The sequence below is a fragment of the Streptomyces sp. B5E4 genome, from assembly GCF_039871555.1.
GTDB lineage: Bacteria > Actinomycetota > Actinomycetes > Streptomycetales > Streptomycetaceae > Streptomyces.
Map to the genome: position 1 here is coordinate 1 of NZ_JBDPMI010000011.1, position 115,343 is coordinate 115,343.

A 115,343-nucleotide genomic window follows, 5' to 3' on the forward strand; every position below is an offset into this window, starting at 1 on the left:
TGAGGGGTTAAGGCCCCCTGTAGACGACGGGGTTGATAGGCCGGATCTGGAAGCCCTGTGAGGGGTGGAGGTGACCGGTACTAATAGGCCGAGGGCTTGTCCATAGCTGCTTGCGTCCACTGTGCGGTTCCCAGACAGCAAACCATTGCTGCTGGGTTAGCTGCAGTTTGTTCACTTAATTGAAGAGTGTGCTTGTTCGCTGACCCATTGAGGGTTTCGGTGGTCATAGCGTTGGGGAAACGCCCGGTCTCATTCCGAACCCGGAAGCTAAGCCCGTCCGCGCCGATGGTACTGCATGGGGGACCGTGTGGGAGAGTAGGTCACCGCCGAACAATTATTGAGGACCCATGGTCCCAGCGTGAGCGCTGGGACCATGGGTCCTTTTTTGTTTTCGTTCCGGTGAAACGCAGTAAGAGGAGCGTAGTGATGACCACCAACGGACCTGACCGGCGTGACGAGGACCGTGACGGCCGCGGTCGGCGTCGTGACGGTGACGGACGTGGTTTCGACCGGCGGGACGGAGACCGTCGCGGCGGTCCGCGTCGTACGGACGGGGACAGGCCGGCGCGTGGGCCCCGTCGTGATGACGACCGTCCGCGGCACGATTTCCGGCGTGACGACGATCGGCCGCGCGGTCCTCGTCGTGATGACGACCGTCCGCGGCACGATTTCCGGCGTGACGACGATCGCCCCCGTGGGCCCCGCCGTGACGATGACCGTCCCCGGCGTGACTTCCGGCGTGACGACGATCGGCCCCGCCGTGATTTCGGCCGTGGCGACGACGGTCCTCGGCGTGATTTCCGCCGTAACGACGATCGGCCGCGTCGTGATGACGACCGTCCGCGGCGTGATTTCGGCCGTGGCGACGACCGTCCGCGGGGGGATTTCCGGCGTGACGACGATCGGCCGCGCGGTCCTCGTCGTGATGACGACCGTCCGCGTCGTGACTTCCGGCGTGACGACGATCGCCCCCGTGGGCCCCGTCGTGATGATGATCGGCCGCGGGGTGATTTCCGCCGGGAGGACGACCGTCCGCGCGGTCCCCGTCGTGACGACGACCGCTCCCGTGGGCCTCGCCGCGATGATGATCGGCCGCGGGGTGATTTCCGCCGGGAGGACGACCGTCCGCGCGGTCCCCGTCGTGACGACGACCGCTCCCGTGGGCCTCGCCGCGATGACGATCGGCCGCGGCGTGACTTCCGGCGTGACGACGACCGTCCCCGTGGGCCTCGCCGCGATGATGACCGTCCGCGGCGTGACTTCCGGCGTGACGACGACCGTCCCCGTGGGCCTCGCCGCGATGATGACCGTCCGCGGCGTGACTTCCGCCGTGACGACGACCGTCCCCGTGGGCCCCGCCGTGACGCCTCCGGGCGTGGAGGGCGGTTCGAGCGGCGGGATGATCGGGCGCGGGGGCCGCGGCGTGAGGGGGAGCGGCCGCCTGTGCGGCGGCTGTCCATTCCCGACGACGTCACCGGGCTGGAGATCGACAAGGCGGTGCGGCAGGAATTGCTAAGCCTGCCCAAGACGCTTGCCGACGATGTCGCCAAGAACCTCGTCATGGTCGCCCGGCTGCTCGACGAGGACGCCCCCAGGGCCTACGAGCACGCCAAGGTGGCGCTGCGGCTCGCGTCCCGTGTCGGGGCCGTGCGGGAGGCCGCCGGCTTCGCCGCGTACCACACGGAGCGGTATCAGGAGGCGCTGGCCGAGTTCCGCGCCGCGCGGCGCATGAGCGGGCGGCCCGACCTCTGGCCCGTGATGGCCGACTGCGAGCGCGGCATGGGCCGGCCGGAGCGGGCGCTGGCGATGGCCGGTGAGCCGGAGGTGCAGCGGCTGGACAAGGCCGGGCAGGTGGAGATGCGGCTCGTCGCCGCCGGGGCTCGGCGTGACCTGGGGCAGCCCGATGCCGCCGTCGTCACCTTGCAGAGCCCGGAGCTGGCGTCGTCCGGTGTGCACCCGTGGACCGCGCGGCTGCGGTACGCCTACGCGGACGCGCTGCTGGAGGCCGGGCGGGACGAGGAGGCCCGGGAGTGGTTCGCGAAGGCCGTCGAGGCCGACCACGACGGACTGACGGACGCCTCCGACCGGCTGGCCGAGCTGGACGGCATCGAGTTCACCGACGCGCTCGATCCGGACGCGGAGGAGGAAGCCGAGGAGGAGCCGGAGGTCTCTGCCGACTCCGGTGTGAGCGACGCCGACTTCACCGACGTCACCGACGAGGACGATCCCGCGGCCGGTGACGAGGAGCGCCGCCCCTGACTCACCCCAGGTCAAGGGCCCGCAGCACCAGCCCGGTGGCCGGTTTCGGGCCGAAGGACGTGGACTTGCGCGGCATCGTCACCCCGTCCCGCGCGAGTTCGCGTACGACGTCCTCCGCCACCGGCTTCATCAGCACCGCCGTCCCGCCCAGGCGGACCGCCTGGGCGGTGGCGGCCGCCGCCTCGTGGACGTAGCCGATGTGCTCGGGACCGTCGGGGAGGCGCCAGACGTGCTCGATGAGCGTGGAGTGCAGCACCGTGGCGTCCAGGGTGCGCCACGCCGCCGGGCGGTCGGTGCGCACGGTACGGGCCAGCAGGGCCGGGGCCGGGCGGTCGACCAGGTGCAGGCCGTCCGTGCCCGCCAGGAGGAACGCGTTGCCCTCCGTCTCTTCGAGCGCCCTCAGCGCCGCGGGCAGCGGTACGTCGAGGGGCCGGACGCGGGCGTCGCCGCCGAGGAGGCGCAGGGCGTCGGCGGGCGGGAGGGTGCGCAGGACGCGGTGGATGCCGCGGACGACGAGCGGGTGGCGGGCCGTGTCGACGAGCAGGACCAGCCCGTAGTCCCACGGCCCGGTCTCGCCCGGCGACGACGCGGGCCGTTCGGCCCGTAGCCGCAGATACGTCGCCCAGCGGTGGTGGCCGTCCGCGATGAGTGCCTGCCGCCGGGCGAGGTCCGCGCGTACGGCCGCGATCTCCGCCGCGTCCGTCACCGCCCACAGCCGGTGTGCGAAGCCGTCGTCCGTCGTCGTGGCCAGCAGGGGGGTGAGCGCCGTGGTGCGGGCGATGACGCCCGCCGTGCCGGTGGCCCCGCCGTCGCTGCGGTACGACAGCAGCAGCGGCTCGGGATTGGCGGCGGTCTCGCGCATCAGGCCGGCGCGGTCGGCGACGATCTCCTCCATCACGCCTTCGTGCGGCAGCACCACGCCGTCCGCCGGCTCGCTGAGCGCCAGCAGCCCGACGACGCCGCGTTGCAGCAGGTCGCCCCTGCGCTGCTCGTAAACGTAGAGCGCGGGCTGCGGGTCCGGGACGAGCACGCCCTCCGCGCGCCACCGGCGCAGCGTGTCGGCGGCGAGGCGGTGGCGGGCGGCGGGGTCGCCGGCCTGAGGGAGGATGAGGCGGACGATGTTGTACGGGTCGGCGGTCTCCAGGTGGTGCAGCCCGTCGGGCCGGACGACGACGTCGTACGGCGGGGAGGTGACGGCGGCGAGGCTGCGCACCCGGGACGGCGCGTAGCGCAGCCCGCGAAAGGGGCGGAGGTCGAGACCGGGTGAACGCTGCATGGACCGGATCGTATGCGCCGTGGCCCGTGCGCGATGATCGAGGCGTAGATATCGCCCTTCCGAGGAGCCGCCGCCGTGATCAGCCAGCCCGTCAGGACCCGCACCGACGCCTGTGCGGAGCCGCTGTGCACGGCGTACGACACGGCGTTGCTTGACCTCGACGGCGTCGTCTACATCGGCGGCGTGCCCGTCGAGCACGCCGCTGACGCGCTGGGCGGCGCGCGGGCGCGGGGCATGCGGCTGGCGTACGTGACGAACAACGCCTCCCGGCCCCCGGCCGTCGTCGCGGGGCAGTTGACCGCGATGGGCGTGCCCGCGGAGCCGGCGGACGTGATCACCTCGGCGCAGGCCGTGGCGCGGCTGGTGGCCGAGGAGGTGCCGCCGGGGGCGCGCGTGCTGGCGGTCGGCGGCGAGGGGCTGTACGGGCCGCTGCGGGAGCGCGGGCTGCTCGTCGTGGAGTCGGCGGACGACGATCCGGCGGCCGTGGTGCAGGGGCACGGCGGGCCGGGTATGCCGTGGGGGCGGCTGATGGAGGCGGCTTTCGCGGTGCAGCGCGGCGTGCCGTGGTTCGCGTCGAACGCCGACCTGACGATTCCGACCCCCCGCGGCATGGCCCCGGGCAACGGGGCGGCGCTGGCGGTGGTGCGGCTGGTCACCGGCGCCGAGCCGCGGGTGGCGGGCAAGCCGCTGCCGCCGATGCACCGGGAGACGATCATCAGGACGGGCGCCCGGCGGCCGTTGGTGGTCGGCGACCGGCTCGACACCGACATCGAGGGCGCGTACAACGGCGGCGTCGACGCGCTGCTGGTGCTGACCGGCGTGACCCGCGCCGCGGATCTGCTCGCGGCCGAGCCGCGGCACCGGCCGGCGTATGTGGCGGCGGATCTGCGCGGGCTGTCGGTCGCGCAGCCGGAGGTGGCGGTGGCGGGCGACGGCGGGGGTTCCGTCGCGCGGTGCGGCGGTTGGAGCGCGTCCGTGCGCGGTACGGAGCCGGAGCTGCGGCTGGACGGCGAGGGTCAACCGCTGGACGGGCTGCGGGCGTTGTGCGCGGCGGCGTGGACGTACGCGGGGGAGGGCTCCTGCGGCCTCGACGCGGGGAAGGCGCTGGCCCGCCTCGGTCTGTGAGGGTCCGCCCTCTCCACCGTTTGATAAGGGTAGGCTAACCTAACTGTGTGTTGGTCGACGCCGCTCCCTGTACGGACACCGAACGCAAGGACGCTCCGCCGCGCCGCCGCCGGTTCTCCCCGCGCGCCGCCGGACTGCTCGCCTCCTGCGCCGCGCTGCTGCTCGTCTGCGTGGCCAGCCTCGCCATCGGCGCCAAGCCCGTCCCGCTGGACCAGGTCTGGCACGGCCTCTTCGGCTACGACGGCAGCGACACCGACGTCGTCATCCGCGACATGCGCGTCCCGCGCACCGTCCTCGGCCTCCTCGCCGGCGCCGCCCTCGGCCTCTCCGGCGCCGTCATGCAGGCCCTCACCCGCAACCCCCTCGCCGAACCCGGGCTGCTCGGCATCAACGCCGGCGCCTCCGCCGCCGTCGTCAGCGCCATCAGCTTCTTCGGTGTCTCCTCCGTCGCCGGCTACGTCTGGTTCGCGTTCGCCGGCGCCGCCGCCGTCTCCGTCGGTGTCTACGCCCTGGGCGGCAGCCGCAGCGCCACGCCGGTACGCCTCGCGCTCGCCGGCACCGCCGCCACCGCCGCGCTCTTCGGCTACGTACGCGCCGTCGAGCTGACGGACACCGCGGCGCTGGACAAGATGCGCTTTTGGACCACCGGTTCGCTCGCCTCCGCCGACATGACGACCATCCGCCAGGTGCTGCCGTTCCTGGCCACGGGCATCGTCCTCGCGCTGCTGCTGGCCCGCCCGCTGAACGCCCTGGCCATGGGCGACGACACCGCCCGCGCCCTCGGCGCGCACCTCGCCCGCACCCGGCTGCTCGCCATGCTCGCCGTCACGCTGCTGTGCGGCGCCGCGACCGCCGCCTGCGGGCCCCTCATCTTCGTCGGCCTGATGATCCCGCACATGGTGCGCGCCGTGACCGGGCCCGACATGCGCTGGATCCTGCCGTACGCGGCCGTGCTCGCGCCCGTGCTGCTGCTCGGCGCCGACGTGCTCGGCCGGGTGCTGGCCCGGCCCGCGGAGGTGCAGGTCGGGATCGTCACGGTGATCCTCGGCGGGCCGGTCTTCATCCATCTCGTACGACGCCGGAGGATGGCGCAGTTGTGAGCACGCTCAACGTACGCGGCACGAAGGGCGATCTGTCGGTACGCGTCGACCTGCGCGCCCTGCTCGTCTGCCTGCTGCTGGCCGCCGCCGCGCTGGCCGCCGCGGTGGTCCTCGTCGGCACCGGCGACTTCCCCCTCTCCTTCGCGGACGTGGTGCGCACGCTGTTCGGCGGCGGCGCGCCCGGGGAGGAGTTCGTCGTCCGCGAACTGCGGCTGCCGCGGGTGCTGGTGGGGCTGCTCGTCGGCGCGGCGCTGGGGCTGGCGGGGGCGGTGTTCCAGGCCGTCTCCCGCAACCCGCTGGGCAGTCCGGACGTGCTCGGCGTCTCGCACGGCTCCGCGGTGGGCGCGCTGGTGGTCATCGTGCTGTTCAAGGGCGGCTCGGAGGCGGTCGCGCTCGGTGCCGTCGTCGGCGGGGTCGCCACCGGGGCGGCGATCTACCTGCTCGCCTGGCAGCGGGGCGTGGCCGGCTACCGGCTCGTCCTCGTCGGCATCGGCGCCGCCGCCCTCCTCGCCGGCGTCATCAACTACCTGCTCACCAAGGCCGACCTGGTCGACGCCGCCCGCGCCACCCTGTGGATCACCGGCTCGCTCGGCGGGCGCGACTGGACGCACGTGTGGCCGCTGGTCGCGGTCTGCGCGGTGCTGGTGCCGCTCGTGCTGGCCTGCGGCCGGCCGCTGCGGATGATGGAGATGGGCGACGACACCGCGTACGCGCTGGGCGTCCCCGTCGAGCGGGTACGGCTCGTGGCGCTGCTGGCCGCCGTGCTGCTCACCGCCGCCGCCACCGCCGCCGCGGGGCCCGTCGCCTTCGTCGCCCTCACCGCGCCCCAGCTCGCCCGCCGGCTGACCCGTGCGCCCGGCCCCAACCTGGCGCCGGCCGCCCTCATGGGCGCCACGCTGCTGATCGTCGCCGACTGGGCGGCACAGCGCGCCTTCGGCGCCGACCAGGTGCCCGTCGGCGTCGTCACCGGCGTGCTCGGCGGCGTCTACCTCCTCTGGCTGCTCGCCGCGGAACGACGAGCGGGCCGGATATGACCGACCGTACGCCGGACAGGAGCCCCGCAGTGAGCCGTCTCGCCGCCGAGAACGTCACCCTCGCCTACGACAGCCGGGTCGTCGCCGAGCACCTGTCGGTGGCCGTGCCCGACTCCTCGTTCACCGTCGTCGTCGGGCCCAACGCCTGCGGCAAGTCGACATTGCTGCGGGCGCTGGCGCGGATGCTGAAGCCGGGCACCGGCGCGGTGCTGCTCGACGGCGAGGCGATCGGCACGCTGCCGGCACGCAAGGTGGCGCGGACGCTCGGGCTGCTGCCGCAGTCGTCCGTGGCGCCCGACGGCATCACGGTCGGCGACCTCGTGGCCCGCGGGCGCTACCCGCACCAGGGGCTGCTGCGGCAGTGGTCGCGGGAGGACGAGCGGGTCGTCCAGGAGTCGATGGCCGCCACCGGGGTCGGGGAGCTGGCGGATCGCTATGTCGACGAACTGTCCGGCGGGCAGCGGCAGCGCGTGTGGATCGCGATGGCGCTGGCGCAGCAGACGCCGCTGCTGCTGCTCGATGAGCCGACGACGTACCTCGACATCCAGCACCAGATCGACGTCCTCGACCTGTGCGCCGAACTCCACGAGACGCAGGGACGCACGCTGGTCGCCGTGCTGCACGACCTCAACCACGCCGCGCGCTACGCCACGCACCTGATCGCCATGCGCGACGGGCAGGTCGTCGCGGAGGGGCCGCCGGCCGGCATCGTGGACGCGGACCTGGTCGAGCGCGTCTTCGGGCTCAAGTGCCAGGTGATCGACGACCCGGAGACGGGCACGCCGCTGGTCGTTCCGGCGGCGCGCAAGGCGCGGGCGGGAGCGGCCGGCTGGGTCTGACCGGGGTCCTGACGGTGGTTCGGGGTACGGTCTGTGGCATGAGCGAGCCGACGCCGATGCCCGCAGCGGAGCCCGAGACCGCGACCGCCCCGCCGTACGGGCGGCAGCCGGCGCCGCGGTGGCCGGGGCCCGGCGCGGACGGCGCGACGGAGCCGGGCGGCGGGGACGCGGCGGAAGCCGTCGGCGGGGCCGCGGCGCCCGCGCTGACCGAAGCCGGACCGGTGCGGGAGGGGTGGCCGGAACCGGAGCCCGAGCCGGTCGAGCCCGAGCCTGAACCCGCCTCTGAACCCGAGCCGGTCGAGGCCGGGCCCGTGCCGCTCGGCGTCGGGCGCACGCCCACCGGCAACGCCGACGTGGACGCCGCACTCGACCGCCTCGCCGACGCCGACGAACTGCCGACCGGCAGCCACCTGGAGATCTACGAGGACGCCCACGGCCGGATGCGCGAGGCCCTGGAGGAACTGGACCGCACCCAGGGTCCGCCACCGCCCGCGCAGCCGCCCGCCGGCCCCGCGCCGTACGGCCAGGGGTACGCCCGGCCCGGCCCGCCCGTGCCTCCGCCGGCCCACGGGCACACCCCGCCCCGCCCCGGGGCCCACCCCGCTCCGTACCGGCCGGGGAACCCGTGAGCGGTGCCAGGCGGCGCCGGCTCGACGCCGAGCTGGTGAGCCGCGAGCTGGCCCGCTCGCGTGAGCACGCCGGGCGTCTCATCGCCGCGGGACGGGTCACCGTCGGCGGCCTGGTCGCCAGCAAGCCCGCGACCCAGGTCGAGACGTCCGCCGCGGTCGTCGTCGTCCCCGACGACGCCGACCCCGACTACGTCTCCCGCGGCGGCCACAAGCTCGCCGGCGCCCTCGCGGCGTTCGAGCCCCTCGGGCTGCGCGTCGCCGGCCGGCGCGCCCTGGACGCCGGCGCCTCCACCGGCGGCTTCACCGACGTGCTGCTGCGCGCCGGCGCCGCGCACGTCGTCGCCGTGGACGTCGGCTACGGGCAGCTCGCGTGGAAGCTGCAGAGCGACGAGCGGGTCACCGTCCGGGACCGTACGAACGTCCGCGAGCTGGCCCTCGACCACCTCGGCGGCGAGCCCGCCGAACTCGTCGTCGGCGACCTGTCGTTCATCCCGCTCGGGCTCGTGCTGCCCGCGCTGGTGCGCTGCGCCACGGCCGACGCGGACCTCGTGCTCATGGTCAAACCGCAGTTCGAGGTCGGCAAGGAACGCCTGGGCAGCGGCGGCGTGGTGCGCAGCGCGGAGCTGCGCGCCGAGGCCGTGCGCGGCGTCGCCGGGCAGGGGGCGGCGCTCGGACTGGGGGTGCTCGGCGTGACGGCCAGCCCGTTGCCCGGGCCGAAGGGAAACGTCGAGTATTTTCTGTGGCTGCGCGCCGGGGCGCCCGCGCTGGACCCGGCGGACGTGGCACGTGCCGTGGCGGAGGGGCCCCGATGACAGACCGCACCGTGTTCCTGCTCGCCCATACCGGCCGGCCTGCGGCGATCCGCAGCGCCGAGCTGGTCGTGCGCGGCCTGCTGCGCTGCGGCGTCGGCGTGCGCGTGCTCGCCGACGAGGCCGCCGACCTCCCGCTGCCGCCGGAGACGGAGCTGGTGGAGGCCGGCGCGGGGGTGATGGACGACTGCGAGCTGCTGATCGTGCTGGGCGGCGACGGCACGCTGCTGCGCGGCGCCGCCTTCGCCCGCAAGTCCGGCGTGCCGATGCTCGGCGTCAACCTCGGCCGCGTCGGCTTCCTCGCCGAGGCCGAGCGGGACGACCTCGACAAGGTCGTGGACCGCGTGGTGACCAAGGAGTACGAGGTGGAGGAGCGGATGACGCTCGACGTCCTCGTACGCAACGAGGGCAGGACCGTGCACGCCGACTGGGCGCTCAACGAGGCGTCCGTCGAGAAGGCCGCCCGCGAGCGGATGCTCGAAGTCGTCACCGAGGTCGACGGCCGGCCCGTCTCCCGCTTCGGCTGCGACGGCGTCGTCTGCGCGACGCCGACGGGATCGACCGCGTACGCCTTCTCGGCCGGCGGGCCCGTGGTCTGGCCCGAGGTGGAGGCGCTGCTGATGGTCCCCATCAGCGCGCACGCGCTGTTCGCCAAGCCGCTCGTGACGTCCCCGGACTCCATCCTGGCGGTGGAGGTGCAGCCGACGAACCAGCACGGCGTGCTGTGGTGCGACGGCCGCCGCACGGTCGGCCTGCCGTCCGGGGCGCGCGTCGAGGTGCGCCGCGGCGCGGTGCCGGTGCGGCTGGCGCGGCTGCACCACGCCTCGTTCACGGACCGGCTGGTGGCCAAGTTCGCGCTGCCGGTGGCGGGCTGGCGCGGGGCGCCGAACTGACGCGCGGCCCGTCCCACGCAGGGTCCTTCCGCCCGCCGCGGCGGCACCGCGGTACGGCCCGTCCCGTCGTCGTGGCGGGCGCCGATCAAGACGCCCCTCGCAACGCGGTGCCGGAACCTCGTATGGTCGTACCGTGTTGGAGGAGATGCGGATCAAGTCCCTGGGCGTCATCGACGACGCGGTCGTCGAGCTGTCGCCCGGCTTCACGGCCGTGACGGGCGAGACCGGCGCCGGTAAGACCATGGTCGTCACCAGCCTCGGGCTGCTGCTCGGCGGGCGGGCGGACGCCGCGCTCGTACGCATCGGCGCCAAGTCCGCCGTCGTGGAGGGCCGGGTCGCCGTGGGCGACGGCTCCCCCGCGGCGGTACGGGCCGAGGACGCCGGTGCCGAGCTGGACGACGGCGCCCTGCTCATCAGCCGTACGGTCTCGGCCGAAGGCCGCTCACGGGCGCACCTGGGCGGCCGCGGGGTCCCCGTGGGGCTCCTCGGCGAGCTGGCCGAGGACCTCGTCGCCGTGCACGGGCAGACCGACCAGCAGGGGCTGCTGAAGCCCGCGCGGCAGCGGCAGGCCCTCGACCGCTACGCGGGCGACGCGGTCGCCGCGCCGCTGGCCAAGTACTCGGGGGCGTACCGCAGGCTGCGGGCCGTCAGCGCCGAGCTGGACGAGATCACCACCCGCGCGCGTGAGCGGTTGCAGGAGGCGGATCTGCTGCGCTTCGGGCTCGACGAGGTCGCCGCCGCGGAGCCGCGGGCCGGCGAGGACGTCGAGCTGGCCGCCGAGGCCGAACGGCTGGGCCACGCGGAGGCGCTGACCGCCGCCTCCGCCGCCGCACACGCCGCGCTCGCGGGCGACCCGGCGGAGCCCGAGGCCGTCGACGCCGGCACGCTCGTCGCGGGCGCACAGCGCGCCCTGGCGGCTGTACGGGCCCACGACCCGGCGCTCGCGGGGCTCGCCGACCGGCTCACCGAGGTCGGTATCCTCCTCGGCGACGTCGCGCAGGAGCTGGCCGCGTACGGCGACGGCATCGACGCCGACCCGCTGCGCCTCGCCGCGGTGGAGGAACGCCGCTCGGTGCTCACCCACCTCACCCGCAAGTACGGCCACGAGCCCGCCGCGGGCGAGAGGGCGGGCGGCGACGGCAGCGTCTCCGCCGTCCTGGCCTGGGCCGAGGCGGGCGCCGGCCGGCTCGCCGAACTCGACGGCGACGACGAGCGCATCGAGGAGCTGACCGCCGAGCGCGACGCGCTGCGCGGCGAGCTGGCGCAGTTGGCGGAGGCGCTGACCGAGGCGCGCGGCGACGCGGCGGAACGCTTCGGCGCCGCGGTCACCGACGAGCTGACCGAGCTGGCGATGCCGCACGCGCGGGTGACGGTCGACCTGCGCCGTACCGAGGTCGCCGCGGACGCCGACGGGCTGGAGATCGACGGCAAGAACGTCGCGTACGGCCCCACGGGCGTCGACGAGGCCGAGTTGCTGCTCGCCCCGCACCCCGGCGCCCCGCCGCGGCCGATCGCCAAGGGCGCCTCGGGCGGCGAGCTGTCGCGCGTGATGCTGGCGGTCGAGGTGGTCTTCGCCGGCTCCGACCCCGTGCCGACGTACCTCTTCGACGAGGTCGACGCGGGCGTCGGCGGCAAGGCGGCCGTCGAGGTGGGCCGCCGGCTCGCGCGGCTGGCGCGCGGCGCACAGGTCGTCGTGGTGACCCATCTGCCGCAGGTCGCGGCCTTCGCCGACCGGCAGTTGCTGGTGGAGAAGACCAGTGACGGCTCGGTCACCCGCAGCGGTGTCACCGTTCTGGACGGTGAGGCGCGGGTGCGGGAGCTGTCGCGGATGCTGGCGGGCCAGGAGGACTCCGAGACGGCCCGCGCGCACGCGGAGGAGCTGCTCGCGGCGGCCCGCGCCGGGGCGGAGTAGCGCGGGACGGTGTGCACCGGGCGGTGTGAGCCCGGCGGTGTGACCTGGGGCTACGCGCGGGGCGTGGGGCCGCGTGCGGGCCGAACGGGTGCCGTGGGGCAACCCGGCCCGTGCCGGATACGTCTGTCGAGGTGGTTGGGCGGAATGCACCGTGCTGTCCGCCCCCTTCGCGGCCGTACCGGCGCGCGACGGGCGTGCGGGGCATCGCCCGGAAGGGTGGTGCATGTCTGACCTGTACGCCCGTACAGAGCGGTTGACGGCCCCGAGCCGGGTCCGGCCGCTCCTTGGGAGTGGCATCCTGGGCAGGCCCTGCGACGCCACGGACAGGAGTTCCGGCCCAGTGAGCAGCACCCCCACACCGCCCCACGGCCCCACCGCGCTGCACGCCGTGCAGCTCGTCGGCCGCGGTGAAGGCGGCAGCGGTGTGCATGTGCGCTCGCTGGCGGCAGGGTTGGTGGCCCGGGGCATCCGGGTCACCGTGGTCGCGACCCCCGCCACCGCCGAGCGCTACGGCTTCGCCGCCGCCGGCGCCCTCGTCGCGCGGCTGCCCGAGCGCGGCGGGCTGGCCACCGCGCCGCTGTGCACGGCGACCGCGCTGCGCGCGGCCTGCGCGGGAGCGGACCTCGTCCACGCGCACGGCCTGCAGTGCGGGCTGATGGCGTGCTCGACGATCCTCGGCCAGCGCAGGCCGCTGGTCGTCACCTGGCACACCAGGAGCCACCCGGACGGGGTACGGGGCCGGATGATGCCGCTCCTCGAACGACGGGTGTCCCGCTCCGCCCGCGTCGTCCTCGGCGCCACCACCGACCTCGTCGACGGCGCCCGCCGCCGCGGCGCCCGCGACGCGCGGCTCGCGCCCATCGCCGTCCCCGCACCCCGGCAGCCGCACCCCGGCGGCGACGGCGCCGCGCTGCGCAGGCAGCAGGTGCGTGCCGAACTCGGCGCCCCGGACCGGCCCCTGGTGCTCACCGCCGCCCCGCTCGACGCGTACGCCACCCACGAACCGCTGCTGGAGGCCGCCCGCATGTGGCTGGCGCTGCCGGAGCAGCCGCTGCTCGCCGTCGCCGGCGAGGGCCCGGCACGCGGGAGGCTGCAGCGCCGTATCGACGCCGAGAAGCTGCCCGTACGGCTCCTGGGCCGCCGCGACGACCTGCCCCGGCTGCTGGCCGCCGCGGACGTCGCGGTGCTCTCCAGCCCGTGGGAGGCGCGCCCGGTGCTGGCCCAGGAGGCGCTGCACGCGGGCGCCCCGCTGGTGGCCACGGCGGTCGGCGGCGTCCCCGAACTCGTCGGCGACGCGGCGGAACTGGTGCCGTACGGGGACGCCCGCGCGCTCGCCGACGCGGTGGCGGCCCTGCTCCACGATCCGGCCCACCGCGCGGCGCTGTCCGCCGCGGGCCGCGCCCAGGCCGGCACCTGGCCGACGGAGGACGACACCGTCACCCAGGTCCTGTCGGTCTACGACGAGTTGATGACGTACGGCGACGTCTGACAACCCTGCGAGGCCCCTGCCCGGAACCGCCGGAAGCGCGTCGGGGCACTCCGTACCGCCGCCGCGCTTCCGTACGCCCTGCCGCGCGCTACCCGTACGCTCCCGACGCGCTCAGCCGCAGCGCCGTGTCGATCAGCGGCACGTGGCTGAACGCCTGCGGGAAGTTGCCCACTTGGCGCTGCAGCCGCGGGTCCCACTCCTCCGCGAGCAGCCCCAGGTCGTTCCGCAGTGCCAGCAGCTTCTCGAACAACTGCCGCGCCTCCTGCACCCGGCCGATCATCGCCAGGTCGTCCGCCATCCAGAACGAGCAGGCCAGGAACGCCCCCTCGTCGCCGGGCAGCCCGTCGCTGCCCGTCTCGTCGCCCGCGGTCGGGTAGCGGCGGATGAAGCCGTCGGGGGTGCCCAGCTCGCGCTGGATGGCCTCGATGGTGCCGATGACGCGCTTGTCGTCCGGCGGCAGAAAGCCGACCTGCGGGATCAGCAGCAGCGAGGCGTCCAGCTCCTGCGAGCCGTAGGACTGCGTGAAGGTGTTGCGCTGCCGGTCGTAGCCCTTCTCGCACACGTCCCGGTGGATGTCGTCGCGCAGCCGCTGCCAGCGCTCCAGCGGGCCGTCCGCCTCGCCGGACTCGATGAGCTTGATCGTGCGGTCGACGGCCACCCAGGTCATCACCTTGGAGTGGACGAAGTGCCGCCGCGGGCCGCGCACCTCCCAGAGCCCCTCGTCGGGGCGGTCCCAGTTCTCCTCGACCCAGCGGATCATCTTGAGCTGCAGCAGCGAGGCGTAGTCGTTGCGGGCGAGGCCCGTCATGTGCGCGAGGTGCAGCGCCTCGACCACCTCGCCGTAGACGTCGAGCTGCAACTGCCCCGCCGCGCCGTTGCCGGCGCGCACCGGGCGGGAGCCCTCGTACCCCGGCAGCCAGTCCAGCTCCGACTCGCCCAGCTCGCGCTCACCGGCGATGCCGTACATGATCTGCAGGTTCTCCGGGTCGCCCGCGACGGCGCGCAGCAGCCACTCGCGCCAGGCGCGCGCCTCCTCGTGGTACCCGGTGCGCAGCAGGGACGACAGCGTGATGGCGGCGTCGCGCAGCCAGGTGAAGCGGTAGTCCCAGTTGCGCACGCCGCCGACGTCCTCGGGCAGCGAGGTGGTGGGCGCGGCGACGATGCCGCCGGTCGGCTCGTACGTCAGGGCCTTGAGCGTGATCAGCGAGCGGATCACGGCGTGCCGGTACGGGCCGTGGTACGTACAGTGCTCGGTCCACTCCTGCCAGAAGTCCTCGGTGGTGGTGAGCGCCGTCTCGGGGTCGGCGGGCTGCGGCGGCTCGCGGTGCGAGGGCTGCCAGCTGATCGTGAACGCCAGCCGGTCGCCGGGGCCGACGGTGAAGTCGGAGTACGTCGTGAGGTCCCGGCCGTACGTCGGCACCGGGGCGTCGAGCCACACCGAGTCCGGCCCGGCGACGCCGACGGTGCGGCCGTCCTCGGTCTGGTGGACCCACGGCACGATCCGGCCGTAGGAGAAGCGCATGCGCAGCGCGGAGCGCATCGGCACCCGGCCGGTGACGCCCTCCACGATACGGATGAGCTGCGGCGAGGCGCTGTCGCGCGGGGGCATGAAGTCGATCAGCCGGACCGTGCCGCGCGGGGTGTCCCACTCGGACTCCAGCACCAGCGAGTCGCCCCGGTAGCGCCGCCGGGTGGCGGGCGGCGGGGAGGACTCCGGGGCGTACGCGGGACCGAGGCGCCAGAAGCCGTGCTCCTCGGTCCCCAGTAGCGCGGCGAACACCGCATGGGAGTCGAACCGGGGCAGGCAGAGCCAGTCGGCCGTGCCGTCGCGACGGACGAGCGCTGCCGTCTGCATGTCGCCCAGAAGTGCGTAGTCCTCGATCCGCCCGGCCACGTGCCTCTCCAGCTAGAAGTGCGTTCCGCAGAGGATAAAGCCTTCGCGTGCGCGCGTGCGCCACGGTCGCGGATTCCCTCCCGGTCTGATCGGGTCGGGCAGCGGGACAGGGGGTGGCCGCGGGCGGTGACCAGGGGATCACTGATACCCTGGTAGCCCGTGGAGCGGAGGGCCGACCGGGCATGTGGCGGCGGCGCTCGCCGAGCGACCCACCTCGATCTGGGGCACCCCGCCACGCACCTCGTCAGCGACCACGGGAGCCCCTCTTGGCCATGCCATCCACGACGTCAAAGCACATCTTCGTCACGGGAGGCGTCGCCTCCTCGCTCGGCAAGGGGCTCACCGCCTCCAGCCTCGGCGCGCTGCTCAAGGCCCGCGGGCTGCGGGTCACGATGCAGAAGCTCGACCCGTATCTGAACGTCGACCCCGGCACCATGAACCCCTTCCAGCACGGCGAGGTCTTCGTCACCAACGACGGCGCCGAGACCGACCTCGACATCGGGCACTACGAGCGCTTCCTCGACGTGGACCTCGACGGCTCGGCGAACGTCACCACCGGCCAGGTCTACTCCACGGTGATCGCCAAGGAGCGCCGCGGCGAGTACCTGGGGGACACGGTGCAGGTGATCCCGCACATCACCAACGAGATCAAGTCCCGGATCCGGCGGATGTCCTCCGACGACGTGGACGTGGTGATCACGGAAGTCGGCGGCACCGTCGGCGACATCGAGTCGCTGCCGTTCCTGGAGGCCGTCCGCCAGGTGCGGCACGAGGTCGGCCGGGACAACGTGTTCGTCGTCCACATCTCGCTGCTGCCCTACATCGGCCCGTCCGGCGAGCTGAAGACCAAGCCGACGCAGCACTCGGTCGCCGCGCTGCGCAGCATCGGCATCCAGCCCGACGCGATCGTGCTGCGCGCGGACCGCGAGGTGCCGGCGGCGATCAAGCGGAAGATCTCGCTCATGTGTGACGTCGACGAGGCCGCCGTCGTCGCCGCCATCGACGCCAAGTCGATCTACGACATCCCCAAGGTGCTGCACGCGGAGGGCCTGGACGCCTACGTCGTCCGCAAGCTGGACCTGCCGTTCCGGGACGTGGACTGGACCGAGTGGGACGACCTGCTGCGGCGCGTGCACGAGCCGGCGCACGAGGTGACGATCGCGCTCGTCGGCAAGTACATCGACCTGCCCGACGCCTATCTGTCGGTCACCGAGGCGATCCGCGCCGGCGGCTTCGCCAACAACGCCCGCGCCAAGATCAAATGGGTCACGTCCGACGACTGCCGCACGCCGCAGGGCGCCCGCAAGCACCTCGGGGACGTGGACGGCATCGTCGTCCCCGGCGGCTTCGGCGAGCGCGGCGTCGAGGGCAAGATCGGCGCGATCACCTACGCCCGGGAGAACCGGGTGCCGCTGCTCGGCATCTGTCTCGGCCTGCACTGCATCGTCATCGAGGCGGCGCGGAACCTCGCGGGCATCACGGGCGCGAACTCCACGGAGTTCGACCAGGCCGCCGCCGACCCGGTGATCTCCACCATGGAGGAGCAGCTCGACATCGTCGCGGGCGAGGGCGACATGGGCGGCACGATGCGCCTGGGCCTCTACCCGGCCAAGCTGGCGGAGGGCTCGGTGGTACGGGAGGCGTACGCGGACCAGCCGTACGTCGAGGAGCGCCACCGGCACCGTTACGAGGTCAACAACTCCTACCGCAGCGAGCTGGAGAAGAAGGCCGGCCTCTCGTTCTCCGGCACCTCCCCGGACAACAAGCTCGTGGAGTACGTCGAGTATCCGCGCGAGGTCCACCCGTACCTGGTCTCCACCCAGGCCCACCCCGAGCTGCGCTCGCGGCCCACCCGGCCGCACCCGCTGTTCGCCGGGCTCGTGAAGGCATCCGTCGCCAGACAGGAAGGGGCCGGACAGGAAGGGGCCGGAGAGGAAGGGGCCGGACAGGAGGCGGCGAAGCAGCCGGGAGCACAGCAGCAGGGCGGCGTGCAGCAGCAAGCCGGCCCGCAGGGCTCGCACGCCGGTGCGCAGAAGCCGGTGACCGCCGTGCGCGAGGGGGGCAAGTGATGGCGGAGCAGTTGAAGGACACGGCGGCCGAGTGGGAGGTCGTCGCCTCCGAGATGCCGTTCAAGGGCGCCAAGACCGCCGTGCGCACGGACGACGTGGTGATGCCCGACGGCACCGTGGCCCGCCGCGACTACCAGGTCCACCCCGGCTCGGTCGCCATCCTCGCCCTCGACGACGACGACCGCGTGCTGGTGCTCAACCAGTACCGCCACCCCGTACGGCACAAGCTCTGGGAGATCCCCGCGGGGCTCCTGGACGTGCCCGGCGAGAACCCGCTGAGCGCGGCCCGGCGCGAGCTGTACGAGGAGGCGCACCTCCGGGCCGACGACTGGCGCGTGCTCGTCGACGTCTACACCACGCCGGGCGGCTGCGACGAGGCCGTGCGCGTCTTCCTCGCCCGCGGCGTGACCGAGGCCGAGGGCGAGCGCTACGCCGCCCACGGCGAGGAGCTGGACCTCGCGCTCGACCGCGTGCCGGTGGCCGACCTGGTGCGCGGCGCCCTCGCCGGGGAACTGCACAACAACTGCCTGATGCTGGGCGTGCTGGCTCTCCAGGCGGCGCGCGCGGACGGCGGTCTCGACGCGCTGCGTCCGGCGGAAGCCCCCTGGCCGGCCCGCCCGTTCACGCCCTGAGCGGTGCCGGTGGGGGCCGCCGGGCGGTTGATCCGATGCGGTGATTTTCGTTCCGGCGTTCGGCCATGTGCCGTCACGTGACCCGACCTTCACGCTGGGTGAATTACGCTCACCGGCGTGACGGAACAGGCCGCCCCCCACCGGTTCGTCGGCAGGACCCGCGAGCTAGACGCCCTGCGCGCCGACATCGCCCGCGCCGGGCTCGACACCCTCGCGGGCCGCCCCGCCCCGCGCGGCCGGGTGCTGCTCATCGCCGGGCGGCCGGGCTCCGGACGCAGCGCGCTCGCCGCCGAGCTGGCCCGCGGGGTCGCGGACGACTACCCCGGCGGCGTGCACACCGCACGGCTCTCCGGACCCGGCGGCGAGGCCATCCCGCTGGAGCGGGCCGTACGCGACCTCCTCGACGCCCTCGGCGTCCCGCCGGTCGCGGGGGCGGGCCCGGACCACCTCGCCGGGGAGCTGCGCGCCGCGCTGGCCGAGCGTTCGGCGCTGCTCGTCCTCGACGACGTCACCGACCCCGAGCAGCTTCTCGAACTGGTCCCGGAGTCCCGTGACTGCCTCGTCGTCGCCGTCGCCGAGGGCCCGCTGAAGGGCGTGCCGGACGTCCGGCCGTGCACCCTGGGCGGGCTGGAGCCCGCGGCGGCGCTGGCGCTGATCGCCTCGTACGCGGGGGAGACGCGCATCGCCTGTGACCCCGAGGCCACGCATGTGCTGGCCGAGGAGTGCGCCGGCCACCCCGCGGCGCTGGTGCTCGCCGGCGGCTGGCTCGCCGGGCACCCGCAGGCGTGCGTCGCCGACGCGGTACGGGAGGTGCGCCGCAAGGGCGACAGCACCGAGGGATCCGCCGGGCGGCCGTCCGCGCCGAAGGCGCTGGCGCGGGCGTTCCGGCTCGTATACGAATCGCTGCCGCGGTCGGTCGCGGAACTGCTGCGGCTGCTGCCGCTGGCGCCCGCCGGCGTCGTCGACGCCCACTCCGCTTCGGCGCTCGCCGGCTGCACCGTCGCCGCGGCCCGCACCGCGCTCGCGGACTGCGCGGGCCAGGGCCTGCTGCGCGAGGTGCCCCGGCCGGACGAGGCGAGCCTCCCGCAGTACGAGGTGCCCGGCTGTCTGCAGCCGCTGCTGCTCGGGCTGCTGGAGGCGGGCGTGGGCCGGGAGGAGATGCGGCTCGCCCGCGCCCGGATGCTGGAGCGGTACGTCCGCCTGCTGCAGTCGTGCCGCGCCGTCACGGAACCGCCCGGCGCCGCGGTGCACACCCGGCTCGCGGGGCTGCCGCGGGCGCTGCGCTTCGCGTCGCCCGAGGCCGCCGCCGCGTGGCTGCGCACCCGGCTGCCGTCGCTGCTGGCGGCGGCCCGGATCGCGGTCGCCGACGGGGAGCTGGACACGCTGGCGCGACGGCTGGTCGCCGCGCTGTCGCGGGCCCTGGGAGCGCACCGGGACGAGGCGGAGGCCGCCCCCGAGCAGTACCGGCTGCACGAGCTGGTGCTGGGCGTCGCCGAGCGGCGCGGACTGGTGCGGGAGAAGGCGGCGGCGCTGCTCAACCTCGGCGACCTGGACCTGCGCGCGGAGCGGCCCTGGGAGGCGCTGGGGCGGTACCAGGGGGCGCTGGCGGCGGCGCGCGAGGTGCGGGATCCGCAGCCGGTGGGACGGGCGCTGGAGTCGGTCGGCGCGGCGTACCAGGAGCTACGGGACTGGGGCCGGGCGGCGGACTGGTTCGGGCGGGCGCTGGCAATGCGGCAGACGCGCGGCGAACTGGCCGACGAGGCGCGGCTGCGGGCGCGGCTGGGTGCGGTGCACACGTACGCCGGGGCCTGGGGCTGGGCGCTGCGCGAGTGGCGCGCGGCGGCGGCGGCCCACCGCAGGCTCGGGGACGTCGGCGGGCACGCGCGGGCGCTGGGGGAGGTGGCGCGGGTGCAGCAGTACGCGGGGCGTCCGCGGGAGGCCATCAGGACGTGCACGCGCGCGATGGACGCAGCGCGGCTCTCGCGCGACACCGCGCTGCGGGCGGCGGTGCAGCTGCGGCTGGCGGACCTCGTCGACGGCGTGGGCGACCCGGAGGCGGCGGAGCTGCACCGGGCGGCGGCGGGGCGGCTGGCGGAGCAGGTCCCGGAGGCGGCCGCGATGCCGGCCGCCGTGGCCGTAGCGGAGCCGGAAGCGGAACGTACGGACACCCCGGGGCCCGCGGCCGCGGCCGGCCCCGCCGCGAAGCCCGCACCGGAGCCCGCCGCGGGGCCGGGGGGATCGGACGGTGCCGCTCCGGGAGACGGAGAAGGTACCCCCGGGGCCGGCCCCGGGACCGTTCCGGAGGACCCCGCGGAACCGGTGCTGCAGCCCGTGGAGGCCGCCGCGGAGACCGTCCCCGAGAAGGGCGGGAAGGCCGCCGCCGAGGAGAGCCCGAAGGCGGGACAGGCGCCCCGACAGGCCGCCGCGGACCTGTGAATCCATCGACACATCGCAGAAATCTGCCTGTTTCAAAGGCTGGACTCAGAGGATTCCTTCATTAAGAATGGCCAAGCCGCGGCGGGCACCCCGACCGGGGCCTGACGAGTTCCCCTCACCCCAAGGACCGTGATCCATCGTGAAGGTCGGCATTCCACGCGAGGTCAAGAACAACGAGTTCCGGGTGGCCATCACGCCCGCCGGAGTGCACGAGCTGGTCCGCCACCGCCACGACGTCGTCGTGGAGCAGGGCGCGGGCCTCGGCTCGTCCATCCCCGACGAGGAGTACGTCGCCGCCGGGGCGGAGATCCTGCCCACGGCCGACGACGTGTGGGCCGCGGCGGACCTGGTGCTGAAGGTCAAGGAGCCGATCGCGGAGGAGTACCACCGCCTCCGCAAGGGCCAGGTGCTCTTCACCTACCTCCACCTCGCGGCCTCCCGCCCGTGCACCGACGCGCTGCTGGAGTCCGGCACCACCGCCATCGCGTACGAGACGGTGGAGGCCGCCGACCGGCAACTGCCGCTGCTCGCCCCGATGTCGGAGGTGGCCGGCCGGCTCGCGCCCCAGGTCGGGGCGTACCACCTGATGCGCTCGCAGGGCGGCCGCGGCGTGCTGCCGGGCGGCGTGCCCGGCGTGGTGCCGGGGCAGGCCGTCGTGGTCGGCGGCGGCGTCTCCGGCTGGAACGCCACGCAGATCGCCGTGGGCATGGGCTTCCATGTCACGCTGCTCGACACCGACGTCCGCAAGCTGCGCGAGGCGGACAAGGTCTTCGGCACGAAGGTGCGCACCCTCGCCTCCAACGCCTACGCCCTCGGGCAGGCCGTCGTGGAGGCCGACCTGGTGATCGGCGCGGTGCTCATCCCGGGCGCGAAGGCGCCCAAGCTCGTCGACAACGACCTGGTGTCGCGGATGAAGCCGGGAAGTGTCCTTGTCGACATCGCGATCGATCAGGGCGGCTGCTTCGCGGATTCCCGTCCGACCACGCACGCGGAGCCGACCTTCCAGGTGCACGACTCGGTCTTCTACTGCGTCGCCAACATGCCCGGCGCGGTGCCCAACACGTCGACGTACGCGCTGACCAACGCCACCCTGCCGTACATCGTCAAGCTCGCGAATCTCGGCTGGCGGGCCGCGCTGCGCGGCGATCCGGCGCTCGCGCTCGGCCTCAACACCCACGAAGGCCAGGTCGTTTACGGTCCCGTGGCGGAAGCGCACGGTCTTCCGGCGGCCGAACTCGCGCGCGTACTTGGCTGATTTCGCGCGGGTGGGCGGCGTATCGACCACATCGGCGACACCGTCAACTCCGGTTCACCGGCCGAACCTTGTCACCAGCGGTTCGGCCGGCCGCCGTGCCGCCGCAAAGGGCGCCCGAAGTGGTGTTCCACACCTGACACATCGTGCTCTGTCTGCGGGATTGTGTTGCTGCGGGACCCCGACACGCCATAGAGTCGCCAATCGTCGGCATGGTGCCACGCTGACCAATCGAGAAGTGCCCTGGTCACCAAGGAGGTAGGACGACTTGTGAATGAGTCGACATTTGCTCCCGGGGGTGGTCGTCCAGGCACGCCTGCGCGGGGCCACGGTCCCTCGGGGGTGGAGGCGCCTGTCGGCTCCGTCGCCGTCCACACCTTCTCGGCACACGCACACCAGGGCGGAAACGTATACCAGAGCATGGACGGTCATCACGTGAACGCCATGACCGGCAGCCACAGCGGCGGCGAGGACACCACACGTCTCGCCGCATCCGCCACCTCCGACTTCGAGGACCTGTCAGAAGGTCACTTCTACGATCCGGACGCGGACTACGAGCCGGATCCCGAGTACGCCGCGACGCTCGCCCCGGACGCCGCCCGGCAGCGCCGGGAGCGCATCGGTCCCACGGGCCGCCCGCTGCCGTACTTCCCCATCCCGGGCCCGGTCACCGACCACGGCCCGGCGAAGGTCATCGCCATGTGCAACCAGAAGGGCGGCGTCGGCAAGACCACGTCGGCCATCAACCTGGGCGCGGCGCTGGCCGAGTACGGCCGCCGCGTGCTGCTCGTGGACTTCGACCCGCAGGGCGCGCTCTCCGTCGGCCTCGGGGTCAACCCGATGGAGCTGGACCTCACGGTCTACAACCTGCTCATGGAGCGGGGCATGTCGGCCGACGAGGTGCTGCTCAAGACGGCCGTGCCCAACATGGACCTGCTGCCCAGCAACATCGATCTCTCCGCCGCCGAGGTGCAGTTGGTGAGCGAGGTGGCGCGGGAGCAGACGCTGCAGCGCGCGCTGAAGCCGCTGCTGCCCGAGTACGACTACGTCGTCATCGACTGCCAGCCGTCGCTGGGTCTGCTCACGGTCAACGCACTGACCGCGGCGCACAAGGTGATCGTGCCGCTGGAGTGCGAGTTCTTCGCGCTGCGCGGCGTCGCGCTGCTCACCGAGACGATCGAGAAGGTCCAGGAGCGGCTCAACCCCGACCTGGAGCTGGACGGCATCCTCGCCACGATGTACGACTCGCGGACGGTGCACAGCCGTGAGGTGCTGGCGCGCGTCGTCGAGGCCTTCGACGACCACGTCTACCACACGGTCATCGGGCGCACCGTCCGGTTCCCCGAGACCACCGTCGCCGGCGAGCCCATCACCTCGTACGCCTCCAACTCCGTGGGCGCGGCCGCCTACCGTCAGCTCGCCAGGGAGGTGCTCGCCCGGTGCCACGCCGAGTGAGCCTGCCCGGGGCCGACGAGCTTTTCCGCACCACCGGGGGGACCGCGCTCCAGTCGTCCACACCGCAGTCGGACCGGCAGCGGGCCAACGGCGAGGCGCCCGGCGGCGGTCCGCGCGTGCCCGCGCAGAGCCGCGAGGGCGACGCGGAGGCCGCGACGGCAGAGCAGGAGGCGGAGCCCGGCGCGGACGCCGAGGAGGCGGGCGCGGCGGACGCGGGCGGCTCCGGCGGTACGGGCGAGGACGCACGGGCCCGCACGGGCACCGGCGGCCAGGCCGGCCCGGCTGCTCCGGGCGGCCCGCGCACCCCGGCCGCCCCCACGGCCCGGCGGGACCCCGAGGCGACGGAGCACGGCGGCCGGGAGGCCGGCGCCGAGGCGACCCCCGGCGGGCGGGCCCGGCAGGGCGAGCGGGAGCCGGCGGCCCCGGCGCGGAAGTCCGCACGGCAGAGCGGCGGTTCGGCCGCGGCGGCCCAGCCCCGGCGCGGCCGGGGCCGCGGCGCGGCGCGCCGGCCCAGCGGCCGGGAGCGGCACGACGAGAAGATCACGGTCTACGTCTCCGCCGAGGAGCTGATGGACCTGGAGCACGCCCGGCTCGTGCTCCGCGGCGACCACGGCCTGGCGGTGGACCGCGGCCGGATCGTCCGCGAGGCCGTCGCGGTGGTGCTGGCCGACCTGGAGTCCCGCGGGGACGCGAGCATCCTCGTACGCCGCCTGCGCGGCCGCTGACCCCCGCGCCCGTACGTCCCGGCCGCGCCGGCCCGAAGGCGCGCGGCGGACGATCCGGGCGCCGCCCCGCCGTTCACGGCAACCCGGCGGGCACCGCTCCGAGCGATACGCTGCGAGCGATGGACGACAGGCACGACGACCCGCAGCGCCCCGCGCGTACCGCCCGGCGCTCCCTCGGTCGCGGCCCCGGGGGCGCCGCGACGCCCACCAAGCCCGCTCCGCGGCCCGTGGAACCGGATCCGGTGCACGAGCCGTACCCCGAACCGATGCCCCTGCCGCAGCCGGACCCGGTGCCCGTGCCGGGGCCGCCGGTGCCGATCCCGGGCCCCGCCCCGCGGCCCGACGAGCCGAGCCCCACGCCGGGCTCGCCCGACCCAGAACCCGAGCCGGAGACCGAGCCGGCACCGGCAGGACCCGGCGGCGCGGACCCCGCCGAGGAACCGGACCCCGGACCCGACGGCGGGCCCGAGTCCGACCGCGAGCCCCGACCCGACCGCGGGCCCGAGTCCGACCGCGGGCCCCGACCCGACCGCGGGCCCGATCCCGCCCCGGGCTCCGGCCCCGTCCCCGGCCCGGGCGGCACCCCGGGGCCCGCCCCCGTCGCCGGCCCGGACAGCGCCCAGGAGTCCGCCTCCGGGACCGGCGACGGCGATCCCGGCGACGGTGCCTTCCGGGTCCGGCTCGCCAACTTCGAGGGGCCCTTCGACCTCCTCCTCCAGCTCATCTCCAAGCACAAGCTGGACGTCACCGAGGTCTCCCTGCACCGCGTCACCGACGACTTCATGGCCCACATCCGCGCCATGGGCCCCGACTGGGACCTCGACCAGACCACCGAGTTCCTGGTCGTCGCCGCCACCCTCCTCGACCTCAAGGCCGCCCGGCTGCTGCCGGCCGCCGAGGTCGAGGACGAGGAGGACCTCGCGCTGCTGGAGGCCCGCGACCTGCTCTTCGCGCGGCTGCTGCAGTACCGCGCGTACAAGGAGATAGCGGGCATCTTCCTCCGCCGGCTGGAGGAGGAGTCGCGGCTCCACCCCCGTACCGTCGGGCTGGAACCGCACCACGCGGAGCTGCTGCCCGAGGTGGTCATCAGCATCGGCCCGGAGGGCTTCGCCCGGCTCGCGGTCAAGGCGATGCAGCCCAAGCCCGTGCCCCAGGTCTACGTCGACCACATCCACGCCCCGCTCGTCAGCGTCCAGGAACAGGCCCAGATCGTCGTCTCCCGGCTGCGCGAGCACGGCTCGGTCGGCTTCCAGGAGCTGATCGCCGACGCCCCCGACCCGCTGACCGTCGTCGCCCGGTTCCTGGCGCTGCTGGAGCTGTACCGGGAGCGGGCCGTGGCCCTCGACCAGGAGGGCGCGCTGGAGCCGCTGACGGTCCGGTGGACGGGGCGGGAGGATGTGGTGCCGGTGGTCACCGACGAGTTCGACACGGCGCCCGGAGACGCGGACACGGGCGCCGGGAACGAAGGCGAAGGCGAGGACGAGCGATGAGCGACGCGGTGGCTGACGTACCGAAGGTGCCGGACGAGGCGGACGGGCCGGACGTGGCCGAGGGGGCAGAGGCGACCGGCCGGCCGGTGGAGGAGACGGAGTCGAGCCCCACCGCCGGACTCCCGCTGCGTCCCGCCCTCGAAGCCGTCCTCATGGTCGTCGACGAGCCGGTCACCGCCGAGCACCTGGCCAAGGTCCTCGACCGCCGCCCCCGCGAGATCGCCGACGCCCTGCGTGAGCTGTCCGACGAGTACACCGTCCAGGGCCGCGGCTTCGACCTGCGCCACGTCGCCGGCGGCTGGCGCTTCTACACCCGCGCCGCCTACGCGCCCGCCGTCGAAGGCTTCGTCCTCGACGGCCAGCAGTCCCGCCTCACCCAGGCCGCGCTGGAGACCCTCGCGGTCGTCGCGTACCGCCAGCCGGTCTCCCGTTCCCGCGTCTCCGCCGTCCGCGGGGTCAACTGCGACGGCGTCATGCGCACGCTGCTCCAGCGCGGGCTTATCGCGGAGGCGGGCACGGAGGACGGAACAGGTGCGATCCTGTATAGGACGACGAACTACTTCCTGGAGCGGATGGGCCTGCGTGGCCTGGACGAGCTCCCCGAGCTGGCCCCGTTCCTCCCGGATGCGGACGCGGTGGAGGGCGAGTCCCAGGAGGGCGTCCCGTCGTTCGACGTGGATGACGAGACCTGACCAACCAACGGACTGACGGTAGATGCGAAGCAGCGGCAGGAACAGCAGGAAGCCTTCGGGCTCCGACTCCCGGGGGGCGGGCGGCAAACGCGATGCGCAACAGCGCCGCCAGGGCCGTCCCCGCTCCGAGGAGCGGGGCCGTCCCCGCCCCGAGGAGCGGCGGTACGAGAAGTCCGGCGCCCCCCAGGGCGAGCGCCCGGGCGGCCCGGGGAAGGGGGGCCGGGGGCGCGGCGGTGCTCCCGCCGGGCCCGCGCGCTCCCGCGAGTACGACGCGCAGTTGGAGGAGCGGGCCAGGGCCCGGCACACCAAGCCGCCGCGCGCGCTGCCGAAGACGTTCGGCGAGCCCGAGGGCGAGCGGCTGCAGAAGGTGCTGGCGCGGGCCGGCATGGGGTCGCGGCGCGCCTGCGAGGAGCTGATCGACCAGGCGCGGGTCGAGGTCAACGGGCGCATCGTCACCGAGCAGGGGCTGCGCGTCGACCCGGAGAAGGACGAGATCAAGGTCGACGGGCTGACCGTGGCCACGCAGTCGTATCTCTTCTTCGCCCTCAACAAGCCCGTCGGCGTGGTCTCCTCGATGGACGACCCGGAGGGCCGGCAGAACCTCGGCGACTACGTGGACAACCGCGAGACGCGGCTCTTCCACGTCGGCCGCCTGGACACCGAGACCGAGGGCATCATCCTGCTCACCAACCACGGCGAGCTGGCCCACCGCCTCACCCACCCCCGCTACGGCGTGAAGAAGACCTACCTCGCCGCGATCCAGGGCCCGCTCCCGCGTGACCTGGGCAAGCGGCTGAGGAACGGCATCCAGCTCGACGACGGCTACGCCAAGGCGGACGACTTCCGGGTGGTGGAGAACACCGGGAAGAACTACCTCGTCGAGGTCGTGCTGCACGAGGGCCGCAAGCACATCGTGCGGCGGATGCTCGCCGAGGCAGGTTTCCCCGTCGACAAGCTGGTACGGACCCGGTTCGGCCCGATCGCGCTGGGCGACCAGAAGTCGGGCTGGCTGCGCCGGCTGACCAACACCGAGGTCGGGATGCTGATGAAGGAGGTCGGGCTCTGACGGCCGGGGGCGGCAGGCCCGTAGGCGCATAGCAGGCGCGGGCCCCCGGCGCCCGTACGACCGCGGCGCTGCACCCGGCGGCCTCCCCGCGCTCCCCGGGGCGGCCGCCGCGTATCCTTGCGCCGTGCGTACCGCCCTCGTCATCGGCACCGGCCTCATCGGCACCTCCGCCGCCCTGGCGCTGACCCGCAGAGGTGTCACGGTCCATCTCCAGGACGAGGACGCCGACCAGGCCCGTACCGCCGCCTCCCTCGGGGCCGGCACCGACCGGCCGCCCCCGGGGCCCGTCGACCTCGCCGTCGTCGCGGTGCCGCCCGCGCTCACCGGCCGCACCCTCGCCGACGCCCAGCGCCGCGGCGCGGCCCGCGGCTACCTCGACGTGGCCAGCGTCAAGGGCGGTCCCCGCCGCACCCTGGAGGAGCTGGGCGGCGACCTCACGAGCTACATCGGCAGCCATCCCATGGCCGGCCGCGAGCGCTCCGGACCGCTGGCCGCCTCCGCGGAGCTCTTCGAGGGCCGCCCCTGGGTGCTGAGCCCGGCGGAGACCACCGACACCGAGGTGCTGAACCTGGCGCTGGAGCTGGTCGCGCTCTGCCGCGCCGTGCCCGTGGTGATGGACGCCGACGCCCACGACCGCGCGGTCGCCCTCGTCTCGCACACCCCGCAGCTCGTCTCCAGCATGGTCGCGGCCCGGCTCCGGGACGCCGAGGAGGCCGCGGTCCGGCTGTGCGGGCAGGGCATCAGGGACGTCACGCGCATCGCGGCCTCCGACCCCGCGATGTGGATCGACATCCTCTCCGCCAACCCGGGCCCGGTCGCCGAGGTGCTGGCCGAGGTCGCCGCCGACCTCGACGAGACGGTACGGGCGCTGCGCGCGCTCCAGGCCGCCGACGAGGCCAAGCGCCGCACCGGCGCGGCCGGCATCGAGGACGTGCTGCGCCGCGGCAGCGCCGGCCGCGAGCGGGTGCCCGGCAAGCACGGCGCCGCCCCCGCGGACTACGAGACCGTCACCGTGCTCATCGGCGACCGCCCCGGCGAGCTGGCCCGGATCTTCGCCGACGCGGGCGCGGCCGGGGTCAACATCGAGGACGTACGCATCGAGCACGCCACGGGCCAGCAGGCGGGGCGGGTGCAGCTCATGGTCGAGCCGCCGGCCGCGCACGCGCTCACCGCCGCGCTGCGGGAGCGCGGGTGGCCGCTGAGGCAGTGACCAAGGCCCGTGCAGGTAGCAGTAACCTGGTGCCGCACACATTCGGCTCAGCCTCGTCGTAGACCTCAGGAAGGGTGTCGTTCGCCCCGTGGACAGCGCTGCCAGGGCCCAGCGGGCCCCCGTGATCGTCGCCATCGACGGCCCCGCCGGCACCGGCAAGTCGAGCACCTCCCGGGCCGTCGCCGCCCGGCTCGGGCTGCGCTACCTCGACACCGGCGCCCAGTACCGGGCCGCCGCCTGGTGGATGCTGGGCAACGGCGTGGACGTGGCCGACGCCGCGGCGGTCGCCGCCGCCGCGGAGAAGCCGCAGATCGTCTCCGGCACCGACCCGGTGGAGCCCACGATAACCGTGGACGGCGCGGACGCCGCGGGCCCGATCCGTACCCAGGAGGTCACCGCCGCGGTCAGCGCCGTCAGCGCGGTCCCTGAGGTACGGGCGCGGATCACCGCGCTGCAGCGGTCGATCGCGGCCGAGTCCGCGAAGAGCGGCGGGATCGTGGTCGAGGGCCGCGACATCGGCACGACGGTGCTGCCGGACGCGGACGTGAAGATCTTCCTCACCGCGTCGGAAGAGGTACGGGCCGCGCGCCGCAGCGGCGAGCTGAAGGGCAAGGAGGCCCGCGACCTGGCCGCCACCAAGGCGTCGCTGGCCCGGCGGGACGCCGCGGACTCCGGCCGCAAGGTCTCGCCGCTCGCCAAGGCCGCGGACGCCATCGAGGTGGACACGACGGAACTGACCCTGGAGCAGGTCATCCAGTGCGTCGTGACCCTCGTCGAAGAGAAGCAGCAGGGTCGGTGACCCAACCGGCCGGCGCGGTGCCGGAGACACGGGGTGCGCTCGTCGGGCGGCGGATGTCCGCGCCCGTCATGCACGGCTACTTCAAGCCGCGGATACTGGGCGCCTGGCGGATGCCCGCGAGCGGGCCCGTGATCCTGGCCGGGAACCACTCCCACAACGTCGACGGCCCGCTGCTCATGGGCACCTCGCCGCGGCCGGTGCACTTCCTGATCAAGCAGGAGGCGTTCGTCGGGATCGTAGGCTGGTACCTGCGCACCATCGGCCAGGTGGCCATCGACCGCACCACTGTCGACCGGGGCGCGATCACCCGCGCGCTGGGCGTGCTGGACGAGGGCGGGGTGCTCGGGATCTTCCCGGAGGGCAGCAGGGGAGAGGGCGACTTCTCCTCGATCCGGGCGGGCCTCGCGTACTTCGCGGTGCGCTCCGGCGCCCCGGTGGTGCCGGTCGCGGTGCTGGGCACGGCGGAGCGGCGCAGTCGCGTGGTCAGGGCGCTGCCGCCGGTGCGCTCCCACGTCGACATCGTCTTCGGCGAGCCCTTCCAGGCGGGGTCGCCGGACGGGCGGCGTACCCGCAAGGCGATGGACGAGGCGACGCTGCGCATCCAGGACCGGCTGACCGCGCACCTGGCCGCCGCCAGGCGCGACACCGGCCGCTAGACCAGACTTGAAGGCCGCTGCCCGGCCGACCGGGCCGTACGCGGCCGAGAACGCAAGGACGAGGAACGTGATGAGCGAGACCGGCATCTCCCCGGAGCAGGGCCCGGACGACGGGGCCCACGGCGACGAGCACGGGGAGCTGGGCGACGCCGAGTACGCCGAGTTCATGGAGCTGGCCGCCGAGGAGGGCTTCGACCTCGACGAGGTCGAGGGCGACCTCGCGCGGGCCGGGCACGGCCCGCTGCCGGTGGTGGCCGTCGTGGGCCGGCCGAACGTCGGCAAGTCGACTCTGGTGAACCGCATCATCGGCCGCCGCGAGGCCGTCGTGGAGGACCGGCCGGGCGTCACCCGCGACCGGGTGTCGTACGAGGCCGACTGGGCCGGCCGCCGCTTCAAGGTGGTCGACACCGGCGGCTGGGAGCAGGACGTGCTCGGCATCCACGCCTCCGTGGCGGCGCAGGCCGAGTACGCGGTGGAGGCCGCGGACGCCGTGGTCTTCGTCGTGGACACCCAGACGGGCGCCACGGACACCGACGAGGCCGTCGTGAAGATGCTGCGCCGGGCCGGCAAGCCGGTGGTGCTCTGCGCCAACAAGGTCGACGGGCAGTCGGGCGAGGCGGAGGCGACGTACCTGTGGTCGCTCGGCCTCGGCGAGCCCCACCCGGTCTCCGCCCTGCACGGCCGCGGCACCGGCGACATGCTCGACGCGGTACTGGAGGTGCTGCCGGACGCACCCGGCCAGGTGTTCGGCGGCGGGCTCGGGGGGCCGCGCCGGGTGGCGCTCATCGGGCGGCCGAACGTCGGCAAGTCGTCGATGCTCAACAAGCTCGCCAAGGAGGACCGCGTCGTCGTGGACGACGTGGCGGGCACCACCCGCGACCCGGTGGACGAGCTGATCGAACTGGGCGGGAAGACCTGGCGCTTCGTCGACACCGCCGGCATCCGGCGGCGCGTCCACCTCCAGGAGGGCGCCGACTACTACGCCTCGCTGCGCACCGCCGCCGCGCTGGAGAAGGCGGAGGTCGCGGTCGTCCTCGTGGACGCCGGCGAGACGCTGACCGTGCAGGACACCCGGATCATCTCCATGGCCGTCGAAGCCGGGCGGGCGCTGGTCATCGCGTACAACAAGTGGGACCTGCTGGACGAGGAGCGCCGCTTCTATCTGGAGCGTGAGATCGAGCGCGACCTCGTGCAGGTGCAGTGGGCGCCGCGGGTCAACGTCTCGGCCCGTACCGGACGGCACATGGAGAAGCTGGTGCCGGCGCTGGAGACGGCGCTGGCGGGCTGGGAGGCCCGGGTGCCGACCGGCAGACTCAACGCCTTCCTCGGCGAACTGGTGGCCGGACAGCCGCACCCGGTCCGCGGCGGCAAGCAGCCGCGGATCCTCTTCGGCACCCAGGCGGGCACCCGGCCGCCGCGGTTCGTCCTCTTCGCCTCGGGGTTCATCGAGGCGAACTACCGGCGCTTCATCGAGCGGCGGCTGCGCGAGGAGTTCGGCTTCGAGGGCAGCCCGATCCGGATCTCGGTACGGGTGCGGGAGAAGCGGGGCCGCAAGAAGTAGCGGCCCCGGCTCCCGAGGGGTGCGCGTGCCGCGTACGCGCCGAGCGGGTACGCGGCACGGGACGGCCGGCCCGCCGGGCTAGTCGTCGGCCGCGCGGTGGCGGTGCACGTGCAGGTGTGTCCGCAGCCGCCCGGAGGACGGCAGTGACGGGCGGGAGTTCATGATCGCGTCGAAGCGGAGCTGCTCCTCGCCGGAGCGGTCCCCGGGCAGCGCCCGGAAGAGCCGGCGGTACTCGGCGAACAGAGCGTCGTAGATCGGCGTCCCCGAGGGGCGGGCCGCCGCGTGGGGCTCGTGGGCGGGGCGCATGCCGGGAATCGCGTGGTATCGGTGCACACTCGTGCAACGAAGGCGCGGCACGGAGGGATGCGGGTACACGTTGCTCCGATCAGGTACCGGTGCTCCGATCAGGTTTCGGATCAGGTCCCGGTGAGGGGCATCGCCGCGCCGACGAGCAGCCCGCGCCCGGCCGCCTGCGCCAGCGCCTCGCCGAGCAGGTCCTCGCGCGGCTGCCGCCCGATCGCGCCGGCGGGCGCCGCGTACACCAGCACCTCCTGCTCCGCCGCCGCGGCGGCCCGCCAGCCGTCCGAGACGTGCAGCGGCTGGTGCGCCTGCCACCAGGCGGTCGGGGGCTGCCCCGCGGTGCCGGGCTGCATCACGGCGTGCAGCTGGCCGGCGACGAGCAGCACGGACCAACCGGTCACCGGCGCCGGGGGCTTGATCATGTCCATCACGGGCAGGAAGCCGCTCTCGATGAGCAGCGGCAGGAAGTCGTCGCCGGGGCCCTCGGAGCCGGGCCGGACGACGGGCGCGGTGGGCTCGACGACCAGCGCGGGCCGGGCGTCGTCGCCGCACATCACCAGCCCGCAGGTGACGCCGAGCACGGCCTGCGCCTCGGCGTGGTCGCCGCCGGCCGCCGCTGCGGCGGGGGCCGCGGGGGACGCGAGTCCGGCGGGGGAGCCGACGGCGCCGGCGGGAACGGGGACCGGGGGCGCCTGGGAGGCCGCGGGCGCGAGGCCGGCCGGGGCGTGCGCCTCCACGGGGGCGGGCGCGGGGGCGTGCGCCTGCGCCGGTCCCTCGTCCGCGGTGATCGAGCGTACGGCGCCCTGCAGTTGGTCCTCGGAGACCGGGACGACCTGCGAGGGGATGCAGGTGGCGTGGGCGAAGGCGAGCACCGCGGTCTCCTCGCCCACGAAGAGCACGGTGCTCGTCTGCTCCCGCGCGGAGTCGCCGGGGGTGCGGCAGGAGGTGCAGTCGTACGTGCCGGGGGCGGACTCGCCGGCGACGAGCCGGTCCGCCTCCTCGTCGCCGATCTCGGCGCGTACGGCGTCGCTCACTTCGAGCATGCGGGGCACGAGTCGCTCCTCGGTGTCGTGGTGCGTGTTCATCTGGGCACAACGGGCGACCTGTGTGCGGAGTCACGCCCCGGGCGGCGATTGCCGGAACGGGGTGCACGGACCGTAGGGAGTTGACCGGAAATTCTCACTGTGGGTCAACTGATGTGCGAATCACGCCTGTTGGTGCCGTGAGGCGAGCCACAGCACGACCGAAGATTTGCCAGACAAAGCCGGATTTGACCGACGCGGCGACCTGTCCGGTATTGATCGATACCCGCGGTAACCGGCAACTGGCCTCGAATGACGGGGTCTTGGTTGATTCCGCCCGACAAGCCTGCCTAGATTCGGCCGCCGCGTGCACCGAGCACCGACCGGGCAGGGGACCCGGGTCCACCGAGAGGAACGTATGCCTTTCCCGAAGGGCGACATACGCGCCACCCGCAGTGACCGTACGACCAGTGAGGCAGGCACGACCATCAGTACCAGCAGCACACGCAGGACACGCCGGAACGCCGCCGTCGTCACCGGAGCCGCCGCGCTCCTCACCCCCCTCGCGCTCCTCGCCGCCGCCGCGCCGGCGGGCGCCGCGGACAGCGGGGTCTGGGACCGCATCGCGCAGTGCGAGAGCGGCGGCGACTGGGCGATCAACACCGGCAACGGGTACTACGGCGGGCTGCAGTTCGCCGCGTCCACCTGGGAGGCGTACGGCGGCACCGCCTACGCGGCCACCGCGGACCGGGCCGGCCGGGAGCAGCAGATCGCGGTCGCCACGAAGGTGCAGGCCGCGCAGGGGTGGGGCGCCTGGCCGCACTGCTCCGTGCAGGCCGGCGCGTCGGGCGGGGCACCCGCGGTGAACGCCCCGGCGACCGGGTCGGAGGAGCCCGCCGAGCAGCCGCGTACGCAGCCGCGGGCGGACCGCGACGAGGGGCGGCGGCAGCCGGTGAAGCGCGGCGACGGCAACTACACCGTCAGGTCCGGCGACACGCTCAGCCGTATCGCCGACGCGCACGGCGCGCCGTGGCGCGAGATCTACGAGGCCAACCGCGACGTCATCGGCGGCGACCCGGACGTGATCCTGCCGGGCCAGCGGCTGCACGTCTGACGGACCCTCGTCAGCGGGCGGCCGTGTGCCACGGCGCCCCGGCTTCGGCGGGCTCGCCGCTGAACACCACGTTGCCGCGACGGAGTTCGTGCACCACCGTCGCCGCGGCCGCAAGGCCGGGCGGCAGGCTCTGCTCCGCGACGACGACGGTGGCGGCGAGCCCGCCGAGCAGTTCGTACGTACGGGCCGCCACCGCGTCCGACATCCCCTGGCCCGGCTCGTCGAGCAGGACGAGCCGGGCGGAAGACAGCAGCCCGCGGGAGACGGCCAGCATCCGCTGCTCGCCGCCCGAGAGGGTGTCCGCGCGGTGGGACAGCAGGCGCGTCAGCTCCGGGTACGCGGCGAGGGCGGGGCCGGTGTCACCGTCGCGGGCGGCGAGCCGCAGGTTCTCCGCGACGGTCAGCGAGCCGAAGACGGCGCGCACCTCGGGGATCAGCGCAAGCCCGCGGCGGGCGCGGGCGTACGCGGGCATCCGTGTGACGTCCGCGCCGCGCCACACCACGCTGCCCGCGGCCAGCGGCACGGTCCCGGCGAGGGCGCGCAGCGCGGTCGTCCGGCCGGAGCCGTTGCGGCCGAGCAGCACGGTGAGCCGGCCGGCGGGCACGGGGAGGTCGACGCCGTGGAGGGCCTCCAGCGGGCCGTAGCGGACGCGGGCGCGGTGCAGGGCGATCTCGACGGTCACGGGGCCTCCGCGGGTGCGTTTGCGAAGCCGGAGCCGGAGCCGGAGCCGGGGCCGGTCGCCGCGAGAACGTCGGCGGCGGTGCCGGAGGCGACGATGCGGCCGGCGGCCATCGCGTAGACGGTGTCGGCGAGTTCGCCGACGAGCGCGAGATCGTGCTCGACGACGAGCAGGGCCGTGCCGTCGGCGGCGAGTGCGTGCAGGATACGTACGAGCGCGGCGGTCTCGGCGAGGTCGAGACCGGCGGCGGGCTCGTCGAGCAGCAGCACGCGGGGGCCGCCGGCGAGGGCGCGGCCGATCTCGACGCGGCGGAGGGTGCCGGTGGGCAGGTCCGTGGCGGGCGTGTCGCGCAGCGGCCCGTCGAGGCCGAGGAGCCGCAGCACGCGGTCGGTGGCGGCGGGGTCGCGGACGCGGGCCTGCTCGGCGCCGACGGCGACGTTCTCGGCGACGGTGAGGGAGGGGAAGACCGCGGGCTGCTGGAAGGTCCGCGCGAGCCCGAGCCGCGACCGCACATGCGCGCTGCGCCGCGTCACGTCCCGTCCCCGCAGGACGACCTGCCCGGCCCGGGGCCGCAGGGTTCCGGCAAGACAGTGGAACAGGGTCGACTTCCCGGCTCCGTTGGGCCCGACAAGCGCGGTGACCCGCCCGGCCACGACCCGCAGATCGACCCCGGAGAGCACGGAGAAGTCCCCGTACGAAACGAAGACCCCCCGCGCCACGAGCACGTCGCCCCCGGAGGCGGGCGAACCGGATGCGACGGCGGGGCGCCGGTCGAGCGGCCGACGGCCGTGCCGGCGGCGCCGGCGAAGGGTGAGCCCCCGGCCCTCCGCACCTGCCGGCTCGCGGTCGGCGGCGGGCCGGGGCGCGCGGTGCGGCGGTTGCGGGGCTTCGAACGCACGGGGCCCGGGGACGCCTGCACGGCCTTGCTCTGCGCCCGCGGGCCGACGCGCCCTCGCCACGCCGGACTCGGCGCCGCCGTACGGCAGTCGGGCTCCGCCCGCCCCGGGCCCGGGTGCACGGGCGCCGTCCGCGCCGGGCCGGGTGCCGTCGGCCGCGGGCCGCGGGGCTTCGCCCGCGGCGGGCTCGGGTGTGTGGCGCTCGTCCGGGAACCGGGCCCGCCCCGCCGGTGCCGGGCGCTCCGCGCCGGCGTCGGCCGTCCCACGCGCCGGAGGTGGCTCCGCCTCAGTGGCCTTCGCCGATGGTGTCCGCCGTTCCGCCGGAGACCCGTCCGGGCCGGTGTCGCCCGCGCCGGGCGCCGGAGGCGCCGGGGCCGGGGCTCCGCCCGCGGCTCTTGCCGGGCGCGACTCGGAGTTCGTGGTGTCGCCTCTGTGTGCCCGTGGTGGCCCGGCAGCCGCCGGACTCGCCGGTGCCCTGCCCGCGAACCCCGCCGGAGGCGGTGCCGGGCCGGACGGCCTGGTGCGAAGGCGCTGCCCCAGCGGGGTCAGCCGCGGGGGCCGCAGGCGGCGGGTGGCCGCTGTACGGAGGGCCTCGTAGAGGCCGCCCGGGAAGCGGCCCAGGAGGACCGCCAGGATGCCGATGACCGCTGCCGCCATTCCGCCGCGGGTGCCCGCGTCGAGGCCGACCAGCAGGGCCGACGCCAGGAGGGCGCCCAGCATGCTGTCCGCGCCCACCACGACCACCGCCGCGAACCACAGCAGGCCCCGTACCGGGTCGAAGGCGTGGGGGTCGAACGCGCGGGCGCCCATGGCCAGCATGCCGCCGCCCAGGGCGGCCAGCGCGGCGCCCGCGGCGAAGGCGGTGACCTTCAGGGCCGGTACCGGGACGCCCGCCGCCGCGGCGCCGGACTCGTGGTCCCGTAGCGCCGCCAGCGCGCGGCCCCGGCGGCCGCGGCGCAGGGCCCGGGCCGCCGTCACCGCGACGGCGAGGAGCAGGAGTTCGAGTACGTAGAACGCCCGGTCCCCGGTGAAGCCCGCGGGACGGCCCAGCGTCAGGCCCGACGTCGCGTACGGCTGGGCGAAGACGAAGCGGCTCACCGCCACCCCCACCGCCAGCGTGACCAGCGCCGGCGCCAGGCCCTGCCGCCGGATCGCCGGATACCCGGTGAGCAGCCCCACCGGCGCCACCAGCAGCACCGCGACGCCGAGTGCCACCAGCTCCGGCAGCTCGGGCAGCCCCGGGAACCGCCCCGCCGCCAGCAGCGCGGTGAACAGGGCCCCCAGCCCCGCGTACGCCGCCTGCCCCAGCGAGACCTGGCCCCCTCGCCCCGTGACGACCACCAGCGACAGCAGCACCACCGCCAGCGCCGGCACCTGGACCGACGTGGTCAGGTCGGCGCCCGCGAAGCCCAGCGGCAGCAGGAACAGCACCCCGGCGACCAGCCATGTCCGCCCGTCGCCCGCCGAGTCCAGCGTCTCGGCCGGCACCCGCAGGAAGCCGCCGCCCGAGTCCGCCCGCAGCCGCGGCAGCGCCAAAGCCGCCGCCAGCAGCAGCACCGCGAAGAGGTTCGCACCCAGCGCCTGCAGCACCTCCTCGCCCCAGCCGCCCGGATGGAGCCGGGTGAGCTGCGCCTGCCCCACGCCGACGGCCAGCGCCACCGCCACGACCGCCGGCAGGCTCCGCAGCCCGGCCGCGACCGCCACCCCGATGACGGCCATCACCAGCAGCGGCAGCCCGTAGGGGTCCAGCCGGTACTCCGGCGCCAGCAGCACCCCGGTGACACCCGCCGTGAACGTGCCGAACGCCCAGCCGACGTCCGCGACCCGGTCGGCGTCGATGCCGCTGAGCGTGGCGAGCCGCCGGTTGTCGACCACCGCGCGCAGCTCCCGTCCGAACCGGGTCCACCGTGTGACCGCCGCGACCGCGGCCGCCAGCGCCACCGCCGTACCGAGCTGCACCCACGGGTCGGACGGCAGCAGTTCGGGCGCGTCCGTGCGCGCACCCGTCCCCCACAGGAGCCCCGCCGCGCCCATCAGCAGCACGAACACCCCGAGCGACGCCACCAGCGCCTGCGCGCCGCCCGCGCCCGCCCCGCCCGCCCCGCCCGACTGCAGCACCGACAGCGGCCGGAAGACGAACCGCCCCATGAGCAGCCCGATGCCGGGGGCGACGACGAGCAGGCTGACGGCCGCCGCCGCCCACAACGGCCAGTTCCAGCCGACGGCGAGCTGGCGCATGACGTACGCGGTGACCATCGCGACCGCGCCGTGCGCCAGGTTGAGCACGCCGGTGGCGCGGTAGGTGACGACGAGGCCGATGCCGGAGAGCGCCGCGGCGCTGCCCACGGCGAGCCCGGCCAGCGTCAGTTCGTACGTGAGCGACACCTCACGCCTCCGGCGCGGCGGCCGCTCCGGGGTCCGGCTCGCAGACCGGGCACGGCGTCAACGCCCGCCCCTCACCGCCGGCCGCCGCGGGTGCCAGGACCGGTACGGCTCCGGGTTTGCCGTCGACGAGGGGGCAGCCGGGCCGGTGGTAGAGCGTCCCGCCGGGCACCGTCAGGCACGGGCCGGCCCCGCCGGACTCCTCCACAGCCGGCCCGGGTGCCGCGGAAGGGGCCGCGGCCTCCCCGTCCGCCGCCACCAGCAGCCCGTACAACTCCTCGACCCGGGCCGCCGCGAGACCCTGGTCGCCGCGTGAGAGCAGCACCGCCCCGGCGACGATGAGCGCCGCCCCCGGGATCGTGCACGACGCCAGATACGGGATCTGCCGCTCGGCGAACCGCTCGCCCGACACCCCGTACCAGCCGGCGGCGCACAGCACGGCCCCCGCGGCGAGCGCGGCCCAACCGCCCCACTGCAGGGCCACGGCCTTCAGCGAGTGCCCGCGCGCCGGGCCGGTTTGCCGCATTCTGCCCCCTGTGCATCGCCGCCGCTTGCGATGCACTATGCCGTGTGGGGTTCTCCTGCGCAGTAGAGCGGACGGAACGGCGGGACAGTCGACGGATGACGACGTTCAGGGGTGAGGACGGATGAGCCGAGGAGCACGCGCGCGCAGCGCCGCGTGGCTGGCCGCGGCGGTACTGCTCACGGGGCTGGGCGCGGCCGGCTGCGGGGACGACGGCGGGGGCGCGGACACACCGGACAAGGCGCCGAGCGCGCAGGCGTCGGAGAGCAGCCCCGCCGCGGAGGCGGGCGAGGACGCGGACGACGGCGCGGGCGGTGCGGAACCGGCCGATCCCGCGGCGGCGGAGAAGGAGATCGAGGAGAACTGGACGACGTTCTTCTCGCCGGACTCCGACGCCGACGCGAAGCTGGCGGTGCTGGAGGACGGCGAGGCGATGCGGCCGCTGATGACGGCGTTCTCCGACGACAAGCGGTGGAAGCAGGTCGGTGCGGAGGTCACGGCGGTGGAGTTCGACTCCGCGGAGGAGGCGGAGGTGACGTACGACATCGCGCTCAAGGGCGAGACGGTGGTGCCCGGCGCCACGGGCGTCTCGGTGCTGCAGGACGGCTCGTGGAAGGTGTCGAAGCGGGCGATCTGCACCCTTGTCGAGATGAGCGGATCTCCGGGACCCGGGTGCTGAGGTGGCCAGGCCGGGGGGTGCCGCGCTGGCCGTGGCCGCGCTGGTGCTGCTGACCGCGGCCTGCGGCAGCCGGGTGCCCGAGAACGAGTTCACGGAGCGGCCCGCGGGTCGGGGCGGGGGCGCCCCGCCGTCGGGCGAGGCGCGCGGGGAGCCGGTCAGGGTCGGCGTCATCGCCAGTGAGACGAGCCCGGTGGGGGACGCGTTCAGCGGGCCGCAGGACGGCGCGCGGGCGTACGTCGAGGCGCTGAACGCGCGCGGCGGCGTGGGCGGCCGCCCGGTCGAGGTCGTCACCTGCGACGACGGCGGCAGCGGCCTGGGCAACAGCGACTGCGTGCGCGAACTGGTGCTGAAGGAGAAGGTGTTCGCGCTCGTCGCCACCACCTCGCTGAACTACGCCGGCGCCCCGCAGGTCAGCGACGCGGGCGTGCCGGACATCGGCGGCCAGCCGATCGGGGCCGCGTACGAGACGTATCCGCACCTGTACGGCGTCTACGGCAGCCGCGCTCCGCGCACCGGCGGCAAGCCCGGCTGGGACGGCGACCTGTACGGCGGCACCGAGGTCTACCGCTACTTCAAGCGGGAGCACGGCGCCCGCACCGCCGCGGTCGTGTCGTACAACCAGGCCGCCTCGGCCGCGTACGCCCGCAGCGTGACCGGCGGGCTGGAGGCCGAGGGCTACGACGTCGTCACCCAGCAGGTCGACTTCTCGCTGCCGAACTTCGACGCGGTCGCCGCCGACCTGCGCGCCCGCGGTGTCGACCTGGTCTTCGACGCCGTCGACACCGGCGGCAACGCCAAGCTGTGCCGCGCGCTCGACGAGGCCGGCGTGGAGCTGACCGCGAAGGTCACCAACGTGCAGAACTGGAACTCAAGCGTCCAGGAGGACTACGCGGACGCCGAGCGCTGCCGCAACTCTCTCTGGGTCACCGGCTCCAGCCGCAACTACGAGGACACGGACGACCCCGCGGTCAAGGCGTTCCGCGACGGCATGGACCGCTACGCCGACACCGACACCCGCTCCCAGTGGCAACTGGAGGGCTGGGCCGCCGCGATGTGGTTCGCGGACGCGGCGACGTCGTGCGGCGCCGACCTGACGCGCGCGTGCGTCGAGGACTTCATGACACGCGCCGATCCGTACGACGCCGACGGGCTGCTGCTGCCGGCCCGCTTCGAGCAGGTGCCGGAGCCGCCGGAGACCCGGCCGACGTGCGTGTCGGCCGCCCGCTGGCAGGACGACGCGAACGACGGCGCCGGCGGCTGGGTCAGCCAGGGTGAGATGACGGAGAACTGCTTCACGGTGCCGCAGCTCCCGTATCGGCCCTGACCCTGCCCCGGCCCGCTCTGCCCTGCGCTGACCTGCCGTGATGCCGGGTGGCGCCGGCTGTGCGACGCTGATGCGGGGGACTGCCCGCACCCGTCCCGAGGTACACCATGCGGATCTCCTTCCTGATCAGCAACGCGTACGCCGTCGGGGGCACCGTCCGTACCACCTTCACCCTCGCGCGCACCCTGGCCGAGCACCACGACGTGGAGATCGTCTCGGTCTTCCGCCACAAGGACGAGCCGGTCTTCGACGCCGGGCCGCACGTGCCCGTACGCGCCCTCGTCGACGAGCGCCCCGACAGCCCCGGCTACGCAGGCGACCATCCCGACTACGCCCGCCCCGCGCGCCACTACCCGCGCGCGGACGGCCGCTACCACCAGTACAGCGCGCTCACCGACGACCTCCTGGCCGGGCACCTGCGGAAGCTCGACGCCGACGCGGTCATCGGCACCCGCCCCGGGCTCAACGTCGTCGTCGCCCGGCACACCCGCCGCGGGGTGCTGCGCGTCGGCCAGGAGCACCTGACGTTCACCACCCACCGCCGGGAACTGCGGGTGGCACTGAGCGCCGCGTACCCGCGGCTGCACGCCGTCGTCACCATGACGGAGGCCGACGCCCGCGCGTACCGCGAGCACCTGCGGCTGCCGGGCGTGGTGGTGACCGCCATCCCCAACGGCGTCCCGGCGCCGGCCGTGGCGCCGTCCGACAACACCGCCCGGTGCGTCATGGCCGCCGGCCGGCTGGCGCCCCTCAAGCACTTCAACCACCTCGTCAAGGCGTTCGCCCGGGTCGTCAAGGCGCGCCCCGACTGGCAGTTGCGCATCTACGGCAACGGCCCCCGCCACGACGCGCTGCGCGCCCAGATCGACCGGCTCGGCCTCTACAACCACGTCCTCCTCATGGGTACCGTGCACCCGCTGGAACCGGAGTGGCCGAAGAGTTCGATCGCCGCGCACACCTCGACGCTGGAGTCGTTCGGGCTGACCATCGCCGAGGCCATGCGCGGAGGCCTGCCGGTCGTCGCGGCGGACTGTCCGCTCGGCCCGCGGGAGATCATCCAGGACGGCGAGGACGGCCTGCTCGTGCCGCCGGGCGAGCCGGCGGCCGTGGCCCGCGGGCTGCTGCGGCTCATCGGCGACGAGGACCTGCGTCAGGAGATGGGCACCGCGGCGCTGGCGAACGCCGCGCGCTTCGATCCGGCGCGCGCCGCCGAGCGCTATGACGCTCTCTTCGCCCGGCTGCACGCCCGCCGCCCGACGCTGCCGCTGGCCGGCACGGTGCTGGGCGGGCTGTACGCCCACCGCACCCGGGAGGGCGCGGAGGCGGCCTGAGGGCCGTTCGCGGAGCCCGCGGGATCGAGGACCGTACCTGACCGCAGGCCGTGCCAGACTCGGGCCCATGCTGGACACCTCCGCGCGGCTGCTGAAACTGCTCTCCCTGCTCCAGGCGCACCGCGAGTGGTCCGGTGCGGAACTCGCCGACCGGCTCGGCATCAGCGCCCGTACCGTACGGCGCGACGTCGACCGGCTCCGCGAGCTGGGCTACCCCGTGCACTCCGCCACCGGCACCGCCGGCGGCTACCAGCTCGGTGCCGGCGCGCAGATGCCGCCGCTGCTGCTCGACGACGACGAGGCCGTCGCGGTCGCCGTCGGACTGCGGCGGAGCGCCGGCGGCGGCATCGAGGGCATCGAGGAGACCTCGGTGCGGGCACTGGCCAAGCTGGAGCAGGTGCTGCCGCACCGGCTGCGGCGCCGGGTCGGCGCACTCACCTCGTACACCGTCCCGATGATGGGCGGCGGCACAGGACCGGCCGTCGACCCCGGGGTGCTCACGGAGCTGGCCCACGCCTGCCGGGACAGCGAGCGGCTGCGCTTCGACTACGCGGGCGCCGACGGCTCCGTCACCCGCAGGACCGCCGACCCGCACCGGCTGGTCTGCTCCCGCCACCGCTGGTATGTGGTCGCCTGGGACGTCGAGCGCGACGACTGGCGTACGTTCCGCGCCGACCGCCTCACGCCCCGGCCGCCGCACGGCCCGCGCGTCCCGCCCCGCGACCCGCCGGCCGAGGATCTGGCGGCGTACGTCTCGCGCGGCGTCTCCGTCTACGCGTACCCGACGCGCGGCACCGTGCGCCTGAAGGTGCCGCACGAGGAGGCCGCGACCCGCATCTCGCCGTCCGCCGGCGTGCTGGAGCCCGACGGGGACGACACCTGCCTGCTGCACACCGGCTCGTACGGCATGCAGGCCATGGTCGTCCACCTGCTCATGACCGGCTACGACTTCGAGGTCGTCGACCCGCCGGAGCTGACCGGGCACATCAGGGAGCTGGCCGACCGGCTCGGCCGCGCCCTCGCCTGACCCGCGCCGGCCCGCTCCTCACTTCGTGTCCGGGTCGGCCACGTCCCGTTCGCCGCCCGGCCCGCGCTGCTCGTGCGATACGGCGTAGGGGTGGTGCAGGTCGAAGGCGGGGGACTCGGAGCGGATCCGCGGCAGGGTGGTGAAGTTGTGCCGCGGCGGCGGGCAGGACGTGGCCCACTCAAGAGAGCGGCCGAAACCCCACGGGTCGTCCACGTCGACCTTCTTGCCCTCCTTCGCCGTGTGCCACAGGTTGTACAGGAACGGGAGCGTGGAGGCGCCGAGCAGGAAGGCGCCGATGGTGGAGATCGTGTTGAGCGTGGTGAAGCCGTCGGCGTCGAGGTAGTCCGCGTACCGCCGCGGCATGCCCTCCACGCCCAGCCAGTGGTGCACGAGGAACGTGGCGTGGAAGCCGACGAACAGGGTCCAGAAGTGGATCTTTCCCAGCCGCTCGTCCAGCATCTTTCCGGTGAACTTCGGCCACCAGAAGTAGAAGCCCGCGAAGGTCGCGAACACCACCGTCCCGAAGACCACGTAGTGGAAGTGGCCGACGACGAAGTACGTGTCCGTGACGTGGAAGTCCAGCGGCGGCGAGGCCAGCAGCACGCCCGTCAGCCCGCCGAAGAGGAAGCTGACCAGGAACCCGATCGACCAGAGCATCGGCGTCTCGAACGACAGCGAGCCGTTGGCCATCGTGCCGATCCAGTTGAAGAACTTCACCCCCGTGGGCACCGCGATCAGGAACGACGCGGCGGAGAAGTACGGCAGCAGCACCGCCCCGGTGGCGAACATGTGGTGCGCCCAGACCATGATCGACAGACCCGTGATGGCGATGGTGGCGGCGACCAGCATCACGTAGCCGAAGATCGGCTTGCGGGAGAAGACCGGGATGATCTCGCTGATGATGCCGAAGAACGGCAGCGCGATGATGTAGACCTCCGGGTGGCCGAAGAACCAGAACAGGTGCTGCCACAGCAGCGCCCCGCCCACGGCCCCCTCGAAGACGACCGAGCCGAAGCGCCGGTCCGACTCCAGCACCAGCAGCGCCGCCGCCAGCACCGGGAACGCCATCAGGACGAGGATCGAGGTGAACAGGGTGTTCCAGGTGAAGATCGGCATCCGGAACATCGTCATGCCGGGCGCGCGCATCGCCACGATCGTGGTGAGGAAGTTGACCGCGCCCAGGATCGTGCCGAAGCCCGCCAGCGCCAGCCCCATGATCCACAGGTCCGCGCCCACACCGGGGGAGTGCACCGGGCCGTTCAGCGGCGCGTACGCGAACCAGCCGAAGTCCGCGGGACCGCTCGGCGTCAGATAGCTGCTCAGCACGATCAGCCCGCCGAAGAGGAACAGCCAGTACGACAGCATGTTCAGCCGCGGGAACGCCACGTCGGGCGCGCCGATCTGCAGCGGCATGATCTCGTTGGCGAACCCGGCGAACGTCGGTGTGGCGAAGAGCAGCAGCATGATCGTGCCGTGGATCGTGAACGACTGGTTGAACTGCTCGTGGCTGAGGATCTGCATGCCGGGCCGGGCCAGCTCCGCCCGCATCACCATCGCGAGCAGTCCGGCGAAGAGGAAGAAGGCGAACGCGGTGATCAGGTAGAGATGCCCGATCTTCTTGTGGTCCGTGGTGGTCAGCCAGTCCACGACCACCGAGCCGTGCCGTCGGGCCCGCGGGCGAGCGGGTGCCGGCGCCGGTGCCTCTGTCGTCCCCATCGCCTCTGCACCTTCCGCTCGTAGGTCCCGTGTGACGACGCGCGCGTCCACGGCACGACGGTGCCACCGGTGTACGGATCCGGCGCGCTACGCGCGTTCGCCCGGTGTGTCGCGGAGAGCTGCCCCGAGGGTTTATGCGGAACTGACACCCGGTGTGCGCCGGCAGGGTGAAATTCGATGAATTCCAGGGGGCCCGGCGGGTAAACGGCAGGTGTGATTACCGGCGCTGACAGCAATTCCCGATAGCCCGTCAGGAGGTGCCTCTCGGACGCCTGTACGGGCCCTCTTGCGGGCCCCACGGCGGCCCGCGGGCGCTGTGACAGAAGTGTGACCCGCGGTGAACAGGCCCGGGACATCCCCGTGGTCCGCCGCCCTACCGCGGCCGTGACCAGGGGCATAGCGTGGGCGCCATGGCGACTCCACCGAACCTGCCGACACCGTCCCCGAACCCCGACGACGACCCCGAGAGCTATGTCGGCCTGGCCGCCGCAGACGCCGAGGAGCGGGCCAGGGACCGGGGCTGGACCACGGTCCGTTCGCTGCCCCCGGGGGCGATCATCACCATGGAGTTCATGGGCGGACGGCTCAACTTCACGGTCCAGGACGGCCGGGTCACGCGCTCCTGGGTCGGCTAGGAGTGCGGGTCAGCCGCCCGCGCGGGCCTGCGGCCGGCCGCCGGGGCGGTCCGACTGCGGCGGGCGGCGGTGGCCGGCCGGGGTGACGGGGGGGCGCTCGTGCCGCGTGGTGTGCGGGCGTGGCGCCAGGTGCGGCCAGGTCTCGGGACGGGCGGCGGTGCCGGAGCCCGAGCTGACGCGGGCCACCCCGCGGGCGCTCTGCGCGCCGGCGGCGGTGGGGCGCTGCGAGACGATCGACACGCGTGTGGCCAGCGGCGACAGCGAGGCCGGTGCGGGCGGTCCGGCGGCCGGGGAGCCGCGCAGCCGGTCGCGCAGGTGCAGCAGCCACGCCTCCGCGCGGGCCACGCCGGGCTCGAACCAGGGCAGGGCCAGCAGCACGAGCAGGCCGGCGACCCAGCCGAGGAGCACGTCGCTGAGCCAGTGCGTACCGAGGTAGACGGTCGTGCCTCCGACGCCCAGTGCCACCGTCGCGCAGACCACCGAGGCGGTCCTGCGGGCCCCCGGCGTCGTCGCCAGATAGGCCACGACGCCCCAGGTCACGACGGCGTTCGCGGTGTGACCCGAAGGGAATATATCGCCGCCTGCCCACATCTCGTTCGAGCCGATCTGGGTGGCGTAGTGCGGGCCGAGCCGGCCCATGCCGATCTTCGCCGCGCCGACCGTGACGTTCAGCAGGAGCAGCGAGCCGGCCAGCATGAACAGCGGGCGCAGGGTGTGCTGCCGCCAGGCGCGCCACCCGAGCCAGGCCAGCACGGCGACGGCGGTGGGGGCGCGCTGTCCGAGGACCACGAAGTAGTCCAGGAAGGCGTGGAACTCCGGCCACTGCTTGTACGGCCGGAGGAGCATCAGCTGCCAGTCGAGGTGCACCAGCCACGACGTGGTCACGACGGCGGCGACGATCGCCGCGTAGACGGCCAGCGACGACCAGAACAGCCACAGCCGGGTCCGGGTCATACGCGGCTGCCAGCCGCCGTGTGTGGTCGGACGCTCCGCTCCCTGCGGACGTCTCTCTTCGGTTCGCACGGAATCGACGCTACATCGCCGACTGCCATGGATTGACCAATCGGCCGGATCTGTAATGCCTATGTGATGTGGACCGTGTCGTCAACGGCGCTTACCCCACTGCCATTTCAGGACTCATACCTTCCGCTTTCCGGGAATATCTGAGTGCGGCCAATCGGTCAATTGTTTTTCGCGCTCCTCCGTTTATCGGAGATTCGCCGAGCCGTTGCGGACCGTTCGCCTGGCGATCCGGTCGCGGGTGTGTGACGGACGTCACGCATCGTGCGCAATGCCCTCAACCAGTGACTTCCCGGACCGGGGGCGGGCAATCATGGCACGTCCGCGGACCCGTTCCGACACGAGGGGGACAGCGAGCGACGGGAGGCACGGGCCGGGCCGCGCCGCAACCCGTGGCGCCGTCACCTCAACGGGTAGTGCCGCCAGCTGCATCCGGAGGACTCGCGTACGCTGTCGACTCGCGCGAGTCCGGGAGGTGCGTAGATGTCAGGGACGGCCACGGCCACGAGCCCGCCGCGGGACGTTCCCGGCGCCCACGGCGGCGGTGCCGGACGCTGGACCGTGCTGGCCGTCCTCTGCTCCAGTCTGCTGCTCGTCGCCCTCGACGCGACCGTCCTGCACGTCGCCGTCCCCGCGCTCACCGAAGACCTCAAGCCCGGCGCCGTCGACCTGCTGTGGATCGTCGACGCCTACCCCCTCGTCGCCGCCTCCCTGCTGATCCTCTTCGGCACCCTCGGCGACCGCGTCGGCCGCCGCCGCGTGCTGCTCCTCGGCTACGCGATCTTCGGCCTGGCCTCCGCGCTCGCCGCCGCGGCGAGCGACCCGCACGTGCTGATCGCCGCCCGCGCCCTGCTCGGCGTCGGCGGCGCCATGATCATGCCGGCCACCCTGTCGATCCTGCGCCAGGTCTTCCCCGACCGCCGCGAGCGCGCCGCGGCCATCGGGCTGTGGAGCGCCACCGCCGCCGTGGGCGCGGCCATCGGGCCGCTGCTCGGCGGCTTTCTGCTGGAGCACTTCTGGTGGGGCTCGGTCTTCCTGATCAACATCCCGCTGATGGTGATCGCCGTGCCCGTGGGCCGCTGGCTGCTGCCGGAGTCCACCGCCGACCGGGCCGGCCCCTGGGACGTCCTCGGCGCGCTGATCGCCGCCCTCGGCCTCTTCGGCGCCGTCCTCGGGCTCAAGCAGGCCGGTGCGGGCGACGGGCTGCTGCACCCGGCCGTCGTCGCGCCGCTGCTCCTCGGCGGCGCCCTGCTGGTCCTCTTCGTCCGCAGGCAGCGCCGCCGCACGCACCCCCTCGTCGACTTCGACGTCATCTCCTGCCGGTCCTTCGGCACCGCCGTCGGCTGCATCGTGCTCGCGCTGCTCGCCCTGGTGGGGCTGCAGCTCGTCGCCGTGCAGTACATGCAGCTCGTCCTCGGTCTCAGCCCGCTGGAGACCGGGCTGCGGCTGATCCCGCTGACCGTCGCCGCCGTGGCCGCGGGCCTGGCGGGCTCCCGGATGGTCGCCAGGCTCGGCCCGCGCGCCATGGTCGCCCTCGGCTTCCTGCTCACCGCCGTCGCCGTCACCGGGCTGATCAGCCTGGGCGAGGAGGACCGGCCGCTGGTGCTCTGCGCGGGCTTCGTACTGCTGGGGTACGGGCTGGAGACGACGATCTTCGGCGCGTACGAGTCGATGCTCAGCGAGACCTCCGCGGAGCAGGCCGGCGGGGTCGCGGCCATCGGCGAGACCGCGTACCAGCTCGGCGCGGGCATCGGCATAGCGCTGCTCGGCAGCGTCATGAACGCCGTCTACCGGCCCGCCCTCGGCACCGTGCCCGGTGTGCCGTCGAGCGCGACCGACGCGGCGGGCAACTCGCTCGGTGAGGCGTACGAGACCGCGGGCGAGCTGGGCGGCGCCGCGGGGGCCACGCTGCGGGACGCCGCGCGGGACGCCTTCGTGCAGGGCATGCACGTCACGCTGGCGGTCAGCGCCGGGCTGCTGCTGCTCGGTGCGCTCACGGCGCTGCGGCTGCCGCGGTCGATGGAGTGCGGTGAGCCCGGCGAGGCGGGCGGCGGCCCCGTGGCGCCGCTCGGGGTGCGGCGCGAGCGGGGTGCGGCGGACGGCGGCGGCCTGGCGCGGGAGCGGAGTGCGGGGGCCGGGCGCGTACGGCGTGTGCAAGACGTCACGCCGCGCGCGAAGAGGCTGGACGACGCCGAATACGCGCAAGTAGCGTCTGGCCGTGACCCCGAAGGCCCGCCGGAGGACGACACCCATGCCCGCAAGCACTACGCCGCCGTTCAACCCCGGCGATCCCCTGGGAGTTGACGACCTCCTCGCCCCCGAGGACATCGCCGTCCGCGACACCGTGCGCGGCTGGGCCGCCGACCGCGTGCTCCCGCACATCGCCGACTGGTACGAGCGCGGCGAGCTGCCCGGCATCCGCGAACTGGCCCGCGAGCTGGGTGCGATGGGCGCCCTGGGCATGTCCCTCACCGGCTACGGGTGCGCCGGCGCGTCCGCCGTGCAGTACGGGCTGGCCTGCCTGGAGCTGGAGGCCGCCGACTCCGGCATCCGCTCGCTGGTCTCCGTGCAGGGTTCGCTCGCGATGTACGCCATCCGGCGGTTCGGCTCCGAGGAGCAGAAGCAGGGGTGGCTGCCGCGGATGGCCACCGGCGAGGTCATCGGCTGCTTCGGCCTGACCGAGCCGGACCACGGCTCCGACCCGGCCGGGATGCGCACGTACGCGAAGCGGGACGGCTCGGACTGGGTGCTGACCGGCCGCAAGATGTGGATCACCAACGGCTCGGTGGCCGGCGTCGCCGTCGTGTGGGCCCGTACCGACGAGGGCGTCCGCGGCTTCGTCGTGCCGACGGACGCCCCCGGCTTCAGCGCGCCCGAGATCCGGCACAAGTGGTCGCTGCGCGCCTCGGTCACTTCCGAGTTGGTCCTCGACGAGGTGCGGCTGCCCGCCGACGCGGTGCTGCCGGAGGCCACCGGGCTGCGCGGCCCGCTGAGCTGTCTGACGCACGCCCGCTACGGAATCGTCTGGGGCGCCATGGGCGCGGCCCGCTCCTCCTTCGACGCGGCGCTCGCATACGCCCGTACCCGCGAGCAGTTCGGCAAGCCCATCGGCGGCTTCCAGCTCACCCAGGCCAAGCTCGCCGACATGGCCGTCGAACTGCACAAGGGCGTGCTGCTCGCGCACCACCTGGGGACGCGGATGGACGCCGGCACGCTGCGTCCGGAACAGGTCAGCTTCGGCAAGCTCAACAACGTCCGCGAGGCGATCGAGATCTGCCGGACGGCCCGCACGATCCTCGGGGCGAACGGCATCTCGCTGGAGTACCCGGTGATGCGGCACGCCACGAACCTGGAGTCGGTGCTGACGTACGAGGGCACGGTGGAGATGCACCAGCTCGTGCTGGGCAAGGCGCTGACGGGGCTGGACGCGTTCCGGGGCTGAGCCGTACGGCCCAGCCCCGGTGTGCACGCTGTTCTGCGGTCCCCGCCTCAGCTCTGGTTGAAGAACCCGCCCTGCGTGGAGCGGGGCACCTCGCCCGGCACGATCGCGTACTCCGCGGGGGTCAGCAGGAACACCCGTGTCGCCACGCGCTCGATGGAGCCGCGCAGCCCGAAGGTCAGCCCCGCCGCGAAGTCGACGACGCGCTTGGCGTCGGCGGCCTCCAGCATCGTGAGGTTCACGATGACGGGGACGCCCTCGCGGAAGAGCTCGCCGATTCCGCGCGCGTCGCGGAACCCGTCCGGCGACACGGTGGCGATACGGCGCCCGTTCTCCTGGGCGACCTGGGACGCCACGCGCACGCGCGGGTCCGTCGTCCAGGCGGCGTCCGGCTGGGGGGTGTCCGCGCTGTCGTCTTCGTACCCGTCGTAGTAGCGCTCGTCTTCGTTGTCGTCGACGAGGCCGAGCCAGGCACTAGCCCTGCGTACCGATCCCATGACGCCTCCTCTCTCTCCCGCGGCGTGGGCTGTCCCCGGAGTCCGGGGATGTCTGTCCGCTCACCTATGGTCATCCATGATGCGGATGATGTGCCAATCAGATAGAGGGCACGGGCCGGGTTCGTGACAGTACTGGCACAGAAACGGCTGTCGGTTCGTCAGAGTTCCCCCAGCGCAGGGGGTCTGACGGGGTGACAGGAGATTTCCGCGGGGCCGGACGGGTGTTTCGGCCGCCGCTCGGGTGGTTCCCGTGCTGTTGGAGTGGTCGGCGGCCGGGCCGGGCCGGTCGGCCGGGGGCGAGGGCGTGATTACGCCAACATGTGCCAGTGCCTACTTGTGCACACCTGTCATCGTCTGAATACTCTCAGCAGCGCTTGTCAGGGGCACGACGAAAATAAGAGGGCCGCACCCCCACGGCCGGGCGTACCGAAGCCGGCCGGGCGAGCCCTTCCGTGTTTTCTCCGCCCCGTGGCTGCGCCTCACGGACCTGCCCGCCGGCGGGTCCCCGAGCACACTCGGAGGATTGAGTGAGGATCAAGCGCACACCCCCACTGAGCGGCACCAAGAAGCGACTGCGGCTGGTCGCCGCGCTGACCGCCGCCCTGGCCGGCGCCGCGCTCGCGGTACCGGCGTCGGGCGCCGCCCAGCAGCCCGAGGGCTTCAGTGCCGCGACCCTGGCCAGAGCCGACGACGCGGTGCTCGCCGCCGATGTCGGCGGCACCGCGTGGGGCGTCGACAAGAAGACCGGCACCCTCGTCGTCAGCATCGACGAGACGGTGACCAACGCCGAGGTGGCCCGCATCAAGCGGACCGCCGGAGCCGACGCCGACGCCCTGCGGATCGAGCGCATGAAGGGCAAGCTGCAGCGCTACATCAACGGCGGCCAGGCCATCTACGCCTCCGGCTGGCGCTGCTCGCTCGGCTTCAACGTCCGCAGCGGCAGCACGTACTACTTCGTCACCGCCGGCCACTGCACCGACGGCGCGGGCACCTGGTGGAGCAACTCCGCCCGCACCACCACCATCGGCCCGACCGCCGGGTCGAGCTTCCCGACGAACGACTACGGGCTGGTCCGGTACAGCAACACGGCGCAGACCCACCCCGGCACCGTGAACCTGTACAACGGCACCAGCCGGGACATCACCGGCGCCGCCAATGCGACCGTCGGCCAGTCCGTGCAGCGCAGCGGCTCCACCACCGGCCTCCACGGCGGCAGCGTCACGGCGCTGAACCAGACCGTGAACTACGGCGGCGGCGACATCGTCTACGGCATGGTCCGCACCAACGTGTGCGCCGAGCCCGGCGACTCCGGCGGCCCGCTGTTCTCCGGTACGACGGCCCTCGGCCTGACCTCCGGCGGCAGCGGCAACTGCTCCTCCGGCGGCACGACGTTCTTCCAGCCGGTCGTGGAGGCGCTGAACGCCTACGGGGTGAGCGTCTACTGACCCTGACGCACGGGGCCTGAGCGCCCCGGCCGCCGCCCCCGCCCGGACCCCCACCGGGCGGGGGCGGTGCGGGTTTCCGGGCCGGCGGCACCCTCGGCCCCGGCCTCCCGCCCGGGGGGCATCCGGAGGGGGCCTCCGAAAACTGTCCCGGAAGCGGAGGCAGGGCTACCGTTGAGGCGGAACGGCCGATCGCACGCGACGCAGGGAGCCGTGATGGTCGAGGCGCTGATCGCAGTAGTAGTGACCATCGCCTGTCTCGGGGTCATCTTCGTGATGGCCGGAGCGCGGGTGGTCAAGCAGTACGAGCGCGGGCTGGTCTTCCGGCTCGGCAGGCTCAGGCCCGGTATCCGCGGCCCCGGCTTCGCGATGATCGTCCCCTTCGTGGACCGGATGCGCAAGGTCAACATGCAGATCGTGACCCTGCCCATCCCCGCCCAGGAGGGCATCACCCGCGACAACGTGACGGTCCGCGTCGACGCCGTCGTCTACTTCAAGGTCGTCGCCCCGGCGGACGCCGTCATCCAGGTCGAGGACTACCGCTTCGCGGTCTCCCAGATGGCCCAGACCTCGCTGCGGTCCATCATCGGCAAGAGCGAGCTGGACGACCTGCTCTCCAACCGCGAGAAGCTCAACCAGGGGCTGGAGCTGATGATCGACAGCCCGGCGGTGGAGTGGGGCGTCACCATCGACCGCGTCGAGATCAAGGACGTGTCGCTGCCCGAGACGATGAAGCGCTCGATGGCCCGGCAGGCGGAGGCGGCGCGCGACCGGCGCGCGCGGGTCATCAACGCCGACGCGGAACTGCAGGCGTCCCGGAAGCTAGCGCAGGCGGCGGAGCAGATGTCCGACCATCCCTCGGCGCTGCAGTTGCGGCTGCTGCAGACGGTGGGGGCGGTGGCGGCGGAGAAGAACTCGACGCTGGTGCTGCCGTTCCCGGTGGAGCTGCTGCGGTTCCTGGAGCGGGCGCAGTCGGGCATGGCCCCCCGGGGGCAGCAGGCGCCGCCCGGCGGCCCCGCCTCCGAGGCGCCGCCGGCGGCGGTGGACGGCGCGGGGGCCGGGGAAGCGGGCGAGGGAGAGGACGTGCCGGCGCCGGTGGACCCGATCGACCCGCTGGGCGCGGTGGAGCAGATGGAGCTGGGAGATCCGGTGGCTTCGCCGGACCGGCCGGAGGCGGTGGACCCGGGCGACACCGCGTCGCCCGAGGAACTGGAGCCGCCGCGGCCGGACCGGCCGGACCCGGAGAGCTGACGGGCGCGGTTGCGCCGCGTACGGGCCCGGGGGCCGGTATGCCCGGGACCGCAGGCAGGCGCGGGGCCGGGTGGCCTCCGGAGCGGACTGCGGGCGCGTACCGGAGGCCCGGGGCGCGGGTCAGGCGCTGAAGGCCGCGAGGGCGTCCTCCGCGGAGTTGCGCGCCCATACATACTCGTCCGCCCACGCCGCCGCGTCCGCGTAACCCGACTCGGCCGCGATCCGGGCGCAGGCCGCCTCGTAGTCGTACGCCGTCCGCCGCAGCGCCGCGCCGCCCGCGCCGAGCAGCGCCCAGTGGGCGCCGGGGCGCCCGTAGGGCATGCCGACGCTGCCCGGGTTGAGCACGAGGCGGCCGTGCGTGAGCCGGGCGAACGGCATGTGCGTGTGCCCGAGCACCACGGTCTCCGCCTCCGCGCCGAGGCCGCCCAGCACCTCCGCCCAGCGCCCGGCCGCCGAGTCGACGAGCACCCGCTCGTCGTCGGCGCGCGGGGTGGCGTGGCAGAAATACACCTGCCCGAGGCCGCCGACCGGCAGCGTCACGCTCGCCGGCAGCCCCGCCAGCAGTTCGACCTGCTCCGGGCGCAACCGCTCCGCCGCCCACGGCGCGATCGGGTCGTGGATCCCGGCGCGGGCGCCGCGACGGTACTCGACCAGTTCCCGGTCGGCGTTGCCCCCCACCCACACGGCCCGCTCGCCGAGCGCGGTCAGGGCGTCGAGGGTGCGGTCGGGGAGCGGGCCGGCGGCGAGGTCGCCGGTCAGCACGACGGTGTCGGCGGCGCGTACGTCGGGCTCGGCGAGCACGGCTTCGAGGGCCGGCAGCACGCCGTGGATGTCGGAGAGTACGGCGACGGTCTCGGGCATGCGACCAGGGTGCCCGGCGGTACGCCGGGGTGCGCGGGGATTCGCTGAGAGCAGGGCGGCGCGCCGGCCGGGGGGAGGGGCGCCCGCGCGGCGGGTGTCAGCGCGCGACGCGGGCCTCCTGCCAGGCGCGGGCCAGGATCTCGTCCGCCGTCTCCGCCGGCGTCTGGTGCGAGGTGTCCAGCCACAGCCCGAGGCGCGGGGTCTCGTTGCGCAGTACGTCGTCCAGCTCCCGTACGCCCCACGCGGGCCCGTACGCCGTCTTCGCCCGTCCCGCCTCGCGGGCCGCCACCGCAGCCGGGTGCGGCGCCAGGACGACGACGAGCAGCGGGTCCGTACGGAACAGGGCCGCGGTCCGCGGCAGCTCGGCGCCGAGCACCACGTCCTGGGCCACCGCCGTGAACCCCGCCGCGGCGTAGGTGTCCGCGGTACGGGCCATCAGCCCGTACCGCAGCCGCAACTGCCGCAGCGCCTCCGGCGACGCCTGGGGCGTCACCTCGGCGCGGCCGCCGACGACCATGCGGCGGAAGACGTCGCCGCGTACGTGCGCCGAGCGCGGCAGCCGTTCGGCGATGAGCTGGGCGACGGTGGACTTGCCCGCGGCCTGGATGCCGGTCAGCAGCAGGACAGCCGGGGTGTCGGGGAAAATGATCGCTCCTCGGAATGCGGCCGGGACGTCCGGCGTTGACGCTCGCGTTAACGTCGCGAGTATCCGTACCACAGCAGGGAGATGGCCCATGGCGGCTGCTGCCGGTGAAAACCCCAAGGTCGACTTCTACTTCGACCCCGCCTGTCCGTTCGCGTGGATCACCTCGCGCTGGATCCTCGAAGTCGAGCGGCAGCGGGACATCGACCTGCGCTTTCGCGTGATGAGCCTTGCGGTGCTCAACGAGGACCGCGACCTGCCGGAGTGGTACCGGTCGCTGATGGGCAAGGCGTGGGGCCCGGTGCGGGTCTGCATCGCCGCCGCGCAGCAGCACGGCGAGGGCGTCCTGCGCGACCTGTACACCGCGCTCGGCACCCGCATCCACAACGGGGGCGAGGAGGACTACGAGACCGTCGTCAAGGGCGCCCTGGCCGAGGTGGGCCTGCCGGCCGAGCTGGCCGCGGCGGCGGACAGCGACGAGTACGACAAGGCGCTGCGCACGAGCCACCACGAGGGCATGGACCCGGTCGGCGAGGATGTCGGCACGCCGACGATCCACATCGACGGCGTGGCGTTCTTCGGGCCCGTGATGAACGCCATCCCGCGGGGCGAGGAGGCCGTGCGGATCTTCGACGGGGCGGTGGCGATGGCGTCGTACCCGCACTTCTTCGAGCTGAAGCGGACGCGCAAGGGTGACCTGAGCTTCGACTGAGCGTTCTGCGGCGGAGCGTTCCGCCACGGAACGAGACGAGCCGGTAAGGACCGGGCGCCCCTGGCGCCCGGTCCTTACGCGTGTGCCGACGTACCGGCCCCCGTCGCCGGCCGGCGGCGCCGTGTCCAGAGCCAGGCCGCCGCCGTCACCGACAGCGGCCACAGCAGGTACGGCCCCGAGGCCACCAGCAGCGCCGCGACCGCGACCAGCGCCGGCACCGCCGCCTTCCGCCCCGCGCTCCCGCGCGGCAGCAGCCGGAACGCGGCGGCCACGCCCACCGCGTACACCGTGGTGAACGAGCCCGTGGTCAGCAGCACCAGCGGCTTCGTGCCGGTGTCCGTCAGCGTCACCGCGGCCAGCGCCGCGAACCCCAGCGCCGAGATCACTACCAGGCTGCGCCGCGGCACCTCCCCGGTCTCGCTGCCCCGCGCCAGCCTCGCGGGCAGCGCGCCGTCGCGGCCGAGGGCGGCGCCGAGCTTGGCGGCGCCGGCGTAGTAGACGTTCATGACGCCGAGGGTGAGGAGCAGCGCGGCGCCCGCGGCCAGGTGGCGGGCGGGGCCGCCCAGCCCCCGGGCCATGAGGTCGCCGAGGGGCGCGTCGGAGTCCGCAGCGGCCGGGCCGAGCACCGCGACGACGGCGAAGGCGACGGACAGGTACAGCACGCCGACCAGCGCGACGGCCGCGCCCGTCGCGCGCGGCAGGTCGCGGGCCGGCCGGCGGAACTCGCCCGCCAGGTGCGTGATCGCCTCCCAGCCCGCGAAGCTCCAGACCAGGAGCGCGGCGGCCGGTGCGACGGCGGTCCAGCCGTGCGGTGCGAAGGGCCGCAGATGGTCCGCACGGGCGTGGGGGAGCGACAGCAGCACCGCGGTCAGCAGGAGGACGACGAGCAGCACCGCGAGCGCCAGTTGCAGCCGGCCGGTCACCTTCAGCCCCGCGGCGTTGGCGGCCGTGACGGCCGCCATCAGCCCGGCGGCGGTGGCGGTGGCCGTCGCCGTGCCGCCGCCCACGGCGGCGGAGACGTATGCGCCGCCGAAGAGCGCGGCGGCCGCGGCGCCCGGCGGGATCGCGAGGAAGAAGCACCAGCCCACGACGGTCGCGGCGCGCTCGCCGAAGGCGAGCCGGGCGTACGTCGAGACGCCGCCGGAGTCCGGGTGGCGGGCGCCGAGGGCGGCGAAGGTGGCGGCCAGCGGCACGGAGACCAGGACGAGCGCGGCCCACGCGACGAGGGAGGCGGGGCCCGCGGTGTCGGCGGCGAGCGCGGGCAGGGTGATGACGCCGGTGCCGAGGACGGCGCCGACGTACATCGCGGTGCCCTGCGCGGCGGTGAGGCCGCCGGGGGCGCGGTCCGGAGATGCGGGTTCCGGGCCGCGGCCGGGCGTGCGTCCCGGGGTACGCCCCGGGCGTCCCGGGGCCGCGGCATGCGGCGGCTCGGCGCCGGCCGCCGGGGCGGCGCCGCTGGTCGTGTCGGGCATGACGGGAGCCTCGCCCGCCCGCACCCCGCCCGGCCATGGGCAGAAATGCCTCCCTGCGCTAAATTCCTGCCATGCCCGCACCGCCGCCGAAGCCCCCGGCGCCCCGCCACGTCGTCGGGGTCGCCGTCACGGACGGCGCCCCCGCCTACGAACTCGCCGTTCCCTGCGAGGTCTTCGGCCTCGACCGCAGCGACCTCGCCGACCCCTGGTACGACCTGCGCCTGTGCGCCGCCCAGCCGGGACCGCTGAGCACCGCACCGGGGCTGCTCCTGCAGAGCCCGTACGGCCTCGCCGACCTGGCGGAAGCCGACACCGTGCTCATCCCCGGCCTGACCCGCAGCCTTCAGCTCGACCCGCCGCCCGGCCTCGTCGCCGCGGTGCGCAGGGCGTACGAGGCGGGCAAGCGGATCGTCACGCTGTGCGCGGGCGCGTACGTACCGGCGGCGGCCGGCGCGCTGGACGGGCGCCGCGCGACGACGCACTGGATGAACGCCGCCGACTTCGGCCACCGCTTCCCCGGCGTCCGCGTCGAACCCGACGCCCTGTACTGCGAGGACGGCCCGGTCTTCACCTCCGCCGGCACCGGCGCCGCGGTCGACCTCTGCCTCCACCTCGTCCGCCGCGACCACGGCGCCGCCGTCGCCAACGAGGTCGCCCGGCGCATGGTCGTACCCCCGCACCGCGAGGGCGGCCAGGCCCAGTACGCCAAGCTCCCGCCGGCCCCGGCCCGCCCCGCGGCCCCCGACCACGGGCTGGCACCCGTGCTCGACTGGGCCCGCGCCCGGCTCCACGAGCCGCTGACGGTGGCCGGGCTCGCCCGCGTCGCGCACCTCGCCGAGCGGACCTTCGCCCGCCGGTTCCGCGACACCCTCGGCGTCACACCGCTGCAGTGGCTGCTGCAGGAGCGGGTGCGGCTGGCGCAGGAACTGCTGGAGACCACGGACGTGCCGGTGGAGGCGGTGGCGCGGCGCGCGGGGCTGGGGAGCGCGGCGAACCTGCGGCACCAGTTCGCGCGGCGGACGGGGGTGTCGCCGCGGACGTACCGGCACGTGTTCCGCGACCGGGCCCGCTGACGGGCGCGCGCCCGTCAGCGCCCTGGCGGGAGCGCACCGCCGGACGTGCGGCGCCCGCGGCCCGTCAGAGAGCCCCGGTCACCGCCAGGTGCGTACGGCTGTGGCGGGGCGACTCCGCCTCGTCCAGCAGGGCGACCGCGAAGTCCTCGTACGAGATGCGCGCCCCCGGGTCGCCGTGAGGACGGACGCGGTAGCCGTGGTCCGTACGGCCGGCGTCGTGGTCGAAGTCGCCCGCCGGGCTGACGTAGAGCCAGTCCAGGTCCGGCGGCGCCGCGCGGAGGAGGTCCAGGCCCGCCGCGTGCGCCTCGCAGAAGGAACGGAACTCCGCCGGGAACGCCGGATCGTCGAGCATCCGGCGGCCCGTCGCGTCCAGCAGCAGCGACGCCAGCCCGACCAGCACCAGCCGCGGCACCTCGGCCCGGCCGAGACCGGCCACCAGCGCCTTCGCCGAGCCGCGGAAGAAGGCGTCGGGGTCCGTGCCCTCCCCGTACACCGCCGCCGCGGCGATCGCCGCCGTGCAGCCGGCCGCCGTGGCGGCCACCGCCTCCACGTCCGCCGCGTCGCCGGCCACCAGCCGTACGCCCTCGCCCGCGACACCCGCGTGCTTCACCGGATCCCGCACCACGGCCACCACCTCGTGCCCGCGCCGCCGCGCCTCCGCCACCGCCCGGCGCCCCGCCCTGCCGCCCGCCCCGTACACCACGATCCTGCCCATCCGCCGCCTCCCGCTGCTTGGCCGTCGTCGTCCGCCGCACGCTAACCGGGCCCGCGGTTTCCTCCGGGATACCGGGACCGCCGCCTACGCTGGCGGGATGAGCGAGCCGCTGCGCCCCGACATGTTCGACGAGCTGTGCCCGTCGTCGGTACTGCCGTTCCGCTTCGGCGACAAGTGGGCCGGTCTGATCCTCGCGTGCCTGGAGGACGGGCCCCGCCGCTACTCCGAACTCCGCGTCCCGCTGCGGCGGGTGACGCCCAAGGTGATGACACGCTCGCTGCGGACCCTGGAGCGCGACGGGCTCGTGGCCCGGACGGTGGACGAGGGACCGCCGCAGCGGGTCGAGTACGCGCTGACGCCGCTGGGGCGGAGCATGCTGGAGCCGCTGCGGGCGGCGTGCGCGTGGGCGGCGGAGCACTGGGACGAACTGCTGGACGCCAGGGAGGCGTACGAGCGGCGTGCGGGGGCCGCGGGGGGCTGAGCCCGGGGCGGGGGCGGTCCTGTACGTCTTCGGCGTACGCCCTAGCTGCCGTGCCCCGGCTCCCGACCGCCCAGCGGGAAGCGCAGCCACTCCCGCCACCGCCGCCCGTCGTACGCCACCAGGTCCACCGCCCCTATCCGCGCCGCGACCGGCAGCCGGGGCGCGAGATCCGCCTCGATCGCCGCGTGCACCGCCTCGCCGCCGCCGTTGGCGACGGTCAGGTGCGGGTCGAGGTCGCCGAAGAGGCCGCCGTACGGCGGCTGTCCCGGCCACTCCTCGACGACCGCCTTCGTCAGCGCACGCAGCGGGTCGTCCGGCTCCGGCACGAGGTACAGCACCCCGGGGAAGCGGGCGCAGCGCGCGAACGTCACCGCGAACGCCTCGTGCGCGGCGAACAGCCGCCGCAGCGTGGTGCGTACGGGAGCGTCGACGCGGTCGCGGTGAAGGAACGGGTAGAGGACGGTGACGTGGGCGGTGCCGCCGTGGGCGGCGGCGGTGTCGTAGCGGGCGCGCCAGTCCCGTACGACGGGATCCACCTCGGGCAGCGACACGCTGAGCGCGGTCGTGCCGGGCGCGGTGGGCCAGCCCTCGGCTGCGGATTCGGTGCGCGCGCGTGGCATGGGGGGATCGTACGGCGGGGGCGCCGGGGGCGGTTCCGGTCCCCGGGCGGTGCGTGAAAAACGTCTGTCCGGCGTCTTCGCGCACCGCGTACCGTAGCGATCATGACTACGGACCACGAGCTGCACCGGCGGCGCGCCTCCTCCTTCGGCGGCCAGGCCGCGGCCTACGCCGAGTTCCGCCCCGACTACCCCGCGGCCGCGGTTCGATGGGCGCTGGCACCGGTCGCGGACCGCGAAGGACTGCACGTCCTCGACCTCGCGGCCGGCACCGGCAAGCTGACCGCCGCGCTGGTCGCGGAGGGAGTGGCGACCACGGCCGTCGAGCCGGACGCGGCGATGCGGGCGGAGTTGCAGCGCGCGCTGCCGGACGTGGCGGCGCACGAGGGGACGGCGGAACGGATCCCGCTGCCGGCCGGCTCGGTGGACGCGGTGCTGGTGGGGCAGGCGTTCCACTGGTTCGACCCGGAAGTGGCGCTGCCGGAGATCGCCCGGGTGCTGCGGCCGGGCGGGGTGGTCGCCGGGCTGTGGAACCAGGGCGACCGCGAGACGGACTGGATCATCGGCCTCGACGAGGTCACGCGCGGCGAAGCGTGCTTCGCCGACCTGTCCGACGAGGTGGAGGTGCCGGCCCACGAGCGGTACGAGCCGGTCCAGCGGCAGCGGTTCCCCAACCGGCTGCGGTACACGCGCGACTCACTGACGGCGATGGTCGCCACCCACTCGCGCCTGCTGCTGCTCCCGGAGGACGAGCGGGCGCAGTTGCTCGCGCGGGTGCGGGGCTACCTGGCGGCGCGACCGGAGACGCAGCGCGCGGAGTTCGAGGTGCCGCTGGTCACGCTGGTCGACCGGGCGGTGCTGCGGGGCTGAGCGGGGGCGGTGACACCGCCCGTACCCGTCATACCTGAGAGCTACGCGGCAGGTGGGCTCTCCGGCGGGACGCCGACGAGGGCCGCCGGTTCCTAGCTTTCTCACCGGATCACATCACCGGTGAGAGGACTCGCTATGGCACGGCCCCGACCCTGCGAACCGGACGTGCGCGGCGGGGAGTCGAGGCGGCGGGCGGCGGTCCGCGGGGGCCGCCTGCGGCGGGGGCTGCTCGCCGGGGCGGTTGCCGCCTCCGTGGCGTTGCCCGTGGCCGCCGCGGCGCGGCCCGCCGCCGTGCCGGCGCCGGTGCCGGACGTGCCCTTCGACGTGGGTGCCGCGACCCCCGCGGCCCTCGCGCAGCGCTACGCCGCCAACCGCGACGGCATCCGGGCCGCCGCGCGGATGGCCGCCGCCCACGGCGACCGGCGCCGAGCCGACTCGCTGCGCGCCATGGCGGCCCCCGGGCGGCGGTTCGTCTCGTTCGACGGCCGCGACGGCGGGCGCAGCGCCGAGGTGTTCGGCGACCTGGCGCACGCCGGGCGGATCGCCGTCCTCGTACCGGGTTCCGACACGGGCCTCGACGCGTACGGGCGCCTCCGCGCCGGCGCCGAGGCGCTGCGCCGCGAACTGCGCGCGGACCCGCCCGGCGACGGGCCGGGTGCCGTCGTCGCCTGGCTCGGCTACGCGACGCCGAGCACGGTCAGCCCCGAGTCGCTGACCGCCGACCGCGCCGAGGCCGCCGCGCCCCGGCTCCGCGACTTCGTCCGCTCGCTGACCGCCGCCCGCCCGGGCGCCCGGATAGCGCTGCTCTGCCACTCGTACGGCTCGGTGGTCTGCGGCCGCGCCGCGGCGGGGCTGCGGGCCGCGGACATCGTGCTGTACGCCAGCCCGGGGGTCGGCGCGGACAGCGCCGCAGACCTGCGCGCGTCCGGCACGGTGTGGGCGGGCCGGGGCGCGGACGACTGGGTGGGCGAGGTGCCGCACGTACGGATCCCGCTGCTCGTGACGACACTCGGCTTCGGCCGGGACCCGGCCTCCCCGGCCTTCGGCGCCTGCCCCTTCACCGCGGGAGCGGGCGGCCACAGCGACTACCTGGTCCCCGGCTCCGTACCGCTGCGGAGCATGGCCGGGATCGTGAAGGGGGAGGCCGCCTGCGCGCGTCCGGGCACCGCCGGCGCAGGGCCTGCGGCCGTGCCGCGCCCGCGCACGCACCTGGGGGGAGACGCCAGGTGCGCCGGGCCGTGCGCGGCGGCGCCCGCGGGCACCCCGCCCTCGTACGCGTACGGCTCCGTCCGGCACCGGCCTGCGGCCGCCCGCGCGCAAACACCGCGCTCGCCCGCCTCGTACGCCCAGGCCCCCGCTCTCCCGCGCCCCCAGCACTCCGGCCGCACCCATGCGTGACGTCCTCCTGCGCATCGACGCCGCCACCCCGGCCACCCGTGACCGCGGGATCGACGCGCTCCGGGCCCTCGCCGTCCTCGGGGTCGTACTCGGGCACTGGCTGGTCACCGCCCTCGTCGTCGACAGCGGCACCGTGCGCGCCGCCAGCCCGCTGCACTACATGCCCGCACTGGCACCCGTCTCGTGGGTCCTGCAGACCCTGGCCGTCTTCTTCTTCGTCGGCGGCTACGTCGCCGCCCGCGGCCACGCCTCCGCCCGCGCCGCCCGCACCCCCTACGCCCGCCGGCTCCGCGCCCGGCTCGACCGGCTCTTCCGGCCCGTCGCCGCCGTGCTCGCGGTGTGGGCGGTGGTCCTCGGCCTGATGCTGGCGTCGGGCGTCGGGTACGCGACCGTCCGGGCCCTCGGCAAGCTGGCGCTGTCGCCGCTGTGGTTCCTGCTGGTGTTCGCCGTGCTGACCGCCGCGACCCCCCTGGCCGTCCGGCTGCACCCGCTGTGGCCGCTGGCCGTGGTCGGCTGCGTGGATCTGTGGCGGCTGCGGTGCGACGGGCCCGCCGCGCTGGGGTGGGTGAACGTCGCCGCCGGGTGGCTCGTCCCGTACGCCCTGGGCGCGCGCGGCGCCCGCCACGGACTGCCGGGGCGGCGTACGGCCTGCGTCCTCCTGGGCGGCGGTGCCGCGGCGACGGCGGGGCTGGTGCTGGCCGCCGGCTACCCCGCCGCCATGGTCGGGGTGCCCGGTGCCGCGGTCTCCAACCTCGATCCGCCGACCCTCGCCGCCGTGACCTTCGGCCTCGCCCAGTGCGGTGCCGCGCTGCTGCTGCTCGGGCCGCTGCGCCGGGTGCTGCGGCGGCCGGCCACGTGGGCGGCGGTGGCGCTGCTCAACCTCTCGGCGATGACGGTCTTCCTCTGGCACCAGACGGCGATGATGGCGGTCTCGGCGCTCGGCCTGCTCGCGGGCGGCGCGCTGCCGGGGCTGCACACGGTGCCCGACGGGGGCGGCTGGGTGGCGGCCCGGCTGCCGTGGCTGCCGGTGTTCGCGGCGGTGCTGCTGGTGTGCCGGGCCGCTTTCCACCCGTACGAGAGGGGTCGGACCCGCCATGCGAGGTACCTAGGGTGGGGCGAGTGAAGGAGGGGACGATGGCAGAGCGAGCGGCCGCGTGGCTTCGTACGGCCCTGCGGGTGCTGCGCGCGGACCTGTGGACGACGGCCGTCAGCCCGCCGCCGCGTACGGCGCCGGCCACCGCCACCGAGCGCTCCCGGCTGCGTGAGTGGCTGCCTGCGCTGGTCGTGCCGGTCGTGCTGGGGCTGGCGGCGCTGCAGATCGCCGCCACCAACCAGTACGCCTTCGGCTACGGCATGGGCATGCGCGTCGCCGCCCTGCTCACCGCGCTGCAGACGGCGGCCTTCCTGATCGCGCTGGTCCGGCCGGTGCTCGCGTGGTGGATCATGACGGTGGCCATGGTGGTGGTCGCGCGGTACGCGATCGTCTCCTCCGGCTCCGATGCGGGCGCGATGTTCCCGTGGACCGGCACCGGGCTCGTGCTCCAGGCCACGGTGCTGTTCGCGGTGGCGCTGCGGTGCCGGCCGCGGGTCGCGGCCGAGACGCTGGTGATCAGCGTGGCGGTGGGCCTCGGTTACGGCTTCCTCGGCGACACGGAGGGCGTGCCGTTCGCCGTCCTGGTCCTCGCCCTCCCCGTCGGCGTCGGCGTCGCGCTGCGCGGGCGCCGGGTGGCCCGTACCGAACTGGCGGCGCAGGAGGAGCTGACCGCGGAGGAGCGGGCCCGGCGCGTGCTGCTCCAGGAGCGCACCAGGATCGCGCGGGAACTGCACGACGTGGTCGCGCACCACATGTCGGTGATCTCCATCCAGGCGCAGGTCGCGCCGCACCTGGTGCGGGACCCGCCGGCGGAGCTGAAGGAGAACCTCGCGGGGATCCGCGCGAGCGCCGTCGAGGCGCTGACCGAGCTGCGCCGGGTGCTGGGCGTGCTGCGCGCAGACGACGGCGGCGGTACGAGCACCGCGGCCGCCCTGCACCCCCACGACGTACGCCACGCCCCGCAGCCCACCCTGGACCGCCTCGGCGAACTGGCCGCCGCCGTACGCCGCGCGGGGGTCGACGTCGGCACCCGGACCACCGGGGAGCGGTACGCGCTGCCGCCGGGTGTCGAGCTGTCCGCGTACCGCATCGTGCAGGAAGCGCTGAGCAACGTGGCCCGGCACGCGCCGGGGGCCCGCGCCGGGGTGGAGATCGGCTACCACCCCGCGGGACTCACGGTCCGCGTCGTGAACACCGCGCCCGAGCGCGCCGCGCCGCCCTGGGCGGGGGCTGGGCACGGGCTGCTCGGGATGCGGGAGCGCGCCGCGATGCTGGGCGGCGAACTGGCCACCGGCACCACCCCCGACGGCGGCTACGAGGTCACCGCGATACTGCCCGTGGCGCCGGCGGTACCCGTCGCACCCGCCGGCCCTGCCGGCCCCGCCACCTCGGACCGTGAGGACACCCCGTGACGAACATCCGCGTGCTGATCGCCGACGACCAGGTCATGGTGCGCCAGGGCTTCACCGTGCTGCTCGACGCCGAACCCGGCATCGAGGTCGTCGGCCAGGCGGTGGACGGCGCCGACGCCGTCGCGAAGACCGCCGAACTGCGCCCGGACATCGTACTGATGGACATCCGGATGCCCGGCCTCGGCGGCATCGAGGCCACCCGCCGCCTCACCGAGCCGCCGTCCGCGGCCGTCCGGGTGCTGATCCTGACGACCTTCGACCTCGACGAGTACGTGTACGAGGCGCTGCGCGCGGGTGCCTCCGGCTTTCTCCTGAAGGACGCCTCGGCCGCGGAACTGGCCCACGCGGTACGGGTCGTCGCCACGGGCGACGCCCTGCTCGCCCCCGCGGTGACCCGCCGCCTCATCACCGAGTTCGCCCGCCTGACCCGCACCCCGCGCACCCCGCTCAAGGACCGCGTCGGCGGCTTGACGGAACGCGAGACCGAGGTACTGAGCCTGATCGCGCAGGGCCTGTCGAACGCCGAGATCGCCGAACGGCTGGTGGTGGCGGAGCAGACGGTGAAGACCCACGTGGGCCGCATCCTGACCAAACTGTCGCTGCGCGACCGCACCCAGGCAGCGGTCTTCGCCTACGAATCCGGCCTCATCCGTCCCACGGGCCACTAGCCCCCGAGCGGACCCCGTACCGGTGCCGGCGCGCGCCGGGGCCGCGCGGCGGCTGGGGGGTACGGCCCGCCGGCGGCCGGGGCGCCGGCGGGCCGTGGGTGGGGTCAGCGGCGGGTGGCGGTGAAGTGGGCGGTCGTCTTGCCGGCCGGTGTGGTGAGGTGGACCGTGCCGCGGTAGGTGCCGCGGCGGGCGTAGCGGTGGTCGGCCTCGATGCGGTAGACGCCGTTGATCCGGCGGTCGCCCGGGGCGTCGCCCGTGACCGTGGCGGGGCCCGTGGTGCCGTCGCCCCACTCGACCGTCGCGGTGACCCCGGCCGGAGCCACCCCCGGCAGGGCCAGGCGCGCCACCGCGCCGCTCACCGTGCCGTCCGGGTCGGTGCGCAGGTCGGCGCCGACCGCCGCGGCCTCCCAGCGCACCCCCGGGTCCGCCCAGAAGTTCCGGCCGGCGAACAGCCAGCGCGCGCCCTGCACTCCGGTCCTGGCCACCACGCCCTCGGCGTCCTCGGTGGCCTCGGCGGGGGACCAGGCCTTCTCCAGGATCGCCGGGAGCCTCGGGAACACCTGGTACTGCACGTCGGGCAGGCCGCGCAGCATCCGCTCGCCCCAGATCGGCGCCTCGATGCCGATGATGTCGTCGTTGTTGAGCCCGTAGTCGCGCTGCACCTTGGCACCCGTCCAGCCGTCGGTGAGGTCGAACGGGTTCCACGAGTACGAACGCCGGGTGTCGTACGTGGGGTAGGGGTAGTCCAGGTACGTCTGCTGGGTCGGGGAGAGCAGCACCGGGCGGCGGGGGTTGAACCACTCCCGTGACATCTCCCGGCTCTGGTCCTGCCAGTAGTGGTGGACCGTCTCCGTGTCGAGGCCGACCCCGCAACTGGGGGACCAGCCGACCATGGTCTTCCCGTGGCTGCGGGCGATGCCTTCGACCCGGCGCAGGAACCGTACGTACTGGTCGTGCGGCATGTCCGACTCGTCGGCCCCCAGGTGGACGTACGCCGAGGGGAAGAGCGCGGCGACCTCGCGGAGGACGTCGTCGACGAACGCGTAGGTGGTCTCCAGGTCCGCCAGATAGCCGCCGGCGCCGCTCAGTTGCGGGTAAGCGGTCCTGGCCGCCGTCGAGTGCGAGGGCATCTCGATCTCGGGGATGATCTGCACGTGCCGGTCCGCGGCGTAGCGTACGACGTCCCGGATCTGGTCCTTGGTGTAGAAACCGGTCCGCCCGCCGGGCATGGACATCCCGCCGCCGACCTCGGTGAGCCGGGGCCAGGAGTCGATCTCGACCCGCCAGCCCTGGTCGTCGGTCAGGTGCCAGTGCAGCACGTTCCCCTTGGACTGGACGAGCCCGTCGATGAGCTCCTTGACCTCGGGGACCTCCAGGAAGTTCCGGGCCGGGTCGATCATCAGCCCGCGGTGCCCGAACCGGGGGTGGTCGCGGATCTCGGTCGCCTCGACGGTCCACGGGCCGGGCCGGACCTCGTCGCTCTCGATCCACGGGGGCAGCAGCTGCCGGAGCGTCTGTACGCCGTTGAGCAGGCCGTGCGGGGTCGCCGCCGCGATCCGTACCCCGTCCTCGCCGGCGGCCAGCGTGTAGCCCTCGGCGACGGCCAGCCGTGCCCGGGACGGAGCGTGGGAGCGGCCGAGCAGCAGCGTGACGTCGCCGGCCCGCCCCGGGCCGTCGACCACGGGCAGCGGGTAGCCGGTCGCCGGGCGCAGGTACCCGGCGAGGAGCCCGGCCACATCACGGGCGCGCCGGTCGGTGGCGACGATCCGGCTCCGGCGCCCCAGTACGAAGGGCCGGGCCTCCGGCTGCGAGGTCTGCGCGACCGGGACCGGGATCACCCGGCCCGCGGGGAGGCCGACGCCGGGGCGCGGGCCGTTCCAGACCTCCATGGCGAAGATCGAGTAGCCCCAGCCGGTGGCCACGGCGACGCCCTGCATCCGCACGTAGCGGACGGCGGTGGTGAGGCCGAGTTCGAGGACTTCCCGGCCGCCCGGGGCGTCGGGGACGTCGAGGGCGGTACGCCAGGTCTCGCCGTCGTCGGAGACGTGGATCTGGTAGTGCGCGGCGCGCGCGGTCTCCCAGTGGATCACCACGTGGTGCACCGGGCTGGGCCCGGCGAGTTCGATCTGCACCCATTCGCGGCTGGGGTCGGGGTAGCCGTTCTCGGGCGAGTTGGAACCCCACCGGGTGCTCAGGTCGCCGTCGTTGACGTGATCGGCGGCGAATCTCTCCGGGTCGCGGTCGTAGACGCTGGACGCGGTCGCGGTGCCGTCCCTGGCGACGTCGCGCGCGGGGTCGGGCCAGGAGGCGTCGGCGGCGGCCGGGGCCGCCGCGGGTGCCGGTGCGGAGAGCGCCGGTGTGGCGGAGGCCGCGACGAGGGCGGCGGAGCCGGCGACGGCGAGGACGGTTCTGCGGCGGACGGTCTGCTCTTCGGACGGTGCGGACATCGTCGACTCCCGGAGATGGGTGTGGTGGGCAGCGGTGGGTCCTTGGCACGGCGGCGGTGCACGGGCGGCCGGCTGTGGGGTCCGAACGGCCGTCCGGGAGCGGGGGGTGGGATTGACGGGAACGTAGATGTGCGCGCACTTAAGGGTCAAGAGGTCTACACCATTTGAATTTAAAACCGCTGGTGAGAGAGCTGAAGAGAAAATTGAAACGTTCTTATTGGTCTAGGCCAATTCAGGGAAGGTCGCCGGACGGGGGAGGTCCGCCGTCCGGTGCCGACGCCCCTCGTCCGGTCCGCCTCGCGCCGGGTGAGTGACGAATCTCATGCGCGGGCGCGTGCGCGTCCAACTGGGCCGCCCGGCCGCGGAGATGGTGGAAAGTGCGGCGCCGGCGGCCTTCGCGGCGCCGCCGGGCCGGGGCATCGCGCGGTCCGGAGCGTTCGCCGGGAGGGTGTGCGCGGGCTAGGGTAATCGAACGGACGTACGAGAGAAGTAATCGGAACGAAAGACCTGAATGGGGTGGAGTGATGGAGGTGCGGCATGGTGGGCTTCGCCCACGTGCACGTCGCGTCCGGTTACTCCGTCCGCTACGGCGCCGCCCATCCCGAACATCTCGTCCGGCGTGCCGCCGAGCGCGGCATGGGAGCCCTCGCGCTGACCGACCGCGACACCGTCACCGGTGTCGTCCGGTTCGTCCGGGCGTGCGCCGAGGCCGGGGTCCGGCCGGTGCTGGGGGTCGATCTGGCAGTGGAGGGCGTGGCCCCGCCGCCGCCCGGGCTCCGGCGGCGTACCCCGGCCCGGGGCGGTGGGCACGTGGTCGAGCCGCCGCTGCGGTTCGTGCTGCTCGCGCAGGGCGGGGCGGGGTGGGCGCGGCTGTGCCGCATCGTGTCCGCCGCCCACGCGGGTGCGACCGGCGGCAGCCCGCCGGTGGTGCCGTGGCAGGCGCTGCGCGAGCACGGCGGCGCCGGCCTGGTGGCCCTGCTCGGGCCGCTCTCCGAGCCGGTGCGGGCGCTGGCGGTGGGCCGGGAGGACGTCGCGGCGACGCTGCTGGCGCCGTGGCGGGAGGTCTTCGGGACCGGGCTCCGGCTGGAGGCCGTCGCCCACAAGCGCGCGGGTCTCGGACCCGGGTCGCTGCGCCTCGCCGCCCGCACCCTGGCGCTGGGCGACCGCACGGGCACCACCGTCGTGCTCTCCAACGCCGTCCGCTACGCCGACCCCGGCCAGCACCGGCTCGCGGACGTCCTGGACGCCGCGCGGCTGCTGCGGCCGATCGACTGGCGCCGGCTGGACAGCGGGCAGCGCTGGCTCAAGGACGAGCGGGCGATGGCGGCGGTCGCGAGGCTGGTCGCCGAGTGCGCCGGAGCGGACGTACGCCGCGCGCGACGCCTGCTGGCGGACACCGCCGCGACGGCCGCCGCGTGCACGATCGACCCCGCGGCGGACCTGGGGCTGGGGCGCCCGCACTTCCCGGAGGCGGCGCTCTTCGGCGCCGGCCCCGGCCCGGGCGAGGCCGCGCGGCTGCTGCGCCGGCAGTGCGAGGCCGGCATGGCCCGGCGCGGCCTCGACCGTGACCCCGCGGCCCGTACCCGACTGGACGAGGAGCTGGAAGCGATCTCCACACTCCGCTACGACTCGTACTTCCTCGCCGTCGGCCAGGTCGTGGCCGACATCCGGGCCAAGGGCATCCGGGTCGCGGCCCGCGGCTCCGGCGCCGGCTCGCTGGTCTGCCACGTCCTGGACATCGCCACGGCCAACCCCCTCGACCACCGGCTGCTGTTCGAGCGCTTCCTGAGCGTGCGGCGCAAGTCGCTGCCCGACATCGACATCGACGTGGAATCGGCCCGCCGGCTGGAGTGCTACGACGCGATCTTCGACCGGTTCGGCAGGGAACGGGTGGCGGTCACCGCGATGCCCGAGACCTACCGGGCGCGCAGGGCGCTGCGGGACGCCGGTCTGGCGCTCGGCATCGCGCCCGCCGACGTCGACCGGATCGCCAAGAGCTTCCCGCACCTGCGGGCCTCCGACATCACCGGCGCCCTCGCCGAACTGCCGGAACTGCGGCAACTGGCCGCCGAGGCACACCGGTACGGCCCGCTGTGGGAACTCGCCGAAGGTCTCGACGCCCTCGTCCACGGCATGGCCATGCACCCGTGCGGCGTGGTCGTCAGCGACGCCACCCTCCTGGACCGGCTGCCGGTGCAGCCCACCCCGCAGGGCGACTACCCCATGGCCATGGCCGCGAAGGAGGAGATCGAGGACCTCGGCAACATCAAACTCGACGTCCTGGGCGTACGCATGCAGTCCGCGATGGCCCACGCCGTCGCCGAGATCGCACAGGCCACGGGCACGCACCTCGACCTGGACGACCCCGAACAGGTGCCGCTCGACGACGTCTTCGCGTTCAAGCTCATCCAGGACAGCGAGACCCTGGGCCTGTTCCAGCTGGAGTCCCCCGGCCAGCAGGACCTGCTCTCCCGGCTCAAGCCCCGCGACCCGCAGGACGTCATCGCGGACATCAGCCTCTTCCGGCCAGGACCGGTCGCCGGCGGCATGCCCGAGCGCTACGTCGCCGCCCGCCACGGCGGCGCACCCGAGTACGCCCACCCGGACCTCGAACCGGTGCTCTCCGACACGTACGGCGTGACCATCTGGCACGAGCAGATCATCGAGACCTTCCGGGTGATGACCGGATGCGACCGGGCCCTGGGGGAGATCGCCCGGCGCGCGCTCGGGGACGAGGACCGGGTGCCGGGGATCAGGGACTGGTTCCACCGGCGGGCGCGTGCGCGCGGCTACACCACGGCCGTACGGGACGAGGTCTGGAAGACCGTCGCGGCCTTCGGCGCCTACGGCTTCTGCCGGGCCCACGCGGTCGCCTTCGCCGTCCCCGCGCTGCAGAGCGCCTGGCTCAAGGCGCACTACCCGGCGTTCCTGCTGGCCGGCCTCCTCGAACACGACCCCGGCATGTGGCCCAAGCGCGTCCTCGTCTCCGACGCCCGCCGGCGCGGCGTGCCGGTCCTGCCCGTCGACGTCAACCGCTCCACGATGAAGCACACCGTGGAGAAGAGCGACACGGACCGGTGGGGGGTGCGGCTCGCGCTGTCCGCGGTGCACGGCATCAGCGAGGACGAGGGCGTACGGATCGAGGAAGGCCGGCCCTACGGGTCGCTGTCGGACTTCTGGCAGCGGGCCCGGCCCAGCAGGCCGGTCGCCGAGCGCCTGGCCCGGATCGGCGCCCTCGACGGCCTCGGCGGCCCCGGTGAGGGCCGCTCCACCCGCCGCGACCTGCTCCTCCAGATCGAGGAGCTGCACCGGCAGTCCCGGGCCCGTTTCGCGGGCGACGGCCAACTGCCCATCGGCGCGGACGCGGTCGGCGGTACGGAGCCGAGCGGGCTGCCGGAGATGACCGGGCGCGAGACCCTGAGCGCCGAACTGAACACCCTCGGCATCGACGTCACCAAGCACCTGATGGAACACCACCACCGGCTGCTGCGCGAGATCGGCGCGACGGACGCGGCCCACCTCGCCGGCCTGCGCCCCGGGCAGCAGGTGCTCGTCGCCGGGGTGCGGGCCTCCACCCAGACCCCGCCGATCGCCAGCGGCAAGCGCGTCATCTTCGTCACCCTGGAGGACGGCTCCGGCCTGGTCGACCTGGCGTTCTTCGAGGACTCCCACCCGGCCTGCGCGCACACCGTCTTCCACAGCGGTCTGCTGCTGGTACGCGGCACGGTCCAGGTACGCGGCACCCGCCGCACCGTCGTCGGCACCATGGCCTGGGACCTGGACCGGATCGCCGCCGCCCGCCGCGACGACGGCCCCGAGGCCGCACTCGCCCTCCTGGGCGAGGATCGGCCGCACCCGACGCCCGCCCAGCCGGGCCGCACCCTGACCGACGGCACCGCGGGCGCCCGCCTGCACCCGTACGCGGACCTGCAGCCCGCCGGCAGCCGGTCGGCCGATCTGAAGAAGTTCGGCTACACCAGCCCGGGGAGCGCGGGATGACCACACGCCGGCGCCACATCGCGCACCTCCATCTGCACGCCTCGCTGAGCGAGGAGCAGTACGCCGACATCGTCGAGCTGATGGGCGGCGTCACGCCCCACGTCCAGGAGATGCCGCCGGACGCCGTCCAGCTCGATCTGACCTCTGCGCTCCGGTACTTCGACCTGTCGCCCTACGACGCGGTGCAGCTCGTGAAGATGAGACTGAAGGCCCTCTACGGCATCGACAGCAGCGCCGGACTCGCGGGCAACCGCATGCTCGCCGCCATGGCGGCCGACGCGTCCGCGCCCGGGGACACCACCTGCGTGCCCACGGGGCGGGCGGCGGAGTGGCTGCACCCGCGCCCGGTCGCCGCCCTCCCCGGGATCGGCCGCGCGACCGCGGAGAAGCTCGGCCGGTACGGCCTGCACACCGTCGGGCAGATCGCCGAACTGCCCGCGGTGACCCTGCAGCGGCTCCTCGGCGTCAGCCAGGCCCGGCTGCTCGGCGACCGTGCCCGCGGCTACGACCCGCGCCCGGTCACCCCCGTGGAACCGGCGGCGTCCCTGTCGGCGGAGCTCGTGCTGGACGCCGACTGCCTCGATCCCGTACGGCACCACCGGGCCGTCCTGGGACTCGCCGAGCGGATCGGCCAGCGGCTGCGCGGGGAGGGGCAGGTCGCCGGCCGCGTCACCCTCGTGGTGCGGTACGCCGACCGCAGCTCGACCACGCGGACCCGGGCCCTCGCCGAACCCACCGACCACTCGCCCGCACTCGCCGCCACCGCCCTCGGCCTGCTGACCGCCCTCGGGCTGCAGCGGGCCCGGGTACGGGCGTACGCGCTCCGCGCCGACCACCTGCTGCCGGCGGCCGGCGCGCACCGCCAGCTCTCGCTGGACCCCGGTGATGTCCGCGCCCGCCGCGCCGAGGCGGCCGGGGACCGGGCCCGCCGGCGCTTCGGCCCCGAGGCCGTCCGGCCCGCCACCCTGGCGATGGCGGAGCCGCCGGCGGCGGGGTGGGAGGAGCGGGAGGCGCGGGGGCGGGGCGGCCGGCGGTGAGCCGGGCAGCCGCCGCGGGCGGCGAGGGGGGGGATCAGCCCGGCGCGTCCGGACGCCCGTACGCGCTCCGGTGTACGTCCTCCCACCCCATGTCCACGCCGTCGCGGCCACCAGCTCCCGGGACCGCCGCCTGACGTCCTCGCCGGCGCGGGTGACGGGTTGCTCCCGTGCCCTGTCAGCTCCCCAGGGCGCGCTTGAGGACCTTGCCCATGTCGTTGCGGGGGAGGGCGTCGAGGAAGTGGATCTTACGGGGGCGCTTGTGCGGGGCCAGGTGGTCGGCCACGTACGACGACAGCTCCGCGGCGGACGGCGCCGCCCCCTCCGGGACCACCCAGGCGACGATGCGCTCGCCCAGGTCCGGGTCCGGCTCCCCGGTGACCGCCGCCTCGGCGACGGCCGGGTGCTCCAGCAGCGCGTTCTCGATCTCCCCGGCGCCGATCTTGTAGCCGCCGGACTTGATGAGGTCGGTGGCGCGGCGGCCGACGATGCGGTAGCGGCCGGCCGCGTCCCGTACGGCCATGTCCCCGGTGCGGAACCAGCCGTCGCGGAACGCCGCCGCCGTCGCCTCGGGGCGGTTGAGGTAGCCGGTGAAGAGGTTCGGGCCGCGGACCTCGATCTCGCCGACCGTCTCCCCGTCGTACGCGGTGAGTTCGGCCCCCGCGTCGTCGACCAGCCGGGCGGCGACGGACGGCAGGGGCACGCCGACGCTGCCGGTGGCGTCCGGGTCGTCGGGGCGGACGCTGGTGTTCATCAGCGTCTCCGTCATGCCGTAGCGCTCCACGACCCGGCGGCCGGTCGCCGCGGCGAGCCGGCGGTGGTCGGCCACCGGCAGCGCCGCGGAGCCGGAGACCAGCAACCGGGCGCCGGCGAGGGCGGCGGCCAGGGACGTACCGGACGGTGCGCCGGGCGCGGCCGCCGGCCCGGCGTCGAGGGCGTCGGCCAGCCGGTGGTACATCGTCGGCACCCCGAACAGCATCGTGCCGCCCGCGGCCAGCGCCGCCGCCACCGTCTCCGGCGCGAACCGCCCCACGTGGTGCACGGCGCCGCCGCGGCGCAGCGGGCCCAGCACGCCGAGGACCAGCCCGTGCACGTGGAAGAGGGGTAGCGCGTGCACCACCGTGTCCCGCTCCGTCCAGCCCCAGACCTCCGCGAGGTCGTCGAGGGTCGCGGCCAGCGCCCGCTGCGGCAGGACGACACCCTTGGGCGGACCCGTCGTCCCGGAGGTGTAGACGACGAGCCCGGCGGTCCCGGGACCGGGGGAGGCGGTGCCGGGCGCGGGCACAGCGGCCGTGGGCGCGGGCGTGGGCCGGGGGGCCTCGGGGTCCACCGCCACGTCCACCCGCGCCACCCCCGCCAGCGCCTCCGGAAGCTCCGCCCCGGGCGCCGCGAGCACCAGCTCCGGTTCGCCGTCGGTCACGATGTGGGCCAGCTCCCGCACCCCGGTGCGGGGGTTGAGCGGCACCGCCGGGACGCCCGCCACCAGCGCCGCCGTCACCGCCACCGCGGTCGCGGGCTCCGGCGTCGCCCAGACCGCCACCCGCCGGGCGCCGCGGAGCCGCCGGGCGGCATCGTCCGCCGCCGCGGCCAGCTCGCCGTACGTCAGGACGGTGCCGCCGAAGCGCAGCGCGATCCGCTCCGGCGCGGTGCGCAGCGCCGGGAACAGCTCCCACGACGTCTGCGCCCCGGGCACCGGCTGCGCCTCCCGCGCCGCCCCCGTCTCGCGCGGCTCTTCCGTCTCCCGCATCTCCACGACGCTTTCCTCCCCCTCAGCCCCGCGCCGCACCCTGTTGCCGCGCATCCGCGGAGGGCACCGTAACCCGTCGCCGCGCCCCGCGGCTCGCGTACGAGCTTATGCCGCGCGGGCGGCCGTGCCCGTCGGGGCAGCGGGAGGACAGGAGGCGTCCGGCGGAGATGCGCGACGCCTCGCCGACCGGTACCTCCGGCCGTCCGCGGGCCACGCGCAAACGCCGCGCCCGCGAGCATCGGGTTGAGCAGGCCCGCGGCGGCGAGGGGGAGGGCGGCGGTGTTGTATCCGAACGCCCAGGCGAGGTTGGTCTTGATGGTGGACAGGGTGGAGCGGGCGAGCCGGATGGCGTCCGGTGCGGCCCGCAGGTCCCCGGTGACCAGGGTGAGGTCGGCGGCCTCGATCGCGGCGTCGGTGCCGGTGCCGATGGCCAGGCCCAGATCGGCCTGGGCGAGGGCGGCGGCGTCGTTGACGCCGTCCCCGACCATCGCGACCGTACGGCCCTCGGCCTGCAGCCGCTTGACCGCGTCGACCTTGTCCTCGGGAAGGACTTCGGCGATGACCTCGTCGATGCCGACCTCGGCGGCGACGGTCTTCGCGACGGCCGTGTTGTCGCCGGTGAGCAGGATCGGGGTCAGACCCAGGTCCCGCAGCCGCTTGATGGCCTGCGCGCTGGTGGGCTTGACGGCGTCCGCGACTTCGAGCAGGGCGCGGGCCTCGCCGTCCCAGGCGACCGCGATCGCGGTGCGCCCGGCCTTCTCGGACCGCTCCTTGGCCGCGGCCAGTTCGGCGGGCAGCGTGATCGCCCACTCCGCGAGGAGCTGCTGCCGCCCGACGAGGACCGCGTGGCCTTCGACGATGCCCTGCACGCCGAGCCCGGGCACGTTGGCGAAGTCCTCCGGCACCGGCAGCGTACCGAGGCGGTCGGTCGCCGCCGCGGCTACCGCCCGGGCGATGGGGTGCTCCGAGGCGTGCTCCAGCGCGCCCGCCAGCCGCAGCACCGTCTCCTCGTCCCCGCCGCCCGCGGTGTGCAGGGCGTGCAGGGTCATGGTGCCGGTGGTCACGGTGCCGGTCTTGTCCAGGACGACGGTGTCGACCTTGCGGGTCGACTCCAGCACCTCGGGGCCCTTGATGAGGATGCCGAGCTGCGCGCCGCGGCCGGTGCCGACCATGAGGGCGGTCGGGGTGGCCAGGCCGAGGGCGCAGGGGCAGGCGATGATCAGCACGGCGACCGCGGCGGTGAACGCGGCGGCGATCCCGTCGCCCGTACCGAGCCAGAAGCCCAGTGTCCCCAGGGACAGGGCGATGACGACGGGCACGAAGATGCCGGAGATCCGGTCCGCGAGCCGCTGCACGGCGGCCTTGCCGTTCTGGGCGTCCTCGACCAGGCGGGCCATCCGCGCCAGTTGGGTGTCCGAGCCGACCCGGGTGGCCTCCACGACCAGCCGCCCGCCGGCGTTGACGGTGGCGCCGGTGACGGCGTCGCCCACGGTGACCTCCACCGGCACGGACTCGCCGGTGAGCATGGAGGCGTCGACGGCGGAGGCGCCTTCGACGACGGTGCCGTCGGTGGCGATCTTCTCGCCGGGCCGGACCACGAAGCGGTCCCCGACCGCGAGCCGGTCCACGGGCACCCGCTCCTCGCGGCCGTCCCGCAGCACCGCGACCTCCTTGGCGCCCAGCTCCATCAGCGCGCGCAGCGCCGCGCCGGCCTTCCGCTTGGACTTGGCCTCGAAGTACCGCCCGGCGAGGATGAACGTCGTCACCCCGGCCGCCGCTTCGAGATAGATGTTGCCGGAGCCGTCGCCGCGGGCGATGGTCAGCTCGAAGGGGTGGGTCATGCCGGGCTCGCCCGCGGTGCCGAAGAACAGCGCCCACAGCGACCACAGGAACGCCGCGGTCGTACCGACCGAGATCAGCGTGTCCATGGTGGCGGCGCCGTGCCGGGCGTTGGTCCAGGCGGCCCTGTGGAACGGCCAGGCGCCCCAGACCACCACCGGCGCGGCCAGCGTGAGCGAGAGCCACTGCCAGTACTCGAACTGCAGGGCAGGGACCATCGCCATCGCGATCACCGGCACCGACAGCGCCAGCGAGCCGAAGAGCCGCTGCCGCAGTGTCCGCAGCTCGTCCGGCGGGCCCTGCCCGCCGGTGCCGTCCGCCGCGCCGTCGCCCGCGTCCTGGCCGGCGGGGGCGGGCGGTGCGGCGGTGTAACCGGTACGTTCGACGGTGGCGATCAGGTCGTCGACGGCCACGTCGTCCGCGAACGTGACCTTGGCCTTCTCTGTGGCGTAGTTGACGGTGGCCTCGACGCCCTCCATACGGTTGAGCTTCTTCTCGATCCGTGCGGCGCAGGAGGCGCAGGTCATGCCGCCGATCGCGAGTTCGACCTCGGCCGTCCTGCCGGGCGTGGTGGTGGTCATCACTGCTCCTCGTGGCTCGCTATACCCCCAGGGGGTATTAGATCCTTCGACACCATGTATACCCCCGACCCGTATCCATTGCAAGCGGCATCCTGGCTTGACTTTATACCCCTAGGGGGTATTGTCGCCAGTATCGAGGCCGGTCGCAGCGACGGGCCGACCGAGAGGAGCGAGCGATGAACACCGCAGCCAGGGCCGGACTCTTCGCAGGTGCGCTGGCCGTCGCGTTCGCCGGGGCGTACGGGGTCGGCAGCGCCGTGGGGCCCGTCACCGACGAGGACACCGCCCCGGCCCACGGGCACGCCGCGGACGAGGGCGCCGAGGAAGGCGCGAAGAAAGGGGCCGACGGCAACGGGGGCGGCCACGGCGAGGACGCCGGGCCCGCCGCCGGCGGGCTGCAGCTCTCCGAGTCCGGCTACACGCTCGACCTGGACACCGAGCGGATCGACGCCCGCAGCCCCGCCGAGCTGCGCTTCGCGGTACGGGGCGCGGACGGCGAGCCCGTGACCTCGTACGAGCGGGAGCACGGCAAGGAGCTGCACCTGATCGTCGCCTCCCGCGACCTCGGTACGTACCGCCACCTCCACCCCGTCCGCGACGCCGCGGGCACCTGGAGCACGCCCGTCGAGCTGCCCAAGGCCGGTGACTACCGCGTCTTCGCCGACTTCGTGCCCACCGGCGGCCCCGAGAACGGCCTGACCCTGGGCGGCGACCTCGCCGTCGCCGGCGACTACCGCCCGGCGGCCCTGGCCGAGCCGGAGCGGACCGCGACCGTCGACGGGTACGAGGTGACGCTCGACGGCGCGCTCACGCCCGGCTCCGCCCGCGAGGTCGAGTTCACCGTCGAGAAGGAAGGCAGGCCGGTCACCGACCTGCAGCCCTACCTCGGCGCGTACGGGCACCTCGTCGCGCTCCGCGCCGGCGACCTGGCGTACCTCCACGTCCACCCCAACGGCGAGCCCGGCGACGGCAGCACGCGGCCCGGCCCCGCGGTGGCCTTCTCCGCGACCGCGCCCAGCACCGGTTCGTACCGCCTGTTCCTCGACTTCAAGCACGACGGCGAAGTGCGCACCGCGGCCTTCACGGTCACCGCGGGCGGCGGCGCGGCCGAGAGGGGCGCGGAGAGTGGGCCGAGCAAGGAGGACGGCGGGCCGAGCGAGGAGGACGGCGGCGGTCACAGCCACTGACCGCCGTGGTAGACCTGCTGCATGCGCAGCAGGAAAGCTCTCGTACGCCGCCCCGGACCGCGTCTTGCCGAGGGCCTGGTCACGCACATCGACCGCACACCGGTCGACGCGGACCGGGCCCTCGCCCAGTGGCGGTCCTACGTCGCCGCCCTCGAACTGCACGGCTGGGAGACCGCCGAGGTCGAGCCCGCCGACGACTGCCCGGACGCGGTCTTCGTCGAGGACACCGTGGTGATGTACAAGAACGTCGCCCTCGTCACCCGCCCCGGCGCGGACTCCCGCAAGCCGGAGACCCCCGGCGTGGAGGCCGCCGTGAGCCTCATGCGCTGCTCCGTGAACCGCGTCCACGCGCCCGGCACGCTCGACGGCGGCGACGTGCTCAAGGTCGGCGACACCCTCTACGTGGGCCTCGGCGGGCGCACCAACACCGACGGCATCCGGCAGCTCCGTGCCTGCTTCGAACCGCTCGGCGCCCGCGTCGTCACCGTCCCGGTCACCAAGGTGCTGCACCTGAAGTCCGGCATCACCGCCCTGCCCGACGGCACCTTCGCCACCCACCCGGGGCTGATCGACACACCGGAGCTCTTCCCGGGCCGCATCGAGGTGCCGGAGGCCGCCGGGGCGCACGTCATCCTGCTGGGCGGCGGCACGCTGCTGATGGCGGCGAGCGCGCCGCGGACGGCCGCGCTCTACGAGGAACTGGGCTACACGCCGGTGCCGGTGGACATCAGCGAGTTCGAGAAGCTCGAAGGCTCGGTGACCTGCCTGTCGGTACGCATGCGCGGCCTGTACGCCTGACACCGCGGCCCGGCTCGCGCTCCGGCCGTGCCGCCGTCGCCAGGAGCGCGACCAGCGCCGTGGCGAGAAACGCGGCGCGCAGCCCGCGCGCGTCCGCCAGCGCGCCCAGTACCGCGGGGGCGGAGATCGTGCCCAGCGCGACGCATGCGAGCGTCGCGCTGAACCCGGTGGCCGGCGCCTCGGGGAAGACCCGGTAGCTCCACACCGCGGGCAGCGCTGAGACGGCGAGCGGCCCGTACAGCACCGCCGAGGCGACGACTGCGGGGGCCGCGTCCGGGGCCAGTCCCAGCAGTGCCACGGCGACGGCGAGGCCGCCGAACATCGCCGTGTGCATCCGCCGTAGCCCGAACCGGCCGACGGCGTGCCCTGTCAGCGCCGCCGCCGTGCCGGCGACGCCGATCAGCGTCCAGAACAGCGCCGTCGTCACCCGTTCCGCATCGCCGGAGCCGAAGGCACCGCCGCTCTCCACCGCTGCCACGGCGTACGTCCAGTAGCCGGCGCCCACGAAGCCGTACGCCGTCGCCGTCGCGTACAGCGGCACCGCCTTCCGGCGCACGAACCATCGCGGCCCGACCGCCCCGCGCGCCGTCGCCGGGCGGTGTGCGCCGCGTGGCAGCACCCGGGCGTTGTACGCCGTCGTGGCCAGCGCCACCGCGGCGAACAGCAGCCACACCGGCCGCCAGCCGCTGCCGTACGCCAGCAGCGCCAGCGGCCCCGCGACGGTCACGCCGAAGGCCGTGCCCGCGTCGATCAACCCCAGTGCCCGTGCCCGCCGCGGCCGCGGCACCAGCCTGTCCACCACGTCCGAGTACGGCGCCCACGCCCAGCCTGAACTGGTCCCCGCCAGCACCAGCCCCGCCGTCAGCGCAACGGGCCCCCGCGCCAGCGCCACCAACGTCATGCCCGCGGTCGCCGCCGCCCCGCCGGCCACGACCAGCGGTCGCGGCCCGACGCGCGCCACGAGTGCGCCGACGAGCAGCAGCGCCAGCAGGTAGCCGCCGTAGCTCGCGCTGCCGATCAGCCCCATCTGCGCCATCGACAGGCCGAACTCGTGCCGCAGTTCGGGCTCGAAGAGCCCGTAGCCGTAACGGGCGAGGCCGAAGGTGACGGCGATGGTCGCGGTGCCCGCGAGGATCACTCTGTTCGACGCCATGCCCACCAGGCTCCGACCTGCGATCCCGCGGAACCATTGGCGTAAACGCCAGGTTCCCCTATATTTGCGCCATGAGCGCTGTCACGACCCCGGTCCGTGTCGTCGTCACCCTCCTCCACGAGACCTCGCTCTTCGAGATGGCCATCCCCTGCGCCGTCTTCGCGGGCGAGGGCTACGACCTGACGCTCGCAGGCACCGCCCCCGGCGGCTCCCAGCGCGCGGCCGGGGGACTCGTGCTCACCGCCGAGCGCGGGCTCGACGCCCTCGCGGAGGCCGACCTCGTCGTCGTACCCGCGTGCATCATGGAGCCCGCCTACGAGCCGCCGACCGCGCTCCTCGACGCGCTGCGCGCCGCGCACGCCCGCGGCGCGCGGATCGCCTCGCTGTGCTCAGGTGCGTTTGTCCTCGCCGCCGCCGGGCTGCTGGACGGACGCACCGCCGCCACCCACTGGATGTACGCCGAAGAGCTGCGCCGCAGCCACCCGCGCGTCCGCGTCGACGCCCAGGCGCTGTACGTCGACGACGGCGACGTGCTCACCAGCGCCGGCACCGCCGCGGCCATCGACCTGTGTCTGCACATCGTCCGCCGCGACTACGGCACCGCCGCCGCGGCCGCCGTGGGCCGCCGTCTCGTCGTCGCCCCGCACCGCGAGGGCGACCAGGCGCAGTACGTACCGGCGGCGGCCCGCCCGGCCCCACCGCAGCGCACCGACGGGCTCGCGCCCGTGCTCGACTGGGCGCTGGCCCGGCTGCACGAGCCGCTGGCCGTCGGCCAGTTGGCCGACCGCGCGGGCATGAGCCTGCGCACGTTCGGCCGCCGCTTCGCCGACGAGGTCGGCACCACCCCGCTGAAGTGGCTCAACGCCCAGCGGCTGGCCCGCGCCCGCGAGCTGCTGGAGACCACCGACCTCCCGGTGGACGCGGTCGCGGAGCGCAGCGGCTTCAGCATGGGTGACAGCCTGCGGCAGCACTTCCAGCGAGGGCTGGGCACGTCACCGTCGGCGTACCGGAGGGTGTTCCGGGGGCGAGGTCCGGGGCACGGCGAGGGTTCCGGGGGCGTGGCGCGGCGAGCGGGGCGGTGAACACCCGGCGGGCGCCGCGCCACCCCGCCCACCGCGTCAGCGGCTCTCCGCCGCGACGCGCAGCGGGTCGCGCGGGGTGCGGACGGCGGGGGGCAGGTCCGGGGGCGGGGTGAGGTGGCCGCCGAGGCGGCGGCCTGCCGCGACGGGTGCGCGGAGGGCCGCGGGCAGGCCGACTGACGCGCGTAGAGCCGAGGCCTGACGACGTACCCGGGCGGCCGCCACCTCACCCCCCGCGCCGCCCGCCGCCGCGTGCGCGGCGGCGAGCACGTCGAGCGTGCGCGACGTCCAGTACGGGGTGTCGAGGTGGCGCCAGATCGACAGCGCCTGCCGCGCCGTCGCCTTGGCCTCCGCCGGCCGGTGCGCGTGCAGCAGCAGGTCCGCCTGCGCGCGCAGCGTCAGCGCCTCGCCGAACCGCTCGCCGAACCTCCGGTAAGCCGCCAGGCTCTCGTCGAGCATCCGCTCCCCCCGCGCCGGCTCCCCGGCCACGTCCGTCAGATGCCCGAGCCACTGCAGCGCGTGCACCTCGCCCACCCGGTCGCCGCTCTCCACCGCCAGCTCACAGCTCCGCAGCATCCGCGCTGCCGCGGCGTGCACGCGGCCGACGGCGAGGTCCGCGAGGCCGAGGTTGCGCTCGGCGGCCGCCTCGCCGTGCCGGTAGCCGTCCTGCTGCGCGAGGGCCAGCGCCCGGTCGAACTCGCGCCGGGCGGCGCCCGGTTCGCCGCACTCCAGATGGACGGTGCCGAGGCCGCAGCGCGCGTACGCCTCGGACCGTACGTTGCCGCCCGCCCTGGCCCGCTCGATGCCGCGCCGCAGACAGGCGGCGGCCTGCGCGTACTGGCCGCGCAGCCGCAGCAGCACGCCCAGGCCCGCCGCCGCGGCGGACTCGGCGGGGTGCTGGCCGGCGGCGCCCGGACGGCCGTCGCGGGCCGGGTCGCGGGGGCGGTCGCCGGCCTTCGTGCGGGCGACCGCGCGCGGGCGGTCCAGGGCCGCGAACTCCTTCAGCGACCGCTTGAACGCCACCACCGCCTCGCCGTAGTGGTCCTGTACGGTCTCCAGCTCGCCCAGGTTGCGGTGCAGGACGGCGACGCCGAGCCGGTCGCCGGCCGCGGTCGCCGCCGCCAGCGCCGTACGGTGCGTCTCGCGCCAGTCGTCGAAGTGCGCGGACGACTCGAAGAACGCCGCCAGCGCCGCCGCCAGCCGCCAGGCGGTCCCCGCCTCGCCGGCGTCGGCCGCCTGGCGGACGAGGGCGCGCAGCGTGGTCCGTTCGGCCTCCAGCCAGGCCAGCGGCTCCGCCGCGACCCGGGCCGCTTCGGCAGCCGGAGGGCTGTGGCCGGGTGCCGGCACCTTGACGCGACCGGAGAAGCCGGAGGACAGGGCGTCGTCGGCGCGGCGGGCGAGGTCGAGGTAGGCGGTGTGGACGCGGCCGAGTGCGGCCGCGCGTTCGGCGGGCGGCTCCTGGGCGTGGGCACGCTCGCGGGCGTAGAGGCGCAGGAGGTCGTGAAGGCGGTAGCGCGGTTCCGCGGCGGGGTCGGGGGCGTGGACCTCGACGAGGTGGTTGTCGACGAGTGCGTCGAGGGACCGCTCGGCACGGGCCGCCGGATCGGCCGGGAGCCGGCCGCCGCGCGCCATGTCGCCTCCGGCCGCACCGTCCGGCGCGTCGCCGAGGAGCGCCGCCACCACCCAGCCGGGCACCGTCGGCACGTCCAGCAGGCCCAGGAGCCGGAACGCCCGCTGCGCCTCCGGGTCGAGCGCCGCGTAGCCCAGCGTGACGCTGGCCCGTACCTCCAGGTCGCCCGCGACCAGTTCGTCCAGCCGCCGCCGTTCGTCGGCCAGCGCGTCCGCCAGCCGCGGCAGCGACAGGTGCCGCCGGGTCGCCAGCCGGGCGCCCGCGATGCGCAGCGCGAGCGGCAGGTTGCCGCACTGCGCCGCGATCCGCGCGGCGACCGCGGGGTCGCGGCGGGTACGGTCGTCGCCGGCCGCCCGCGCCAGCAGCTCCAGCGCCTCCGCGTCGCTGAGCAGGCCCAACTCCACGCGCAGCGCGCCTTCGAGGCCGGCGAGGACGGCGCGGCTGGTGACGAGCACGGCGCTGTCGCCGGTGCCGGGCAGCAGGGGGCGGATCTGCCGCTCGCTGCCGGCGTTGTCGAGGACGACGAGCACCCGGCGGTCGGCGAGTTCCGCGCGGTAGCGCCGGGCCCGCTCCTCCAGGCTCTCGGGGATGCCGGCGCCGGTCATGCCGAGGGTCTTGAGCAGGGAGGCCAGGACGTCGCCGGTGTCGGCCGGGTGCCCCGCCGCGGTCCGCAGGTCGGCGTGCAACTGGCCGTCGGGGAAGGCGTCGCGGAGCAGATGCGCGGCATGCACGGCGAACGTGGACTTGCCGGCGCCCGCGACGCCGGCGACGAGGACCGTGCGCGGCGCGGGGTGACGCGCGTCGACCTGCCACGCGTCGAAGCCGGGTCCGTCGCGGTCCGCCGCCCCCTCCGGCCGTCCCAGCCACCGCAGCACCTGCACCAACTGCTCCCGCCGTCCCACGAAGTCCGGGATACGCGCCGGAAGCTGGCAGTACGCCGGCCGCTCCGCGGCCTCGTGTCGCGGCGCCGGCTCGGGACCGCCCGCCAGCACCGCCGCGTGCACCTCCTGCAACTGCGCCCCCGGCTCCACGCCCAGCTCGTCCGCCAGCACCCGGCGGGCCCGCGCGTACGTGCGCAGCGCGTCCGAGCGCCGCCCCGCGCGGTGCAGCGCCAGCATCAGCCGGCCCCACAGCGGCTCCCGCAGCGGGTGCTGCGCGAGCAGCGCGCCCAGCTCCGCGGCCAGTTCCGGGTGCCGGCCCGCGGCCAGCTTCGCGTCGGCCAGGTCCTCCCAGGCCGTCAGCCGGAACTCCTCCAGACGCGCGGCCTCGGCCCGTACGGCATCGGTGGCCGGTACGTCCGCGAACGCCGGGCCGCGCCACAGCCCCAGCGCCTCCGTCAGCGTCTCCACGGCCGCCGCCGGGCGCCGGTCGGCCAGCTCCGCGCGCCCGGCGGCGGCCAGGGTCGCGAAGCGGGCGGCGTCGGTGCCGTCGGGCTCGACGGCCAGCTCGTAGCCCCCGGGGCGGGTGTGTAACGTCTCCGGGTCGCCGCCCAGGGCGCGGCGCAGCCGGTGCACGTAGACCTGGAGGGACTTGGCGGCGGAGTCCGGTACGTCGTCGCCCCACAGCTCGGCGATGAGCGCGTCGGCGGGGACGAACCGGCCCGCGTTGATGAGCAGATGGGCGAGCAGGGCACGTTGCTTCGCGGCGTTCAGTGTGATCCACCGCGCGCCGTTGCAGACGTCGAGCCTGCCGAGGACCCGATAGCGCATCACACCGTCCCCTGGTCACGGTCGTCGTGAGCTGCTTCGGCGTCACCCTCCTTCTACTGGGCGGTACATGTCAAGGTCGCGTGGTCGCGCAGGAGAGGCAACCGTCTTGAGCTGCGATGTGAACCCTTGATCGGAAGTACGGGCGCCAGGGACTTCTGAGGGACATGTCGCCGGGCGCCGTCGGACAGCCACCCGTCCATCGCCGAGAGTCCCCGTCGGCCCGCGTCCGGCATGAAGTGAGTACGAGAGTCCGGCGGCGTGTGGAAGGCCGTGGATCCGGCGTGCAACCGGAGGATGGAGCCGCGCCGCGCAACGGGGCGAATCCGCGGCGGTCCGGTGGGAAGCGCTCTGTCACTCGCGAGCGCCACCTTCCGCCCGCCGCTACTGTGGCACCGCCTCGACGGCGGGATAGAGCTCGGGTGTACGAATCTGCCCCGAGGAGGAGCGGATGCTGCGGGCGCTGGGACTGGGGCCGGCCGCGGAGGCCGTCTATATGGCGCTGATGGCCCAGCCGATGGCCCGCCCGCACGATCTCGCCCGGCAGACCGGAATTGCGGCGGCCGAGGTCGCACGTGTTCCAGCGGACCTGGAGAAGCGAGGACTGGTATCGGTCGCCGACTGGCTCGACGGAGATGAATCCGGCCCGGCCGGGCGGTCGGACCGGGCCCTGTCGGTACGCTATCGGCTCGCTCCCCCCTCCGTGGCCCTGGCCCCGTTCCTGGTCGAGCAGCGCAATGCGCTGCATCAGGCCGAGAGCGCGTTCTCGATGCTCATCGAGCAGTACCGGAATACGGCCGTGAACTCCGCGGGCGGCGTCGTGGAGGTGGTCGTCGGTGTGGAGCAGGTGGCTCACCGGTTCCATCAACTGCAGTTCGGCGCCCAGCGGGAGTTGCTCGTATTCCTTGTCGGCGCGCCCGTCGCGGTGCCGCGCGAGGACGCCGATCTGGCGGAGAGTTCCGCGCTGGATCGCGGTGTCGACTTCCGGGTCGTAGCGGCCGGGGACTATCTGGACGGTCCCGGCGTGGTGAGGGATGTACGGGGAGCCATCAAGTCCGGCCTCGAACTGCGTCTGGCCGATTCGCTGCCGCTGAAAATGGTCGTCTCGGACCGGCAACGCGCCATGGATCGCTGGACATGGCGGATTCCGATGCGGAACCGAGCGCCATCGTGATTCACCGCAGCGGCCTGCTGACGGCGCTCGTCCATCTCTTCGAGGGGGAATGGGACCGGGCCCGGCCGGTGCTCCACACCCCCTCGGGTGTACACGCGAAGCCGGCCGTGGAGGAGCAACCGACCGGAGGGGAACTCGACGTCCTCGCCCTGCTGCTGGCGGGATTCTCCGACCGGCGGGTGGCCTCCCAACTCGGCCTGTCCATCCGCACGGTGGAACGGCGAACACGCCGTCTGATGGATCTGGCCGGAGCGGATTCACGCCTGCAACTCGGCTGGCACGCCGCCCGCGCCGGCTGGCTGTGTCTTCGTCACTCGGAGGGGGCGGCGAGTCCGCATCCGACGGGTAGCTGATCACCGTACAAGGGCGGCCACCGGCTCGACGGCGGTGCCGGACGGACGGCCCGTGCACCTGCCGGACCGAAGCCTCAACGCGCCGACGCGGCACCTGAGATGGCCACGGTGACGGGGACCCGTCACGGGGGAAACCCGCCATGCGCGGCACCCCCACGCGTTCCGCTCATCTGCCAGGCTGCAGCCCCGACATGGCATGTTCAGCGCGTCGAGTGGGGAGATTCATGCGCCCCACAATCCGCATAGCCCTGGGTGTGGCCACCGCCGCCGTCCTGGGCGTCACCGCGATCACGCCATCCGGAGCGGCCGATACGCGGCCCGATGGGACCTCGGGGGAGAGACCCGTCGTTGGCAGCGGAACCGCGGCAAAGGACGGCAGTCAGACGACGGTGACGCTCGTCACCGGTGACAGGGTGCTGGTGACCACGGACCCCTCGGGTCGCAAGTCGGCGGCGGTGCTGCCCCGCGAGGACGGTACGCAGCCGATGGCCCAGACCTACCAGGCGGGCAAGGACCTCTACGTCTACCCGGAGAACGCTTCGCAGGCCATCGCCGAGGGCCGGGTCGACGAGCGGCTGTTCAACGTCACCGGGCTCATCCGCGACGGATACGACGACAAGAGCAGCGCCACCCTGCCCCTCATCGCCACCTACCGGGACAGCGTGAACGTCGCCGACAGCACACCCGCAGCACCCCGCGGGGCCAAGAGGAGCTTGAGCCTCCCGTCGGTGAACGGCGTGGCGCTCACGGCACGCAAGGACAGCGCCGCTGCCTTCTGGGAGGACCTCGACGACCCCGGCTCACGTGCCGGTGCCACGGTGGCCAAGCTATGGCTGGACGGCAAGGTCGAAGCCACCCTGGACCGGTCCACCGCGCAGGCGAACGCGCCCCGGGCCTGGGAGGCCGGCTACGGCGGCACGGGCACCAAGGTGGCGGTGCTGGACACGGGCGTGGACGCCGGGCATCCCGACCTGTCGGACCGGATCGTCGCGTCCGAGAACTTCACGGTCTCCGCGTCCACCGACGACCGGGTGGGCCACGGCACCCACACCGCGTCCACGGTCGGCGGCTCCGGAGCGGCCGGCGATGGCAGCAAGAAGGGCGTGGCCCCCGGCACGTCCCTGGCCATCGGCAAGGTCCTCAACGACCGGGGCTACGGCCTGGACTCGTGGATCATCGCGGGCATGGAGTGGGCCGTCGGCGAGCAGGCCGACGTTGTGTCCATGAGCCTGGGCAACCCCACGATCGGCGACTGCACCGACCCGGTGGCCGAGGCCACGAAGCGGCTCTCGCAGAACACCGACACCTTGTTCGTCGTTGCCGCCGGCAACACCGGCCCGAACAGCGAAACGGTCTCCTCGCCCGGCTGCGTACCCGACGTGCTGACCGTCGGCGCCGTCGACCGCGACGACACCACGGCGTGGTTCTCCAGCCGCGGCCCTGTGGCCGCCACCCACACCCTCAAGCCCGAGATCGCCGCACCCGGCGTCGACATCTCTGCGGCCAGCGCGGGTGGCCGCGGCGTCTACGCGTACCGGACGATGTCCGGCACCTCCATGGCCACCCCGCACGTCGCGGGCGCCGCGGCCATCGTCCGCCAGGCCCACCCGGACTGGACCGCACGGCAGATCAAGGCCGCCCTGGTCGCCTCGGCCCGTACCGGCGGCAAGGTCGCCGGCGCCGAGCAGACCGGCGGCGGGGTGCTCGACGTGGCCGGCGCGGTGGGCCAGAAGGTGCTGTCCGCGCCCGCCGTCCAGGCCGGGAGCTACCACTGGCCCCAGGACGCCTCGGACCGCACCACCGTGCAGGTGCCCTTCACCAACACCGCGACCGCGATCTCACCCTGAATCTGAAGCTCAGCGGCGTGCACGGCAACGACGGCAGCGACATCCGCTCCGGCATCGCCAAACTGAAGGACGGCAAGGTGCGGGTTCCCGCGGGGGCCACCGTCGAGGTGCCGTTGGAGATCGATCCCTCCGCCCGGCTGACGGACGCTCAGTACGGTGGGATCACCGGACGGATCACGGCAACCGGCGAGGACGTGCGGGTCTCCGTGCCCGTCACGCTCTACGTCGAGCCGGAGACGGTCACCCTCCGGGTGAAGGCCGTCGACCGCAACGGCAAGCCCGCGGCGGGCACCTCCTCCCTGGACCTGGTCAGCCTCGACATCAACAAGGGCGAGCGCCGGGCCAACTCGGGTGCGACCGACCAGACGTACCGCGTGCGCCCCGGCGACTACTCCCTGAGCAGCTTCGTGGATTCCCGCGACGCGGGCCCCTCCGGCAGCGGCGGCGATTACGTCGCCGTAAGCCTGTTCGGCCAGGTCACCGTGCCCGGCACCCGCACCGCCTACTACACCGCCGACGACGACGCCTGGTACCACGGCGCGATGACCAGCTTCCCGTTTGCCGCGTTCATGGGCGACCAGGAGCGTACCTACCGGGCCGGACAGCGCGGGGCCGAGGAGTGGTACGGCGGCCCCCTGCGGCCGGCCGCGGCACGCGACACGGACGGCGAAGTGATGCTGGCCGCCGAGCGGCAGGGCGACCTGATCGGCTTCCAGACCGCTCTCTGGCTCGACGGTTCCGGCGACCACTGGTCCCCGGGCGGCTCGTTCGGCGACCTGGGCAACCTGGTGCTGAAGCGCAACGGCGAGCAGATCGCCACCAGCGCATGGCCGTACGACGTGTTCAGGGTGCCGGAGGAGGACTCCGCGTACGAACTCACCCAGAACCTCGAGAAGATCCCGTCCTCGGACCGGGCCTGGCTGCGCTCCACGGCCGTCACCACCACATGGAGCTTCCGCTCCCACCGCGAGCCGGACGTGTACTCGCGCGGCCTGCCGATCCTCTTCCCGGCGTACGACATACCCGTGGACGGCATGAACACCCTGCCCGCGAAGGGCGACATCAGGGTCGGCCTGTCGGTCGAGGGCCACGCCGGATACACCCCGGGCGCGATCGAGGAGGCCACGCTGTCCTACTCCTACGACGACGGCACCACCTGGACCGCAGCCCTCGCCGAGCAACGGGACGGCCAGTGGACGGCCGTCCTTGACCACACCGGCGCCTCGGCGGCGGAGGTCACGCTGAAGGCCACGTTCACCGACACCATCGGCAACGCGGTCACCCAGACCATCAAGCGCGCCTACGACGTGCGATAGTCACACCCCGGAGCCGGGCGGGTCCTCCAGAGGGCGACCCGCCCGGCTCTTTCGATCCGTGCGAGCACCACCCGCACGCCAGGCCGCGGACCTACGTCACCTTGTGGTCCGCACCCGGTACGTGATCCGGGCGTCTGCCACGCTGCCGCCGTTGCGGGCGGTGATGGTGAACCTGCTGGTGCCCGTACTTTCCGGAACGCCGGTGATGCCGCCGGTGTCCTCGTTGAGGGTGAGCCCTCGCGGGAGGCTGCCGGAGGTGACCTCGTAGCGGAGGGTCTGCGGGGTACGCGAGGTCACCTTGAACGCGTACAGCCGGCCGATTCGGGCATCCGGCGGTTCCGGGGTGGTGAAGCCGGGCGTCGACGCCTTCACCGGCTGCGGCTCGCCGATCGGCGCACCGGCGGAGTCCCTCTCCTGCAGCGACCACTCCTCGTCCCGCGTGACCTCGGTCAGATGCCAGTACTTGGCCGGGTCGCCCAGCTCCTCCCTCTGCGCCGGGGTGAAGGCACCGCAGATGCGTGCGGCGTCCCAGATCCTGATGGCTTCGAGCAGCGCGGTGGTGTGGGAGCCGGAGGTGAGGCTGCCCACGCTGGTCTCGAAGTTGATGCCGGCGTTGAGTGACGCGGCGCGCGCCATGGTGACTTCGATCTTCTGCAGGCTGTCGTTCCCGGAGAGCCCTTGCTGGCCCATCATTCCGGGCATGTAGTTGGCACGGTAGAACGTGTTGCTCCGCTGGATCTGCGCGTAGTCCGTGATGCCGATCTCACCCCAACTGGCCCGCGACTGGGCGTCCCAGGTGTTGGACGACAGGTTGCTGCACTCGGTGAGGAAGTCCTTGGAGTCGAGTTGCCGGTAGACGCCGTTGACCAGACGCGCGAAGCCGTAGCCGCCCCAGCCGGTGTAGCCCGCTGCCTCCAGCCCGTCGTAGGACGTGGCGAGGACGCCGGTGTCGTTGTACGCGGTGGCCAGCCGGGTCGCGATCTCGTCGATGATCGGCAGCCCGCCGATCGCGCCGCCGTAGCCGTTCTGGATGAGCCGGGCGGCCTCGGTGCCCGCCGGGTAGGACTGCGCGGCCGATCCCCACTGCGCCCGCTTCAGGCCGCTGACCTCCCACTCCGTGGTGCCGACCGGCGAGACGGCGTCGTAGGTGAGGAACTCGTCCCCGATCCGCAGCCTCTTGCCGTCCACACCGGGCGCCAGTGGGCGGTCGCCGTCCCCGTACAGCGAGGTGTCGGACTGGCCGAGCGGACGGGTCAGCCTGAAGCTCCCGCCCACGGCCAGCCGTGCATCGGCCGGCGGGGTGACGTAGGGGTCGCCGGTATCGATGAAGTTGGAGAGTGTGTGCACACCGACCTCGATGCCCTCATGGGCCGCCGTGGCCACCAACTGGGCTGCCGCCGCATCCGATCCCCCGAACGAGCTGTTGAACTCGTAGTGCCCGTGCGACTTCCACGGGCCGTTGCCGGAGATCGCGTAGATGTTCCTGACACCGGCCTGCTGGGCGAACCGGCTGGCGGCGGTCACGTTGCCGGTGTTGAGATCATGGACCCAGAAATGGGACTGCGAGGTCCGTTGCGCGGCCTTCTGCCACTGGCCGTCGATGGTGGGATAGGCCAGGTCGTGTGCCCTGGCGATGTGGCTGAGTACGGTCAGGGCGAGGTCCGGGGCGGTGCCGAAGAGGGCGATCTTCGACCCGGCGATCCGGCCCTCCGGCGCCGGTAGCGGGCCGAGCGGGATCTCGTACCCGGTGGTGCGCTGCCGGACACGCGGCCGGCTGTAGTCGTAGCTGGTGGCGCGCAGGACGCTGCCCCAGCGGGTCTTGGCCGCGACGTTGCTCGCCAGCCACTCGTCCTTCTCACCGGTCTGCAGGCCGTACGGGTTCCAGAGGAGATCGTCGCCGTACCCGTAGGCCAGATGCTCGTTGGGCCACCCGCCCACCGTCTTGTCGTTGAGCGGACGCAGCCCCAGGACGACTTCCCCGTTCGCAACGACGCCCGCGGTCTCACCGATCGTCTCGCCGATCACGGTAGGCAGCGGACCCCACAGCAGCGTCTGCACATCCACGCCCGGAGCGGCTGTCAGCCCGACGACCTCCAGGGTCGCGTGGGTCGGGAAACCGGCGACCTTCACGCGGATGGTCACCTTCTCTCCGGTGAACTCCAGGATCTGCCGGTCGTTCGAGGCGAACCGTACCCTGCGGGGAACCTCATGGCCGCCGTCCGCCACCACACTGACCAGCGGTACCGGGGATCCGCCCGCCAGATAGTCGGTGCCGTTGCGCAGGTCCACCAGGCTGTCGACGCGACCGGAGTCGTTCAGACCGACCGCGAGGAAGCCTGCGGTGATCGCCAGCGGCCGGGACGCCCCTGCCTCGGCCGTCTGCTCCGCGCGCGCGGGGGCGATGGTGACTCCCATCGCCGTGATCGATGTCAGGCCACCGGCAACCAGGAAGCGACGTCTGTCCATGTTTCCTCCTCAGTGGAGCGAACCTCGGCGAAACGCACGGTTAGCGGGCATCCGCCGCTGGCCGGCGCCGCCCATAGTTCAGATCCTTATGTGGAGAGCAAAAGGGGCAGAGAGGTGAGATTCGGAAATCTCGCAGCTCTCGGCCCATCATGTCGAGCCCTTTCCGGCTAACCGTGCTGCATAAGTGCGATCTAGCGTGCAGTGGCTTCAGGGGCCAGTCAATACTTAGTTAGGATCTATTTGCGGTAGGCGGGCTCACCGCTGCCCCCGGGCGAAGTAGGCCGCCACGTCCTGCGCCACGGGGGCGACGTCGACGGGCCTGCCGCCGTCCCGTAGCGATACGGTGGCCGCGTAGCCGGCGGCGACCGCTTCGCGGGCCGCCACCGGTGAGGTGACCGTGGCCCCGCCCTCCCGGACGAACTGAAGGAACTCCGCGACCAGCAGCGGGTCGGCGCCGCCGTGGGAGCCGGCCGCGGCCTCGACGGGAACCGACACGTCGGCCTCGGCCCGGTAGTCCGAGCGGCGGTTCCACAACCGGATCTCGGCCCCGTCGGAGTCGCCGAAGTTCTCCATGCGCCCCTCGGTGCCGATGACCGTGTAGTTGCGCCAGTAGTCCGGCGTGTAGTGGCACTGTTGGTAGCTTGCGAAGACGCCGTTGTCCAACCGCATGAGCATCATGCTGAGGTCCTCCACGTCCACCACCGGGTTGAGGCCGGTCAGGCTGAGAGGCGGCCAGTTCTCCTCCGACAGCCAGTCGGTCATCCGCTGGCCGTCGCGCTCCCTGCGCGAGTCGAGGCCGCCGTAGACCGTCAGCCCGCCCATGGCGTTCACCCGCCGCGTGTAGGCGCCGGCGAGCCAGTGGATGACGTCGATGTCGTGGGCACCCTTCTGTAGCAGCAGCCCCGTGGTGTTGCGTCGGTCCGCGTGCCAGTCCTTGAAGTAGAAGTCCCCGCCATGGCCGACGAAGTGGCGGCACCAGACGGCCTTCACGTCGCCGATCGTCCCGTTCCCGACCATCTCCCGCATCGCCACCACGGCCGGCAGGTGCCGCATGTTGTGACCGACGTACAGCTTGGTCCGGTGCTTGCGGGCGGCGGCGAGCAGCCGGTCGCACCCCTCTATGGTGATCGCCATGGGTTTGTCCAGGAACACCGGGACGCCACGGGAGAGGAAGTCCAGGCCGATCCGTTCGTGGGTGTGGTCCGGGGTCAGCACGAGCACGCCGTCGAGGTCCGCGTCCAGCAGTTCGCCGTGGTCCCGGGTGGTCCGCACCCCGGTGCCGAAGCGCTCCCCGGCGAGCGCGAGGATCCGCGGGTCGCGGTCGCATGCGGCGGCCACCACGGAGCCCGAGCCCGGCCGGTGGACGAGGCCGGCCAGACTGCTGCGGATGCCCAGGCCGATGACGCCGATCCTGATGTCGTTCAACGCGGTTTCCCTTCGTGGTCTCGTGAGTGCGATCGCCGGCCGTGTCACGGCGGCGGGAAGATAGACCGGATACATGCCAGGGCCGGTCAGGGGACGCGGTGCGGTCCCTCCGGGCGAACATTCGCGGTGCGGTGGGTGCCCCGGGGATTACCCGTACAGCGGCGCGTACTGACCTGAGGCGAAGGACCGAGCGGGGGCAAGGCGGAGCGCCGCGGCTACGATGAGGGAGGGGTCGGCGCTGCCGACTCCTGGAGTCACTAATTTACATGTGATTCACTGACCATGGGCAGCACGATACATCAGAACTATGTCCTGGTGTCGAGGTGAACGACTGCTCCGGGCGGCTGCACACGAGGGAAGCGAGGAAAGGCCGTTGACCCAGTCAGAGAGGGGCTCCGCGCCGGCGTCCGCGGGCACCGCCGGCGGTTACCGTCCCGGGTACGAGCTGGCGGCCGAACGCATCCTGGAGTACGTCATCCGGGCCGGGCTGCAGCCCGGTGACCGGCTGCCCACGGAGAAGGACCTGGCCGAGCACGTGGAGATGAGCCGGACCGTGGTGCGGGAGGCGGTGAAGATCCTCTCCGCCCTGGGCAGGCTGTCCGTCCAGAAGGGCCGCGGCATCTACGTAGCCGAGCCGGAACAGTCCTCCTGGCAGCAGTCGTTGACGAACTTCCTGCCCGCGGACCTGCGGCAGGTGGACGAACTCTTCGAGTTCCGCGGCCACCTGGAGACCACCACTGCCGGCCTCGCCGCACAGCGAGCCACTCCCGCGCAGGTCAAGGTCGTACGGGAGACGGCACGGGAGTCCGCCGACGCGGCGGCGGGGGACGACATCGAGGCGTTCACCCTCGCCGACGAAGCCTTTCACGGCGGCATCGCGGCTGCTGCGGCCAACATGTTCTACGTCTCCACCATCGAGGCGATGCGCCGCCTGCAGCGCCAGGTCATGACCATAGGGCTGGCCGGGGTCGCGGGCGGGTCCCTGCGCGTGGCAGCCGACCAGCACGAGGCCATCGCCGAGGCCATCGCCGCGGGCGATTCGAGCCGCGCCGAGACGCTGATGGCCGAGCACGTCGACATGACGGCCCAGCAGTTCCAGAAGGAGATCTGGCGCCGTATCGCCCCCGGCGAGGACACCCCGTCGTGACCGCTGCCCGGTGCCCGCGGACCGAGAACCGGTCCAGCGGGCACCGGGCAGCGTCGTGGCTGCCTCACCCCTTCGTCGCTCCGCCGGTCAGGCCCTTGACGAAATGCCTCTGGAAGGACAGGTAGAAGATGAGGATCGGCAGCGTGGACAGCAGCATGAGGGCGAAGACCGAGCCGTAGTCCGCCTGGTGTTCGCCGATCGCCCGGTAGATACCGACGGTCACGGTGGTGCCCGTGGCCGGTCCCAGGATGATCAGCGGGTTGAGGAAGTCGTTCCAGATCCACACGCCCAGGAAGATCAGCACACTCGCCGACGCCGGCCTCATCAGCGGGAAGACCACCTGCCAGAAGACGCGGAACGGGCCCGCCCCGTCGAGCTCCGCGGCCTCTTCGAGTTCGCGCGGGATCGTCTTCACGAACCCGGCGAAGACGAGGACGCCGAAGGGCACGTAGTAGCCGACGTACGCCAGGACCAGACCGGGCACGCTGCTCATGAGGCCCAGCGCCCGGAGCACGTCGGTGATCGGGGTGAGTATCACCGCCGGCGGCACCATCAGGCCGCACAGCAGCGTGACCATCGCGACCTTGCCCAGCACGCCGGTCGAGCGGGCGAGGTAGTGGCCGAGCATGGCGGATATCGCGGTGATGAGCAGGATGGAGATCGCCGTGACCTCGATGCTGTTGACCAGGCCGTACCAGAAGAGATGGTCCGAACGGGTCAGCACGCTCTCGATGTTGTCCAGGGTCGGCGGCAGCGGCAGGCCCATCGGGTTCGACACGATGGCTGAGCCGTCCTTGAAGACGTTGACCATCACGAGGTAGATCGGCAGGAAGAAGAGGGAGCCTGTCAGGAGCGCGAGGAACGGCCGCAGCCGGGTCCGTGTTCTTCTCATGATCAGGAGGACACCTCGCGTTGTTGCAGAAGCCTGAGCGCGACCACCGAGATCGCCGCGACCAGGGCCAGCATCACGGCCGCCATCGCCGAGGCGTAGCCGATGTGATTGCCGGCGAAGGCCGTCTGGATCACATGGAAGGCGAGAGTGGACGTCGTGCCGGGCCCCGGGCCGCCGTTGGTCAGGACCTGGACCTGGTCGTACGCCTTGAAGCCGCCGATCAGCGACATCACCGTGTTGATCGTGACGGCCGGCGCGAGCATCGGCCAGGTGACGTGGCGAAAGCGCATCAGCGGCCCGCAGCCGTCGATGGCGGCCGCCTCGTGCAGTTCCTGCGGGATGCCCTGGAGGCCCGCGAGGTAGATCACCACGCAGAATCCCAGCCCCTGCCAGGCGATGACCCACGAGACCGTGTACAGCGCGAGGCCGGGATCGGAGAGCCACCCCGGTGGATCGTCGACCCCCACCTGCCGCAGCATGGAGTTGAGCAGACCGTCGTCGACGAGGATGGCCTGCCAGATGACGCTGACGACGACCGCGCTGAGAACGACCGGGACGAAGAACACGCTGCGCAGCGCGTTGTACAGCCAGCCGCGCCGGTCCAGGAGCATGGCGATGGCCAGGCCGCCCGCGTTGGTGACGGCGGTCACGATGGCCGTGATGACGACGGTGTTCTTCAGCGCCGTGCGGAACTCCTCGTCGGAGGACAAGTCGGAGAAGTTGTCCAGCCCCACGAACTGGGTGGGCGGGTTGAACGGGTTCTTGTCGGTCAGGCCGTATCCGACGGCGATGCCGATGGGTACGAGGACGAGGGCCACGTAGACCAGCAGCCCGGGGGCCGCGAACACGGCGAAGCGGCTCAGACCGGCCCGTGAGCGTGCCCGCCGGGGCGGGGCGGTCGGCCGCTTCACCCGTACTGCCCGCTGCACGCCGGCAGCCGTACCCCCTCCCCGGGGCGCGGCAGCCGGCGGGCGGATGCGACGTCGAGTCCTGATCTCCACTATCGCGTGGCCTTGTCCCACTGCGAGTCCATGTACTCCCCGAACTCCTCGGCCGTCATGCTGCCGCTGAGCAGTTTCTGGACTCCGGCCGCGGCCTTGTCGGCCAGACCCGGGGGCAGGGAGCCGTCGCCGGTCTCCTGGGAGAAGGAGTTGACGACCCCGTCGGCGTCGAGCGCCTTCTCGTAGCTGTCGACCGTCGCCTGGTAGACGGGGCCCATGCCGGCCGGGGGCGAGTAGCCCTTGATGTCGATGATGAGACCGTCGGCCCTTACGGCGGCGTCGAGGTTCTTCTCGTCCTCCATGAAGGCGCGCGCCCACTCCTTGGCCAGCTCCACGTCCGCCGCCTGGGAACTGACGGACATGCCACCGCCGGTGACGCCCGGCAGGGCGGGCGAGCCGTCGTCCGTGGGCCAGGCGAACACCCCGGTCTCGAAGCTCGTCTTCTTCGTATCCGCGGACGCCGAGAACCAGGTGCCCATCGGATACATGGCGCCCTTGCCGTCGCGGAACGCCTGCTCGGTGTCGGCGTACGTGCGCGACAGCCCGGCCCGGTCGATGTAGCCCTTGCCGGCCAGGTCGGCGACCTTCCGGGCGGCGGAGACGAAGGCGGGATCGGTGAACTCGACCTTTCCCTCGTTGCGCTGGGAGAGCCAGTCCGGCGTCTTCTTGTAGATATCGGTGGCCACGGTGCAGATCAGCGGGAACATGTCGGCCCAGGTGTCCTTGCCGCCGCCGCCGACCACGAAGGGGTTGATGCCCTCCGCCTTGAGCTTGGCGCCGACGTCGAGCAGGTCGCTGTACGTGCGGGGCGGCGCATCGATACCCGCCTTCGCGAAGGCGTCCTTGTTGTAATAGACGAGCGTGGCCTGGGTGGAGTACGGAAGTTGGTAGACCTTGCCGTCATAGGTGTTGGCGTCCGGCTGCGCGTAGTTCTTCAGCTCGCCGTCGGACCACTCGGCCAGCTTGCCCGCCTCCGCGAAGCCGGCCGGGTTCAGGCCGATCATCACGTCCGGGAACTGGCCGGTGCTGTCGAGCTGCTTCGCGTAGCCGGTGCGGTCGGCGCTGGGGGACACGAGCTTCCTGACCGCCACACCCGGCACCTTGGCCGAGGCACGCTCGATCGCCGCGTCCCAGTACTTCGCATCGAGGTTCGGGGTTTCGAAGGTGAGGAAGGTCAGGGTGACCTTGCCGTCTTCGGACGTGCCGTCGCCGCTGCCGCCTGCCGTACAACCGGCCAGTACGAGGACGCCTGCGAGGGCGCCGGCTCTCAGGAACGTCGGATTGCGTGTGGTGAGTCTCATTGCTCTGCCCGTCGGTGTCGGTGGCGGTGATGGGTGAGTGCGCTGCCGGCGTGCTCAGGTTCGCCCGCGGGACAACGCTGCATGACTCGTACTCTTGTGGGCGCTACGGCCGCCAAGGGTGGCCGCTCGTGGTGCACATCCGGCCAGCCGAGTGCTGTGAGTATGGGTCCCTGCTCGTGATCACGTCAAGAGATAAAGCAGAACCATCTCTGCAGCATGAATGGATAGATGTGATACATATGGTCGACCGTGCAGGACTGAGGCGTGGAGGGCGGACGCCGTCCGCAGTCGACACCGTCTGCTGTGCCCCCACCGAAGGTGCCGTGCCGGTATCGAGCGGCTGCTGGCGGATGCGGCAGCCGGTCCATGTCTGCCTACGCGAGGGGCGAGCGAGCGATGCGTATCACCGACGTGACCGTGGAACTGGTCGACCTGCCTGCCCAGCCGGACTTCAGATGGCGCACGGGCCTGCCCGGGGCGGAAGGCCCCGCCGTGGGCGGGATTCTGCGCATCCGTACGGACGACGGGATCAGCGGCGAGGCCCACACCCGGCGCGGAGCCATCCTCGCCGACCTGGTCGAACGCCGTATCCGGGAGGACCTGGTGGGCCGCGATCCCTCCCATCGCGAGTTCCTGTGGCACCGGCTGTGGGAGTTGGACCGCATCGAGGAGTTTCCGATCTACGCGCTCGGGCTCGTCGACGTGGCGCTGTGGGACCTCGCGGGCAAGGCCGCCGGACTGCCCGTCCACACACTGCTCGGCACGTACCGCGAAGCCATTCCCGCCTACGCGAGTACGGTGACCTTCTCCAGCGTCGCGGAGTACCTCGACGTCGCGGACCAGTGCGTGGAGGCCGGCTTCGCCGCGATCAAGCTGCACGCCTGGGGTGACGTACGGGCCGACGCCAGGCTGTGCCAAGAGCTGCGGGACCACGTCGGCGACGAGGTCCCGCTGATGTACGACGGCTCCGCGGCCTTCGACCTCGCCGACGCCGTCTATCTCGGCGAGGCCCTGTCGGAGGCCGGTTACACCTGGTACGAGGAGCCCATGCGGGAGTTCAGCGTCACCGCGTACCGCCGGCTCGCCGAACGCGTCGCCGTCCCCCTGCTCGTCGCCGAGACCTCGGACGGCGCCCACATGAACGCCGCGGACTTCATCACCTCCGGTGCTGCAGGCAGGGTCCGCACCAGCGCGCAGTACAAGGCGGGCATCACCGGCGCCATGCGCGTGGCCCACCTCGCCGACAGCTTCCTGCTCAGAGCCGAGGTCCACGGTGCCGGGATCGTCAACGCCCACCTGTGCATGGCCATCTCCAACGCGACGTACTACGAGTCCTTCGTCTATGCCAATCCCGTCGTACGGGAACCGTCGGTTGGACCCGACGGGCTCCTTCGGGCACCGACCGCGCCCGGCATCGGGTACGACCAGGAGGGCTGGTCGGGCGGTGTCGCACGCCCCCGGGCCTGAACCGGGGGCGGCGCGCCGGGTGGACGGCCCGTATCCGCGAGGGCGAGAGCGCACACCCGGCCTCGCCGCGGGCGGTGACCAGGCCGGCGGCGGCCGGCGCGGGCAACGGCCGGGACGGCCGCCGCCCGCTCGCCGCCGGTCCGGCGTCAGCGCGTGACGCGGATGCGGTAGCGCTCGGTGGCGACGGGCAGGCCGCCCGCCTGGTGAGTCGTGAGCTCTCAACCGCGTTGCCCACGAGGCCGCCGCGGGCCGTCTCCTTCTACTGGACCGTGCATGTCAAAGTCACCCGTGTCGTGGCAGGCCGCAGCCCCGCAACCGTCGCGCAACCGCCGCGCTCCGGCCATCGCGTAGACACGTGGCGCAGTGCCGTCCCGCGACCGGAGCCCGCACGGAGTCCTCCGGAGCCCCCACCGCAGTAGGAGAGCGATTCGCGATGTCCCGCAGCCGTACGGGGTCCTGGCGCCCCCTGCTCGCCGGACTGGCGGCCCTCGTCACCCTCGGCGGGCTCACCGCCGCGGGTCCGGCCGCCGCAGGGCCCCCGCCCGACACCGGCAGAACCGTCGACTACCGCGGTTACCAGGTCACCGTCCCGGCCGGCTGGCGGGCCGTCGACCTCGCCGCGGACCCGGGCGCGTGCATACGCTTCGACCGACCCGCCGTCTACCTCGGCGAGCCCGGCGACCAGAGCGCCTGCCCGCCCGGCCTCAAGGGCCGTACCGCCGGGCTCGTCGTGGAGCCGATCGACGCCGGGGCCGCGCGGCGGACCACCGCGGCCACCGCCGTCGCCCCGCGCGGCAGCGCGACGGCGCCCGCGGCGACATCCCGCGACGGCGCGGTCCAGGTGGCCGTCGAGGACGCGGGCGTCCTGGTCACGGCCGCGCACGGCCCCGCGATGGAGGACCTGGTACGCGACGTCCTCGCCGGCGCCGAGCTGACGGCTGCCGCCGAGCGCACCGAACTGCCCGCCGCCGGGGCCGCGTCCGAGGGCGTCGCGGCGCCGGCGGCCGCCGCGGGCCCGCAGCCCGGTGACTTCCGCGGCCAGGGCTTCGACGCCTGCGCCGCCCCGTCGCAGACCGCGATGGACGCCTGGCTCGCCGGCTCCCCGTACCGCGCCGTGGGCGTCTACATCTCCGGCGCCACCCGCGCCTGCGCGCAGCCCCACCTCACCGCGACCTGGGTGACGAACCAGACGAACAAGGGCTGGCACCTCATCCCCATCGACGTCGGCCGCCAGGCGCCCTGCAGCAACTTCTCCGACAAGATGTCCTCCGACCCCGTCGCCGCCCGCGCCCAGGGCGTCAGCGCCGCCAACGCCTCGGTGACCGCGGCCCAGAACCTCGGCATCCCGGCCGGCAGCGCCCTCTACTCAGACATCGAGGGCTACAACTCCACCGCCTCCTGCAAGGCGGCGGTCATGAGCTACGTCTCCGGCTGGACCGAGGGCCTGCACGCCAAGGGCTATCTCTCCGGCCTGTACTCCAGCGCCTCCTCCGGCGTCCGCGATGCGGCCAGCGTCCACGACGACACCCGCTACCTGCGCGTGGACCACCTGTGGTTCGCGTGGTGGAACGGCGTCGCCGACACCGACGCCGGCTCGTACGTCCCGGACTCCTACTGGTCCGGCCACCAGCGCATCCACCAGTACGCCGGCGAGGCCTACGAGACGTACGGCGGCCAGCGCCTGCACATCGACCGCAACTACCTCGACGTCGGCAAGGGCACCCCGCCGCCCGTCACCTGCACCACGGCCGACCTGAGCTTCCACGCCTACGGAACCATCCGCTCCGGATCGACGGGCGCCCTGGTCCAGGCCGCCCAGTGCCTCCTGGAGGCCGCAGGACACGACCCCGGCGGCACCGCCCCGACCGGCACCTTCGACGCCGGCACCGTCACCGCCACGAAGGCGTTCCAGACCGCCAGGGGCCTGACCGCGGACGGTGTCATCGGCCCTCGCACCTGGACCGCGCTGCTGGCCCGCGGCACCACGCCCACCCTGCAGAACGGCTCCACCGGCGACGCCGTCTCCCGGCTCCAGCGCGCCCTGACCGCCGCGCTCGGCCGCACCGTCGGCATCGACGGCATCTTCGGCTCCGGTACGCAGACGGCCGTACGTGACTACCAGACCGGCCGCGGGCTCGGCGTGGACGGCATCGTCGGCCCGGCGACCTGGGGCGCGTTGCAGGCAGGAAAGTGACCGGCGATTCCGCGGAGGAGAAGTCGATGAAGAAGATGAAGAGACGGAAGAACAGGCCGATGTTCCGGCTGGCCGTGCTGGTCGCCACCGTGGCCGCCCTGCTCCTGGGCCTCGGCTCACCGGCGCACGCCTACCCCCAGGCCGCCTTCCCGACGCAGAGCAGCGGCAACCGGGGCACCGACGTCCTCGCGCTGCAGCACCTGCTGACCGGGCAGGGCGTCCCGGTCACGGCCGACGGGGTCTTCGGCCCCGCCACGACCACCGCCGTGCGCGAGTTCCAGAGCGGCAAGGGCCTCGGCGTGGACGGCATCGTCGGCCCGCAGACCTGGGGCGCGCTGACCCCGACGATCCGGCAGGGCGACACCGGCGGGGCCGTCAGGGCCCTGCAGTCCGCGCTCAACGCCAAGCGCGGCGCGGGGCTCACGGTCAGCGGCACCTTCGACGCGGCCACGACGGCGGCCGTACGGACCTTCCAGGGCCACGCGGGAATCGGAGTGGACGGCATCGTCGGCCCCGTCACCTGGAAGAACCTGCTCTGGCACTACGAGAACACCAGTTTCGGCAGCACGATGTGCGGCCAGAGCCCGGACGGCAACGCGAACGCCCACTGGGGCACCTCCGCCGCCGTCGCCCAACTGGAGGCCGCCGCGGCCTCCTTCGCCGGCACCGGCAACGGTAAGCTGCCCGTCGGCGACAGCGGGTTCGAGCACGGCGGCGACATCCCGGGCCACGCCAGCCACGAGGTCGGGCTCGACTTCGACGTCTGGCCGATCCGCACGGACTCGGCGCAGTGCACCGCAGGCCGGATCACGTGGCAGTCGGCCACGTACGACCGCACGGCGACCCGTGAACTGGTCAAGGCCATCCGCGCCTCGGCCCCCGGGCACATCAAGCTGATCTTCTTCAACGATCCGCAGCTGATCTCCGAGGGCCTGGTCACGCAGTACGCCAACCACGACAACCACCTGCACGTGCGCTACTGCGAGAAGGTCCACGGGAACGCGCTCTACGACTGCTGAGCGCCAAGACGGCTGTCAGTGGCGGCTGCGAGGATCGGCGCATGAGCGCAGAAGTGACCGACGGCGCACCGCGGGACCGCGTCGCCCGGCTCGAACGGCCCGACCGCCACCGGGAGATCGTGGACGTGCACCTGCTGCTCCTCCGGCGCGCCCCCGCGCCGGAGGTGCTGCTCGCCCGCCGGGCCGGCACGGGCTACGCGGACGGCCTGCTGAACATGCCCAGCGGCCACCTGGAGGACGGCGAGGACGTACGGTCCGGGGTGCTGCGCGAGGCCGCCGAGGAGATCGGGCTCGTGCTCACCCCGGAGCAGGTCGCGGTGGCGCTCGTCATGCAGCACAAACCCCCGGCGGGCCGGTCGCGGATGGGGTGGTTCTTCGCCGCGGAACTGCCGCCCGGCGCCCGGCCGGTGAACGCGGAGCCGGACAAGTGCGCGGAGATCGGCTGGTATCCGCTGGACGCGCTTCCGGACGACCTGGTGGCGTCCTGCCGGGCGGGTCTTGAGGCGTACCGGGCGGGGGAGCGGTTCGTCGTGCACTGGCACGAGGCGGACGACCCCTCGTGTACGACCCGGGGATACCGGACCGGGCGGTGGTGCTGCCGCAGACGGCGGGCCCGCCGTGACGCCGGGCGGGCGGGGCGAGCCGGGGGAGGTCAGAGGTCCTTGATGCAGCGCAGCTCGACGAGGAACGGCTCGTAGCCGAACCAGCGGTTGATGGCGAGCATCGGCTCGTTGTCGCCGTCGTTGCCCGTGAACGCGTCGGTGTACCCGGCCGCCTGCGCCCGCCGCAGCGACTCGTGCTTGGCGAGCTTCGCCAGCCCCCGGCCGCGAAAGGCCCGGCGGCTGCCGGTCATCCCGGACAGATAGCGCGCGCGCCCGTCGGTCTCCGCCAGACTGAACGCCGCCACCTCGCCGTCCACCAGGGCGGCGATCGTCAGGTCGTGGTCGAGCAGCGGCTCGCGCCAGGTGTGGTCGAGCCAGTGCGCGTACGACATGGCGTCGGCCGGGGTGTCGCTCGGCTCGTCCAGCGCCGCCTCCGCGTCCGCCTCGTACAGCGGCCGGGGATCGTCGAAGTCCGCGAAGGCGCGCAGTTCCACGCCCGCTGCGGGCTCGCGCCGCGGCGGGAGCGCGGCGCGCAGGTCGAGGTGGAGGATCCGGCCGGTGCGTCCCCGGCGGTAGCCGCGCCGCTCGGCGAAGCGGATGTCGCGCTCCGGGTCGTACACCCAGGTGTAGACGGTGGTCGCGCCCTGCGCGGCGAGATGAGCCTCGGCCGCCGCGACGAGCGCGGTGCCGACGCCGCGGCCGGTGTGCGCGGGGTGCACGTGCGGCTGGGCGATGCCCTGTCCCGGCGTGCTGCTGTCGTACAGGACATATGCCTCGCACTCGCCGACGACCTGCCCGCCGACCTCGGCGACCAGCGGCCGCAGCCGCTTCTCCGGCGGCGCCGACGCCACGCTCCAGCGGACCGACTCGGGGGTGGTGACGAGGAACGGCACCGCCGCTCGCTGCACCTCGGCGACGGCGACGGCGTCCTCGGGGCGGAAGTCGCGTACGAGCACACTCATGGCGCCGCACCGTACGGCGACGGGGGTGCCGATGTCGTGCGAATTTCGCCCCGCGGCCCACAATGTGTCCGTGACCATCCAGATTTTCGTCGACCAGCAGGCGCCCGAGGCACCGTACGAGCAGGTGCGCGCCCAGATCTCCGCCCAGGCGCGCGGTGGCGTGCTCCCGGCCGGTACCAAGCTGCCCACCGTCCGCGGCCTCGCCGAGCAGTTGGGCCTCGCCCCGAACACCGTCGCCAAGGCGTACCGCGCGCTGGAGAGCGACGGGGTGATCGAGACCCGCGGCCGGCACGGCAGCTACGTGGCCGCCGCCGGCGACGCCGCACAGCGCGAGGCGGCCGCGGCGGCACAGGTGTACGCGCAGCGGGCGCAGCGCCTCGGACTCGACCACGGAACCGCGCTGACCGCGGTGGAAGAGGCGCTGCGCGCCGCCTACGCCGGCGCGTAGGACCCCACCGGGTGGGAGACCCGGTCCGGGTCCTCGGGGGTACGCGCCGAACCTGGGGCCTCGTCACCCGGGCCGGGCCGTTGTGCTCGCGGAAGCGGCAGCGGGCGGACGGTCGGCGCGCAGCGGCCCGGTCGACGAGGCCCACCAAGGACCGAGCCGACGACGTGCGCAGACCGCACCCGGAGCCGTCCGCGAACCGACCCGGCCCGGGAGGCCGTCGCGCGGCGCCGAGCGGATACCCCCGTACTCCGCCCGGCGCCGCGCCGCTTCGGTGCGGGGGCTTGGCTTGGTGCTGGTGGACAAGCCTGCGGACCGAGGGGGACCGGCCGCAAGCGATCAGCGTCGAAACGGGAAGCTGGAACGGGAATCCGACCACCGACCAGCGCGGATACGACTAGGGTGGAACGCGTCGGAACGGGGGCGGGACGTGAAGGACGCGGCGACGGAGAAGTTCGCGGCGCTGCTGCGCGAGTTGAAGCAGCGCTCGGGGCGGAGCTACGGCTCGCTGGCCGCCCGCCTCCACGTGAGCACGTCGACCCTCCACCGCTACTGCAACGGCGACGCGGTCCCGTCGAGCTACGCCCCGGCAGAACGCTTCGCGCGCCTGTGCGGCGCGACCCCGGACGAGCTGGTGGAACTCCACCGCCGCTGGCACCGTGCCCACGGCACCCGCCGCGGGTCGACTCCGTCGTGGGCCGCGGGGGAGGGCACGGGCGGCAGGCCGTCCGGGGCGAGGCCGGGCGACCGGGGCAGCGGTGCGGCGGCACGCGGCGGCGCGGCAGCGGACGGAGCAGCCGGGCGCGGTCGGGGTCCGGGGGCCGCGCGAGGCGGTGTGCCTGCGGCGGATGACGTACCTGGCGGGGCAACCGGCCATGGGAGGGAGGCGACCGGTACGGCGGCGGATGACGCGCCCGGCGGTGCCTCCGGCGACGTGAACGACGCGACCGCCACGGCGCCTTCGGCGCCGGGCGGCACGCAGGGGCGTAGCTCCGCGACGGCTGCGACCGACGATGCCACCTCCGCCGCGACGGCGGCGACGTCAACCCCCCAGCCCTCCGAGCCCGGCTCCCCCGGCGGGTCCGGTGTGGCGGCCGGAAGGGCCGCCGACGTGAACGAGGTGCCCGCCGCCGCCCGTTCGGGGCAAGACGGGCTGCAGGGGCTTGGCCCCGCCACGGTTGCGGCCGACGACGTGACCCGCGAGGCGACCGCTGCCGCGCCTGCGGCGCGCGGCGGGTCGCCGGCGGCCGACGGACGCCCGGCCCGCGGGCGGCGGTGGGTGCAGGGGGTGCTCGGCGGGCGCCGGGGGCGGTGGCGGCGGGTGGGGGTGCCCGGGGTGGGGGTCGCGGCTGCCGCGCTGGTGGCGTTCGTGGCTACCTCCAACGGGTCCACAGGCGAGGGCCGTGCCGACGGTGGCCCCGGGCCCGCGAGCGGCGTCGTGGCCGACGGGAGCCGGGGTGGCGGCGGTGCGCAGGGCGGCGAGACCGTGGAGAAGGAGCGGTCCGCCGAGCCCTCCGAGCGGCGTAAGCCCGCACCCACCGGCGGCGACGGCGGCGGTGGCGCGGACGGGGACGCAACGCCCGGCGCCACGCCGCGCAAGGACGGGGCCGCTGCCGGGGGGCGGGACACGCCCGCCGTGCAGACCCCGCTCGCCTGGTCCGTCCGCTCCCACGTCTGGTCGAACGGCTGCGACCACCGGTACGTCATCGACAAGTCGCCCGACGACGTGCCGCCCCCGCCCATGGCGCAGGACGCCGAGGCGTGGGCCTCCAGCCAGGGCGCCGTCCACGGCGGGACGACGAACATCGAGGCCGCCCTCGAACCCCGCGGGGACGAGCCGGTGACCGTCACCGCCGTCCACGTGCGCAAGACCGCCACCGGCACCCCGCTGCCGTGGGCCGCGTTCGCGATGTCCAGCGGCTGCGGCGGCGAGGTCACCCAGGCGGCGTACACCGTCGACCTCGACAAGCCCCGCCCCGTTCTCAAGCCCAAGCAGGGCGGCGACTCCACGCAGAAGTGGGACCCCCCGGCGCTGCCGTTCCGCGTCACCGACGACGATCCGCTGTCGCTCCTCATCCACGCCGGCACCGAGGACTACGACGTCCGCTGGTACCTGGAGGTCGAGTGGAGCAGCGGCGACGACTCCGGCGTCGTGCGCCTCGACGACCAGGGCGCCCCGTTCCGTACCAGCGCGATCACGGGCCGCCCGCTGTTCACCTACGACACCCTCAACGGCTCCTGGTACACGGAGCCGGTCGACGCCCCCGCGGACGAGTCCGCGTCCGCGGCGCCGTAGCCACCCACCGGGACCGGCCCGGGCCCGGAGGAAGCGGAGGAACCGGAAGGAGATCCACCGCCGAGGGGCGGAAACCAGCCAGATGAAACGGTTCTCCAGGTCAAGACCGCGTTCTGGGCCGGGAATTGGGGATGATTCCCGTGTGGGGGATGCGCATGTGACGCAGGCAGACGATAGGGTTAGCCTGCCCGGGCCGGGAGCCCTCGTAAGGGTGGGGAGTGTCATGGATCAGATAGCAATGCGCGGCAAAGCGCGAGTTCCTGCGATCAACTGCGGGAGCACTGCGTCGCGGGCACGCGTCGACCGGCATCTCGCCGTGCTCGGCGGACCCGCAGCCCCCCAGGGGGACACGGACAGCGCCACCATGCTGATGCGTGAGCTGACCGCCCGCGAGGACAGGGCCGCGAAGCCGGGCCGTATGGCGCGCGTTTCCCTCTTCGCCCCGCTGCGGAAGCTGCGGCGCACCCTCTTCGGCAACCGCCGGAGCTGACAGACAGCCCGTATCGGGGCGGGCGCGGCGACCCGGCATGCCGCGCCCGCCCCGATCGCTGTCCGCGTCCGTTCGCACCCCCACCCGAACGGACCCGTAACGGCGCGGCTCAGCCCCGTCCCCGCGCGCTCCGTCGCACCGCCAGCGGTACGAACACGGCCAGCAGCACCACCGACCAGCCCAGCGCGGCCGCCACCGGATGCGTCATCGGCCACGCCGCGCCCGGCGCGTCGTCCAGCCCCGGCGGCGCGCTGCCCGTCAGATCCCGTACGGCGGTGACGTACGCGCTGAGCGGGTTCCACTCCACCACCGCCCGCAGCCACCCCGGCATGCCGTGTGTCGGTACGTACGCGTTGGACAGCAGTTGCAGCATGAACGTCGTGCTCGCGAGCTGCCCGGCCGCCTCCTCGTTGCCGACCGCCATGCCCAGGTGGATCCCGATCCACGCCGAGGTGAACCGCAGCAGGAGCAGCAGCCCCAGCGCCCCGGCCGTCGCCGCCGCGCCGCCGTCGTTCCGCCAGCCCACGGCGTAGCCCACCGCGATCAGCGGCACCAGCCCGACGGCGAAGAGCAGCACGTCCGCCACCGCGTGCCCCAGCGGCACCGCCGCCCGGCTGATCGGCAGCGCCCGGAAGCGTTCCGTCACCCCGCGGCCGGTGTCGATGGCGGCCTGCAGCATGCCGGTCACGAGGCCGCCGGCGGCGGTGGTGGCGAAGAGGCCCGGGACGATGTACGTGCGGTAGTCGGCGTCGCCGGGCAGTGAGACCGAGTTGCCGAAGACGTAGCCGAAGAAGAGCAGCAGCGTCAGCGGCATCACCTGGGTGATGACGAGCAGCGCGGGGTTGCGCCGGGCGCGCTGCAACTGGCGCCCGACGATGGCCATGCCGTCGTATGCGAGGTCGCTCATGCCGCCTCCTCCTTCGCGGTCCTGCCGGCGTCCGCCCCCGTGAGCCGGAGGAACACCTCGTCCAGCGTCGGCCGGCGCAGCGTGGCGTCGACCACCGGCACCCCCGCCGCATCCAGCTCCCGCACCACGCGCGGCAGCGTCAGCCCCGGGTCGAACGCCGCCGCACCCACCGCGCGCCGCTCGGTGTCCAGCCGCGGTTCGCCGCCGGTCAGCGGCCCGAGCACCACGGCCGCCGCCGCGAGCGCCGTCTCGTCGGCCACGACCACCTCCGCGTACGCGCCCACGCGCTGCTTCAGCTCGTCCGGCGTGCCGGTGACGGCCGCCCGGCCGTGGTCGACGACGACCACCGAGTCGGCCAGCCGGTCCGCCTCTTCCAGGTACTGCGTCGTCAGCAGCACCGTCGTGCCCGCCGCGGCCAGCTCGCGCACCGCCGCCCAGATCTGCTCGCGGCTGGCCGGGTCGAGCCCGGTGGTCGGCTCGTCGAGGAAGAGCACCTTCGGCCGGGACAGCAGGCTCGCGGCCAGGTCGAGCCGCCGCCGCATGCCGCCGGAGTACGTGCGGGCCGGCCGGTCGGCGGCCTCCGCGAGGCCGAAGCGCTCCAGCAGCTCGTCCGCCCGCTCCCGCCCCGCGGGTCCGCGCAGGCGCAGCAGCCGGGCGAAGAGGCGCAGGTTCTCGCGGCCCGACAGGTCGTCGTCCACGGACGTGGCCTGTCCGGTGACGCCTATGGCCCGGCGCACGGAAGCCGGCTCGGCGACGACGTCGTGCCCGGCGATTCGCGCGGTGCCGCCGTCCGGCGGGACGAGCGTGGTCAGCACGCGCACGGCGGTGGTCTTGCCGGCGCCGTTCGGGCCGAGGAGGCCGCAGACGGTGCCCTCGGGGATGGCGAGGTCGAGGCCGCGGAGGGCGTGGACGTCGCCGTAGCGCTTCTCCAGCGCCTCACTAAGTACAGCGTACGTAGTTGTCATGCGGCCGAGCATAGCCGACTCAGTACGCTGTGCGTAAACCGGCACCCGGCGGCCCTGAGGAAGGCAGCGATGGCAGCGAGCGGACAAGCCCCCGGAGGGCCGGCGCGCGGCGCCACCCCCGAGGTGATCTGGACCCGCCCCGAGCGTGCGGGGCGCGGCCCGCGCCCCGCGCACAGCCGCGCCGCGATCGCCGCCGCCGCGGTCCGTATCGCCGACGCGGACGGGCTCGACGCGGTCTCGATGCGCCGCGTCGCCGCCGAGATCGGCAGCGGCACCATGTCGCTCTACAACTACGTGCCGCGCAAGGAGGACCTGCACGAGCTGATGGTCGACGCGGTCAGCGCCGAGTACGACCTGACGGTGCCCCTCACCGGCGACTGGCGCGCCGACGTGCTGGCCCTGGCGGAGCAGTCGCGCGACCTGATGCGCCGGCACCCCTGGCTGCCGCGGCTCACCGCGACCACGGCGTACGGGTTCACGCCGCACGCGCTGGGCTACCTCGACCGGTTCCTCGCCGCCCTGGAGAGCCTGGACGTGCCGCCGGGCACGAAGATGGAACTGGTCGCGATGGTCACGGCGTCGGTGACCAGCTACGTCACCTTCGAGATCGCCCTCGCCGAACGGGCCCGCGCACTGCCGTGGACCGAGGCGGAGGAACAGGCGGTGCGGGGGGAGTATCTGGCGGGCCGGCTGGCGACGGGCGCCTACCCGCACCTGGCCGCGGCGCTGGCGCAGGCGGCCGAACCCGGGGACTACGAGGAGGCGTTCCAGCGGATGCTGGGACGGGTGCTGGACGGCTTCGAGACCTCCGGCGGGGCGGAGTGACAGGGTCCTGCCACGTCATTCGGCGGTGCCCGAAGCTCTCTTGAAGGGCGTCCCGCGCGGAGATGACGTTCCTCTGCCATGGTTCTCTCCCGGCGCCGGCGGCGACGACCACCAGATCCCCGGCACCCCCTCGCGGGACCCCTATGTCCTGTCCATCCGGCCCGGCGGCGCATACGCCTCCGGCCCCGGCACCTCCGCCGCCACCGCCCAGGTCTCCGGCGTCGCCGCCCTCCTGAAGAGCGAGCACCCGCGCGCCTCTCCCGCGAAGCTGCGCGCCCTCCTGGCCGCCCACGCCGACAACCCCGGCCGCCCCGACGGCTACGACCCGGACGGCGACGGCGTCGAGAACGCCGTCTGCGAGGGCGACGACCGCCGCAACGGCTTCTACGGCGCGGGCGTCGCCGACGCCCTCGACGCGGTGCGCCGCTAGCCACTGCCCCGAGCGCACTCAGATCAGGGCGAACTGGCCCTCCGGGCCCTCCTCGTGGTGGTCCAGCACCGACGCCGGGCGGCGGGCCGACTGGGGGGCGGGGAGGATGCCCGCCTCGTGCAGTTCGGCCGCGGTGATCTCTGCGGTGTACGAGCCGTCCGGGTGCCGCGCCTCGTCCGCGCCCGGGTCCGCCGCCTCCGCGAGCAGCGCCAGCACCGTGATCAGTTCCAGCAGCTCCGACGTCCACTCCTGCGGCCACGCCGCGGGCCGCATCGCCGCCAGCGTGCCCGGCTCCGCCGGCTCCAGCCGTGCGGCGACCCACTGCTCCAGCACGGGCACGCCGCCCTCGGTGAACTCCCAGGCTCCGCGCGGTACGGGGGAGATGCGCCCCTCGCCGAGGAGCAGCGCCTCTTCCTCCGGGTCGTACGACACCTCCGCGGGCCGGGCCGGCAGCGCCGCCCGCACGTACGGCCGCCGGCCGCCCGGGAGCCGGGGCTTTCCGCCGCCGCGGGCGCCGCGGAGCTGCACCTCCAGCAGCCGCCGCCCGCGCGCCACGCCGGCCTGCCAGGTCTCCGCGTCCCCGGTCAGCGGCACCGCGCACCCGCGCGGGGTGGCCCGCCCCGCGGCCAGCGTCCAGGCGAACACGTCCTCGGGCGTGACCTTGGCGCCCAGCCGCCGGCCAAGCCAACGCAGCAGCCGCGGTGCGAGGTTGGGCTCCCGCCCCCGGGGGCGCCGGTAGAGCGGCCGGATGCGGCCCGGCCGACCGGCGGGCGACCGCCCGTCCGGGAGCAGCGCGGACGCGACCACGGCGAGCCCGCCGGGTTCCGGCGTGCCGTACCCCGCCTCGACGGCGAACAACTGCCGGTCGTCGGCGACCCGCCACAACTCGGGCCGGGCGGCGTCGATCAGCCGGTTGTCGGGGATCAGCCACTGCTGGTCGTACGCCCCGTGCAGCACCCGCACCGGTTCGGGGCACGGACCCGCCGCACGCGCCAGCCGCCCGGTCCCGGCGGCCCGTCCGGGCAACTGCGCCACGGCACTGTGCGTCGTCCGCGCCCGCGTCGCCCGGAAGAGGGCGTCCCGCTCGTCCCCTTCGGCCCGTACGAGCGCATCCCACCGCCGCCGCAGCGAGGCGGAGTCGGGCGCCATGACCCACCCCCGCCCGAGCCGCAGCGGGGCGACGCCCCAGGGCATGAGATCGGCGAGCAGCGGGGCGGATTCGCCGGCGGCGGCCGGCTCCTGCGCGGGACCGGGCGCCCCGTCCGATTCGACGGGCGCCCGCGGCCTCACCACGGACCGCCGCGCGGCCCGGGCACCGTCCGCGGGCGGGTCCGCGGGCGAGCCCGTGGGCGAGTGCCGCCGCTGCTCAGGCGGTTCCTCCGCCGGGCCCCCGTCCGCCGGGCCCCCGTCCGCCGGGGACGCGGCGGGCTCCGCCACGGCCGGACCACCGTCCGCCGAACCAGCCATCCCGCGTCCTCCCCTCGACTCCCGAGCCGCCCGCAGGGCGCTTCGCATCCTACGATCCCGGTGCGACATCCCCGGTGTCCTCGTCCGGCCGCGCGGTGTTGAGCGCCGCCCGAAGCTGCAGCCAGGCCGGGTCCCCCGGGGTCGTGGTGGTCACGGCCGCCAGATCGTCCGCATCCCAGGTGCGGGTCCCGTCGGTCAGGACGAGGTGTGCTTCCAGCTCGCCGTCGTCAGGGACCTCGGAGGTGGCGTCCAGAAACGCGGTGACCGTGGCCCTCGACGTGGCGACGTCCGTGCTGTCGGTCCGTGCGGTGCCGGAGCGCACGGACACGAGCGCGAGTCCGCCGCCGCCGTCGGCGACGACGAGCTCGCCCGTCGCCAGAGCGCCCAGCCCGGACACCGGGGAGCCGGCCGGCAGTTCGTGCTCGACCGCGTGCCGGCCGTCGAGGTCGACTTCGACGAGAGTCCCCCTCGGGGTCCCGACCCAGAGGATGCCCGGGTGGGCTCCGAACGCAAGGTTGTCGCGTGACCAGGCGCGCATCCGGTCCAGCCACTCCTGCGGGTAGGGGAAGCCGGGACTGGGGTCGCCGAGAGTCGTCACCAGCACGCGATGAAGGGTGGGAAACGCGAACACCTCCACGGAGTTGTCGTATGCGTTGCCCCGAATCGCAAGATGGCGTCCGTCCGCACTGAAGATCGGCGTCTCGTAGCCGTCGGCATCCAGGATCAGCGCCCGGCGAAGCACGCGCATCGCAGCGGGCGCCGTCGCGCGGTCGACCCGCGCGAAGATGCCGAGCGTCGCGCCTTGATCGCTGCAGAGCGTGGCCACCAGGCCCCCGGCCGGATGCTCCGCGACCCCGGTGTCCCAGCGCGGACCGGTGCTGAGGGTCCCCGAGGCGAGGTCGAGGACGTCGGAGCGGTCCCAGGCGCTGTCTTCGTCGCCTGACGACGGCGACGCCCACAACGTCCGGCCGTCCGGGCCGAATGCCAGACTGCGGTAGTCGGCGGTGGGCGGAAGCCCTTCCAGCCCCGAGAGCCCGGCGGGAGTCCACCGCACCACTCCGCCCTCGCCCGCCACCACGAGCAGGGGCCGGTCGGGGTGCCACGCCACCGCGGGCGTCCGCTCCCTCCGGGCCCAGCCGTCGGCATCGCCGTAGACCCGCGACTCGGCGCCGACGGTGAGGAGTTCGTGCGGCCGCCCCGCCTCACAGTCCCAGACGTGGACTGCCGGACGTTCGGAGTCCAGGCCGGCGACCAGCGGAAGCCGCGGATGGCATGTCAACCGCTCGACGGGACACCCGCTCCTGACCCGCACGCGTGCCACAACCTCGACCATCGTCACCCGCATCACCGTAGTTGCCCGTGGCCCGTGGCTCGGGCTCGTTCAAGGATCGGCGCGCACCCGTGTCAGACTCCGCCGATGACCTCCCCAGCGATCACCGCGGACGCCGCCGGCACCTGGCAGCTCGGCGACCTCACCGTCCACCGCCTCGGCTTCGGCGCCATGCGGCTGCCCGCCGCGGCGGAGCCGGACGCCGGCGGCCGGGCGCGGGCCCACGCCGTGCTGCGGCGGGCCGTCGAGCTCGGCGTCAACCACATCGACACCGCCGCCTTCTACTTCTCCCCGCGCCGGGCCGCCAACGAACTCATCAACTCCGCCCTCGCCCCGTACCCCGACGACCTCGTCATCGCCACCAAGGTCTGGGCGGGCCGCGATCCGTCGGGCGCGTGGGAGTGGGCCGAGCCCGCGCAGATCCGCGGCCAGGTCGAGGAGAACCTGCGCCAGCTCGGCCGCGACCACCTCGACCTCGTCAACCTCCGCCTCCCGCCCAGCCGCCGGCGTGCGGACGGCTCCCTGGCCGACCACTTCGGCGCCCTCGCCGAGTGCCGCACCGCCGGGCTCGTACGCCACCTCGGCGTCTCCCACGTCAGCGCGGGACAGCTCGCCGAGGCCCGGACCATCGCCCCGGTCGTCTGCGTCCAGAACGCCTTCGGCGTCGGCGCGGACGACGAGGAGCAGGCCCTGCTGCGTACCTGCGGCGAACAGGGCATCGCCTACGTGCCGTTCTTCGCCATCGCGGGCGAGGGCCGGGAGGCGGGACCCTCGGGTACGGACACCGAGGAGGTCCGCGACACCGCCCGTGCCCACGGCCTCACCCCCGCGCAGGTCCGCCTGGCCTGGACCCTCCACCAGGGCCCGCACGTCCTGGCCATCCCCGGCACGGGCAACCCCGACCACGTCACCGAGAACGTCGCCGCGGGCGCGGTCCGGCTCACGGCCGAGGAGGCGCGGCTGCTCGGCCGAAGCGGACCGGACGCTCCTACGGAGCCTCCAGCGTCACGCTGAACGAGAACCGGTCGCCCCGGTAGCGGATCCTGGCCACGTCCACCACCCGGCCGCCGTCGTCGTACGAGACGCCCGTGTAGTGCAGGATCGGGCTCAGCAGCGGGACGCCCAGCAACTCGACCGTCTCCGGTTCCGCCAGGGTGGCGGTGACCGTGTCCGTGATGCGGGCGATGCGGATGCCGGCGCGGTCGCGGAGGACCTTCGTCATCGGCCAGCGCTCCAGGTCCGCCGGGTCGATACGGGCCGCCGCCTCCGGGTGGACCGTGTTGTCGGCCCAGTTGGTGGCCTCGCCGGTGGCGCCGTCGTGGCGCAGACGGCGGTACGTCATGGCCTCGGCGAGGTCCGGGAAGTACCCGGCGAGGTCCGCGGGGACGGGGGCCGGGCCGTGGGCCAGGAGCGTCGTGCGGTCCCCGGACTGCTGGGCGACGATCGCGTCGACCGAGCCCAGCAGCCGGACGGGGGCGGTGCGCCGGGCGGTGGCCTCGATGAAGGTGCCGCGGCGGCGGTGGCGGGTGATCAGGCCCTCCTCCTCCAGCTCCTTGAGGGCCTGGCGGAGGGTGAGCACGCTGACGCCGTAGTGCTCGGCGAGCCGTTCCTCCGTCGGCAGCCGCAGGGGCGCGTCCGGGGGGCGGCCGAGGATCGAGGCGCGCAGGGACTGCGACACCTGGTACCACAGCGGCAGCTTGCGGTTGAGCTGGAGGGAGTCGGGGGCGAAGAGGCCGGTCATGCCCTGAATTCTTGCCGCAGCCCCCGCCATACGTCGTCGTAGCCCTGCTGCAGGTGCCCGGCATCGCGCGCCTGCGGCGTGAGCGTGACCGGCCAGCGGGTCTCGAACATGAACGCCAGCCCGTCGTCGATCTTCTGCGGCTTCAGCTCGGCGGCCGAGGCGCGGTCGAAGGTCTCCTGGTCGGGGCCGTGCGCGGACATCATGTTGTGCAGCGAGCCGCCGCCGGGCACGAAACCTCCCGGTCCGGCGGTCTTCGCGTCGTACGCGCCCTCGACGAGGCCCATGTACTCGCTCATCACGTTCCGGTGGAAGTACGGCGGCCGGAAGGTGTCCTCGCCGACGAGCCAGCGCGGCGCGAAGACGACGAAGTCGACGCCCGCGAGACCCGGGGTGTCGGAGGGCGAGGTGAGGACGGTGAAGACGGACGGGTCCGGGTGGTCGTAGCTGATGGTGCCGATGACGTTGAAGCGGTGCAGGTCGTAGACGTACGGGACGTGGTTGCCGTGCCAGGCGACGACGTCGAGCGGGGAGTGGTCGTACGTGGCCGTCCACAGGTTGCCGCAGAACTTGCTGACGACCTCGACCGGGCCCGCCGTCTCCTCGTACGCCGCGACCGGCGCGAGGAAGTCACGGGGGTTGGCCAGGCCGTTGGCGCCGATGGGGCCGAGCTCGGGGAGGACGAAGGGGCTGCCGTAGTTCTCGCAGACGTAGCCGCGCGCGGTGGCGCCCGCGGTCAGCGGCTCCACGCGGAAGCGGACGCCCCGCGGGATGAGGGCGACGTGTCCCGGCTCGGCCCGCAGCAGACCGAGTTCGGTGCGCAGCAGCAGTCCGCCGCGTTCGGGGACGACGAGGAGTTCGCCGTCGGCGTCGGAGAAGACGCGGGTCATGGGGGCGTTGGCGGCGTAGAGGTGGATGGCCATGCCGGTGCGCTGGGCGGCGTCGCCGTTGCCGCCGAGGGTCCACAGGCCGGCCAGGAAGTCGGTGCCGGGCGGGGGTTCGGGCAGCGGGTTCCAGCGGAGCCGGTTGGGGTCGGGGACGGCCTCGGTGAACGGGGCGGTGCGCAGCGCGCCGTTGTCCGCTCGGTGGAAGCGGGGGTGGGCGGCGGAGGGGCGGATGCGGTAGAGCCAGGAGCGCCGGTTGTGGGCGCGGGGCTCGGTGAACGCGGAGCCGGACAACTGCTCGGCATAGAGCCCGAGGGGAGCGCGCTGGGGGGAGTTGCGGCCGGTGGGCAGGGCGCCGGGGACGGCCTCGGTGCTGTGCTGGTTGCCGAAGCCGGAGAGGTACGACAGCCCCTCGGCGGTCTTGCGTGCCCGCTCGGCGCGTTCCTGCCCGCCGCCCGCCTGCTCGGACCGTGCCTGCTCTGCGCTGCTGGTCATGGGGTACCGCCCGTCTTCCCGTCACGATTCCTATGGGGAACCATAGGAATGGTCTCAGGTGGACGCGGGCGGCGCCACCCGGGGCGCGTGACCCACCGCACGCCCGGACGG

89 protein-coding genes, 2 rRNA genes and 4 pseudogenes are annotated in these 115,343 nt (G+C 74.2%); 63 read left to right on the forward strand and 32 right to left on the reverse strand.

Going from position 1 to position 115,343, the window contains the following annotated elements; translation table 11 throughout:
- The 4 genes from ABGA99_RS16445 to ABGA99_RS16460 all read left to right on the forward strand — a co-directional run.
- A 23S ribosomal RNA gene (locus ABGA99_RS16445) occupies positions 1–104 on the forward strand; the annotation flags it as partial.
- Between the two features lie 111 nt (positions 105–215).
- Positions 216–332 (forward strand): 5S ribosomal RNA (gene rrf, locus ABGA99_RS16450).
- Between the two features lie 119 nt (positions 333–451).
- On the forward strand, positions 452–1,516 hold the full coding sequence (locus ABGA99_RS16455) for a hypothetical protein (RefSeq protein ID WP_347582896.1): 1,065 nt from the start codon (positions 452–454) through the stop codon (positions 1,514–1,516).
- A complete protein-coding gene (locus ABGA99_RS16460) occupies positions 1,444–2,259 on the forward strand; it encodes a tetratricopeptide repeat protein (RefSeq protein ID WP_347578784.1) in 816 nt (271 codons plus the stop codon). The genes ABGA99_RS16455 and ABGA99_RS16460 overlap by 73 nt, the downstream gene beginning before the upstream one ends.
- A 1-nt stretch (position 2,260) precedes the next feature.
- On the opposite strand, the gene ABGA99_RS16465 is transcribed toward ABGA99_RS16460, so the two are convergent.
- Positions 2,261–3,535: a DUF1015 domain-containing protein gene (locus ABGA99_RS16465; protein WP_347578783.1), complete on the reverse strand. Its 1,275-nt coding sequence runs from the start codon at positions 3,533–3,535 to the stop codon at positions 2,261–2,263.
- Positions 3,536–3,610: 75 nt separating this feature from the next.
- Between ABGA99_RS16465 and ABGA99_RS16470 the strand changes: the two genes are divergently transcribed.
- The 9 genes from ABGA99_RS16470 to ABGA99_RS16510 all read left to right on the forward strand — a co-directional run bounded on the left by ABGA99_RS16470 (position 3,611) and on the right by ABGA99_RS16510 (position 13,365).
- Positions 3,611–4,660 carry an HAD hydrolase-like protein gene (locus ABGA99_RS16470; protein ID WP_347578782.1) on the forward strand — a complete coding sequence of 350 codons (1,050 nt, stop codon included), beginning with the start codon at positions 3,611–3,613 and terminating at the stop codon, positions 4,658–4,660.
- Between the two features lie 50 nt (positions 4,661–4,710).
- Positions 4,711–5,760, forward strand: a complete 1,050-nt coding sequence (locus ABGA99_RS16475) for an iron chelate uptake ABC transporter family permease subunit (protein ID WP_347578797.1) — start codon at positions 4,711–4,713, stop codon at positions 5,758–5,760.
- Entirely contained in the window at positions 5,757–6,794 is a 1,038-nt protein-coding gene (locus ABGA99_RS16480) for an iron chelate uptake ABC transporter family permease subunit (protein WP_347578781.1), read from the forward strand. Before ABGA99_RS16475 ends, ABGA99_RS16480 begins: the two co-directional genes overlap by 4 nt.
- Positions 6,791–7,633, forward strand: coding sequence for an ABC transporter ATP-binding protein (locus ABGA99_RS16485; RefSeq protein ID WP_347578780.1), 843 nt, complete (start codon positions 6,791–6,793; stop codon positions 7,631–7,633). The genes ABGA99_RS16480 and ABGA99_RS16485 overlap by 4 nt, the downstream gene beginning before the upstream one ends.
- Before the next feature lie 38 nt (positions 7,634–7,671).
- Positions 7,672–8,262 carry a hypothetical protein gene (locus ABGA99_RS16490; protein WP_347578779.1) on the forward strand — a complete coding sequence of 197 codons (591 nt, stop codon included), beginning with the start codon at positions 7,672–7,674 and terminating at the stop codon, positions 8,260–8,262.
- Complete coding sequence (locus ABGA99_RS16495; RefSeq protein WP_347578778.1) at positions 8,259–9,074, forward strand: TlyA family RNA methyltransferase; 816 nt, start codon at positions 8,259–8,261, stop codon at positions 9,072–9,074. Before ABGA99_RS16490 ends, ABGA99_RS16495 begins: the two co-directional genes overlap by 4 nt.
- Positions 9,071–9,964 (forward strand): NAD kinase, encoded by an 894-nt coding sequence (locus ABGA99_RS16500; RefSeq protein ID WP_347578777.1) that lies wholly within the window; start codon positions 9,071–9,073, stop codon positions 9,962–9,964. Before ABGA99_RS16495 ends, ABGA99_RS16500 begins: the two co-directional genes overlap by 4 nt.
- A 145-nt stretch (positions 9,965–10,109) precedes the next feature.
- Positions 10,110–11,876, forward strand: coding sequence for a DNA repair protein RecN (recN, locus tag ABGA99_RS16505; RefSeq protein ID WP_347578796.1), 1,767 nt, complete (start codon positions 10,110–10,112; stop codon positions 11,874–11,876).
- A 340-nt stretch (positions 11,877–12,216) separates the two neighbouring features.
- Positions 12,217–13,365 carry a glycosyltransferase family 4 protein gene (locus ABGA99_RS16510; protein ID WP_347582897.1) on the forward strand — a complete coding sequence of 383 codons (1,149 nt, stop codon included), beginning with the start codon at positions 12,217–12,219 and terminating at the stop codon, positions 13,363–13,365.
- An 88-nt stretch (positions 13,366–13,453) separates the two neighbouring features.
- Here the strand turns inward: ABGA99_RS16510 and ABGA99_RS16515 are convergent, their stop codons facing one another.
- The gene (locus ABGA99_RS16515) at positions 13,454–15,259 is read right to left on the reverse strand and encodes a glycoside hydrolase family 15 protein (RefSeq protein ID WP_347578775.1); all 1,806 of its coding nucleotides are present in this window, start codon (positions 15,257–15,259) and stop codon (positions 13,454–13,456) included.
- Positions 15,260–15,531: 272 nt separating this feature from the next.
- On the opposite strand from ABGA99_RS16515, the gene ABGA99_RS16520 reads away from it, so the two are divergent.
- The 13 genes from ABGA99_RS16520 (at position 15,532) to der (ending at position 31,302) form a co-directional block, all read left to right on the forward strand.
- Positions 15,532–17,328, forward strand: a complete 1,797-nt coding sequence (locus tag ABGA99_RS16520) for a CTP synthase (RefSeq protein WP_347582942.1) — start codon at positions 15,532–15,534, stop codon at positions 17,326–17,328.
- Positions 17,328–17,960 (forward strand): NUDIX hydrolase, encoded by a 633-nt coding sequence (locus tag ABGA99_RS16525; RefSeq protein ID WP_347578774.1) that lies wholly within the window; start codon positions 17,328–17,330, stop codon positions 17,958–17,960. The genes ABGA99_RS16520 and ABGA99_RS16525 overlap by 1 nt, the downstream gene beginning before the upstream one ends.
- 117 nt (positions 17,961–18,077) lie before the next feature.
- Positions 18,078–20,396 carry a tetratricopeptide repeat protein gene (locus ABGA99_RS16530; protein WP_347578773.1) on the forward strand — a complete coding sequence of 773 codons (2,319 nt, stop codon included), beginning with the start codon at positions 18,078–18,080 and terminating at the stop codon, positions 20,394–20,396.
- Positions 20,397–20,535: 139 nt separating this feature from the next.
- Positions 20,536–21,651 carry an alanine dehydrogenase gene (gene ald / locus ABGA99_RS16535; protein WP_347578772.1) on the forward strand — a complete coding sequence of 372 codons (1,116 nt, stop codon included), beginning with the start codon at positions 20,536–20,538 and terminating at the stop codon, positions 21,649–21,651.
- Between the two features lie 267 nt (positions 21,652–21,918).
- Positions 21,919–23,103 carry a ParA family protein gene (locus tag ABGA99_RS16540; RefSeq protein ID WP_347578771.1) on the forward strand — a complete coding sequence of 395 codons (1,185 nt, stop codon included), beginning with the start codon at positions 21,919–21,921 and terminating at the stop codon, positions 23,101–23,103.
- Positions 23,100–23,828, forward strand: a complete 729-nt coding sequence (locus tag ABGA99_RS16545) for a hypothetical protein (RefSeq protein WP_347582943.1) — start codon at positions 23,100–23,102, stop codon at positions 23,826–23,828. Before ABGA99_RS16540 ends, ABGA99_RS16545 begins: the two co-directional genes overlap by 4 nt.
- A 119-nt stretch (positions 23,829–23,947) precedes the next feature.
- Positions 23,948–25,318 (forward strand): segregation/condensation protein A, encoded by a 1,371-nt coding sequence (locus tag ABGA99_RS16550; protein WP_347582898.1) that lies wholly within the window; start codon positions 23,948–23,950, stop codon positions 25,316–25,318.
- Positions 25,315–26,010: an SMC-Scp complex subunit ScpB gene (gene scpB, locus ABGA99_RS16555; RefSeq protein WP_347578768.1), complete on the forward strand. Its 696-nt coding sequence runs from the start codon at positions 25,315–25,317 to the stop codon at positions 26,008–26,010. Before ABGA99_RS16550 ends, scpB begins: the two co-directional genes overlap by 4 nt.
- Positions 26,011–26,032: 22 nt before the next feature.
- Complete coding sequence (locus ABGA99_RS16560; RefSeq protein ID WP_347578767.1) at positions 26,033–27,076, forward strand: pseudouridine synthase; 1,044 nt, start codon at positions 26,033–26,035, stop codon at positions 27,074–27,076.
- Between the two features lie 124 nt (positions 27,077–27,200).
- Positions 27,201–28,286, forward strand: coding sequence for a prephenate dehydrogenase (locus ABGA99_RS16565; protein ID WP_347578766.1), 1,086 nt, complete (start codon positions 27,201–27,203; stop codon positions 28,284–28,286).
- 88 nt (positions 28,287–28,374) lie between these two features.
- Positions 28,375–29,085: a (d)CMP kinase gene (gene cmk, locus ABGA99_RS16570; protein ID WP_347578765.1), complete on the forward strand. Its 711-nt coding sequence runs from the start codon at positions 28,375–28,377 to the stop codon at positions 29,083–29,085.
- Positions 29,086–29,138: 53 nt separating this feature from the next.
- Positions 29,139–29,741 carry a lysophospholipid acyltransferase family protein gene (locus ABGA99_RS16575; RefSeq protein ID WP_347578794.1) on the forward strand — a complete coding sequence of 201 codons (603 nt, stop codon included), beginning with the start codon at positions 29,139–29,141 and terminating at the stop codon, positions 29,739–29,741.
- A gap of 70 nt (positions 29,742–29,811) precedes the next feature.
- The gene (der, locus tag ABGA99_RS16580; RefSeq protein ID WP_347578764.1) at positions 29,812–31,302 is read left to right on the forward strand and encodes a ribosome biogenesis GTPase Der; all 1,491 of its coding nucleotides are present in this window, start codon (positions 29,812–29,814) and stop codon (positions 31,300–31,302) included.
- Between the two features lie 78 nt (positions 31,303–31,380).
- Here der and ABGA99_RS16585 read toward each other — a convergent pair whose 3' ends face one another.
- Together ABGA99_RS16585 and ABGA99_RS16590 are read right to left on the reverse strand one after the other, a co-directional pair.
- Entirely contained in the window at positions 31,381–31,608 is a 228-nt protein-coding gene (locus ABGA99_RS16585) for a hypothetical protein (protein WP_347578798.1), read from the reverse strand.
- 110 nt (positions 31,609–31,718) lie between these two features.
- Positions 31,719–32,687, reverse strand: coding sequence for a hypothetical protein (locus ABGA99_RS16590; protein WP_347578763.1), 969 nt, complete (start codon positions 32,685–32,687; stop codon positions 31,719–31,721).
- A gap of 355 nt (positions 32,688–33,042) precedes the next feature.
- Between ABGA99_RS16590 and ABGA99_RS16595 the strand changes: the two genes are divergently transcribed.
- Positions 33,043–33,738, forward strand: a complete 696-nt coding sequence (locus ABGA99_RS16595; RefSeq protein ID WP_347582899.1) for a transglycosylase family protein — start codon at positions 33,043–33,045, stop codon at positions 33,736–33,738.
- A 10-nt stretch (positions 33,739–33,748) separates the two neighbouring features.
- Here ABGA99_RS16595 and ABGA99_RS16600 read toward each other — a convergent pair whose 3' ends face one another.
- From ABGA99_RS16600 to ABGA99_RS16610, 3 genes are read right to left on the reverse strand one after another with little or no spacing between them, the layout of a single operon-like run.
- On the reverse strand, positions 33,749–34,420 hold the full coding sequence (locus ABGA99_RS16600; protein WP_347582900.1) for an ATP-binding cassette domain-containing protein: 672 nt from the start codon (positions 34,418–34,420) through the stop codon (positions 33,749–33,751).
- Entirely contained in the window at positions 34,417–37,698 is a 3,282-nt protein-coding gene (locus ABGA99_RS16605; RefSeq protein ID WP_347582901.1) for an ATP-binding cassette domain-containing protein, read from the reverse strand. Before ABGA99_RS16605 ends, ABGA99_RS16600 begins: the two co-directional genes overlap by 4 nt.
- 1 nt (position 37,699) lies before the next feature.
- Positions 37,700–38,134, reverse strand: a complete 435-nt coding sequence (locus ABGA99_RS16610) for a hypothetical protein (protein ID WP_347578793.1) — start codon at positions 38,132–38,134, stop codon at positions 37,700–37,702.
- 208 nt (positions 38,135–38,342) lie between these two features.
- Here ABGA99_RS16610 and ABGA99_RS16615 point away from each other — a divergent pair, with 208 nt between their 5' ends.
- From ABGA99_RS16615 to ABGA99_RS16630, 4 genes are all read left to right on the forward strand, one after another.
- Positions 38,343–38,897, forward strand: a complete 555-nt coding sequence (locus tag ABGA99_RS16615; protein WP_347582902.1) for a hypothetical protein — start codon at positions 38,343–38,345, stop codon at positions 38,895–38,897.
- Between the two features lies 1 nt (position 38,898).
- A complete protein-coding gene (locus ABGA99_RS16620; protein WP_347578758.1) occupies positions 38,899–40,221 on the forward strand; it encodes an ABC transporter substrate-binding protein in 1,323 nt (440 codons plus the stop codon).
- A gap of 107 nt (positions 40,222–40,328) precedes the next feature.
- A complete protein-coding gene (locus ABGA99_RS16625) occupies positions 40,329–41,552 on the forward strand; it encodes a glycosyltransferase family 4 protein (protein WP_347578757.1) in 1,224 nt (407 codons plus the stop codon).
- A gap of 67 nt (positions 41,553–41,619) precedes the next feature.
- Positions 41,620–42,579 carry a YafY family protein gene (locus ABGA99_RS16630; protein WP_347578756.1) on the forward strand — a complete coding sequence of 320 codons (960 nt, stop codon included), beginning with the start codon at positions 41,620–41,622 and terminating at the stop codon, positions 42,577–42,579.
- 18 nt (positions 42,580–42,597) lie between these two features.
- Here the strand turns inward: ABGA99_RS16630 and ctaD are convergent, their stop codons facing one another.
- The gene (ctaD, locus tag ABGA99_RS16635; protein WP_347578755.1) at positions 42,598–44,295 is read right to left on the reverse strand and encodes a cytochrome c oxidase subunit I; all 1,698 of its coding nucleotides are present in this window, start codon (positions 44,293–44,295) and stop codon (positions 42,598–42,600) included.
- Positions 44,296–44,705: 410 nt separating this feature from the next.
- Here ctaD and ABGA99_RS16640 point away from each other — a divergent pair, with 410 nt between their 5' ends.
- Complete coding sequence (locus tag ABGA99_RS16640; RefSeq protein WP_047019786.1) at positions 44,706–44,930, forward strand: I78 family peptidase inhibitor; 225 nt, start codon at positions 44,706–44,708, stop codon at positions 44,928–44,930.
- Positions 44,931–44,939: 9 nt separating this feature from the next.
- Here the strand turns inward: ABGA99_RS16640 and ABGA99_RS16645 are convergent, their stop codons facing one another.
- Complete coding sequence (locus tag ABGA99_RS16645; RefSeq protein ID WP_347578754.1) at positions 44,940–45,953, reverse strand: phosphatase PAP2 family protein; 1,014 nt, start codon at positions 45,951–45,953, stop codon at positions 44,940–44,942.
- Between the two features lie 480 nt (positions 45,954–46,433).
- Here ABGA99_RS16645 and ABGA99_RS16650 point away from each other — a divergent pair, with 480 nt between their 5' ends.
- Together ABGA99_RS16650 and ABGA99_RS16655 are read left to right on the forward strand one after the other, a co-directional pair.
- Positions 46,434–48,254 carry an MFS transporter gene (locus ABGA99_RS16650; protein ID WP_347582903.1) on the forward strand — a complete coding sequence of 607 codons (1,821 nt, stop codon included), beginning with the start codon at positions 46,434–46,436 and terminating at the stop codon, positions 48,252–48,254.
- Positions 48,202–49,392: an acyl-CoA dehydrogenase family protein gene (locus tag ABGA99_RS16655; protein ID WP_347582904.1), complete on the forward strand. Its 1,191-nt coding sequence runs from the start codon at positions 48,202–48,204 to the stop codon at positions 49,390–49,392. The genes ABGA99_RS16650 and ABGA99_RS16655 overlap by 53 nt, the downstream gene beginning before the upstream one ends.
- Positions 49,393–49,439: 47 nt before the next feature.
- On the opposite strand, the gene sepF is transcribed toward ABGA99_RS16655, so the two are convergent.
- The gene (gene sepF, locus ABGA99_RS16660) at positions 49,440–49,886 is read right to left on the reverse strand and encodes a cell division protein SepF (RefSeq protein WP_347578751.1); all 447 of its coding nucleotides are present in this window, start codon (positions 49,884–49,886) and stop codon (positions 49,440–49,442) included.
- A 527-nt stretch (positions 49,887–50,413) separates the two neighbouring features.
- Here sepF and ABGA99_RS16665 point away from each other — a divergent pair.
- Together ABGA99_RS16665 and ABGA99_RS16670 are read left to right on the forward strand one after the other, a co-directional pair.
- A complete protein-coding gene (locus tag ABGA99_RS16665) occupies positions 50,414–51,331 on the forward strand; it encodes a S1 family peptidase (RefSeq protein WP_347578750.1) in 918 nt (305 codons plus the stop codon).
- Positions 51,332–51,544: 213 nt separating this feature from the next.
- Positions 51,545–52,579, forward strand: coding sequence for an SPFH domain-containing protein (locus tag ABGA99_RS16670; RefSeq protein ID WP_347582905.1), 1,035 nt, complete (start codon positions 51,545–51,547; stop codon positions 52,577–52,579).
- Between the two features lie 120 nt (positions 52,580–52,699).
- Here ABGA99_RS16670 and ABGA99_RS16675 read toward each other — a convergent pair whose 3' ends face one another.
- Both ABGA99_RS16675 and ABGA99_RS16680 read right to left on the reverse strand, forming a co-directional pair.
- Positions 52,700–53,440: a metallophosphoesterase family protein gene (locus ABGA99_RS16675; RefSeq protein ID WP_347582906.1), complete on the reverse strand. Its 741-nt coding sequence runs from the start codon at positions 53,438–53,440 to the stop codon at positions 52,700–52,702.
- A 97-nt stretch (positions 53,441–53,537) separates the two neighbouring features.
- Positions 53,538–54,062, reverse strand: a complete 525-nt coding sequence (locus ABGA99_RS16680) for an AAA family ATPase (protein WP_347582944.1) — start codon at positions 54,060–54,062, stop codon at positions 53,538–53,540.
- Positions 54,063–54,174: 112 nt separating this feature from the next.
- On the opposite strand from ABGA99_RS16680, the gene ABGA99_RS16685 reads away from it, so the two are divergent.
- Complete coding sequence (locus tag ABGA99_RS16685) at positions 54,175–54,795, forward strand: DsbA family protein (RefSeq protein ID WP_347582907.1); 621 nt, start codon at positions 54,175–54,177, stop codon at positions 54,793–54,795.
- A gap of 74 nt (positions 54,796–54,869) precedes the next feature.
- On the opposite strand, the gene ABGA99_RS16690 is transcribed toward ABGA99_RS16685, so the two are convergent.
- Positions 54,870–56,267 carry an APC family permease gene (locus ABGA99_RS16690; RefSeq protein ID WP_347578746.1) on the reverse strand — a complete coding sequence of 466 codons (1,398 nt, stop codon included), beginning with the start codon at positions 56,265–56,267 and terminating at the stop codon, positions 54,870–54,872.
- A 71-nt stretch (positions 56,268–56,338) separates the two neighbouring features.
- Between ABGA99_RS16690 and ABGA99_RS16695 the strand changes: the two genes are divergently transcribed.
- Complete coding sequence (locus ABGA99_RS16695; protein ID WP_347582908.1) at positions 56,339–57,340, forward strand: helix-turn-helix domain-containing protein; 1,002 nt, start codon at positions 56,339–56,341, stop codon at positions 57,338–57,340.
- A 64-nt stretch (positions 57,341–57,404) separates the two neighbouring features.
- Here the strand turns inward: ABGA99_RS16695 and ABGA99_RS16700 are convergent, their stop codons facing one another.
- Positions 57,405–58,055: an NAD(P)H-binding protein gene (locus ABGA99_RS16700; RefSeq protein WP_347582909.1), complete on the reverse strand. Its 651-nt coding sequence runs from the start codon at positions 58,053–58,055 to the stop codon at positions 57,405–57,407.
- A gap of 97 nt (positions 58,056–58,152) precedes the next feature.
- On the opposite strand from ABGA99_RS16700, the gene ABGA99_RS16705 reads away from it, so the two are divergent.
- Positions 58,153–58,536: a helix-turn-helix domain-containing protein gene (locus ABGA99_RS16705; RefSeq protein ID WP_347578743.1), complete on the forward strand. Its 384-nt coding sequence runs from the start codon at positions 58,153–58,155 to the stop codon at positions 58,534–58,536.
- A 41-nt stretch (positions 58,537–58,577) separates the two neighbouring features.
- Here the strand turns inward: ABGA99_RS16705 and ABGA99_RS16710 are convergent, their stop codons facing one another.
- Positions 58,578–59,156, reverse strand: coding sequence for a 2'-5' RNA ligase family protein (locus ABGA99_RS16710; protein ID WP_347582910.1), 579 nt, complete (start codon positions 59,154–59,156; stop codon positions 58,578–58,580).
- Between the two features lie 102 nt (positions 59,157–59,258).
- On the opposite strand from ABGA99_RS16710, the gene ABGA99_RS16715 reads away from it, so the two are divergent.
- The 5 genes and pseudogenes from ABGA99_RS16715 to ABGA99_RS16735 all read left to right on the forward strand — a co-directional run bounded on the left by ABGA99_RS16715 (position 59,259) and on the right by ABGA99_RS16735 (position 64,594).
- Positions 59,259–60,023: a class I SAM-dependent methyltransferase gene (locus tag ABGA99_RS16715; RefSeq protein ID WP_347578741.1), complete on the forward strand. Its 765-nt coding sequence runs from the start codon at positions 59,259–59,261 to the stop codon at positions 60,021–60,023.
- A gap of 225 nt (positions 60,024–60,248) precedes the next feature.
- Positions 60,249–61,169, forward strand: a pseudogene (locus ABGA99_RS16720) (alpha/beta hydrolase); the annotation flags it as partial.
- A 244-nt stretch (positions 61,170–61,413) separates the two neighbouring features.
- A complete protein-coding gene (locus tag ABGA99_RS16725; protein WP_347582911.1) occupies positions 61,414–62,544 on the forward strand; it encodes an acyltransferase family protein in 1,131 nt (376 codons plus the stop codon).
- 11 nt (positions 62,545–62,555) lie between these two features.
- A complete protein-coding gene (locus tag ABGA99_RS16730; protein WP_347578739.1) occupies positions 62,556–63,926 on the forward strand; it encodes a histidine kinase in 1,371 nt (456 codons plus the stop codon).
- Complete coding sequence (locus tag ABGA99_RS16735) at positions 63,923–64,594, forward strand: response regulator transcription factor (RefSeq protein WP_347578738.1); 672 nt, start codon at positions 63,923–63,925, stop codon at positions 64,592–64,594. Before ABGA99_RS16730 ends, ABGA99_RS16735 begins: the two co-directional genes overlap by 4 nt.
- A gap of 104 nt (positions 64,595–64,698) precedes the next feature.
- Here ABGA99_RS16735 and ABGA99_RS16740 read toward each other — a convergent pair whose 3' ends face one another.
- The gene (locus ABGA99_RS16740) at positions 64,699–67,041 is read right to left on the reverse strand and encodes a family 20 glycosylhydrolase (protein ID WP_347578737.1); all 2,343 of its coding nucleotides are present in this window, start codon (positions 67,039–67,041) and stop codon (positions 64,699–64,701) included.
- Positions 67,042–67,578: 537 nt separating this feature from the next.
- On the opposite strand from ABGA99_RS16740, the gene dnaE reads away from it, so the two are divergent.
- Positions 67,579–71,040, forward strand: coding sequence for a DNA polymerase III subunit alpha (gene dnaE / locus ABGA99_RS16745; protein WP_347578736.1), 3,462 nt, complete (start codon positions 67,579–67,581; stop codon positions 71,038–71,040).
- Complete coding sequence (locus ABGA99_RS16750; RefSeq protein WP_347582912.1) at positions 71,037–72,077, forward strand: ImpB/MucB/SamB family protein; 1,041 nt, start codon at positions 71,037–71,039, stop codon at positions 72,075–72,077. The genes dnaE and ABGA99_RS16750 overlap by 4 nt, the downstream gene beginning before the upstream one ends.
- Positions 72,078–72,252: 175 nt before the next feature.
- Here ABGA99_RS16750 and ABGA99_RS16755 read toward each other — a convergent pair whose 3' ends face one another.
- Both ABGA99_RS16755 and ABGA99_RS16760 read right to left on the reverse strand, forming a co-directional pair.
- The gene (locus tag ABGA99_RS16755; RefSeq protein WP_347578734.1) at positions 72,253–73,821 is read right to left on the reverse strand and encodes an AMP-binding protein; all 1,569 of its coding nucleotides are present in this window, start codon (positions 73,819–73,821) and stop codon (positions 72,253–72,255) included.
- 215 nt (positions 73,822–74,036) lie between these two features.
- Positions 74,037–76,241, reverse strand: a pseudogene (locus tag ABGA99_RS16760) (heavy metal translocating P-type ATPase); the annotation flags it as partial.
- A 176-nt stretch (positions 76,242–76,417) separates the two neighbouring features.
- On the opposite strand from ABGA99_RS16760, the gene ABGA99_RS16765 reads away from it, so the two are divergent.
- Together ABGA99_RS16765 and ddaH are read left to right on the forward strand one after the other, a co-directional pair.
- Entirely contained in the window at positions 76,418–77,428 is a 1,011-nt protein-coding gene (locus tag ABGA99_RS16765; protein WP_347582913.1) for a hypothetical protein, read from the forward strand.
- Positions 77,429–77,449: 21 nt separating this feature from the next.
- On the forward strand, positions 77,450–78,226 hold the full coding sequence (gene ddaH, locus ABGA99_RS16770) for a dimethylargininase (protein ID WP_347578732.1): 777 nt from the start codon (positions 77,450–77,452) through the stop codon (positions 78,224–78,226).
- On the opposite strand, the gene ABGA99_RS16775 is transcribed toward ddaH, so the two are convergent.
- A complete protein-coding gene (locus ABGA99_RS16775; RefSeq protein WP_347582914.1) occupies positions 78,156–79,379 on the reverse strand; it encodes an MFS transporter in 1,224 nt (407 codons plus the stop codon). The two genes, ddaH and ABGA99_RS16775, sit on opposite strands and share 71 nt — an antisense overlap.
- 71 nt (positions 79,380–79,450) lie before the next feature.
- On the opposite strand from ABGA99_RS16775, the gene ABGA99_RS16780 reads away from it, so the two are divergent.
- Complete coding sequence (locus ABGA99_RS16780) at positions 79,451–80,461, forward strand: helix-turn-helix domain-containing protein (protein WP_347578730.1); 1,011 nt, start codon at positions 79,451–79,453, stop codon at positions 80,459–80,461.
- A 36-nt stretch (positions 80,462–80,497) separates the two neighbouring features.
- Here ABGA99_RS16780 and ABGA99_RS16785 read toward each other — a convergent pair whose 3' ends face one another.
- A complete protein-coding gene (locus tag ABGA99_RS16785) occupies positions 80,498–83,797 on the reverse strand; it encodes a BTAD domain-containing putative transcriptional regulator (RefSeq protein WP_347578729.1) in 3,300 nt (1,099 codons plus the stop codon).
- 448 nt (positions 83,798–84,245) lie between these two features.
- Here ABGA99_RS16785 and ABGA99_RS16790 point away from each other — a divergent pair, with 448 nt between their 5' ends.
- From ABGA99_RS16790 to ABGA99_RS16800, 3 genes and pseudogenes are all read left to right on the forward strand, one after another.
- Positions 84,246–84,968 carry a hypothetical protein gene (locus tag ABGA99_RS16790; RefSeq protein ID WP_347582915.1) on the forward strand — a complete coding sequence of 241 codons (723 nt, stop codon included), beginning with the start codon at positions 84,246–84,248 and terminating at the stop codon, positions 84,966–84,968.
- On the forward strand, positions 84,932–85,321 hold the full coding sequence (locus ABGA99_RS16795) for a LuxR C-terminal-related transcriptional regulator (RefSeq protein ID WP_347582916.1): 390 nt from the start codon (positions 84,932–84,934) through the stop codon (positions 85,319–85,321). Before ABGA99_RS16790 ends, ABGA99_RS16795 begins: the two co-directional genes overlap by 37 nt.
- 224 nt (positions 85,322–85,545) lie before the next feature.
- Positions 85,546–88,484, forward strand: a pseudogene (locus ABGA99_RS16800) (S8 family serine peptidase).
- Between the two features lie 96 nt (positions 88,485–88,580).
- On the opposite strand, the gene ABGA99_RS16805 reads toward ABGA99_RS16800, so the two are convergent.
- Complete coding sequence (locus ABGA99_RS16805; RefSeq protein ID WP_347582917.1) at positions 88,581–90,950, reverse strand: Ig domain-containing protein; 2,370 nt, start codon at positions 90,948–90,950, stop codon at positions 88,581–88,583.
- A gap of 255 nt (positions 90,951–91,205) precedes the next feature.
- A complete protein-coding gene (locus ABGA99_RS16810; RefSeq protein ID WP_347578726.1) occupies positions 91,206–92,375 on the reverse strand; it encodes a Gfo/Idh/MocA family oxidoreductase in 1,170 nt (389 codons plus the stop codon).
- Between the two features lie 373 nt (positions 92,376–92,748).
- On the opposite strand from ABGA99_RS16810, the gene ABGA99_RS16815 reads away from it, so the two are divergent.
- Positions 92,749–93,522, forward strand: a complete 774-nt coding sequence (locus ABGA99_RS16815; RefSeq protein ID WP_347578725.1) for an FCD domain-containing protein — start codon at positions 92,749–92,751, stop codon at positions 93,520–93,522.
- 64 nt (positions 93,523–93,586) lie between these two features.
- Here ABGA99_RS16815 and ABGA99_RS16820 read toward each other — a convergent pair whose 3' ends face one another.
- The 3 genes from ABGA99_RS16820 to ABGA99_RS16830 are packed head-to-tail and all read right to left on the reverse strand — an operon-like array spanning position 93,587 to position 96,716.
- Positions 93,587–94,414 carry a carbohydrate ABC transporter permease gene (locus ABGA99_RS16820; RefSeq protein ID WP_347582918.1) on the reverse strand — a complete coding sequence of 276 codons (828 nt, stop codon included), beginning with the start codon at positions 94,412–94,414 and terminating at the stop codon, positions 93,587–93,589.
- A 2-nt stretch (positions 94,415–94,416) separates the two neighbouring features.
- Complete coding sequence (locus ABGA99_RS16825) at positions 94,417–95,415, reverse strand: sugar ABC transporter permease (protein WP_347578791.1); 999 nt, start codon at positions 95,413–95,415, stop codon at positions 94,417–94,419.
- Positions 95,415–96,716, reverse strand: coding sequence for an extracellular solute-binding protein (locus ABGA99_RS16830; RefSeq protein WP_347578723.1), 1,302 nt, complete (start codon positions 96,714–96,716; stop codon positions 95,415–95,417). Before ABGA99_RS16830 ends, ABGA99_RS16825 begins: the two co-directional genes overlap by 1 nt.
- A gap of 396 nt (positions 96,717–97,112) precedes the next feature.
- Between ABGA99_RS16830 and ABGA99_RS16835 the strand changes: the two genes are divergently transcribed.
- From ABGA99_RS16835 to ABGA99_RS16850, 4 genes and pseudogenes are all read left to right on the forward strand, one after another.
- Positions 97,113–98,183 (forward strand): enolase C-terminal domain-like protein, encoded by a 1,071-nt coding sequence (locus ABGA99_RS16835; RefSeq protein WP_347582919.1) that lies wholly within the window; start codon positions 97,113–97,115, stop codon positions 98,181–98,183.
- A gap of 433 nt (positions 98,184–98,616) precedes the next feature.
- A complete protein-coding gene (locus tag ABGA99_RS16840) occupies positions 98,617–100,377 on the forward strand; it encodes a glycoside hydrolase domain-containing protein (RefSeq protein ID WP_347582920.1) in 1,761 nt (586 codons plus the stop codon).
- Between the two features lie 26 nt (positions 100,378–100,403).
- On the forward strand, positions 100,404–101,396 hold the full coding sequence (locus tag ABGA99_RS16845) for a penicillin-insensitive murein endopeptidase (protein ID WP_347582921.1): 993 nt from the start codon (positions 100,404–100,406) through the stop codon (positions 101,394–101,396).
- An 80-nt stretch (positions 101,397–101,476) separates the two neighbouring features.
- Positions 101,477–102,018 (forward strand): annotated as a pseudogene (locus ABGA99_RS16850) (NUDIX domain-containing protein); the annotation flags it as partial.
- 30 nt (positions 102,019–102,048) lie between these two features.
- Here ABGA99_RS16850 and ABGA99_RS16855 read toward each other — a convergent pair.
- Positions 102,049–102,954 carry a GNAT family N-acetyltransferase gene (locus ABGA99_RS16855; protein ID WP_347582945.1) on the reverse strand — a complete coding sequence of 302 codons (906 nt, stop codon included), beginning with the start codon at positions 102,952–102,954 and terminating at the stop codon, positions 102,049–102,051.
- 76 nt (positions 102,955–103,030) lie between these two features.
- On the opposite strand from ABGA99_RS16855, the gene ABGA99_RS16860 reads away from it, so the two are divergent.
- The 3 genes from ABGA99_RS16860 to ABGA99_RS16870 all read left to right on the forward strand — a co-directional run bounded on the left by ABGA99_RS16860 (position 103,031) and on the right by ABGA99_RS16870 (position 106,191).
- On the forward strand, positions 103,031–103,408 hold the full coding sequence (locus ABGA99_RS16860) for a GntR family transcriptional regulator (protein ID WP_101425325.1): 378 nt from the start codon (positions 103,031–103,033) through the stop codon (positions 103,406–103,408).
- Between the two features lie 427 nt (positions 103,409–103,835).
- A complete protein-coding gene (locus tag ABGA99_RS16865; protein ID WP_347582922.1) occupies positions 103,836–105,701 on the forward strand; it encodes a helix-turn-helix transcriptional regulator in 1,866 nt (621 codons plus the stop codon).
- A 223-nt stretch (positions 105,702–105,924) separates the two neighbouring features.
- On the forward strand, positions 105,925–106,191 hold the full coding sequence (locus ABGA99_RS16870) for a hypothetical protein (protein WP_078564210.1): 267 nt from the start codon (positions 105,925–105,927) through the stop codon (positions 106,189–106,191).
- Positions 106,192–106,300: 109 nt separating this feature from the next.
- Here ABGA99_RS16870 and ABGA99_RS16875 read toward each other — a convergent pair whose 3' ends face one another.
- Together ABGA99_RS16875 and ABGA99_RS16880 are read right to left on the reverse strand one after the other, a co-directional pair.
- Entirely contained in the window at positions 106,301–107,098 is a 798-nt protein-coding gene (locus tag ABGA99_RS16875) for an ABC transporter permease (protein WP_347578717.1), read from the reverse strand.
- Positions 107,095–108,063, reverse strand: a complete 969-nt coding sequence (locus ABGA99_RS16880) for an ATP-binding cassette domain-containing protein (RefSeq protein ID WP_347582923.1) — start codon at positions 108,061–108,063, stop codon at positions 107,095–107,097. Before ABGA99_RS16880 ends, ABGA99_RS16875 begins: the two co-directional genes overlap by 4 nt.
- A 69-nt stretch (positions 108,064–108,132) precedes the next feature.
- Here ABGA99_RS16880 and ABGA99_RS16885 point away from each other — a divergent pair, with 69 nt between their 5' ends.
- Both ABGA99_RS16885 and ABGA99_RS16890 read left to right on the forward strand, forming a co-directional pair.
- Complete coding sequence (locus ABGA99_RS16885; protein WP_347578715.1) at positions 108,133–108,888, forward strand: TetR/AcrR family transcriptional regulator C-terminal domain-containing protein; 756 nt, start codon at positions 108,133–108,135, stop codon at positions 108,886–108,888.
- Positions 108,889–108,913: 25 nt separating this feature from the next.
- On the forward strand, positions 108,914–109,318 hold the full coding sequence (locus ABGA99_RS16890; protein WP_347582924.1) for a S8 family serine peptidase: 405 nt from the start codon (positions 108,914–108,916) through the stop codon (positions 109,316–109,318).
- An 18-nt stretch (positions 109,319–109,336) separates the two neighbouring features.
- On the opposite strand, the gene ABGA99_RS16895 is transcribed toward ABGA99_RS16890, so the two are convergent.
- Positions 109,337–110,785: a type ISP restriction/modification enzyme gene (locus tag ABGA99_RS16895; protein ID WP_347582925.1), complete on the reverse strand. Its 1,449-nt coding sequence runs from the start codon at positions 110,783–110,785 to the stop codon at positions 109,337–109,339.
- 49 nt (positions 110,786–110,834) lie between these two features.
- Entirely contained in the window at positions 110,835–112,064 is a 1,230-nt protein-coding gene (locus tag ABGA99_RS16900) for a hypothetical protein (RefSeq protein WP_347582926.1), read from the reverse strand.
- A gap of 138 nt (positions 112,065–112,202) precedes the next feature.
- Between ABGA99_RS16900 and ABGA99_RS16905 the strand changes: the two genes are divergently transcribed.
- Complete coding sequence (locus tag ABGA99_RS16905; RefSeq protein ID WP_347582927.1) at positions 112,203–113,129, forward strand: aldo/keto reductase; 927 nt, start codon at positions 112,203–112,205, stop codon at positions 113,127–113,129.
- Here the strand turns inward: ABGA99_RS16905 and ABGA99_RS16910 are convergent.
- Both ABGA99_RS16910 and hmgA read right to left on the reverse strand, forming a co-directional pair.
- Positions 113,104–113,856 carry a GntR family transcriptional regulator gene (locus ABGA99_RS16910; protein ID WP_347578711.1) on the reverse strand — a complete coding sequence of 251 codons (753 nt, stop codon included), beginning with the start codon at positions 113,854–113,856 and terminating at the stop codon, positions 113,104–113,106. The genes ABGA99_RS16905 and ABGA99_RS16910 overlap by 26 nt on opposite strands.
- Positions 113,853–115,232 (reverse strand): homogentisate 1,2-dioxygenase, encoded by a 1,380-nt coding sequence (gene hmgA, locus ABGA99_RS16915; protein WP_347582928.1) that lies wholly within the window; start codon positions 115,230–115,232, stop codon positions 113,853–113,855. Before hmgA ends, ABGA99_RS16910 begins: the two co-directional genes overlap by 4 nt.
- Between the last annotated feature and the right edge of the window lie 111 nt (positions 115,233–115,343).

What these genes read in the sequence shown, in the direction of transcription:
- scpB (WP_347578768.1), top strand. Translation starts at nt 25,315, where the DNA reads ATGAGCGACGCGGTGGCTGACGTACCGAAGGTGCCGGACGAGGCGGAC.
- ABGA99_RS16765 (WP_347582913.1), top strand. Translation starts at nt 76,418, where the DNA reads ATGAACACCGCAGCCAGGGCCGGACTCTTCGCAGGTGCGCTGGCCGTC.
- ddaH (WP_347578732.1), top strand. Translation starts at nt 77,450, where the DNA reads ATGCGCAGCAGGAAAGCTCTCGTACGCCGCCCCGGACCGCGTCTTGCC.
- ABGA99_RS16785 (WP_347578729.1), bottom strand. Translation starts at nt 83,797, where the DNA reads ATGCGCTATCGGGTCCTCGGCAGGCTCGACGTCTGCAACGGCGCGCGG.
- ABGA99_RS16715 (WP_347578741.1), top strand. Translation starts at nt 59,259, where the DNA reads ATGACTACGGACCACGAGCTGCACCGGCGGCGCGCCTCCTCCTTCGGC.
- ABGA99_RS16725 (WP_347582911.1), top strand. Translation starts at nt 61,414, where the DNA reads ATGCGTGACGTCCTCCTGCGCATCGACGCCGCCACCCCGGCCACCCGT.
- hmgA (WP_347582928.1), bottom strand. Translation starts at nt 115,232, where the DNA reads ATGACCAGCAGCGCAGAGCAGGCACGGTCCGAGCAGGCGGGCGGCGGG.
- ABGA99_RS16595 (WP_347582899.1), top strand. Translation starts at nt 33,043, where the DNA reads ATGCCTTTCCCGAAGGGCGACATACGCGCCACCCGCAGTGACCGTACG.
- ABGA99_RS16740 (WP_347578737.1), bottom strand. Translation starts at nt 67,041, where the DNA reads ATGTCCGCACCGTCCGAAGAGCAGACCGTCCGCCGCAGAACCGTCCTC.
- ABGA99_RS16655 (WP_347582904.1), top strand. Translation starts at nt 48,202, where the DNA reads ATGCCCGCAAGCACTACGCCGCCGTTCAACCCCGGCGATCCCCTGGGA.
- ABGA99_RS16795 (WP_347582916.1), top strand. Translation starts at nt 84,932, where the DNA reads ATGGCGGATTCCGATGCGGAACCGAGCGCCATCGTGATTCACCGCAGC.
- ABGA99_RS16835 (WP_347582919.1), top strand. Translation starts at nt 97,113, where the DNA reads ATGCGTATCACCGACGTGACCGTGGAACTGGTCGACCTGCCTGCCCAG.
- ABGA99_RS16690 (WP_347578746.1), bottom strand. Translation starts at nt 56,267, where the DNA reads ATGCCCGACACGACCAGCGGCGCCGCCCCGGCGGCCGGCGCCGAGCCG.
- ABGA99_RS16465 (WP_347578783.1), bottom strand. Translation starts at nt 3,535, where the DNA reads ATGCAGCGTTCACCCGGTCTCGACCTCCGCCCCTTTCGCGGGCTGCGC.
- ABGA99_RS16870 (WP_078564210.1), top strand. Translation starts at nt 105,925, where the DNA reads ATGGATCAGATAGCAATGCGCGGCAAAGCGCGAGTTCCTGCGATCAAC.
- der (WP_347578764.1), top strand. Translation starts at nt 29,812, where the DNA reads ATGAGCGAGACCGGCATCTCCCCGGAGCAGGGCCCGGACGACGGGGCC.
- ABGA99_RS16520 (WP_347582942.1), top strand. Translation starts at nt 15,532, where the DNA reads ATGCCATCCACGACGTCAAAGCACATCTTCGTCACGGGAGGCGTCGCC.
- ctaD (WP_347578755.1), bottom strand. Translation starts at nt 44,295, where the DNA reads ATGGGGACGACAGAGGCACCGGCGCCGGCACCCGCTCGCCCGCGGGCC.
- ABGA99_RS16640 (WP_047019786.1), top strand. Translation starts at nt 44,706, where the DNA reads ATGGCGACTCCACCGAACCTGCCGACACCGTCCCCGAACCCCGACGAC.
- ABGA99_RS16630 (WP_347578756.1), top strand. Translation starts at nt 41,620, where the DNA reads ATGCTGGACACCTCCGCGCGGCTGCTGAAACTGCTCTCCCTGCTCCAG.
- dnaE (WP_347578736.1), top strand. Translation starts at nt 67,579, where the DNA reads ATGGTGGGCTTCGCCCACGTGCACGTCGCGTCCGGTTACTCCGTCCGC.
- ABGA99_RS16590 (WP_347578763.1), bottom strand. Translation starts at nt 32,687, where the DNA reads ATGAACACGCACCACGACACCGAGGAGCGACTCGTGCCCCGCATGCTC.
- ABGA99_RS16885 (WP_347578715.1), top strand. Translation starts at nt 108,133, where the DNA reads ATGGCAGCGAGCGGACAAGCCCCCGGAGGGCCGGCGCGCGGCGCCACC.
- ABGA99_RS16485 (WP_347578780.1), top strand. Translation starts at nt 6,791, where the DNA reads ATGACCGACCGTACGCCGGACAGGAGCCCCGCAGTGAGCCGTCTCGCC.
- ABGA99_RS16840 (WP_347582920.1), top strand. Translation starts at nt 98,617, where the DNA reads ATGTCCCGCAGCCGTACGGGGTCCTGGCGCCCCCTGCTCGCCGGACTG.
- ABGA99_RS16880 (WP_347582923.1), bottom strand. Translation starts at nt 108,063, where the DNA reads ATGACAACTACGTACGCTGTACTTAGTGAGGCGCTGGAGAAGCGCTAC.
- ABGA99_RS16695 (WP_347582908.1), top strand. Translation starts at nt 56,339, where the DNA reads ATGCCCGCACCGCCGCCGAAGCCCCCGGCGCCCCGCCACGTCGTCGGG.
- ABGA99_RS16615 (WP_347582902.1), top strand. Translation starts at nt 38,343, where the DNA reads ATGAGCCGAGGAGCACGCGCGCGCAGCGCCGCGTGGCTGGCCGCGGCG.
- ABGA99_RS16560 (WP_347578767.1), top strand. Translation starts at nt 26,033, where the DNA reads ATGCGAAGCAGCGGCAGGAACAGCAGGAAGCCTTCGGGCTCCGACTCC.
- ABGA99_RS16670 (WP_347582905.1), top strand. Translation starts at nt 51,545, where the DNA reads ATGGTCGAGGCGCTGATCGCAGTAGTAGTGACCATCGCCTGTCTCGGG.
- ABGA99_RS16780 (WP_347578730.1), top strand. Translation starts at nt 79,451, where the DNA reads ATGAGCGCTGTCACGACCCCGGTCCGTGTCGTCGTCACCCTCCTCCAC.
- ABGA99_RS16500 (WP_347578777.1), top strand. Translation starts at nt 9,071, where the DNA reads ATGACAGACCGCACCGTGTTCCTGCTCGCCCATACCGGCCGGCCTGCG.
- ABGA99_RS16550 (WP_347582898.1), top strand. Translation starts at nt 23,948, where the DNA reads ATGGACGACAGGCACGACGACCCGCAGCGCCCCGCGCGTACCGCCCGG.
- ABGA99_RS16905 (WP_347582927.1), top strand. Translation starts at nt 112,203, where the DNA reads ATGACCTCCCCAGCGATCACCGCGGACGCCGCCGGCACCTGGCAGCTC.
- ABGA99_RS16675 (WP_347582906.1), bottom strand. Translation starts at nt 53,440, where the DNA reads ATGCCCGAGACCGTCGCCGTACTCTCCGACATCCACGGCGTGCTGCCG.
- ABGA99_RS16875 (WP_347578717.1), bottom strand. Translation starts at nt 107,098, where the DNA reads ATGAGCGACCTCGCATACGACGGCATGGCCATCGTCGGGCGCCAGTTG.
- ABGA99_RS16525 (WP_347578774.1), top strand. Translation starts at nt 17,328, where the DNA reads ATGGCGGAGCAGTTGAAGGACACGGCGGCCGAGTGGGAGGTCGTCGCC.
- ABGA99_RS16730 (WP_347578739.1), top strand. Translation starts at nt 62,556, where the DNA reads ATGGCAGAGCGAGCGGCCGCGTGGCTTCGTACGGCCCTGCGGGTGCTG.
- ABGA99_RS16805 (WP_347582917.1), bottom strand. Translation starts at nt 90,950, where the DNA reads ATGGACAGACGTCGCTTCCTGGTTGCCGGTGGCCTGACATCGATCACG.
- ABGA99_RS16910 (WP_347578711.1), bottom strand. Translation starts at nt 113,856, where the DNA reads ATGACCGGCCTCTTCGCCCCCGACTCCCTCCAGCTCAACCGCAAGCTG.
- ABGA99_RS16755 (WP_347578734.1), bottom strand. Translation starts at nt 73,821, where the DNA reads ATGCGGGAGACGGAAGAGCCGCGCGAGACGGGGGCGGCGCGGGAGGCG.
- ABGA99_RS16650 (WP_347582903.1), top strand. Translation starts at nt 46,434, where the DNA reads ATGTCAGGGACGGCCACGGCCACGAGCCCGCCGCGGGACGTTCCCGGC.
- ABGA99_RS16775 (WP_347582914.1), bottom strand. Translation starts at nt 79,379, where the DNA reads ATGGCGTCGAACAGAGTGATCCTCGCGGGCACCGCGACCATCGCCGTC.
- sepF (WP_347578751.1), bottom strand. Translation starts at nt 49,886, where the DNA reads ATGGGATCGGTACGCAGGGCTAGTGCCTGGCTCGGCCTCGTCGACGAC.
- ABGA99_RS16710 (WP_347582910.1), bottom strand. Translation starts at nt 59,156, where the DNA reads ATGCCACGCGCGCGCACCGAATCCGCAGCCGAGGGCTGGCCCACCGCG.
- ABGA99_RS16895 (WP_347582925.1), bottom strand. Translation starts at nt 110,785, where the DNA reads ATGGCTGGTTCGGCGGACGGTGGTCCGGCCGTGGCGGAGCCCGCCGCG.
- ABGA99_RS16790 (WP_347582915.1), top strand. Translation starts at nt 84,246, where the DNA reads ATGCTGCGGGCGCTGGGACTGGGGCCGGCCGCGGAGGCCGTCTATATG.
- ABGA99_RS16490 (WP_347578779.1), top strand. Translation starts at nt 7,672, where the DNA reads ATGAGCGAGCCGACGCCGATGCCCGCAGCGGAGCCCGAGACCGCGACC.
- ABGA99_RS16845 (WP_347582921.1), top strand. Translation starts at nt 100,404, where the DNA reads ATGAAGAAGATGAAGAGACGGAAGAACAGGCCGATGTTCCGGCTGGCC.
- ABGA99_RS16700 (WP_347582909.1), bottom strand. Translation starts at nt 58,055, where the DNA reads ATGGGCAGGATCGTGGTGTACGGGGCGGGCGGCAGGGCGGGGCGCCGG.
- ABGA99_RS16625 (WP_347578757.1), top strand. Translation starts at nt 40,329, where the DNA reads ATGCGGATCTCCTTCCTGATCAGCAACGCGTACGCCGTCGGGGGCACC.
- ABGA99_RS16585 (WP_347578798.1), bottom strand. Translation starts at nt 31,608, where the DNA reads ATGCGCCCCGCCCACGAGCCCCACGCGGCGGCCCGCCCCTCGGGGACG.
- ABGA99_RS16820 (WP_347582918.1), bottom strand. Translation starts at nt 94,414, where the DNA reads ATGAGAAGAACACGGACCCGGCTGCGGCCGTTCCTCGCGCTCCTGACA.
- ABGA99_RS16830 (WP_347578723.1), bottom strand. Translation starts at nt 96,716, where the DNA reads ATGAGACTCACCACACGCAATCCGACGTTCCTGAGAGCCGGCGCCCTC.
- ABGA99_RS16750 (WP_347582912.1), top strand. Translation starts at nt 71,037, where the DNA reads ATGACCACACGCCGGCGCCACATCGCGCACCTCCATCTGCACGCCTCG.
- ABGA99_RS16685 (WP_347582907.1), top strand. Translation starts at nt 54,175, where the DNA reads ATGGCGGCTGCTGCCGGTGAAAACCCCAAGGTCGACTTCTACTTCGAC.
- ABGA99_RS16705 (WP_347578743.1), top strand. Translation starts at nt 58,153, where the DNA reads ATGAGCGAGCCGCTGCGCCCCGACATGTTCGACGAGCTGTGCCCGTCG.
- ABGA99_RS16575 (WP_347578794.1), top strand. Translation starts at nt 29,139, where the DNA reads ATGTCCGCGCCCGTCATGCACGGCTACTTCAAGCCGCGGATACTGGGC.
- recN (WP_347578796.1), top strand. Translation starts at nt 10,110, where the DNA reads ATGCGGATCAAGTCCCTGGGCGTCATCGACGACGCGGTCGTCGAGCTG.